At 73.0% G+C, this 112488-nt stretch carries 104 protein-coding genes, 10 tRNA genes and 2 pseudogenes (2 of these 116 only partly in view); 36 read left to right on the top strand and 80 right to left on the bottom strand.

What is annotated here, in order from left to right; genetic code table 11:
* The 13 genes from coaBC to pyrR all read right to left on the bottom strand — a co-directional run.
* Positions 1–1075, bottom strand: partial view of a bifunctional phosphopantothenoylcysteine decarboxylase/phosphopantothenate--cysteine ligase CoaBC gene (gene coaBC, locus ACWEPF_RS07530; protein WP_452171827.1) — the 5' portion only. Its footprint begins 134 nt before the window's first position; only the first 1075 of its 1209 coding nucleotides appear in the window; its start codon is at positions 1073–1075; its stop codon lies beyond the left edge, outside the window.
* 165 nt (positions 1076–1240) lie between these two features.
* Positions 1241–1507, bottom strand: coding sequence for a DNA-directed RNA polymerase subunit omega (rpoZ, locus tag ACWEPF_RS07535; protein ID WP_030056185.1), 267 nt, complete (start codon positions 1505–1507; stop codon positions 1241–1243).
* A gap of 48 nt (positions 1508–1555) precedes the next feature.
* Positions 1556–2113 (bottom strand): guanylate kinase, encoded by a 558-nt coding sequence (gene gmk / locus ACWEPF_RS07540; protein WP_345283307.1) that lies wholly within the window; start codon positions 2111–2113, stop codon positions 1556–1558.
* Positions 2114–2173: 60 nt separating this feature from the next.
* Entirely contained in the window at positions 2174–2500 is a 327-nt protein-coding gene (mihF, locus tag ACWEPF_RS07545; protein ID WP_345283306.1) for an integration host factor, actinobacterial type, read from the bottom strand.
* 292 nt (positions 2501–2792) lie between these two features.
* Entirely contained in the window at positions 2793–3626 is an 834-nt protein-coding gene (gene pyrF, locus ACWEPF_RS07550; protein ID WP_452171828.1) for an orotidine-5'-phosphate decarboxylase, read from the bottom strand.
* Positions 3627–3635: 9 nt separating this feature from the next.
* A complete protein-coding gene (locus ACWEPF_RS07555) occupies positions 3636–4595 on the bottom strand; it encodes a dihydroorotate dehydrogenase (RefSeq protein ID WP_452171829.1) in 960 nt (319 codons plus the stop codon).
* A complete protein-coding gene (locus tag ACWEPF_RS07560) occupies positions 4595–5380 on the bottom strand; it encodes a dihydroorotate dehydrogenase electron transfer subunit (protein WP_452171830.1) in 786 nt (261 codons plus the stop codon). The genes ACWEPF_RS07555 and ACWEPF_RS07560 overlap by 1 nt, the downstream gene beginning before the upstream one ends.
* Positions 5381–5538: 158 nt before the next feature.
* Positions 5539–6636 carry a quinone-dependent dihydroorotate dehydrogenase gene (locus tag ACWEPF_RS07565; RefSeq protein WP_452171831.1) on the bottom strand — a complete coding sequence of 366 codons (1098 nt, stop codon included), beginning with the start codon at positions 6634–6636 and terminating at the stop codon, positions 5539–5541.
* A gap of 87 nt (positions 6637–6723) precedes the next feature.
* Positions 6724–10032: a carbamoyl-phosphate synthase large subunit gene (gene carB / locus ACWEPF_RS07570; protein WP_449794921.1), complete on the bottom strand. Its 3309-nt coding sequence runs from the start codon at positions 10030–10032 to the stop codon at positions 6724–6726.
* A gap of 3 nt (positions 10033–10035) precedes the next feature.
* On the bottom strand, positions 10036–11211 hold the full coding sequence (gene carA, locus ACWEPF_RS07575; protein WP_452171832.1) for a glutamine-hydrolyzing carbamoyl-phosphate synthase small subunit: 1176 nt from the start codon (positions 11209–11211) through the stop codon (positions 10036–10038).
* Positions 11208–11774 (bottom strand): PH-like domain-containing protein, encoded by a 567-nt coding sequence (locus ACWEPF_RS07580; protein WP_452171833.1) that lies wholly within the window; start codon positions 11772–11774, stop codon positions 11208–11210. Before ACWEPF_RS07580 ends, carA begins: the two co-directional genes overlap by 4 nt.
* On the bottom strand, positions 11774–13078 hold the full coding sequence (locus ACWEPF_RS07585; protein WP_452171834.1) for a dihydroorotase: 1305 nt from the start codon (positions 13076–13078) through the stop codon (positions 11774–11776). The genes ACWEPF_RS07580 and ACWEPF_RS07585 overlap by 1 nt, the downstream gene beginning before the upstream one ends.
* A 75-nt stretch (positions 13079–13153) precedes the next feature.
* Positions 13154–13762: a bifunctional pyr operon transcriptional regulator/uracil phosphoribosyltransferase PyrR gene (pyrR, locus tag ACWEPF_RS07590; RefSeq protein WP_345283295.1), complete on the bottom strand. Its 609-nt coding sequence runs from the start codon at positions 13760–13762 to the stop codon at positions 13154–13156.
* Between the two features lie 301 nt (positions 13763–14063).
* On the opposite strand from pyrR, the gene bldD reads away from it, so the two are divergent.
* Positions 14064–14567: a transcriptional regulator BldD gene (bldD, locus tag ACWEPF_RS07595; protein WP_345283293.1), complete on the top strand. Its 504-nt coding sequence runs from the start codon at positions 14064–14066 to the stop codon at positions 14565–14567.
* 81 nt (positions 14568–14648) lie between these two features.
* Here the strand turns inward: bldD and ACWEPF_RS07600 are convergent, their stop codons facing one another.
* The gene (locus ACWEPF_RS07600) at positions 14649–15506 is read right to left on the bottom strand and encodes a hypothetical protein (protein ID WP_452171835.1); all 858 of its coding nucleotides are present in this window, start codon (positions 15504–15506) and stop codon (positions 14649–14651) included.
* Positions 15507–15715: 209 nt separating this feature from the next.
* Between ACWEPF_RS07600 and ACWEPF_RS07605 the strand changes: the two genes are divergently transcribed.
* Positions 15716–16588, top strand: a complete 873-nt coding sequence (locus ACWEPF_RS07605) for a hypothetical protein (RefSeq protein WP_452171836.1) — start codon at positions 15716–15718, stop codon at positions 16586–16588.
* On the opposite strand, the gene ACWEPF_RS07610 is transcribed toward ACWEPF_RS07605, so the two are convergent.
* The 6 genes from ACWEPF_RS07610 to ACWEPF_RS07635 all read right to left on the bottom strand — a co-directional run bounded on the left by ACWEPF_RS07610 (position 16589) and on the right by ACWEPF_RS07635 (position 22029).
* Complete coding sequence (locus ACWEPF_RS07610) at positions 16589–17413, bottom strand: thioesterase family protein (RefSeq protein WP_452171837.1); 825 nt, start codon at positions 17411–17413, stop codon at positions 16589–16591.
* A gap of 117 nt (positions 17414–17530) precedes the next feature.
* A complete protein-coding gene (gene nusB / locus ACWEPF_RS07615) occupies positions 17531–17971 on the bottom strand; it encodes a transcription antitermination factor NusB (RefSeq protein ID WP_345283287.1) in 441 nt (146 codons plus the stop codon).
* Positions 17972–17973: 2 nt separating this feature from the next.
* On the bottom strand, positions 17974–18534 hold the full coding sequence (gene efp, locus ACWEPF_RS07620; RefSeq protein ID WP_345283286.1) for an elongation factor P: 561 nt from the start codon (positions 18532–18534) through the stop codon (positions 17974–17976).
* Between the two features lie 70 nt (positions 18535–18604).
* Entirely contained in the window at positions 18605–19717 is a 1113-nt protein-coding gene (locus ACWEPF_RS07625; protein WP_345279066.1) for a M24 family metallopeptidase, read from the bottom strand.
* Between the two features lie 247 nt (positions 19718–19964).
* On the bottom strand, positions 19965–20984 hold the full coding sequence (locus ACWEPF_RS07630) for an LLM class flavin-dependent oxidoreductase (protein WP_452171838.1): 1020 nt from the start codon (positions 20982–20984) through the stop codon (positions 19965–19967).
* A 181-nt stretch (positions 20985–21165) separates the two neighbouring features.
* The gene (locus ACWEPF_RS07635; protein ID WP_452171839.1) at positions 21166–22029 is read right to left on the bottom strand and encodes a winged helix-turn-helix transcriptional regulator; all 864 of its coding nucleotides are present in this window, start codon (positions 22027–22029) and stop codon (positions 21166–21168) included.
* 134 nt (positions 22030–22163) lie between these two features.
* Here ACWEPF_RS07635 and ACWEPF_RS07640 point away from each other — a divergent pair, with 134 nt between their 5' ends.
* The 5 genes from ACWEPF_RS07640 to ACWEPF_RS07660 all read left to right on the top strand — a co-directional run bounded on the left by ACWEPF_RS07640 (position 22164) and on the right by ACWEPF_RS07660 (position 26675).
* On the top strand, positions 22164–23345 hold the full coding sequence (locus tag ACWEPF_RS07640; protein WP_452171840.1) for an MFS transporter: 1182 nt from the start codon (positions 22164–22166) through the stop codon (positions 23343–23345).
* A 236-nt stretch (positions 23346–23581) separates the two neighbouring features.
* Complete coding sequence (locus tag ACWEPF_RS07645) at positions 23582–24361, top strand: potassium channel family protein (RefSeq protein ID WP_449794913.1); 780 nt, start codon at positions 23582–23584, stop codon at positions 24359–24361.
* 61 nt (positions 24362–24422) lie between these two features.
* On the top strand, positions 24423–24587 hold the full coding sequence (gene rpmG, locus ACWEPF_RS07650; protein ID WP_345279061.1) for a 50S ribosomal protein L33: 165 nt from the start codon (positions 24423–24425) through the stop codon (positions 24585–24587).
* A 150-nt stretch (positions 24588–24737) separates the two neighbouring features.
* Entirely contained in the window at positions 24738–25523 is a 786-nt protein-coding gene (locus ACWEPF_RS07655) for a hypothetical protein (RefSeq protein WP_452171841.1), read from the top strand.
* A gap of 141 nt (positions 25524–25664) precedes the next feature.
* A complete protein-coding gene (locus tag ACWEPF_RS07660; RefSeq protein ID WP_452171842.1) occupies positions 25665–26675 on the top strand; it encodes a DUF2278 family protein in 1011 nt (336 codons plus the stop codon).
* A 156-nt stretch (positions 26676–26831) separates the two neighbouring features.
* Here ACWEPF_RS07660 and ACWEPF_RS07665 read toward each other — a convergent pair whose 3' ends face one another.
* Together ACWEPF_RS07665 and ACWEPF_RS07670 are read right to left on the bottom strand one after the other, a co-directional pair.
* Positions 26832–28496 carry a peptide-N4-asparagine amidase gene (locus ACWEPF_RS07665; protein WP_452171843.1) on the bottom strand — a complete coding sequence of 555 codons (1665 nt, stop codon included), beginning with the start codon at positions 28494–28496 and terminating at the stop codon, positions 26832–26834.
* Between the two features lie 59 nt (positions 28497–28555).
* The gene (locus ACWEPF_RS07670; protein ID WP_345279056.1) at positions 28556–29365 is read right to left on the bottom strand and encodes an Fpg/Nei family DNA glycosylase; all 810 of its coding nucleotides are present in this window, start codon (positions 29363–29365) and stop codon (positions 28556–28558) included.
* Positions 29366–29594: 229 nt separating this feature from the next.
* Here ACWEPF_RS07670 and ACWEPF_RS07675 point away from each other — a divergent pair, with 229 nt between their 5' ends.
* Positions 29595–30956 (top strand): ParB/Srx family N-terminal domain-containing protein, encoded by a 1362-nt coding sequence (locus tag ACWEPF_RS07675; RefSeq protein ID WP_452171844.1) that lies wholly within the window; start codon positions 29595–29597, stop codon positions 30954–30956.
* Between the two features lie 37 nt (positions 30957–30993).
* On the opposite strand, the gene ACWEPF_RS07680 is transcribed toward ACWEPF_RS07675, so the two are convergent.
* The 12 genes from ACWEPF_RS07680 to ACWEPF_RS07735 form a co-directional block, all read right to left on the bottom strand.
* The gene (locus ACWEPF_RS07680) at positions 30994–31758 is read right to left on the bottom strand and encodes an AAA family ATPase (protein ID WP_452171845.1); all 765 of its coding nucleotides are present in this window, start codon (positions 31756–31758) and stop codon (positions 30994–30996) included.
* Between the two features lie 102 nt (positions 31759–31860).
* Entirely contained in the window at positions 31861–32301 is a 441-nt protein-coding gene (gene aroQ, locus ACWEPF_RS07685) for a type II 3-dehydroquinate dehydratase (RefSeq protein WP_449795117.1), read from the bottom strand.
* 14 nt (positions 32302–32315) lie between these two features.
* A complete protein-coding gene (gene aroB / locus ACWEPF_RS07690; protein ID WP_345279050.1) occupies positions 32316–33404 on the bottom strand; it encodes a 3-dehydroquinate synthase in 1089 nt (362 codons plus the stop codon).
* The gene (locus ACWEPF_RS07695; RefSeq protein ID WP_345279048.1) at positions 33401–33913 is read right to left on the bottom strand and encodes a shikimate kinase; all 513 of its coding nucleotides are present in this window, start codon (positions 33911–33913) and stop codon (positions 33401–33403) included. The genes aroB and ACWEPF_RS07695 overlap by 4 nt, the downstream gene beginning before the upstream one ends.
* Positions 33910–35094, bottom strand: a complete 1185-nt coding sequence (gene aroC / locus ACWEPF_RS07700; RefSeq protein ID WP_345279046.1) for a chorismate synthase — start codon at positions 35092–35094, stop codon at positions 33910–33912. Before aroC ends, ACWEPF_RS07695 begins: the two co-directional genes overlap by 4 nt.
* A 135-nt stretch (positions 35095–35229) precedes the next feature.
* A complete protein-coding gene (locus ACWEPF_RS07705) occupies positions 35230–36063 on the bottom strand; it encodes a shikimate dehydrogenase (protein WP_452171846.1) in 834 nt (277 codons plus the stop codon).
* Positions 36064–36070: 7 nt separating this feature from the next.
* Positions 36071–37756 (bottom strand): endolytic transglycosylase MltG, encoded by a 1686-nt coding sequence (gene mltG, locus ACWEPF_RS07710; RefSeq protein WP_452171847.1) that lies wholly within the window; start codon positions 37754–37756, stop codon positions 36071–36073.
* Positions 37757–37866: 110 nt separating this feature from the next.
* Entirely contained in the window at positions 37867–39057 is a 1191-nt protein-coding gene (gene mltG / locus ACWEPF_RS07715; RefSeq protein ID WP_452171848.1) for an endolytic transglycosylase MltG, read from the bottom strand.
* Positions 39058–39171: 114 nt separating this feature from the next.
* Entirely contained in the window at positions 39172–39654 is a 483-nt protein-coding gene (gene ruvX / locus ACWEPF_RS07720; RefSeq protein WP_345279039.1) for a Holliday junction resolvase RuvX, read from the bottom strand.
* Positions 39654–42323, bottom strand: a complete 2670-nt coding sequence (alaS, locus tag ACWEPF_RS07725; protein WP_452171849.1) for an alanine--tRNA ligase — start codon at positions 42321–42323, stop codon at positions 39654–39656. Before alaS ends, ruvX begins: the two co-directional genes overlap by 1 nt.
* On the bottom strand, positions 42323–42763 hold the full coding sequence (locus tag ACWEPF_RS07730) for a DUF6167 family protein (protein ID WP_380150337.1): 441 nt from the start codon (positions 42761–42763) through the stop codon (positions 42323–42325). The genes alaS and ACWEPF_RS07730 overlap by 1 nt, the downstream gene beginning before the upstream one ends.
* A 5-nt stretch (positions 42764–42768) precedes the next feature.
* Entirely contained in the window at positions 42769–43248 is a 480-nt protein-coding gene (locus ACWEPF_RS07735; protein ID WP_452171850.1) for a DUF948 domain-containing protein, read from the bottom strand.
* Positions 43249–43489: 241 nt separating this feature from the next.
* On the opposite strand from ACWEPF_RS07735, the gene ACWEPF_RS07740 reads away from it, so the two are divergent.
* Positions 43490–45649, top strand: coding sequence for an ATP-binding protein (locus ACWEPF_RS07740; RefSeq protein WP_452171851.1), 2160 nt, complete (start codon positions 43490–43492; stop codon positions 45647–45649).
* Here the strand turns inward: ACWEPF_RS07740 and rpsD are convergent.
* The 3 genes from rpsD to ppk2 all read right to left on the bottom strand — a co-directional run bounded on the left by rpsD (position 45637) and on the right by ppk2 (position 48769).
* A complete protein-coding gene (gene rpsD, locus ACWEPF_RS07745; RefSeq protein WP_345279029.1) occupies positions 45637–46251 on the bottom strand; it encodes a 30S ribosomal protein S4 in 615 nt (204 codons plus the stop codon). The two genes, ACWEPF_RS07740 and rpsD, sit on opposite strands and share 13 nt — an antisense overlap.
* A 312-nt stretch (positions 46252–46563) precedes the next feature.
* Positions 46564–47913 (bottom strand): replication-associated recombination protein A, encoded by a 1350-nt coding sequence (locus ACWEPF_RS07750; RefSeq protein ID WP_452171852.1) that lies wholly within the window; start codon positions 47911–47913, stop codon positions 46564–46566.
* 31 nt (positions 47914–47944) lie between these two features.
* Complete coding sequence (gene ppk2, locus ACWEPF_RS07755) at positions 47945–48769, bottom strand: polyphosphate kinase 2 (RefSeq protein ID WP_345279025.1); 825 nt, start codon at positions 48767–48769, stop codon at positions 47945–47947.
* A gap of 231 nt (positions 48770–49000) precedes the next feature.
* Between ppk2 and ACWEPF_RS07760 the strand changes: the two genes are divergently transcribed.
* From ACWEPF_RS07760 to ACWEPF_RS07770, 3 genes are read left to right on the top strand one after another with little or no spacing between them, the layout of a single operon-like run.
* Positions 49001–49894 carry a LysR family transcriptional regulator gene (locus ACWEPF_RS07760; RefSeq protein ID WP_452171853.1) on the top strand — a complete coding sequence of 298 codons (894 nt, stop codon included), beginning with the start codon at positions 49001–49003 and terminating at the stop codon, positions 49892–49894.
* Between the two features lie 49 nt (positions 49895–49943).
* A complete protein-coding gene (locus tag ACWEPF_RS07765; protein WP_452171854.1) occupies positions 49944–50198 on the top strand; it encodes a type II toxin-antitoxin system Phd/YefM family antitoxin in 255 nt (84 codons plus the stop codon).
* Entirely contained in the window at positions 50195–50446 is a 252-nt protein-coding gene (locus ACWEPF_RS07770) for a type II toxin-antitoxin system RelE family toxin (protein ID WP_452171855.1), read from the top strand. The genes ACWEPF_RS07765 and ACWEPF_RS07770 overlap by 4 nt, the downstream gene beginning before the upstream one ends.
* A 19-nt stretch (positions 50447–50465) precedes the next feature.
* On the opposite strand, the gene ACWEPF_RS07775 is transcribed toward ACWEPF_RS07770, so the two are convergent.
* Entirely contained in the window at positions 50466–52727 is a 2262-nt protein-coding gene (locus ACWEPF_RS07775; RefSeq protein WP_452171856.1) for an ATP-binding protein, read from the bottom strand.
* On the bottom strand, positions 52649–53536 hold the full coding sequence (locus ACWEPF_RS07780) for an AfsR/SARP family transcriptional regulator (protein ID WP_452171857.1): 888 nt from the start codon (positions 53534–53536) through the stop codon (positions 52649–52651). Before ACWEPF_RS07780 ends, ACWEPF_RS07775 begins: the two co-directional genes overlap by 79 nt.
* A gap of 118 nt (positions 53537–53654) precedes the next feature.
* Here ACWEPF_RS07780 and ACWEPF_RS07785 point away from each other — a divergent pair, with 118 nt between their 5' ends.
* From ACWEPF_RS07785 to ACWEPF_RS07795, 3 genes and pseudogenes are all read left to right on the top strand, one after another.
* Positions 53655–54767 carry an alkene reductase gene (locus ACWEPF_RS07785; RefSeq protein ID WP_452171858.1) on the top strand — a complete coding sequence of 371 codons (1113 nt, stop codon included), beginning with the start codon at positions 53655–53657 and terminating at the stop codon, positions 54765–54767.
* 64 nt (positions 54768–54831) lie between these two features.
* Positions 54832–55806 carry a hypothetical protein gene (locus tag ACWEPF_RS07790; RefSeq protein ID WP_452171859.1) on the top strand — a complete coding sequence of 325 codons (975 nt, stop codon included), beginning with the start codon at positions 54832–54834 and terminating at the stop codon, positions 55804–55806.
* A pseudogene (locus tag ACWEPF_RS07795) lies at positions 55803–56909 on the top strand (MFS transporter); the annotation flags it as partial. The gene ACWEPF_RS07790 and the pseudogene ACWEPF_RS07795, both read left to right, overlap by 4 nt.
* A gap of 136 nt (positions 56910–57045) precedes the next feature.
* Here the strand turns inward: ACWEPF_RS07795 and ACWEPF_RS07800 are convergent.
* The 4 genes from ACWEPF_RS07800 to ACWEPF_RS07815 all read right to left on the bottom strand — a co-directional run bounded on the left by ACWEPF_RS07800 (position 57046) and on the right by ACWEPF_RS07815 (position 61426).
* On the bottom strand, positions 57046–57555 hold the full coding sequence (locus ACWEPF_RS07800) for a GNAT family N-acetyltransferase (RefSeq protein WP_452171860.1): 510 nt from the start codon (positions 57553–57555) through the stop codon (positions 57046–57048).
* 93 nt (positions 57556–57648) lie between these two features.
* The gene (gene aspS / locus ACWEPF_RS07805) at positions 57649–59445 is read right to left on the bottom strand and encodes an aspartate--tRNA ligase (protein ID WP_345279010.1); all 1797 of its coding nucleotides are present in this window, start codon (positions 59443–59445) and stop codon (positions 57649–57651) included.
* On the bottom strand, positions 59442–60707 hold the full coding sequence (gene hisS, locus ACWEPF_RS07810; protein WP_449794899.1) for a histidine--tRNA ligase: 1266 nt from the start codon (positions 60705–60707) through the stop codon (positions 59442–59444). The genes aspS and hisS overlap by 4 nt, the downstream gene beginning before the upstream one ends.
* 11 nt (positions 60708–60718) lie before the next feature.
* On the bottom strand, positions 60719–61426 hold the full coding sequence (locus tag ACWEPF_RS07815) for an MBL fold metallo-hydrolase (RefSeq protein ID WP_345279006.1): 708 nt from the start codon (positions 61424–61426) through the stop codon (positions 60719–60721).
* Between the two features lie 222 nt (positions 61427–61648).
* Between ACWEPF_RS07815 and ACWEPF_RS07820 the strand changes: the two genes are divergently transcribed.
* Both ACWEPF_RS07820 and ACWEPF_RS07825 read left to right on the top strand, forming a co-directional pair.
* Complete coding sequence (locus ACWEPF_RS07820) at positions 61649–62449, top strand: peptidylprolyl isomerase (protein ID WP_452171861.1); 801 nt, start codon at positions 61649–61651, stop codon at positions 62447–62449.
* A 247-nt stretch (positions 62450–62696) separates the two neighbouring features.
* Positions 62697–63926 (top strand): DUF349 domain-containing protein, encoded by a 1230-nt coding sequence (locus ACWEPF_RS07825; RefSeq protein ID WP_452171862.1) that lies wholly within the window; start codon positions 62697–62699, stop codon positions 63924–63926.
* Between the two features lie 69 nt (positions 63927–63995).
* On the opposite strand, the gene ACWEPF_RS07830 is transcribed toward ACWEPF_RS07825, so the two are convergent.
* From ACWEPF_RS07830 to pgsA, 16 genes are all read right to left on the bottom strand, one after another.
* Positions 63996–66380, bottom strand: coding sequence for a RelA/SpoT family protein (locus ACWEPF_RS07830; protein ID WP_380150339.1), 2385 nt, complete (start codon positions 66378–66380; stop codon positions 63996–63998).
* Positions 66381–66488: 108 nt separating this feature from the next.
* Positions 66489–67040 (bottom strand): adenine phosphoribosyltransferase, encoded by a 552-nt coding sequence (locus ACWEPF_RS07835; protein ID WP_452171863.1) that lies wholly within the window; start codon positions 67038–67040, stop codon positions 66489–66491.
* 14 nt (positions 67041–67054) lie between these two features.
* The gene (gene secF / locus ACWEPF_RS07840) at positions 67055–68173 is read right to left on the bottom strand and encodes a protein translocase subunit SecF (RefSeq protein WP_452171864.1); all 1119 of its coding nucleotides are present in this window, start codon (positions 68171–68173) and stop codon (positions 67055–67057) included.
* A gap of 4 nt (positions 68174–68177) precedes the next feature.
* A complete protein-coding gene (gene secD / locus ACWEPF_RS07845; RefSeq protein ID WP_452171865.1) occupies positions 68178–69944 on the bottom strand; it encodes a protein translocase subunit SecD in 1767 nt (588 codons plus the stop codon).
* Between the two features lie 141 nt (positions 69945–70085).
* Positions 70086–70481, bottom strand: a complete 396-nt coding sequence (yajC, locus tag ACWEPF_RS07850; RefSeq protein ID WP_345278996.1) for a preprotein translocase subunit YajC — start codon at positions 70479–70481, stop codon at positions 70086–70088.
* A 208-nt stretch (positions 70482–70689) separates the two neighbouring features.
* Positions 70690–71790 carry a Holliday junction branch migration DNA helicase RuvB gene (gene ruvB, locus ACWEPF_RS07855; protein WP_452171866.1) on the bottom strand — a complete coding sequence of 367 codons (1101 nt, stop codon included), beginning with the start codon at positions 71788–71790 and terminating at the stop codon, positions 70690–70692.
* A gap of 14 nt (positions 71791–71804) precedes the next feature.
* Complete coding sequence (gene ruvA, locus ACWEPF_RS07860) at positions 71805–72416, bottom strand: Holliday junction branch migration protein RuvA (RefSeq protein WP_452171867.1); 612 nt, start codon at positions 72414–72416, stop codon at positions 71805–71807.
* Positions 72413–72967 carry a crossover junction endodeoxyribonuclease RuvC gene (ruvC, locus tag ACWEPF_RS07865; RefSeq protein WP_380150341.1) on the bottom strand — a complete coding sequence of 185 codons (555 nt, stop codon included), beginning with the start codon at positions 72965–72967 and terminating at the stop codon, positions 72413–72415. Before ruvC ends, ruvA begins: the two co-directional genes overlap by 4 nt.
* A gap of 120 nt (positions 72968–73087) precedes the next feature.
* Positions 73088–73846 (bottom strand): YebC/PmpR family DNA-binding transcriptional regulator, encoded by a 759-nt coding sequence (locus ACWEPF_RS07870; protein ID WP_345278992.1) that lies wholly within the window; start codon positions 73844–73846, stop codon positions 73088–73090.
* A 65-nt stretch (positions 73847–73911) separates the two neighbouring features.
* Positions 73912–74520, bottom strand: a complete 609-nt coding sequence (gene pdxT, locus ACWEPF_RS07875; protein WP_345278990.1) for a pyridoxal 5'-phosphate synthase glutaminase subunit PdxT — start codon at positions 74518–74520, stop codon at positions 73912–73914.
* Between the two features lie 84 nt (positions 74521–74604).
* The gene (gene pdxS / locus ACWEPF_RS07880) at positions 74605–75516 is read right to left on the bottom strand and encodes a pyridoxal 5'-phosphate synthase lyase subunit PdxS (RefSeq protein WP_345278988.1); all 912 of its coding nucleotides are present in this window, start codon (positions 75514–75516) and stop codon (positions 74605–74607) included.
* Positions 75517–75669: 153 nt separating this feature from the next.
* Positions 75670–76215: a hypothetical protein gene (locus ACWEPF_RS07885; protein WP_345278987.1), complete on the bottom strand. Its 546-nt coding sequence runs from the start codon at positions 76213–76215 to the stop codon at positions 75670–75672.
* Positions 76216–76226: 11 nt separating this feature from the next.
* Positions 76227–76577, bottom strand: coding sequence for a 5-carboxymethyl-2-hydroxymuconate Delta-isomerase (locus ACWEPF_RS07890; protein ID WP_452171868.1), 351 nt, complete (start codon positions 76575–76577; stop codon positions 76227–76229).
* A gap of 24 nt (positions 76578–76601) precedes the next feature.
* A complete protein-coding gene (locus tag ACWEPF_RS07895) occupies positions 76602–77774 on the bottom strand; it encodes a glycosyltransferase family 4 protein (protein WP_345278983.1) in 1173 nt (390 codons plus the stop codon).
* Positions 77771–78670 carry a phosphatidylinositol mannoside acyltransferase gene (locus tag ACWEPF_RS07900; protein ID WP_452171899.1) on the bottom strand — a complete coding sequence of 300 codons (900 nt, stop codon included), beginning with the start codon at positions 78668–78670 and terminating at the stop codon, positions 77771–77773. Before ACWEPF_RS07900 ends, ACWEPF_RS07895 begins: the two co-directional genes overlap by 4 nt.
* Positions 78671–78672: 2 nt before the next feature.
* Positions 78673–79323, bottom strand: coding sequence for a phosphatidylinositol phosphate synthase (gene pgsA / locus ACWEPF_RS07905; RefSeq protein ID WP_452171900.1), 651 nt, complete (start codon positions 79321–79323; stop codon positions 78673–78675).
* A gap of 203 nt (positions 79324–79526) precedes the next feature.
* Between pgsA and ACWEPF_RS07910 the strand changes: the two genes are divergently transcribed.
* Positions 79527–81506 (top strand): elongation factor G, encoded by a 1980-nt coding sequence (locus tag ACWEPF_RS07910; protein WP_452171869.1) that lies wholly within the window; start codon positions 79527–79529, stop codon positions 81504–81506.
* 160 nt (positions 81507–81666) lie between these two features.
* Here the strand turns inward: ACWEPF_RS07910 and ACWEPF_RS07915 are convergent, their stop codons facing one another.
* Complete coding sequence (locus ACWEPF_RS07915) at positions 81667–82098, bottom strand: thiol-disulfide oxidoreductase DCC family protein (protein ID WP_452171870.1); 432 nt, start codon at positions 82096–82098, stop codon at positions 81667–81669.
* Between the two features lie 174 nt (positions 82099–82272).
* On the opposite strand from ACWEPF_RS07915, the gene ACWEPF_RS07920 reads away from it, so the two are divergent.
* Entirely contained in the window at positions 82273–83916 is a 1644-nt protein-coding gene (locus ACWEPF_RS07920) for a hypothetical protein (protein ID WP_452171871.1), read from the top strand.
* A gap of 62 nt (positions 83917–83978) precedes the next feature.
* Here ACWEPF_RS07920 and ACWEPF_RS07925 read toward each other — a convergent pair whose 3' ends face one another.
* Entirely contained in the window at positions 83979–84539 is a 561-nt protein-coding gene (locus ACWEPF_RS07925; protein ID WP_345278976.1) for an HIT family protein, read from the bottom strand.
* Between the two features lie 76 nt (positions 84540–84615).
* Positions 84616–86595 (bottom strand): threonine--tRNA ligase, encoded by a 1980-nt coding sequence (thrS, locus tag ACWEPF_RS07930; RefSeq protein WP_345278974.1) that lies wholly within the window; start codon positions 86593–86595, stop codon positions 84616–84618.
* A 232-nt stretch (positions 86596–86827) separates the two neighbouring features.
* On the opposite strand from thrS, the gene ACWEPF_RS07935 reads away from it, so the two are divergent.
* A complete protein-coding gene (locus tag ACWEPF_RS07935; RefSeq protein WP_345278972.1) occupies positions 86828–87601 on the top strand; it encodes an exonuclease domain-containing protein in 774 nt (257 codons plus the stop codon).
* A gap of 75 nt (positions 87602–87676) precedes the next feature.
* Here the strand turns inward: ACWEPF_RS07935 and ACWEPF_RS07940 are convergent.
* The 3 genes from ACWEPF_RS07940 to ACWEPF_RS07950 form a co-directional block, all read right to left on the bottom strand.
* Positions 87677–87748: transfer RNA gene (locus ACWEPF_RS07940), tRNA-Val, on the bottom strand.
* A gap of 192 nt (positions 87749–87940) precedes the next feature.
* Positions 87941–88012, bottom strand: a tRNA-Val gene (locus ACWEPF_RS07945).
* A 96-nt stretch (positions 88013–88108) separates the two neighbouring features.
* On the bottom strand, positions 88109–88540 hold the full coding sequence (locus ACWEPF_RS07950; protein ID WP_345278970.1) for a TIGR02611 family protein: 432 nt from the start codon (positions 88538–88540) through the stop codon (positions 88109–88111).
* Between the two features lie 195 nt (positions 88541–88735).
* On the opposite strand from ACWEPF_RS07950, the gene ACWEPF_RS07955 reads away from it, so the two are divergent.
* The 3 genes from ACWEPF_RS07955 to ACWEPF_RS07965 all read left to right on the top strand — a co-directional run bounded on the left by ACWEPF_RS07955 (position 88736) and on the right by ACWEPF_RS07965 (position 90585).
* Positions 88736–89149 (top strand): SsgA family sporulation/cell division regulator, encoded by a 414-nt coding sequence (locus ACWEPF_RS07955; RefSeq protein ID WP_030056266.1) that lies wholly within the window; start codon positions 88736–88738, stop codon positions 89147–89149.
* A gap of 258 nt (positions 89150–89407) precedes the next feature.
* Entirely contained in the window at positions 89408–89977 is a 570-nt protein-coding gene (locus ACWEPF_RS07960; protein WP_345278968.1) for a CGNR zinc finger domain-containing protein, read from the top strand.
* Positions 89978–90078: 101 nt separating this feature from the next.
* The gene (locus ACWEPF_RS07965; RefSeq protein WP_452171872.1) at positions 90079–90585 is read left to right on the top strand and encodes a DsbA family protein; all 507 of its coding nucleotides are present in this window, start codon (positions 90079–90081) and stop codon (positions 90583–90585) included.
* Positions 90586–90592: 7 nt separating this feature from the next.
* Here the strand turns inward: ACWEPF_RS07965 and ACWEPF_RS07970 are convergent, their stop codons facing one another.
* The 3 genes from ACWEPF_RS07970 to ACWEPF_RS07980 are packed head-to-tail and all read right to left on the bottom strand — an operon-like array spanning position 90593 to position 93339.
* On the bottom strand, positions 90593–91435 hold the full coding sequence (locus ACWEPF_RS07970; RefSeq protein WP_452171873.1) for a GNAT family N-acetyltransferase: 843 nt from the start codon (positions 91433–91435) through the stop codon (positions 90593–90595).
* A 46-nt stretch (positions 91436–91481) separates the two neighbouring features.
* Positions 91482–92297 carry an aminotransferase class IV gene (locus ACWEPF_RS07975; RefSeq protein WP_345278962.1) on the bottom strand — a complete coding sequence of 272 codons (816 nt, stop codon included), beginning with the start codon at positions 92295–92297 and terminating at the stop codon, positions 91482–91484.
* A gap of 28 nt (positions 92298–92325) precedes the next feature.
* Positions 92326–93339, bottom strand: a complete 1014-nt coding sequence (locus ACWEPF_RS07980; protein WP_452171874.1) for a chorismate-binding protein — start codon at positions 93337–93339, stop codon at positions 92326–92328.
* 291 nt (positions 93340–93630) lie between these two features.
* Here ACWEPF_RS07980 and ACWEPF_RS07985 point away from each other — a divergent pair.
* The 6 genes from ACWEPF_RS07985 (at position 93631) to ACWEPF_RS08010 (ending at position 94223) form a co-directional block, all read left to right on the top strand.
* A tRNA-Gly gene (locus ACWEPF_RS07985) sits at positions 93631–93703 on the top strand.
* A 39-nt stretch (positions 93704–93742) separates the two neighbouring features.
* A tRNA-Cys gene (locus tag ACWEPF_RS07990) sits at positions 93743–93816 on the top strand.
* Positions 93817–93849: 33 nt separating this feature from the next.
* Positions 93850–93921, top strand: a tRNA-Val gene (locus ACWEPF_RS07995).
* A 41-nt stretch (positions 93922–93962) separates the two neighbouring features.
* A tRNA-Val gene (locus ACWEPF_RS08000) sits at positions 93963–94034 on the top strand.
* A 21-nt stretch (positions 94035–94055) separates the two neighbouring features.
* A tRNA-Val gene (locus ACWEPF_RS08005) sits at positions 94056–94127 on the top strand.
* 21 nt (positions 94128–94148) lie between these two features.
* Positions 94149–94223: transfer RNA gene (locus ACWEPF_RS08010), tRNA-Val, on the top strand.
* Between the two features lie 266 nt (positions 94224–94489).
* On the opposite strand, the gene ACWEPF_RS08015 is transcribed toward ACWEPF_RS08010, so the two are convergent.
* Positions 94490–94693, bottom strand: a complete 204-nt coding sequence (locus tag ACWEPF_RS08015) for a hypothetical protein (protein WP_345278959.1) — start codon at positions 94691–94693, stop codon at positions 94490–94492.
* Between the two features lie 410 nt (positions 94694–95103).
* On the opposite strand from ACWEPF_RS08015, the pseudogene ACWEPF_RS08020 reads away from it, so the two are divergent.
* Positions 95104–96501 (top strand): annotated as a pseudogene (locus tag ACWEPF_RS08020) (serine/threonine-protein kinase); the annotation flags it as partial.
* 446 nt (positions 96502–96947) lie between these two features.
* Here ACWEPF_RS08020 and ACWEPF_RS08025 read toward each other — a convergent pair.
* From ACWEPF_RS08025 to ACWEPF_RS08040, 4 genes are all read right to left on the bottom strand, one after another.
* The gene (locus tag ACWEPF_RS08025) at positions 96948–98831 is read right to left on the bottom strand and encodes a dipeptide ABC transporter ATP-binding protein (RefSeq protein ID WP_452171875.1); all 1884 of its coding nucleotides are present in this window, start codon (positions 98829–98831) and stop codon (positions 96948–96950) included.
* 22 nt (positions 98832–98853) lie between these two features.
* Entirely contained in the window at positions 98854–99846 is a 993-nt protein-coding gene (locus ACWEPF_RS08030; protein WP_449794891.1) for an ABC transporter permease, read from the bottom strand.
* 138 nt (positions 99847–99984) lie between these two features.
* A complete protein-coding gene (locus ACWEPF_RS08035; protein WP_452171877.1) occupies positions 99985–101736 on the bottom strand; it encodes an ABC transporter substrate-binding protein in 1752 nt (583 codons plus the stop codon).
* Positions 101737–101799: 63 nt separating this feature from the next.
* Positions 101800–102732 (bottom strand): ABC transporter permease, encoded by a 933-nt coding sequence (locus ACWEPF_RS08040; protein ID WP_452171878.1) that lies wholly within the window; start codon positions 102730–102732, stop codon positions 101800–101802.
* 285 nt (positions 102733–103017) lie between these two features.
* Between ACWEPF_RS08040 and ACWEPF_RS08045 the strand changes: the two genes are divergently transcribed.
* The 3 genes from ACWEPF_RS08045 to ACWEPF_RS08055 all read left to right on the top strand — a co-directional run bounded on the left by ACWEPF_RS08045 (position 103018) and on the right by ACWEPF_RS08055 (position 103710).
* Positions 103018–103572: an HAD domain-containing protein gene (locus ACWEPF_RS08045; protein ID WP_452171879.1), complete on the top strand. Its 555-nt coding sequence runs from the start codon at positions 103018–103020 to the stop codon at positions 103570–103572.
* A tRNA-Ile gene (locus ACWEPF_RS08050) sits at positions 103563–103636 on the top strand. Before ACWEPF_RS08045 ends, ACWEPF_RS08050 begins: the two co-directional genes overlap by 10 nt.
* Positions 103637–103710, top strand: a tRNA-Trp gene (locus ACWEPF_RS08055).
* An 18-nt stretch (positions 103711–103728) separates the two neighbouring features.
* On the opposite strand, the gene ACWEPF_RS08060 is transcribed toward ACWEPF_RS08055, so the two are convergent.
* Positions 103729–104535 carry a TrmH family RNA methyltransferase gene (locus ACWEPF_RS08060; RefSeq protein ID WP_452171880.1) on the bottom strand — a complete coding sequence of 269 codons (807 nt, stop codon included), beginning with the start codon at positions 104533–104535 and terminating at the stop codon, positions 103729–103731.
* 76 nt (positions 104536–104611) lie between these two features.
* Between ACWEPF_RS08060 and ACWEPF_RS08065 the strand changes: the two genes are divergently transcribed.
* On the top strand, positions 104612–104983 hold the full coding sequence (locus tag ACWEPF_RS08065) for a hypothetical protein (protein WP_452171881.1): 372 nt from the start codon (positions 104612–104614) through the stop codon (positions 104981–104983).
* Positions 104984–105009: 26 nt separating this feature from the next.
* Here ACWEPF_RS08065 and ACWEPF_RS08070 read toward each other — a convergent pair whose 3' ends face one another.
* The gene (locus ACWEPF_RS08070; RefSeq protein ID WP_452171882.1) at positions 105010–105741 is read right to left on the bottom strand and encodes a DUF6193 family natural product biosynthesis protein; all 732 of its coding nucleotides are present in this window, start codon (positions 105739–105741) and stop codon (positions 105010–105012) included.
* A gap of 188 nt (positions 105742–105929) precedes the next feature.
* Between ACWEPF_RS08070 and ACWEPF_RS08075 the strand changes: the two genes are divergently transcribed.
* A complete protein-coding gene (locus ACWEPF_RS08075) occupies positions 105930–107234 on the top strand; it encodes an LPXTG cell wall anchor domain-containing protein (protein ID WP_452171883.1) in 1305 nt (434 codons plus the stop codon).
* A 7-nt stretch (positions 107235–107241) separates the two neighbouring features.
* Here ACWEPF_RS08075 and ACWEPF_RS08080 read toward each other — a convergent pair whose 3' ends face one another.
* Together ACWEPF_RS08080 and ACWEPF_RS08085 are read right to left on the bottom strand one after the other, a co-directional pair.
* The gene (locus ACWEPF_RS08080; RefSeq protein ID WP_452171884.1) at positions 107242–108225 is read right to left on the bottom strand and encodes an NAD-dependent epimerase/dehydratase family protein; all 984 of its coding nucleotides are present in this window, start codon (positions 108223–108225) and stop codon (positions 107242–107244) included.
* An 89-nt stretch (positions 108226–108314) separates the two neighbouring features.
* Positions 108315–109052 carry a VOC family protein gene (locus tag ACWEPF_RS08085; RefSeq protein WP_345283434.1) on the bottom strand — a complete coding sequence of 246 codons (738 nt, stop codon included), beginning with the start codon at positions 109050–109052 and terminating at the stop codon, positions 108315–108317.
* 187 nt (positions 109053–109239) lie between these two features.
* Between ACWEPF_RS08085 and ACWEPF_RS08090 the strand changes: the two genes are divergently transcribed.
* Complete coding sequence (locus tag ACWEPF_RS08090) at positions 109240–109713, top strand: hypothetical protein (protein WP_452171885.1); 474 nt, start codon at positions 109240–109242, stop codon at positions 109711–109713.
* A 124-nt stretch (positions 109714–109837) separates the two neighbouring features.
* Here ACWEPF_RS08090 and ACWEPF_RS08095 read toward each other — a convergent pair whose 3' ends face one another.
* The 3 genes from ACWEPF_RS08095 to cobT form a co-directional block, all read right to left on the bottom strand.
* The gene (locus ACWEPF_RS08095; RefSeq protein ID WP_452171886.1) at positions 109838–110194 is read right to left on the bottom strand and encodes a hypothetical protein; all 357 of its coding nucleotides are present in this window, start codon (positions 110192–110194) and stop codon (positions 109838–109840) included.
* A 162-nt stretch (positions 110195–110356) separates the two neighbouring features.
* Positions 110357–111598: a uroporphyrinogen-III C-methyltransferase gene (gene cobA / locus ACWEPF_RS08100; protein ID WP_452171887.1), complete on the bottom strand. Its 1242-nt coding sequence runs from the start codon at positions 111596–111598 to the stop codon at positions 110357–110359.
* Between the two features lie 106 nt (positions 111599–111704).
* Positions 111705–112488: the final stretch of a nicotinate-nucleotide--dimethylbenzimidazole phosphoribosyltransferase gene (gene cobT / locus ACWEPF_RS08105; protein WP_452171888.1), read on the bottom strand. Its footprint extends 3101 nt past the window's final position; the window shows 784 of its 3885 coding nt (coding positions 3102–3885); its start codon lies beyond the right edge, outside the window; its stop codon occupies positions 111705–111707.

The following is a 112488-nucleotide window of genomic DNA, read 5'->3' on the forward strand; positions in this document are numbered from 1 at the left end:
CGCCGCCCACTTCGTTGACGACCAGGAGGTCGCAGCCCTTGCGCGCCAGCTTGGCCCGCCCGTTGGCGAGCACGTCGTCGGTCTCGGCGGCGAAGCCGACCACCACCTGGCCCGGGCGGGCCCGGTGGGCGGAGAGCTCGGCCAGGATGTCGGGGTTGCGCACCAGCGCGACCGGCGCGGGGTCCTGCCCGTCCACCTTCTTGATCTTCCCGGTGGCGTACTCGGCCGGGCGGAAGTCGGCCACCGCGGCCGCCATCACCACGGCGTCGGCGTCGGCCACCGCCTTCAGCGCCGCGTCCCGCAGCTCCAGCGCGGTGGAGACGTGCACCACGTCCACCCCCGCCGGGTCCGGCAGGGTGGCGTTGGCGGAGAGCAGGGTGACCCGGGCGCCGCGGGCGGCGGCGGTGGTGGCCAGCGCGTAGCCCTGCTTGCCGGAGGAGAGGTTGCCCAGGTAGCGCACCGGGTCCAGCGGCTCGCGGGTGCCACCGGCCGAGACCACCACGTGACGGCCGGTCAGGTCGGCCTCCAGGCCGCCGCGCTCCAGCACCCGGCGACAGGCCTCGAAGATCGCGGCCGGCTCGGGCAGCCGGCCCTTGCCGGTGTCCTTGCCGGTGAGCCGGCCGACGGCGGGCTCCAGCACGATGACGCCGCGGCGGCGCAGGGTGGCCACGTTCTCCTGGGTGGCCGGGTGCTCCCACATCTCGGTGTGCATGGCGGGGGCCAGGACCACCGGGCAGCGGGCGGTGAGCAGGGTGTTGGTGAGCAGGTCATCGGCCAGGCCGTGGGCGGCCTTGGCCATCAGGTCGGCGGTGGCCGGGGCCACCACCACCAGGTCGGCCTGCTGGCCGATCCGCACGTGCGGGACCTCGTGCACCCGCTCCCAGGTCTCGGTGGCGGCCGGCCGGCCGGAGAGGGCGGCCCAGGTGGCCTCGCCGACGAAGTGCAGCGCGGCGGCGGTCGGCACCACGGTCACGGCGTGGCCGGACTCGGTGAACCGGCGCAGCAGCTCGCACGCCTTGTACGCGGCGATGCCGCCGCTCACGCCGAGGACGACACTGGGCGGGCTGGCGTTCATCGCGGTGGCTCTCTCTGCCGGGCGGGCGGGGACGAGCCCCACCCTACGACCCATCAGAAGCCCGTCGCACCATGGCCCGCGACACACCGCGCGCGCCCCCGGGAACGCCGCAGGGCCCGTCGGAGCATCAGCTCCGACGGGCCCTGCGGTGACGTACCGGGAGACTCAGGCGGCCTCGACGGCCTCGGCCGTCAGCATGCCCGCGTTGATCTCGCGCAGCGCGATCGACAGCGGCTTCTCGTGCACGTGGGTGTCGACGAGCGGGCCGACGTACTCGAGCAGGCCCTCACCGAGCTGCGAGTAGTACGCGTTGATCTGACGCGCGCGCTTGGCGGCGTAGATGACCAGGCTGTACTTCGAGTCGGTCGCCTCGAGCAGCTCGTCGATCGGCGGGTTGATGATGCCCTCGGGCGCGGTCATGGAAGAGGACACGCGAAAACCTTCCGAAAGAAGAAACAAATCCTGAGCAGAACTGTCTGCTCAGGCTACACCGAGCAACCGTAGCAGTTCGGCCGAGACCTGCTCGACGGAGTGGTTGACCAGCGTGGTGTCGAACTCCGGCTCGGCCGCGAGCTCGACCTTGGCGGCCTCCAGCCGGCGGTCGATCACGTCCTGCGGCTCGGTGCCGCGGCCGGTGAGCCGGCGGACCAGCTCCTCCCAGCTCGGCGGGCCGAGGAAGACCAGCTGGGCCTCGGGCATCGACTCCCGGACCTGCCGGGCGCCCTGGAGGTCGATCTCCAGCAGGACCGGCTTCCCGCTCGCCAGCTTCTCCAGCACGGCCGCGCGCGGGGTGCCGTAGCGGTTCCCGGCGAACACGGCCCACTCCAGCAGTTCGCCGTTGGCGACCAGCTTCTCGAACTCGTCGTTGTCGACGAAGTAGTAGTGGACCCCGTTCTTCTCGCCGGGCCGCGGGTGCCGGGTGGTGACCGACACCGAGAGCCAGAGCTCGGGGTGCTGCTTCCTCAGATGAGCGACGACCGTGCTCTTGCCGACCCCCGAAGGGCCGGAGAGCACGGTCAGCCGCGGACGTTCACTCATGCACCGATTATCCCGGATCGCGGACGATCCGGGGACCACCGGGTCGGCTTTCGGCCGAGGTCAGGAGGCGGTGGAGCCGAACTCCCGCTCCAGCGAAGCGATCTGGTTCGTTCCGAGCCCGCGGACGCGGCGGCTCTCGGAGATCCCCAGGCGCTCCATGATCTGCTTGGCGCGGACCTTGCCGACGCCGGGCATGGACTCCAGCAGTGCGGAGACCTTCATCTTGCCGATGACCTCGTCGTCGGCCTTGCCCGCCTTGATCACGTCGTGCAGCGAGGCACCGGAGTGCTTCAGCTTGTTCTTCACATCGGCGCGCTTCCGACGGGCTTCGGCAGCCTTCGCGAGCGCGGCGGTGCGCTGTTCAGGGGTAAGGGGCGGAAGAGCCACGCCGTTCACCTCAGGTGTAGATGGAAGGAAATGAGCTATGACTGGGTGGTGCCTTCGAAGCGCACCGAGCGCAGAACCTCACGGCTCTGACCTGCGAGAGCAACGGTTCCGCCGCCCCTCGGTGACCTCTCGCCGGACACTACCCAACTTGAGGCCGCACGTCAGGAAAAGAACACGAAAAGTCCTGGTCAGCCAAGGTCGACCAGGACTTTTCCGGGCAAATCAGCCGCCCTGACGACCCATCCGCCGGGCCGCTGTGACGCGCCTCACAGGGCGCCCGTCATGAACTGCGTCACTTCACCACGGCGGCGATCTCCTCGACGAAGCGCTCCGAGGCAGCCCGCAGGGCCGCCACCGAGGGCCCGTGCTTGAGCACGTCCCGGCTCACGCTGGGCAGGACGTTCCCGACCGAGTCGCCGAACACCCGCGGCAGGTCGGCCGCCGTCGCCCCCTGGGCGCCGACCCCGGGGGCCAGCAGCGCGCCGTTGATCGCCAGGTCCGCCCCGGCCTCGGCCAGGGTGGCGCCGACCACCGCGCCGAAGGAGCCGAGCGGCTCGGCGCCCGCGTTCTCCGCCCTCAGCCGGTTCAGCACGCCCTGGGCCACCGTCAGCCCGTCGGCGCCGACGGCCCGCTGGACCTCGTGGCCCTCGGGGTTGGAGGTGAGCGCCAGCGCGAACAGGCCGCAGCCGTTCGCCTTCGCCAGGTCCACGGCCGGCTGCAGCGAGCCGAAGCCCAGGTACGGCGAGACGGTCAGCGCGTCCGAGAACAGCGCCCGGTCCGGCGACAGGAAGGTCTCCGCGTAGGCGGCCATCGTGGAGCCGATGTCGCCGCGCTTGGCGTCCATCAGCACCAGCGCGCCGGCCTCGCGGGCCTCGGTGACGGTCCGCTCCAGCACCGCGATGCCCCGGGAGCCGAACCGCTCGAAGAACGCGGCCTGCGGCTTGAGCACCGCCACCTCACCGGCCAGCGCCTCGACCACCGTGCGGCTGAAGGTCTCCAGGCCGGCGATGTCGTCGTTCAGGCCCCAGGCGGTGAGCAGCGAGGCGTGCGGGTCGATGCCCACGCAGAGCCGGCCCCGGGCCTCCAGGGAGGCGGCGAGGCGGGTACCGAAGGGAGCGAGCGTCATGACGGCCTTTCAGGTGGATTCCGCGCGGTGGGCGTACCCCACCGCGTCCGTGTACGAGGCGAAGCCCCTCGCCGCCAGCTCGGTGCGCAGCTCGTCGAGGATGCGCAGCGGGGCGGTGGGGTCGTGGAACAGCGCGGTGCCGACGGCGACGCCGGCGGCACCGGCCAGGGTGAACTCCAGGGCGTCCAGCCCGGTCCGGAGCCCGCCCATGGCGAGGATCGGCACCCTCGGGATCCGGTCGGCCAGCATCTCCGCGTGCACCTGGTGCACGCAGCGCACGGCCAGCGGCCGGATCGCCGGGCCGGACAGCCCGCCGGCCGCACCGCCCGGCACCGGGCGCATGGTGACGGGGTCGATGGCCATCCCGAGGGGGGTGTTGATCAGGGACAGTCCGTCGGCGCCGGCCTGCACGCAGGCGGCGGCGATCTCGGTGACCGAGGTGACGTCCGGGGAGAGCTTGGCGTAGACCGGCAGCTGGGCATCGGCCGCGCGGCGCACCGCCCGGACCACGTCGTAGGAGGTGGCGGGGTTGCAGGCGAAGACCTGGCCGCGGTCGGCGGCGTTCGGGCAGGACAGGTTGACCTCGACGCCGACCACCCCGGGCTGCCCGTCCAGCGCGGCGGTGACCTCGGCGAACTCCTCCAGCCGCTCCCCCGCGACCGAGACCACCACCCGGGCGCCGCGCTCGGCCAGCCAGGGCAGCTCGGTCCGGACCAGGTGCGCGACGCCGACGCCCTGCAGGCCGACGCCGTTGAGCATCCCCGACGGCGTCCGTGCCGTCCGCGGCGCGGGCCCGCCGGCGCGCGGCTCCCGCATGACCGTCTTGGTGGTGACCGAGCCCAGCGCGTCCAACGGCACGAACTTGGCCAGCTCCCGGCCGTACCCGGCGCAGCCCGAGGCGGTGGTCAGCGGGTTCGGCAGCGTACGGTGCCCCAGCGGGGCGGTCAGGTCGATCTCCCGAGGGTCCATCAGGCCGCCTTCCCCGTCTCCGCCCAGCGCACCCGCGCCCCGTCGAACACCGGCCCGTCCGTACAGGACCGCACCGACCGGCTCACCCCGTCGGCCCCGATCACCGGTAGCAGACAGGCTGCGCAGAGCCCCGTCCCGCACGCCATCGCCTCCTCCACCGCCGTCCAGCACCGTGCGCCCAACTCACCTGCGACAGCCGCGACTTCGGCCAGCATCGGGGTCGGCCCGCAGGCGTACACCACGGTGGCGTCGATCGCCTTCAGCGCCTGCGCGACCACCTCGGTCACCACCCCGGCCAGCCCCGCCGAACCGTCCTCCGTCACCACCAGCACGTCCTGCGTCAGCTCCCGGGCCGCCTCCGTCCCGAACAGCCGCTCCTCGCTCGCCGCCCCCAGGATGAACCCGACCTGCCCGCCCCGCCGCCGGATCCCCTCCGCCAGCCCGAACAGCGCCGCGCTCCCGTACCCGTCGGCCACCAGCAACGCACTCACCGGCCCCTCCGGCACCGGGAACGGCGTCCCCAGCGGAGCGATCAGACTCAACCGGTCCCCCACCCGACTGCGCACCAACTCCCGTGTCCCCGGCCCGCGTTCGGCCACCACCAGCTCGACCGTCCCGCCCCCGACGTCCGCCCGGTGGATCCAGAACGCCCGCCCCCGCAGCATCACGAAGTGCCCCGGCCCGACCCGCCGCGCCACCTCCGGAGCCCGCAGCACCAACCGCCGGTACGCCCCGGCCGGCGCCGACTCCACCAACTCCGCCTCGGTCACCACTGGATGGGCCATCGGTTCTCACTTTCTCGGGAACGTCCAGAACCAAGAACGAGCCTCGGACCATTCGGCAACCAGGGTCAGCGACAGCAGGGGCGCGAGGAACTGCGCGAAGGGGAACGGCACTTGCCGCACTCCGCGCCGCGCAGTCACCCCCGCCCACGGACCGGCGCTCAGGCCTTCGCCGTCCCGACCGCCTCCGCGATGCTCTTGTACCCGCTCGCCTTCAACCGCGCCGCCAGCCCCCGGTGCAGCTTCCGCATCCAGAACGGCCCCTCGTAGATGAACGCGCTGTACCCCTGCACCAGATCGGCCCCGTGCGTGATCCGCTCCCACGCGTCGTCCGCCGTCTCGATGCCGCCCACGGCGACCAGCACCAGCCGACCCTCCGTCCGCGCCCGGAGCCGCTGCAGCACCTCCAGCGACCGCGCCTTCAGCGGGGCCCCGGACAGCCCGCCCATCCCGATCTCCTCCACCCGGGCCGCGGACTCCTTGAGCCCCTCCCGCCCGATGGTGGTGTTGGTCGCGATGATCCCGTCCAGCCCGATCTCCATCGCCATGTCGGCGATCGCGTCGATGTCCTCGTCCGCCAGGTCGGGCGCGATCTTCACCAGCAGCGGCACGTGGTGCGGCACCGACCGGTCCGCCGCCCGCCGCACGTCGACCAGCAGCGGTGCCAGCGTCGACACCGTCTGCAGGTTCCGCAGCCCCGGCGTGTTCGGCGAACTCACGTTCACCACCAGGTAGTCCGCGTGCTCGGCCAGGCGCTCCGTGCTCTTCACGTAGTCGGCGGTGGCGTCGACCTCGTCCACCACCTTGGTCTTACCGATGTTCACGCCCACCACCGGCGTGAGCCCAGTCCGGGCCCGTCCGGCCAGCCGCGCCGCGACCCGCGACGAGCCCTGGTTGTTGAAGCCCATCCGGTTGATCAGCGCCCGGTCCTCGACCAGCCGGAACAGCCGCGGCGCCGGGTTCCCCGGCTGCGGCTCACCGGTGACCGTCCCGATCTCGACGTAGTCGAAGCCCAGCATCGACAGCCCGTCGATCCCGATCCCGTTCTTGTCGAAGCCGGCCCCCAGCCCGAACGGCCCGGGCAGGTCCAGCCCCAAGGCGGTGGTGCGCAGGGAGGCGTGACGCGGCGCCAGCACCAGCTTCACCAGCTGCCGCAGCCCGGGCACCGAAGCGGCCAGCCGGATCCAGAAGAACGCCAGGTGGTGCGCCTTCTCCGGGTCCATCTTCTTGAAGACCAGATCGAACAGCAGCTTGTACACGACGGGGTCGCACCCTTCCTCGGAACAGAAAGCGGACATGGGTGTGGGGGGCACCCCAACCTGCGGTGTGCCCCCCACGGGGATGAGCTACTTGCGCCCGGCGTTGATCAGGGCCGCGTGCTCCTGCAGCGACATCACGCCGACCTCGCCGCGCAGCAGCGCGTCGGAGCCCTGCACCGCCGCGCCCATCGCCTGAACGGTCGTCAGGCACGGGACGCCGCGCGACACCGCCGCGGTGCGGATCTCGTAGCCGTCCAGACGGCCGCCGGTGCCGTACGGGGTGTTGATGATGAGGTCGACCTCACCCTCGTGGATCAGCTGGACGATGGTCTTCTCCCCGTTCGGGCCCTCGCCCTCGCTGTGCTTGCGCACCACGGTGGACGGGATGCCGCCGCGCTGCAGCACCTCGGCGGTGCCGGAGGTGGCGAGCACCTCGAAGCCCATCTCGACCAGCGCGCGGGCCGGGAAGACCAGGTTGCGCTTGTCGCGGTTGGCGACCGAGACGAAGACCTTGCCCTTGGTGGGCAGGGCGCCGTAGGCGCCGGCCTGGGCCTTGGCGTAGGCGGTGCCGAACACCTTGTCGATGCCCATGACCTCGCCGGTCGAGCGCATCTCCGGGCCGAGCACGGTGTCCACGCCGCGGCCGTGGATGTCGCGGAAGCGGCTCCACGGCATCACGGCCTCCTTGACCGAGATCGGGCAGTCGGCCGGCAGCGTGCCGCCGTCGCCCTCGCTCGGCAGCAGGCCCTCGGCGCGCAGCTCGGCGATGGTGGCGCCGAGCGAGACCCGGGCCGCCGCCTTGGCCAGCGGCACCGCGGTGGCCTTCGAGGTGAAGGGCACGGTGCGCGAGGCGCGCGGGTTGGCCTCCAGGACGTACAGGATGTCCCCGGCCAGCGCGAACTGGATGTTGATCAGACCGCGGACGCCGACGCCCTTGGCGATGGCCTCGGTGGAGACCCGCAGGCGCTTGATGTCGTAGCCGCCCAGGGTGATCGGGGGCAGGGCGCAGGCCGAGTCGCCGGAGTGGATGCCGGCCTCCTCGATGTGCTCCATCACGCCGCCGAGGTAGAGCTCGTGGCCGTCGTAGAGGGCGTCCACGTCGATCTCGACCGCGTCGTCCAGGAAGCGGTCGATCAGCACCGGGTGCTCGGAGATCAGACCGGCGTGCCGCTCCAGGTAGGAGGCCAGCGAGGCCTCGTCGTAGACGATCTCCATGCCGCGGCCGCCGAGCACGTACGAGGGGCGCGCCAGCACGGGGTAGCCGATCTCGTCGGCGATCGCCTTGGCCTCCTCGAAGGAGAAGGCGGTGCCGTGCTTGGGGGCCGGCAGGCCGGCGTCGCGCAGCACGCGGCCGAAGGCGCCGCGCTCCTCGGCCAGGTCGATGGCCTCGGGCTGGGTGCCGACGATCGGCACGCCGTTGTCCTTGAGCGCCTGGGCCAGGCCGAGCGGGGTCTGCCCGCCGAGCTGGACCAGCACGCCGGCCACCGGGCCGGCCTGCTGCTCGGCGTGGACGATCTCCAGCACGTCCTCCAGGGTGAGCGGCTCGAAGTAGAGCCGGTCGGAGGTGTCGTAGTCGGTGGAGACGGTCTCCGGGTTGCAGTTGACCATGACGGTCTCGTACCCGGCCTCGGCGAGCGCGAAGGAGGCGTGCACGCAGGAGTAGTCGAACTCGATGCCCTGGCCGATGCGGTTCGGGCCGGAGCCCAGGATGATCACGGCGGGCTTGGAGCGCGGGGCGACCTCGGTCTCCTCGTCGTAGGACGAGTAGAAGTACGGGGTCTTGGCGGCGAACTCGGCGGCGCAGGTGTCCACGGTCTTGAAGACCGGGCGGATGCCCAGCGCGTGCCGGACCTCGCGGACCACGTCGGAGCGCAGGCCGCGGATCTCGCCGATCTGCTGGTCGGAGAAGCCGTGCCGCTTGGCGTGGCGGAGCAGCTCGGGGTCGAGCTTCTCGGCCTCGGCGAGCTCCTCGGCGATCTCGTTGATCAGGAAGAGCTGGTCGACGAACCACGGGTCGATCTTCGTGTTGTCGAAGACCTCCTCCGGGGTGGCGCCGGCCCGGATGGCGTCCATGACGGTGTTGATCCGGCCGTCGGTCGGGACCTGGCTCTTCGTCAGCAGCTCGGCCTTGTCGCCGAGCTCGCCGGTCCAGTTGAACTGCGAGCCCTTCTTCTCCAGCGAGCGCAGCGCCTTGTTCAGCGCCTCGGGGAAGTTGCGGCCCATCGCCATCGCCTCGCCGACCGACTTCATGGTCGTGGTCAGCGTGGCGTCGGCGCTCGGGAACTTCTCGAACGCGAAGCGGGGCACCTTGACCACGACGTAGTCGAGCGAGGGCTCGAAGGAGGCCGGGGTCTTCTCGGTGATGTCGTTGGGGATCTCGTCCAGGGTGTAGCCGACCGCCAGCTTGGCCGCGATCTTGGCGATCGGGAAGCCGGTGGCCTTGGAGGCCAGCGCCGAGGAGCGGGAGACGCGCGGGTTCATCTCGATCACGATGATCCGGCCGTCGACCGGGTTGATCGCGAACTGGATGTTGCAGCCGCCGGTGTCGACGCCGACCTCGCGGATGATCGCGATGCCGATGTCACGGAGCGTCTGGTACTCACGGTCCGTCAGGGTCATCGCCGGGGCGACGGTGATCGAGTCACCGGTGTGCACGCCCATCGGGTCGAAGTTCTCGATCGAGCAGACCACCACGACGTTGTCGTTCTTGTCGCGCATCAGCTCGAGCTCGTACTCCTTCCAGCCGAGGATGGACTCCTCCAGGAGCACCTCGGTGGTCGGCGAGAGGGTCAGGCCCTGGCCGGCGATGCGGCGCAGGTCCTCCTCGTCGTGGGCGAAGCCGGAGCCGGCGCCGCCCATGGTGAAGGAGGGACGCACGACGACGGGGTAACCGCCGAGCGTCTCCACGCCCTTGAGGACGTCGTCCATCGAGTGGCAGATGACCGAGCGGGCGGACTCGCCGTGGCCGATCTTGGCGTTGACGGCCTCGACCACGCCCTTGAAGAGCTGGCGGTCCTCGCCCTTGTGGATCGCCTCGACGTTGGCGCCGATCAGCTCGACGCCGTACTTGGCGAGGGTGCCGTTCTCGTGCAGCGAGATCGCGGTGTTGAGCGCGGTCTGCCCGCCGAGGGTCGGCAGGAGCACGTCGGGGCGCTCCTTGGCGATGATCTTCTCGACGAACTCCGGGGTGATCGGCTCGACGTAGGTGGCGTCGGCGATCTCCGGGTCGGTCATGATCGTGGCCGGGTTGGAGTTCACCAGGACGACCCGCAGGCCCTCCGAGCGGAGCACCCGGCAGGCCTGGGTGCCGGAGTAGTCGAACTCGGCGGCCTGGCCGATGACGATCGGGCCGGAGCCGATCACCAGGACGGACTTGATGTCAGTGCGCTTCGGCACGGGTCAGCTCCCTGCGGTGGTGCGGGCCGGGGCACCGGCCATCAGGTCGACAAAGCGATCGAAGAGGTAGGCCGCGTCGTGCGGGCCCGCTGCCGCTTCGGGGTGGTACTGGACCGAGAAGGCCGGGGTGTCCAGGCACTGGAGGCCCTCGACCACGTCGTCGTTCAGGCAGACGTGGGAGACCTCGGCGCGGCCGAACGGGGTGTCGCTCACCTTGTCCAGCGGGGCCTGCACGGCGAAGCCGTGGTTGTGCGCGGTGACCTCGACCTTGCCGGTGGTGCGGTCCTGCACCGGCTGGTTGATGCCGCGGTGGCCGTACTTCAGCTTGTAGGTGCCGAAGCCGAGCGCCCGGCCGAGGATCTGGTTGCCGAAGCAGATGCCGAAGAACGGGGTCTTCTTGGCCAGCACCTCGCGGGCGACCGCGACCTGGTGGTCGGCGGTGGCCGGGTCGCCGGGGCCGTTGGAGAAGAACACGCCGTCCGGGTTCACCGCGTACAGCTCCTCGGCGGTGGAGTTCGCCGGGAAGACGTGCACCTCGATGCCGCGCTCGGCCATCCGGTGCGGGGTCATGCCCTTGATGCCGAGGTCGAGCGCGGCGACGGTGTACTTCTTCTCACCGATCGCCGGGACGACGTAGGTCTCCTTGGTGGCGACCTCGGCGCACAGGTCGGCGCCCTTCATCTCGGGCGCGCGGCCGACCCGGGCCAGCAGCTCGGCCTCGTCGGCCAGCGCCTCGCCGGAGAAGATGCCGACCCGCATCGCCCCGCGCTCGCGCAGGTGGCGGGTGAGCGCGCGGGTGTCCACGCCGCTGATGCCGACGACGCCCTGACGGACCAGCTCCTCGTCCAGCGAGCGCTCGGCGCGCCAGTTGGAGGTGACCCGGGAGGGGTCGCGGACCACGTAGCCGGCCACCCAGATCTGCGAGGACTCGTCGTCCTCGTCGTTCCAGCCGGTGTTGCCGATCTGAGGGGCCGTCATGACGACCACCTGGCGGTGGTAGGACGGGTCGGTCAGGGTCTCCTGGTAGCCGGACATGCCGGTGTTGAAGACGGCCTCGCCGAAGGTCTCGCCGACCGCGCCGTAGGCCTGGCCGCGGAACACCCGGCCGTCCTCCAGGACGAGCACGGCGGGGATGCGCTCCCGCCTGTGGCGCGTGGTGGTGGGGGCAGGTGCGGTCATTTGGCGGCCTCTTCTTCCGTCTTCTTCGTCGTACGTCGTGTCACGAGAGCCTCGACCGCCTCGACCCAGGCGGTGTGCTCCTCAGGGTGGTCGGCCCGGAAGCCGGAATCCAGCGCGACACCCTGGTTGTCCCAGGTGATGACGAGGAGTCCGGCGGGCACGACCTTGCCCGCGATCCCGGAGTCCGTCCGGGCGGCCGCGAGGCTGCCCGCAGGGATCCAGAGGTCCACGTCACCGGGCCGGCGGACCAGCAGGCCCCGCTCGGTGAGCGTGAGTTCGGCCAGGCTGCGGGTGCCGAGGCCGTGCGCGACGACCCGGTCCAGCCAGTTCCCGGCGGTGGTCGAGCCGTGGTAGCGGCCCTTCGCCTCCAGCAGCGGCGCGCCCGGGTCGGTGGGCACCTCCGGCAGCGGGGGCAGGTCGGACTGGAGCGTGCGGCGCCAGTTCCAGCCCTGGCGCATCAGCCAGTAGACGAGCCCGACCAGGATCGCCAGGCCGGCCATCCACCCCAGGTACGGGGTCCAGTCGGTGATCTTCGCCTTCTCCTGGGCCAGCTGAAGGAGCATCACGCGTCCTCACCCAGCTCGGTCAGGGCCCCGGCGAGCACCGTGGCGGTGCCGCGCAGGAAGGTGGCGTGCACCTTCCCGGGCAGGTCGAGGCCCTTGAAGGGGGTGTTCCGGCTGCGGGTGGCGAAGGCGTCGGGGGTCACGGTCCCACGGTACGCGGGATCGAACAGCACCAGGTTGGCGGGCTCACCGACCGAGATCGGGCGGCCCTGCCCGGTGAGACGGCCGATCCGGGCCGGGCGGTGCGACATCCGGTCCGCCACGCCCTGCCAGTTCATCAGACCGGTGTCCACCATGGTCTGCTGGACCACCGAGAGCGCGGTCTCCAAACCGACCATGCCCATCGCGGCCACCGCCCAGGCGCAGGTCTTGTCCGCCTCGGGGTGCGGCGCGTGGTCGGTGCCGACCGCGTCGATGGTGCCGTCGGCCAGCGCGGCGCGCAGCGCGAGCACGTCCTCCTCGGTGCGCAGCGGCGGGTTGACCTTGTAGACCGCGTCGCCGGTGCGGACCAGCTCGTCGGTGAGCAGCAGGTGGTGCGGCGTCACCTCGGCGGTCACGTCCAGGCCGCGGGACTTGGCCCAGCGGACGATCTCCACCGAGCCCTTGGTCGAGAGGTGGCAGACGTGCAGCCGGCCGCCGGTGGCCGCGGCCAGCGCGACGTCGCGGGCGATGACCGCCTCCTCGGCGACGGCGGGCCAGCCGGGCAGGCCGAGCTCGGCCGAGACGGTGCCCTCGTTCATCTGGGCGCCCTCGGTCAGGCGGGGCTCCTGGGCGTGCTGGGCGACCACGCCGTCGATGCTCTTGGCGTACTCCAGCGCGGCGCGCATCATCACGGCGTCGTCCACGCACTTGCCGTCGTCGGAGAAGACCCGGACGGCGGCGGCGGAGCGGTGCATGCCGTCCCAGTCGGCCGCCTCCTTGCCCTCCAGGCCGACAGTGACGGCGCCGACGGGGTGCACGTCGCAGTAGCCGGCCTCCAGGGCCAGGCGGTGGACCTGCTCGACCACCTCGGCGGTGTCGGCGGTCGGGGTGGTGTTGGCCATCGCGTGCACGGCGGTGAAGCCGCCCATGGCGGCGGCCTGAGTGCCCGTCAGGACGGTCTCGGCCTCCTCCTTGCCGGGCTGGCGCAGGTGGGTGTGCAGGTCCACCAGGCCGGGCAGCACCAGCAGGCCGCGGGCGTCGATCTCGACGTCGGCGGCGGCGTCCAGGTCGGTGCCGATCTGCTGGATGACGCCCTCGGCGAGGAGGAGGTCCTGCGGGGCGCCGCCCAGGATCTGGGCGTTGCGGATCAGGTACGTGGTCATGACTGTGCTCCGGGGGTCTTCGGTACGGGGGTACGAGGCAGCACGGCGGGGCGGGCACGGAGCACCGCCCGGCCGCTACTCCCCGGAGGGCTCGGAGGCGAAGGCCTGCGAGGAACGGGCCGCGTAGTCGCGGTCCCCGACCAGCACGGCGTCCCGGCCGTCCACGTCGGCGAGCCGGACCTGGACCGCCTCGCGCAGCGAGGTCGGCAGGTTCTTGCCCACGTAGTCGGCGCGGATCGGCAGTTCGCGGTGGCCCCGGTCGACCAGTACGGCGAGCTGGACGGCGCGCGGGCGGCCGATGTCGCTCAGCGCGTCGAGCGCGGCGCGGATGGTGCGGCCGGAGAAGAGGACGTCGTCGACCAGGATGACCAGCTTGCCCTCGATCCCGTCGGCCGGGATCTCGGTGTGCTCGGCGGCCCGGGCGGGCTTCAGCCGCAGGTCGTCCCGGTACATCGTGATGTCCAGGGTGCCCATGGGTATCTCGCGGCCGGTGATCTGGGCCAGCTTGGCCTGCAGGCGGCGGGCGAGGTGCACCCCGCGGGTGTGGATGCCGAGCAGCACGACGTCCTCCGCGCCCTTGGCGCGCTCGACGATCTCGTGCGCGATCCGGGTGATCACCCGGGTCACATCGGTGGCGTCCAGCACCTGGTGCGGTGGACGCGCTGAGTCAGTGCGTGTGGTCATGCCGAAGCCGACCTCCTTCCCCGCCTCACAGGACGGGCTTTAAAGGATGTCTGTGGAACGACCCCCGGGCTGCGCCGGAAGCCGCCGCCATCGTAACAGGGGGATCATGTCTGCCTGGTCAGGGGCCCAATCGCACGAGTGCACCATTCGGCTTGACGCAACTACCTCACTCTACGTAACCTCACAGTGAGTTACGAGACCGCCGCCGAACCCACCGGTAACGCAGCCGGGTCCGGCAGCTGAACCACCAGCCCGCTCGTGCTCACCCTTCAACGCGAAGCAATCTCGTCCGGGGAGACCAATGTCCAGCGACTACGCGAAGCAGCTCGGGGCCAAGCTCCGGGCGATCCGCACTCAGCAGGGGCTCTCCCTGCACGGCGTCGAGGAGAAGTCCCAGGGGCGCTGGAAGGCCGTGGTGGTCGGCTCGTACGAGCGCGGCGACCGCGCGGTCACGGTGCAGCGCCTCGCGGAGCTGGCGGAGTTCTACGGCGTGCCGGTCCAGGAGCTGCTGCCCGGCGGCACCCCCGGCGGCGCGGCCGAGCCGCCGCCGCGCCTGGTGCTCGACCTGGAGAGACTGACCCAGGTGCCGTCCGAGAAGGCCGGCCCGCTGCAGCGCTACGCGGCCACCATCCAGAGCCAGCGCGGCGACTACAACGGGAAGGTGCTGTCGATCCGTCAGGACGACCTCCGCACCCTGGCCGTCATCTACGACCAGTCCCCCTCGATCCTCACCGAGCAGCTGATCAGCTGGGGCGTGCTCAACCCGGACGCGCGCCGCGCCGTCCGGGAGGAGGACGTCAACTGACCTGACGTCACCTGCAGAAACGTCACGGCGGAGCGGCCCCTCGCGGGGCCCGCTCCGCCGTTCGCGCGTCCCGGCCCCGGGTCAGCACACCGTCCCCAGGCTGAACCCCGGCCCGGACGACACCCCGTCCAGCTCCACCGCCGCCGGCACGTACCCGTGCCCGCCGCCCTGCCAGCCCCAGGCCGTCTGCCGGTACTCCCCGCAGGCCGAGCCCTGGGTCCCGTGCAGCAGCGCCGCCCCCGGCAGCTCCCGGTACAGCCCGGCGCAGAGCACCGCGCAGACCAGGTCCAGGTCCTCGTCGTTGATCCGCACCACGCCGTCCTCCCAGTGCAGGATCCGGGCCTCCGCCGTCAGCCGCCCGCCCGGCGCCTCGACCGCGCAGCGGAACTCGTACGTGCCCGGGCCGGCCCCCACCAGCATCCGGCGGAACACCTCCGCCCCCGCCTGGTAGGCCCGCCGCACCGCCGGGTCGGCGTCCTCCTCCGCCGCGTACAGCCCGCCGTCCACCAGCAGGTCCGCGTGGCGCAGCGTCAGCCCGTTCTCCCGGGCCCGCACCAGGCGCGGCAGGAAGTCCCCCGAGAGCTCCTCGCCCTGGTAGGGCAGCAGTTGGGTCTGCAGCGGCGGGTTGACCAGGTAGCGGTCCCGGGAGGTCTGCTCCGCCGGGTCCAGCCCGTGCAGCAGGCAGAACTCCGCGAAGTCCTGCGGGTGGAACACCCGGGCCTGCACCACCCCGAAGCTGCGCCGCGCCTCCTCCAGCAGCACCGCGGTGTCCAGCAGGTAGGCGTCGTAGTCCGGAGCGTCCGTCAGCCGCCACTCCCGCACCCGCTCGAAGTCCTCCGGGCCGGCCAGGATGCCGGTCACGAACGCCTGGTCCTCGTGTCGGGCCGGCTGGTGGGAGGTGCAGCGGGAGGCGCGGGACGGGCGACCGTTACGGCTCATCGGAGGCTCCTGATGGTTCGTCGGCGGCGGAGTGCCGCTGCCCCTCTACCTCCCCCTCCCCGGCGGGCGCACACGTACCGCACGTCACAAGCCTGTAACCGTCCGTGACGCATCCGCCACCGCGAGCGCCTGAGTACGGGTGCTCATGCGCCGTTCACCTGCGCCCCCCACACTGCTCTGCGGATGGCACGCCGACGGGGGGAAGCGGGATGTTCGGATCACGGGTGCTGCGGGCGGCCCTGGTGGGGCTGGTCGGCAGTGCGCTGCTGCTCGGCGCTTGGTGGCTGGCCGCCTGGGCCACCACCAGGTCGTGCACGGACGAGCCCTGGGGCTGCCTGGACTGGCTCGTGCTCGACATCGTCGGTTCCTTCACCGTCCTCTCGGTGCTGGCCGGGATCGCCCTGCACCTGCTCGACGTCCGCCCGGCCGTGCGGGTGGTCACCACGGCACCGCTGGTGGTCTGGTTCGTCGCCGCGCAGGCCGGCCGCGCCGAGCTGGCCCCGCCCTGGCAGCTCCTCCCACTGCTCGCCGGAGCCGCGTACGCCCTGGTCACGCCCGTGGTGCTGCCCGGCCGTACGCCCCTCACCGCCCGGGTCGCCCTGGTGGCGGCCCTCCTCCCGCTCTGGCCGCTGGCCTCGGCGCTCGGCGACCGGCGGGCGGACCAGCGCCGGGCCGACTACGTGGCCACCGCCACGGTCCCGCTGCTCGGCCCGGACGCCACCGGCCTGCGGGTCAGCCCGCCGAGTCTCGACAGCGAACGCCGCACGCTCTCCTACGCCCTCCACCCGGACGGCGCGCCCGCGAACCGGGACGTCGAGGTGACGGTCTCCGTCGCCCACCCGGACTTCGGCCCGCCGTACTGCCGCGCCGACGGCCCCGCCCGGGAACCGCTCTCCCTGGCCTGCACCGCGCTCACCGACACCACCTGGCGGGCCGTCATGCACTCCAACACCGTGGTGTTCTTCGTCCGCCGCGGGGACTCGATGGTCACCCTCACCGCCGACGGCACGCACGTGACCGACGAGACCCTGACCGCGATGGCCACCAGCCTCGCCGTCCGCGAGCCGTCCTACTTCGGCTGACTACTTCGGCGGCCGCGGCGCCCGGGCCAGCTGGCGGGACTGGGCGACCAGCCGGCCGGAGGCGTCCCAGACCTCGCAGTCCTCCTCGAAGTGACCGGCCGCCAGGTTCCTGGTCGAGTGCACCACCCGGAGCCAGCCGGGCACCGGCCGGGCCCGCAGATGGACCGTCAGTTCGATGGTGGGCGCCCAGCCGGGCATGCCGAGGTCGAAGGTGACCGGCGGCAGCGCGTCGGCCACCAGCAGCAGCGAGAGCGGGTCCGGCTCGCGCCCGTCAGCCAGCTTGAACCAGCCCTGGATCAGCCCCCGCCCGGACGGCTGCCCGAGCGCCCAGCCGACGCTGGCCGGGTCCAGCCGCAGGTCGAACCGCTCCAGCAGCGCGGCCTGCGAGATCAGCTGCGGCGGCGCGTGCTCCACGCCGATGCACTGCTCCACCGGCGGCAGCTGCGGCGCCACCGCGGTGGTTCGCACCTCCCCCTGATGGGTGCTCAGGTCCCCGTAGGTGGCGAGCACCCGCAGCCGCTCCTCCCCGCCCTGGCTCAGCGAGGCCGTCGCGGTGGAGAGCGAACGCCCCCGCCGCACCGACTCCGTCCGCACCTCCGCCGGCCCGGGCACCGAGGCCGACAGGTAGTACCCGCTGATCGAGACCGGATCCGGGTGCTCGGGGTGGTCCAGCGAGAGCGCGTGCCCCGCCACCGCCAGCAGCAGCCCCCCGTTGATCCCGCCGCCGATCTGCCAGCCCTCGCCCAACTCCGCCCGGTACGCCCCGGGGCCGTCGGTCTGGAGGGCGATGCCCTGGTCGAACTCGCTGAGGATCGCGGTGGTCATCGGTGGAGCCGCCTTCGCAGAGCAGTTACCCGTCAGTAGCCACCATAGGCCAGCCGCCCCCGGGAACGACAGAGCCGCCGGACCCCCGAAGGGGCCGGCGGCTCCGTGGCTCGGTGCTCAGTCGCGACGCAGGGTCGGCTTGAGCTCCAGGAAGCGGGCGAGCAGGCCGTTGACGAAGGCCGGGGAGTCGTCCGTGGAGTACTCCTTGGCGATCTCGACGGCCTCGTCCAGGACGACCGCGTCCGGGACGCCGTCCTCCCAGATCAGCTCGTAGGCACCGAGGCGCAGGACGTTGCGGTCCGCGATCGGCATCCGGTCGAGGGTCCAGCCCACGGCGTAGGTCGAGATCAGCTCGTCGATCTTGCGGGCGTGCTGCACGTAGCCCTCGATCAACTGCATGGTGTACTCGCCGACCTGCGGGATGCCCTCGTCCGGCTTGGGGTCGCGCGCCCGCGCGATCCAGTCGGCGAGCACCCGCTGGGGGTCGACCCCGCGGTGGTCGGCCTCGAAGAGGATCTGGAAGGCCCGGGTGCGGGCCTTGGTGCGAGCAGCGGACACGGTTACTTGACCCGGCCCAGGTAGCTGCCGTCGCGGGTGTCGACCTTGACCTTCTCGCCGGTGGTGACGAAGAGCGGCACCTGGATCTCGGTGCCGGTCTCCAGGGTGGCCGGCTTGGTGCCACCGGTGGAGCGGTCGCCCTGGACGCCCGGCTCGGTCTCGGCGATCACGAGCTCGACGGCGGCCGGGAGCTCGACGTACAGCGGGGAGCCGTCGTTCTGCGCGACCAGGGCCTCGAAGCCCTCCAGCAGGTACTTGGCGGCGTCGCCGACGACCGACGGCTCGATGGTGAGCTGGTCGTAGGTGTCCATGTCCATGAACACGAAGTTCTCGCCGTCCTTGTACGAGAACTGCATGGTGCGCTTGTCGACGTTGGCGGTCTCCACCTTGACGCCGGCGTTGAAGGTCTTGTCGACGACCTTGCCGCTGAGGACCTCCTTGAGCTTGGTGCGCACGAAGGCCGGGCCCTTGCCGGGCTTCACGTGCTGGAACTCGACGACGGACCACAGCTTGCCGTCGATGTTGAGGACCATGCCGTTCTTGAGATCGTTCGTGGAAGCCACGGGCGCACTTACTCCTGGATATAGCTGTCAAGGAACCAAGGGATTGCGCGTGCCGCGGCCGCCGGGGCGGCTACAGCGCGAGGAGCTCCTTGGTCGTGATGGTGAGCAGCTCGGGCCCGCCCTCTTCGAGGGGGCGCACCACGAGCGTGTCCTCGATCCGGACTCCGCCCTTTCCGGGGATGTGCACCCCGGGGCCGACGGTGACCGGCACGCGATTGTCCAGTTTACCCATGTCCGCGGGCCCGAGACGCGGCGCCTCCCTGATCTCGAGTCCGATGCCGTGACCGAGCGGGTGCACGGCGTTGCCCGCGTGGCCCGCGGACTGGAGGATCTCGCGGGCGGCCAGGTCCGGTGCGTGCTGCGGGACGCCCGGCTGGAGAGCCTCCCGTCCGGCCCGCTGGGCGCGGAAGACCAGGCGGTGCAGGTCGACCTGCCAGGGGGCGGGGGCGGCGCCGATCACGAAGGTGCGGGCGGTGGAGACCCGGTAGCCGCGGTACTGGGCGCCGAGCACCACGGTGAGGAAGTCGCCCTCCTCCACCCGGCGGTCGGTGGGCAGGTGGGCCTCCTGGCCGGAGTGGCTGCCGGTGCCGACCGAGACCGGGAAGGCGGCCCGGTCCGCGCCGTGGTCGATCATCCGGCGCTCCAGCTCCATCGCCAGGTGGCGCTCGGTGCGGCCGACCAGGATCGACTCCAGCAGCTCGCCGAGCGCCTGGTCGGCGATCTCGGCGGCGATCCGCAGGTCGGCGATCTCGTGCTCGTCCTTGACCACCCGCTGGCGCTCCACCGCGCGGGCCAGGTCCAGCAGGTTGACCCCCTTGGCCAGCCCGGCCACCGCGCGGTGCCGACTGACCGTCAGGTCGTGCTCCTCCACCGCCAGGTCGCGCACCCCCAGCCGGGCTGCGGCCTCGGCGGCGGCCAGCGCCGTGTCGGTCTCGCCGGGCACCGGCACCCGGGAGAGCTCGGGGTCGTCCGGCACCAGGTGCTCCCCGGTGTCGTCGGGGGGCAGGTCCTCGGGCAGCGCGAGCAGCGCCCTGTCCCGGGTGAGCAGGAGGGTGGCCCCGCAGGGCGCGCAGCCGGTCAGGTACCGGACGTTCGCGGGACGGGTGACCAGCGCCGCGTCGGCGCCGGAGGCGCTGCAGTGCTGCCTGAGCCGTTCCCGCCGAGCCCCGTGTGCGTCAACCATGCCCCGAGCCTAAGAACCCCACGCCCGCCCCGCCCGCCGAACGCACCCGCCCGTGGCCGCAGGCAGCAACCCGTGAGGGGTCAGGGGCGCGAGGAACTGCGCGAGACGGAAGAAGGAGACCCGTGTGCCGGGTACGGACATTCACTTGCACGTGGTTCGCCGTACCCGGCACACGCTCGGCGCCTCCCGCAGCGCGCAGTCCCCCGCGCCCCCGGTGCGACCACCACCCCACGCCGGTCGACCGCGGTCACGCCGCCGAACGCCAGCCGAGGGCCGGAGCGAGCCGGGTGGCGATGTCCGTGAGGATCTGGACGTAGTCCTCGTGCTCGAAGCTGAACGGCAGCGCGAAGACCGCTTCGTCGACCGCCTGGAACCCGGCGTGGGCGTACAGCCGTTCGGCGATCTCGGCGGAGGTCCCGACCAGGTCCGGCGCGAACATCATCCGGGACGGCCCCTGCGGGGTGGCGGTGCGCGGGAGCCGGTTCCGCGCGTACGCCAGGTACTTCGCGCGCTGCTCGGGCGTGGCGCTGTCGGTGGGGACGACCACCAGACCCTGGGAGACCCGGGCGCGGGCGCCCTGCGGGTGGTGGCTGCGGAAGGCGTCGATCTGCGAGCGCTGGATGGTGGCGAAGTCCTCCGACTCCTCCGCCCGGACCACGTTGCTGGTCAGCAGGTTCAGCCCCTGCTCGCCCGCCCAGCGGGCCGAGCGCAGGCTCCCGCCGCCGTACCAGAGGCGGTCCGCCAGGCCGGGGGCCACGGGCTGGACCCGGTCGGAGTACACCTCGATGCCTTCGACGCCGCTGAAGTCGGTGGCGGGCTCGCCCTTGACGAAGTCCAGCAGTCGCCGCACCCGCTCGTAGCCGAACTCCTCGACCGCCGCGGTGTCCGGGTACAGCGCGGGGGCGACCTGGTCCCAGTGACCGGGGCGGCCGACGCTGACTCCGGGGTTGAGCCGGCCGCCGGAGAGGAGGTCGACGGTTGCCAGGTCCTCGGCCAGGCGCAGCGGGTTCTCCCAGCCCAGCGGGATGACCGCGGTGCCCAGTTCGATCCGGTGGGTGCGCTGGGTGGCGGCCGCCAGGACGGCGACCGGCGAGGAGATCCCGTACTGGAGGTGCCGGTGGCGCACCCAGGCGCCGTCGAAGCCGAGCTGCTCACCGAGTTCGATGATCCGCAGGGTGGACTCGTGGCCCTTGCCGGGATCGGCGGGGTCGAACAGCCCGATGGTCAGGAAGCCCAGCTTGCGCAGGGGCTGCGAGGGCGAGGGCACCGGGGGCCTCCGTTCTCCGCGACGGGCCGGACGCGGTACGGCGCGGGTCGACCGACACCGCCCGGCCGGTCACCGGGCGCCCGGCCACGGTCACACGCGACGGGGGAGACGATCAAGGGTCGGGCCGGAATGGACATCGGGGGCAACACGGCCGTGACGTCCCGGCAGCACGTGGCCCCGGTCAGCCGGCCGCGACCTCCCGCAGCGCCGTCTCGATGCTCACCGCGATGTCGGTGACCGGGTACTGGACCTGACGGACCGTCCGGTCGGGGCCGATCACCAGGGTGAGGCGCTTGAGGCGGGTGGTGCCGCCGGCCCGGAGGGTGGGGAGGCGCAGCGCCGCGGCCAGTTCGAGGGCGGCGTCGGAGAGCAGCGGGAAGGCGAGCCCCTCGGCCTCGGCGAAGGCGCGCTGTTCGTCGGTGCGCTGGGTGGAGACGCCGTGCACGGCGGCCCCGGCGGCGGTGAACTCGGCCAGCCGGGCCTGGTAGCCACGGGATTCGAGGGTGCAGCCGGCCGCGCCGGGGACGGCGCCCCAGCCGGGCGGGTAGAGCTCGGGGCGGGCGAAGGCCCCGGGGAAGCAGTAGAGGACGGTGAGCCCGGCCACCGGGTCGAGCGGCCCGTCCGCCGTGGGGAGCAGCAGCTCGGGGACCCGGGTGCCGAGCAGCGCGTGGACGCGCTCGGCCTCGCGGGAGTGCTCGTCGGCGGTGGCGGTGTAGCTGCCGTCGCCGAGCAGCCAGGTGTCGCCCCAGTCCTGGAGCGCGACCAGCACCGGCAGCAGCCCGCGCCCGCGCTCGGTGAGGCGGTACTCGTAGCGCGGCGGGCGGCTCTGGTAGGGCTCGCGGCTGAGCACCCCGGAGTCCACCAGCAGGGCCAGACGCTCCGTCAGGACCTTCCGGGAGAGCCCGAGTTCGTGCTGGAGGCCGTCGAAGCGGTGCTGGCCGCGCGCGATGTCGCGGACGATCAGCAGCGTCCAGGCGTCGCCGACCACGTCCAGGGACTGGGCGACGGCGCAGTTCTCGTCCCCGGGCCCGCCTCGTCTGGGCACCCGACCTCCTCCGCCGACCACCGATTGCCGTTGACCCTCACCCTCCCATGCTGGCATAGTCCGTTCCCCAAAGGAACTGACTAGCGGGGGCCGATCACGTGCGAGCAGTACCGAGGGCCGTCTGGCTCCTGTCGGTGGGCATCTTCGTCAACACCATGACCGCCTTCACCTTCGTCTACCTCTTCCTCTTCCTGACCTCCGAGCGCGGCATCGGCGTCGCCGAGGCGGGCCTGGTCGCGGGCGTGGGCGGGATCGGGTCGGTGGCGGGGAACTTCACCGGCGGCTGGTTCGGCGACCACCTCGGCCACCGGCGGGTCCTGCTGATCAGCTCGGTGGTCTCCGGCGCGGGGCTGATCGTGCTGCCGGTGCTGCCGGTCGCGGCCCTGCTGCTGGTGCTGCCGCTGTCGATGTACGCCTCCGGCGCGGCCCGGGCGGCCAACGCCACCCTGGTCACCGCCGCCGTCCCGGCCGGGGCGCGGCGGCAGGGCGTCGCGGTGATGCGCTTCGCCGGGAACGCGGGCTTCGCGCTCGGCGCGCCGCTCGGCGGTCTGATCGCGGCTCAGGTCTCGTACGGGTGGCTCTTCCTGGCCGACGGGATCGGCGCGCTGCTGTTCGCCGGGTACGCGGCGCTGGTGCTCACCGCCGACCCGGGCAGGGCCGAGCGGGCCGCCGTCGCCGCCGGGGGCGAGTCGCTGTGGAGCGCGCTGCGGGCCCGGCCGGCCCTCCTGGTGCTGCTGCCGGCCGTCGTGGTGATCGACACCGTCTACCGCCAGCAGTACGGCACCCTGCCGGTCTTCCTCCGGGACCACGGCATCGGCAGCGAGGTGTACGGCGCCCTGATGGCGATCAACGGCGGCGTGATCCTCTGCCTGGAACTTCCCGCCACCGTGGCCCTGCGCAAGCGCTCCCCACTGCGGATCATCGGCGCCGGCCTGGGCCTGGTCGGTCTCGCCTACGGCCTGCTGGTGCTCGGCGCCTCGGTCTGGCTCGCGGTCGCCACCATGGCGCTGCTGACCCTCGGCGAGATCCTCTACAAGACCCCCGCCACCGCCTACGTCGCGGACTGCGCCCCGCTCCACCTCCAGGGGCGCTTCCAGAGCCTGTACGCGGGCGCCTCGATCAGCGGCTCCGTACTCGCCCCGGCGATCGGCGGGGCGGTGTACGACGCGGCGCCCGGCCTGCTCTGGCCGCTCTGCGCCGGAGCCGGCCTGCTCGCGGGGGCGGCGGTCCTGCTGGCCGCCTCCCCCGCCCTGCGCTCCCGGCCCCCGCTGCCCGCGCCGGCGGCCGCGGCGGCCGGGGCCATGGAGCACGCCTGAGCCGCCGTCACGGCGCCCTCGGCGGGCAGGACTTGATCCGGTCGGCGGTCTCCGGACGGCTCCAGCCGCCCGACCCGGCGAGCGGCTCGGCGGCCGCGCCGGGGCAGGTCGACCGGAGTTGACGGACCGCGCGTACAGGAACCGTCGGGCGGCGGGGATGTGAGAAGGTCGTGCCGCCCCACCCGTCCGGGGTCCCGGACCGCCACGGGGCCCGCACCGCCCAGGAGGTAGCGCGGATGACCCGCCTCGAGCGCTGGGAGTGCCGCACCCAGCTCCCGCTGATGGTCCTGTCGGTGCTCTTCGCGGTCGCGTACGCCGCGCCGATCCTGCACCCCGAGGGCTCGGTCGCGCTGCTCCACGCGGCCTGGTGGACGGAGTGGGTGGTCTGGGCCGCGCTCACCTGCGACTACCTGGTGCGGTTCTACCTGGCCGAGCAGCGCTGGCGGTTCGTCCGCTCGCAGCCGCTCTCGCTGCTGGCCGTGGTGCTGCCGCTGGCGGGGCCGCTGCGGCTGCTGCGGCTGGTCTCCACCGCGGTGCTGGCCGGGCAGCGGGTGCGGATGGCCGCCCAGGTACGGCTGACCACCTACGTGGTGGGGGCGGTGATCGGGCTGCTGGTCTTCGGCTCGCTGGCCGTGCTGGACATCGAGCGCTCCTCCCCCACCGCCAACATCAAGACCCTGGACGACGCGCTCTGGTGGTCCTTCACCACCATGACCACGGTCGGGTACGGCGACCACACCCCGACCACCGGGCTGGGCCGGCTGCTGGCGGTCGGGCTGATGCTCTCGGGCATCGCCCTGCTCGGCGTGGTGACGGCGAACATCGCCGCCTGGTTCATCTCGCGCGCCGACGCCGAGGAGCGGATGGACCACGTCAACCACCTGGCGATCCGCGAACTCACCGAGGAGGTCCGGGAGCTGCGCCGCCAGGTGGCCGAGCTGTCCGCCACCGTTCCGGACGGACTGGTCGGCACTCCGTCAGGTGCGGGGGAATGGACCGGGGCGGGGCCGCGTTGAGCCGAGGTGAAAACGGTTTCCAGTCGGTGACGGCCGGGAACCACGAACCGAGGAGGACCGGATGGCCAGCACCGACCTGCGCCCGATCGTGAAGCTGAAGTCCACGGCCGGGACGGGCTACACCTACGTCACCCGGAAGAGCCGGCGCAACGACCCGGACCGCCTGGTCCTGCGCAAGTTCGACCCGGTCGCCCGCGAGCACGTGCTCTTCCGCGAAGAGCGCTGAGCCCCGCCCGGCCCCGGGCGGCCCCTCCGGGGGAACCGTCCGGGGCCGGTCCACGTCCCCGCCTGCGGGGCGGCCGGAGGCTCACCCGTCCCGGTTGCTAGCATCCGGTCCTCGGCGCAGCTCGGCCGGTACGTCGGAGGGGGCAGGGAGATGGCACGTCCGCTGGCCGCGGGGCTGCTGGCAGCGTCGGTGGTGTTGACGGCGGCTCAGACCGCGCAGGCCGCCGAAGTGCGCAACGGCAGGATCACCACCACCTTCGGCGGGGTGCCCGCCACCCTGCCGGTCGGCGGCACCTTCGAAGTCACCCTGACCGTCAGCTCGACCTCCCCGCACCGCATCCAGCCCGGCGGCTTCTCGCTCGCCGTCTCCACCAACGCCCGCACCGGCGGCGTCCCCACCGACGGGATCACGGTGGTCTGGCAGGACCCGGCGAACGGCGGCTGGCGCCACTCCGACCGGGTGGACCCGAGCGGCCGCTGGAGCCTGACCGAGCCCGCCGGCGCCGTCACCGTCCAGCCGCACGGCACCCTGACGGTCAAGGCGAAGGTCACCCTGGCGGGCAAGGCCGCCAAGGGCAGCTACCAGCTCACCAGCAGCGGCCTCGACGCGCCCGTCCTGATCAGCACCGGCGAGGATCCGGCCACCGGCGGCCTGGAGGGCAAGGAGCAGGCGCTGGCCGTCTTCCAGTACGGCGGCCCCGCCCCGAGCCCCTCCCCCAGCCGCTCCGGCCGCGGCACCGCCTCGCCCAAGGCCACCGCCAAGCCCTCCGGCACCGCCTCGCCGGACGCGCAGCCCTCCAGCGAGGAGCCCGCCCCCGTGGCGGCCCCGGCCGCCGCCACCGGGCCGGACCCGTTCTCGCTCTGGCTCGCCGGGCTGCTCACCGTCGCGCTGGCCGCCTTCACCGTGCACTCGATCCTCCGGCGCCGCCGTCGCTGATCCCCGCAGGGGTGAACCGGGCCCGGGCAACGGTTCGGCCACCGACGGGTGAACAGGAGGCCGTTCCCCGGACGCCGCGCGCCGCACTGCGGGATAACGGTGGCCGAACCGGACCGCCGCACCCTCGAAGGACCGTGACCCATGCCGCTCAAGAACTACGGCGTGCTCTCCGCCCGCGCCGTCGCCCGCCGCCGCGAGGGCGCCACCGACACCCCGCACTACCAGATCCACCTGCGCGACACCCACGGCACCGACTACCGGGCCGCCGTCAACGTCCAGTCCCAGCAGGCCCCTTCGGAGCTGCTGTACGCGGTGGTGGACGACTTCCGCCACCCGCTCACCGCGCTGCTCCCGGCCACCGGCACCGGCTGGGCGCCGCTGCCCTCCAAGGCCGGCACCGCCGCGGTGGACTTCATCCGGGGCAACCTCTTCGACCCGGCGAAGCTGCGCACCCTGCCGCCGGACCTGCCGGGCGTGGACAACGACCTGGCCGACCTGCTGGACCACTTCGTGCTGCGCGCCGTCGCCGACCCGGCGGCGGTGCTGCACGTCTTCGGCGAGCGCTTCGGCCCGGAGCCCGGCAAGCCGGACAAGGTCTTCGGCTTCGAGCCGGGCAACGGCGTGCACGACGTCCACATGAACCAGGGCAACAGCGGCCGCTTCAAGGGCGACGACGGGGTCTACCAGGACGGCGCGCTGCTGGTCCACCTGCCCGCCGAGGACCGCTGGATCGCGGTCTTCCTGGCCTTCCAGTCGCAGGCCTGGCACACCGACGACGCCACCGGCCACACCCTCCCCGGCACCCCCGGCCGCCCGGACGACCACACCCCGGCCAGCCTGCGGATCGTCTCCGCCCTGGTGAACCCGGTCGGCCCGGACCGGGGCCGGGAGAAGGTCACCGTGCTCAACACCTCCGCCGCCCCGGTCGACCTGACGGGCTGGCAGCTGGCCGACCGCTCCAAGCGCCGCCTGTCGCTCCCGGCCCAGCGGCTGGAGCCCGGCGCCAGCCTCGCGGTGAGCGGCGGGGGCGGCTTCGAGCTGGAGAACGGCGGCGGGGTGATCACCCTGCTGGACCCGGCCGGGCTGAAGGTGCACGGCGTCTCGTACACGGCCAAGCAGGCCAAGCAGGAGGGCCGGACGCTCACCTTCTGAGCCGCCGCGGCCCTCCGGGCGAGGCGGGTACGGGAAGGGCCGAAGGCGCGAGCTCCCCTCCGGCCCCCGCTCCATCCCGGTCCTCCCGCCCGGAGGGCTCACTCACCCGGCCGTCGTCGCCCGCCCGGAGGGCTGCCCCGGGCGGGCGACGGGGCGTCAGAGCGGCCAGCCGTCCCGGGTGGTGATCGTCCGGGCGTACGGGCCCTCGGGGCCGGTGGAGCGGTAGGTCTCGACCGCCGTGGCGGTGCGGACCGGGGTGGCGCCGTCGCGGCGTTCGGCGGTCGGGGCGTAGGTGTGGTCCAGGGTGCGGCGCACCCCGTCGGCGGTCTCGGTGCGGTGCCGGCCCATCACCATCGAGGTGCGCTGGCCGTCCTGGCCGTAGCGGTAGTCCACCGTCAGCGGGACGCCCTCGCTCACCGTCTCCACCCGCTGCGGCCCGCCGCCCCTGCGGTGCGTGGTCCAGGTCTGGTCCAGCCGGTTGGCCAGCTTGAGTGCGGCGCCCTCCTCCCGCAGCTGCTGGGTGGAGCCGAAGACCTGACTGCTGCTCACCTCGGTGCGGACCCGCCCGTGCGAGGTCTGCACCCAGCCCTCGGCCACGTCCTGCCGCCGTGCGGTGACGGTCCAGTCCCCGCTGCCGCCGCCGAGGTCGGTGAGGGCGGTGACCGGCTCGACGGCGGCGGCCACCTGGTGGCGGGTCAGGGCGCCGGTGGTGCGGGCGCTGCCCTCGTCCAGCTCGGCGAAGAGGTTGAGCTGACCGGTCCAGGAGTCGTTGCTCTGCTGCTCGGCCCGGTCGAGGGTGACCGAGAGGGTGTGCGGGCGGCCGTCCAGCAGCAGCCCGACGTACGGGGTGAGGTCCAGGCGGTAGGCGGGCAGCTCGAAGGCGAACAGGCCGGGGGTGGGCCGCCAGAGCAGCGGGTCCCAGCCGCCGGTGTAGATCACGGGGTAGGGCCAGACCGCGCCGGCCACCACGCCGTCCACGGCGAGCCGCAGCTCGCGGAACGGGCCCTGGCCGCAGTACCCCCGGCCGGGGTTGGCGGTGACGAACTCCTGCGGGGCGGAGGCGTAGGCGAACTCCTCGCAGGCCCCGCCGCCGCGCACGTAGAGCTCGGCGGTGAGCGCCTCCAGGTTGGGCGGGAAGCTGTACTCCCGGGCCGTGGAGAGGCGGGCGGCGTCCAGGGCGAACGGTCCGGAGGTGAGCACCCGGTCGGCGGTGCGGGCGGCCGGCCACTTCGGCGAGGCGGTGTAGAAGGTGACCGAGGCGGAGATCACGAAGACCCCGGTGTAGGTCTCGTTGGTGACGTTGGCCAGGTCGAACTCGAACGGCCGGCTGCCCGTCAGCACCGGCGCGTAGCGGGTGAGGTCGCGCTCCAGGCGCCACTCGATGCCGTCCTTGGAGGGCTCGGGGGTGGAGGAGAGCAGCACCTCGACCCCGCCGACCCGGACGGTGAACAGGCGGTCGTACTGCCGCCCGGCCACACTGCCGTGCAGGTCCAGCACCACCATCGACCAGGGGCCGGCGCAGGCGGGCGGCACCGTGAGGGTGCCCGCGTACGGGGTGTCCGGAGGGTTGCCGTACCCCTCGCGGAAGGCCCGCTCGTGCATCACCTCGACGGTGCAGGAGCGGGTGTCCGGGCGGGTCAGCGGCTTCGCCGCGGTCATCGGGTCGTGGTAGTCGCTGCCGAAGTCGGCGTGGGCGGGGGCACTGCCGGCCAGCACGGCGGCCAGGGCCAGCAGGACGGCGCCGAGCGCGCGGGCCGCGCGGCGCGGGAGCGAGGGTGCGGGCAAGACGGCCTCCGGATGCCGGTGCTGACGGATCGTCAAGGGCACCGGCATCCTTCCGCTGCTGTACTGAACCTGTCAATCAGCCCGCGGGGCCGCCCTCACGCCCGCTGGCAGCTCGGGCACCAGAAGAGGTTGCGTGCCGCGTGCGCCTCCGTGCGGACCTCGGTGCCGCAGACCAGGCAGGGCATCCCGGCGCGGCGGTAGACGTAGACCTCGCCGCCGTGGTCGTCCACCCGGGGCGGGCGGCCCATCGCCTCGGGGGTGTGCTCGGGGCGGACGGTGTCGATCCGGCCGATCATCGCGCCGTCGGCCATCAGCACCACCAAGTCCGCCCAGACCGCGTCCCACTCCTCCCGGGTGAGGTCCCTGCCCGCCCGGTGCGGGTCGATGCCCAGGCGGAACAGCACCTCGGCGCGGTAGACGTTCCCGACGCCGGCCAGCACCTTCTGGTCCATCAGCAGCGCGGCGACGGTGGTGCGGCTGCGGCTGACGTACCGCCAGGCGTCCTCGGAGGAGGCGCCGGGCCGCAGCGGGTCGGGGCCGAGCCGGGCGTGCACGGCGGCCTTCTCGGCGCCGGTGAGCAGCTCGCAGGTGTTCGGCCCGCGCAGGTCGGAGAAGAGCTCGTCGTTCTCCAGCCGCAGCCGGACCAGGCCGACCGGGGCGGGGGCGGGGGCCGGGCCGAAGGTGAACTCCCCGTACAGGCCGAGGTGGACGTGCAGCCAGCGGTCCTCGGAGAAGCCGAGGAAGAGGTGCTTGCCGTGGGCCTGGGCCTCCGTCAGGACCTGACCGTCGATCAGCCGCGCGCCGTCGGCAAACCGCCCCTGCGGGCTGGAGACGGCGACCGGACGGTGGGCGAAGCCCTTGGCGTGCTCGGTGGCGAGACGGTGGATGATGTGGCCCTCGGGCAAGACGGTCCCCTCCCGGACGGTGACGGCGAGGGCTCCATTCTCGCAGCCCGGACCGACACCCCCGACGGGCCGCCGGCCGCCCCTCCAGGGACTTCCCAGGGGCGCGACGGACAGGGTTCACGCCCCCGCCATCTCCGCACCACCCTGTGGCCACCCGCCGAGGTGCCGTCAGTGGATGGATATGCGCCAGCACCCGTCGCACACCGGCCACCACCGCAGGAGTCGCCCCATGAGCCCCGCCCCCGCCCCGCAGCACCGCACCCGCGCCGTGCTCGCCGCCGCCGCGGCCGGTCTGCTCGCGGTGACCGGCCTGACCGCCGTCGCCTCCCCCGCCGCCGCCGCGCCCAACCCGGCGCTCAAGGCCCAGCCCGGCGACCTGCTGGACGTCACCCTGGACCAGCTGCGCCCGACCCAGCCGGCCGTCGGCTACGACGAGGTCTACTACAAGCTCGGCCGCTACACCTCCGCCAAGGACGAGGCCAACGGCAGCTTCAACAAGCGCTTCGACGACTGGTGCGAGACCAACGGCCAGGGCGTGGCCGCCACCGTCCAGCCGGGCGCGAAGATCTCCGACGCCTCCACCTTCACCTGCACCATCGCGGTGGGCCAGGAGACCGAGGAGAGCCGCTCCGAGATGAAGACCGTGGTGGTGGGCCCGGGCGGCGCCCTCTACCTGACGGACGGCCACCACACCCTGACCTCCTTCCTGGAGGCCCCGGACGGCGGGCAGAAGCTGCACATCCGCCTGATCGTCCAGGCCAACTACAGCAAGCTCCCGCAGGCCGAGTTCTGGCAGCAGATGCAGGAGCACAAGTGGGTGCGCCTGCTGGACGAGAACAACCAGGCCGTCACCGTCGCCCAGCTGCCCACCCGCCTCGGGCTGGCCAACTTCCACGACGACCCGTACCGCAGCCTGGTCTACTTCACCCGGGACATCGGCTACGCGGTGCCGGCCGACGCGGCCGAGTACCTGGAGTTCCAGTGGGGCGACTGGCTGCGCGGCCAGGGCATCGGCCTGCCGGGCTCGTACGACGCCACCAACGCGGCCTCCTACCTGAACGCGGTGCGCACCGCCTCGCAGGCGATGACCGCCGTGCCCGGCTCCACCGTGGTCACCCCCGACGGCCGCACCGCCGACCAGCTCGGCCGGATGGCCGCCTGGAACAACGGCAAGAAGCCCACCGGCGGCGAGTTCGGCAAGCTGAGCGCGCCGATCACCGAGGCCAAGCCCGGCAAGATCGCCTACGCGCTGGACTTCCGCGCCAAGGTCCCCGCCGGCCCGGCCTGCACCACCACCCTGACCGGCCGTCACAACGGCCCGCTGGTGGTCGGCTCCGGCACCACCTGCCTGACCGGCGCCCAGCAGTTCGGCCCGGTCGTGGTCTACGGCGGCGCCAGCCTGGTGGTGAAGGGCTCGGAGGTCACCGGCCCCGTCCAGGCCGTCGGCGCGGGCACCGTGCAGCTCTGTGGCACCGTGCTGACCGGCCCGCTGAGCGTCGTCTACACCAAGGACAAGCTCACCCTGTCGGCCCCCGGCTGCACCCCGAACACCCTGAACGGCCCGGTCCAGCTGGTCGGCAACCCGGCCTGATCCACCGGACGGACCCGGGCCGCCGGCTGACGGCCCGTCAGCGGCCCGGCTGTCCCCCCGCGTGGGCGGACAGCCGGGCCGCCACCACGCGGTCCAGTGCGGCCGCCGTGCCCGCCACGTCCAGCTGGGAGTTGTCGATGATCGGCAGCCCGGTGCTGTACCAACCGGCCATCCGGCCGTGGATCCGAGCCACCTCCTCGTCCGCCAGCCGCCGGTTGCCGCTGCGGCGGGCGTTGCGGGCCAGCACCGAGTCCAGGCCGGGGAGCAGCACCACCGGGATCATGCCCGGGCCGATGTGCCGCTGCCAGCCGCCGAGGCCGACGGCGGGCTGGTCGGGGAAGACCGCGTCGTCGATGATGCAGGAGATGCCGTTGGCCAGGTAGTTGCGGCAGGCGAAGCCGCAGGTGCGGCGGGCCAGCCGGTACTGCGCCTCGGAGGCGTCGTTCCACCCGGACTGCGGGTCGGCGAAGCCGGCCTGCACCCACTCGCGGACGTCGTCCAGCGAGATGTGCGCGGTCGGCGTCGGACGTCGCTCGGCCCAGTACCGGGCCACCGTGGTCTTTCCGGCCCCGGCCGGGCCGATCAGCAGCACCGCCAGGGTCGGCTGCACCGCGTACGGCGGGGGCACGGGCGCGCCGTGCGCCATCGGGAAGTGGCCGGTGTGCGGGGGCGGCGCGACGGGGTACGGCGGCCGGGCCGGCGGCGGAGGCCCGACCGGGTACGGCGGGTGCCCGCCCGCGGGCGCGAAGGAGTGGCCCGGCGGCGGCACGTGGCCCCCCGTACCCCCTGCGTACTGCGTCACTTGCACCTCCCGTCCGGGAGACTACACGGCGCCCTGGTGGCGGGCACAAGCCCGCCACCAGGCAACTGATCGTCCGTCAGGCCGGGCCGGACGCGCCGCGGGTCACTTGGTGACGAGCTGCTCGGCCAGCGCGCGCAGCGCCAGCTCGTAGGAGCCGATGCCGAAGCCGGCCACCGTGCCGGAGGCGACGGCGGCGATCACCGAGTTGTGCCGGAAGGTCTCCCGGGCGTACGGGTTGGAGATGTGCACCTCGATCAGCGGCGCGGTGCGCTGCGCGGCCGCGTCCCGCATCCCGTACGAGTAGTGGGTGAACGCCCCGGGGTTGATCACCACGGGGGTCCGCCCGTCGGCCGCCTCGTGCAGCCACTCGATCATCGCCTGCTCGGAGTTGGTCTCCCGGACCTCGACCTCCAGGCCGAGCTCCTTGCCGAGCGCGGTGCAGCGCTCGACCAGGCCGGCGTAGGAGGTGGCGCCGTAGACGTCCGGCTCCCGGCTGCCCAGGCGGCCGAGGTTGGGGCCGTTGAGCACCAGCACCCTGGTCACCTCGGGCGCCCCGGTCACGAGGAGACCTCCGCGTAGGCGGCGACCAGCACCTGCGGGTCCGGGCCCTCCAGCACGGAGGTCTTGCCCAGGCCGTCCAGCACGATGAAGCGCAGCAGGTCGCCGCGGGACTTCTTGTCGATCCGCATGGCGTCCAGCAGCTTCGGCCAGGCGTCCGCCCGGTAGCTCAGCGGCAGGCCGACCGAGGCCAGCACCGAGCGGTGCCGGTCGGCCGTCTCGTCGTCCAACCGCCCGGCGAGCCGGGCGAGTTCGGCGGCGAAGACCATGCCGATGGAGATCGCGGCGCCGTGCCGCCACTTGTAGCGCTCGTTGCGCTCGATGGCGTGGCCGAGGGTGTGGCCGTAGTTGAGGATCTCCCGCAGGCCCGACTCCTTGAGGTCGCCGGAGACCACGTCGGCCTTGACCTGGATGGCGCGCCGGATCAGCTCCACGGTGTGCGGGCCGGCCGGGGTCTTCGCCCCCTCCGGGTCCGCCTCGATCAGGTCGAGGATGACCGGGTCGGCGATGAAGCCGCACTTGATCACCTCGGCCAGACCGGAGACGTAGTCGTGCTTGGGCACGGTCTCCAGGGTGGCCAGGTCGGCCAGCACGCCCACCGGCGGGTGGAAGGCGCCGACCATGTTCTTGCCCTCGGCGATGTTGATGCCGGTCTTGCCGCCGACCGCCGCGTCCACCATGCCGAGCAGCGTGGTGGGCATCGAGACCCAGCGCACCCCGCGCAGCCAGGTGGCCGCCACGAAGCCGGCCAGGTCGGTGGTGGCGCCGCCGCCGAGGCCGACGATGACGTCGCTGCGGGTGAAGCCGGTCTGGCCGAGCACCGACCAGCAGTACGCGGCCACCTCGGCGCTCTTGGCCTCCTCGGCGTTGGGCACCTGGAGGACGATCGCCTCGTAGCCCTCGGCCGCCAGGTCCTCGCGGATCGCCTCGCCGGTGGCCTCCAGGGCCTCCGGGTGGATGATCGCGACCCGCTTGGCCTTGGTGCCGATCAGCCCGCCCAGCTCGCCCAGCAGCTGGTGCCCGATCAGCACGTCGTACGGGTCGTGCCCGGCGCTGCCGCCGACGTGGATGGTGACGGTGTCACTCATGCCTTCAACTCCAGTGCTTCCAGTACGGCGTCCGCGACCTGCTCGGGGGTGCGGCCCTCGGTGTCCACCACGGCCGTCGCCACCTCCAGGTAGAGGGGACGGCGGGCCTCCATCAGCTCGCGCCAGCGGGCCCGCGGGTTGATCGCCAGCAGCGGCCGGGGCGCGTCCAGGCCGACGCGCTTGACCGCGTCGCCGAGCGCGACCTCCAGGAAGACCACCGGCAGCTCGCGCAGCACCTCGCGGGTGGCCTCGGCCATCACCGCGCCGCCGCCCAGCGAGAGCACCCCGGGGTGCCCGGAGGCGGCGGCCGCGACGGCCGCCACCTCCAGCTCCCGGAAGTGCGGCTCGCCCTCGTCCACGAAGATCTCCGGGATGGGCTTGCCGGCCGTCTCCTCGATGTCCGCGTCGGTGTCCCGGAAGGTGACGCCGAGGCGCTCGGCGAGCAGCCTGCCGACGGTGCTCTTGCCGGCCCCGGGAGGGCCGACCAGCACGACCAGCGGTGCGGTCATCGGACGATCAGGTTGTCGAGGTAGCCCTGCACGTTGCGGCGGGTCTCGGAGACGTTGTCGCCGCCGAACTTCTCGGCCACCGCGTCGGCCAGCACCAGCGCCACCATCGCCTCGGCGACGATGCCGGCCGCCGGGACGGCGCAGACGTCGGAGCGCTGGTGGTGCGCCTTGGCGGGCTCGCCGGTGCGCACGTCCAGGGTCTGCAGGGCGCGCGGCACGGTGGCGATCGGCTTCATGGCGGCGCGCACCCGCAGCAGCTCGCCGGTGGAGAGGCCGCCCTCGGTGCCGCCGGAGCGGCCGGAGGTGCGCTTGATCCCCTCGGGGGTCGGGACGATCTCGTCGTGCGCCTTGGAGCCGGGGACGCGGGCCAGGTCGAAGCCGTCGCCGACCTCGACGCCCTTGATCGCCTGAATGCCCATCAGGGCGGCGGCCAGGCGCGCGTCCAGGCGGCGGTCCCAGTGCACGTGCGAGCCCAGGCCGACGGGGACGCCGTAGGCCAGCACCTCGACCACGCCGCCCAGGGTGTCGCCGTCCTTGTGGGCCTGGTCGATCTCGGCCACCATCGCCTTGGACGCGTCGGCGTCCAGGCAGCGCACCGGGTCCTCGTCGAGGCGGGCCTCGTCGGAGGGCAGCGGCAGCACGCCGGCCGGGGCCTTGGCGGCGGCCAGCTCGACCACGTGCGAGACGATCTCGATGCCGCAGGTCTCCTTGAGGTAGGAGCGGGCGACGGCGCCGAGCGCGACGCGGGCCGCGGTCTCACGCGCGGAGGCGCGCTCCAGGATCGGGCGGGCCTCCTCGATCGAGTACTTCTGCATGCCGGCCAGGTCGGCGTGGCCGGGACGCGGGCGGGTCAGCGCCTCGTTCCGGGCCAGGCCCGCGAGGATCTCCGGGTCGACCGGGTCGGCCGACATGACCTGCTCCCACTTGGGCCACTCGGTGTTGCCGACCATGATCGCCACCGGGCTGCCCATGGTCTCGCCGTGCCGGACGCCGCCGAGGAAGGTCACCTCGTCCTGCTCGAACTTCATCCGGGCACCGCGGCCGTAGCCGAGCCGACGGCGGGCCAGCGCGTCGGCGACCATCGCGGTGGTCACCGGCACCCCGGCCGGCAGGCCCTCCAGCGTCGCGACCAGTGCGGGGCCGTGCGACTCCCCCGCCGTCAGCCAGCGCAACGTACCCAACGGAGCTCCTTCGTCAGCGGCCCGCAGGCCAGGCGTTCGTTCCCCTCGATCCTTTCATGCCGGGAAACGGAACGGTCGCACGGTCCGCGTTGCGGACAGGAACGGTCCGAACCTTGTCAGTTCGAACGGACCCCGTCAGACCTCTCCTGCCAGGGCTTTCTCGCCCGCGGCGCGCATCGCGTCGAGCGGGCCGCGCCCGATGCCGGTGAACTGCTCGAACTGGAGCACCGCCTGATGGACCAGCAGGTCCAGGCCGCCGAGCACGGTCGCCCCGCGCGCCTCCACCGCCGCCACCAGGGCCGTCGGCCAGGGGTGGTAGAGCACGTCGAACAGCGCCCCGGGCGCGGCGGGCAGGGCGTCCGCGAAGTGGTCGGTGGCCCCGGCCGGGGTGGTCGAGACGGTCAGCGGCGCGGCCAGCGCGGCCGCCCCGTCCTCCCACGGCGCCGTACGGAGCGTCAGACCGAGCCGCTCGCCGAGCTCCCGCATCTCGGCGGCCCGCTCGGGGCTGCGCACGTGGACGGTCACCTCGCCGGTGCAGACCTGTGCCAGCGCGGCCAGCGCCGAGGAGGCGGTGGCGCCCGCGCCGAGCACAGAGGCGGCCTCCACCCGCTCGATGCCGCGCTCGCGCAGGGCGTTGACCAGGCCCGGGATGTCGGTGTTGTCCCCGCGCAGACGGCCGTCCGCACCGAACACCACCGTGTTCACCGCGTCCACCGAGAGCGCGGCCGCGCTCACCTCGTCCAGCAGCGGCATGACCACCCGCTTCAGCGGCATGGTCAGCGACAGCCCGGCCCACTCGGCCCGGTCGAGCCCCTCGACGAATCCGGCCAGCCCGGCCTCGTCCACCTCGTGCCGCCCGTACCGCCACTCCGTCAGCCCGAGCGCCTCGTACCCGGCCCGGTGCAGCACCGGGGAGAGCGAGTGGGCGATCGGCGAGCCGAGCACGGCGGCCCGGTGCTGCGTGGTCACATCGTCCTCACTTGCACTGACCTGCCTTCTGGTCGAAGCCCTTGCCCTGCCCGGTGCACCACTCCTGGACGTTCTTCAGGTGCTCGTCCCAGGTGGCGGCGAAGCGGGTCTCCTGCGGGTTCATGGCGATCCAGTAGATCCAGTCACCCGCGGGCGGGTTCAGGACGGCGTTGATCGCCTCCTCGCCGGGGTTGGCGATCGGGGTCGGCGGCAGGCCCTTCCGCTTGTACGTGTTGTACGGGGTGTCCTTCTCGTGCTCGGCCGCCGAGAAGGTGGTGCGCCCCAGCTCGTACTGCAGGGTCGTGTCCAGTTCGAGCCGACCCCAAGTCCCCTTGGGCGGACCGGCGTTGATGTTGAGGCGGTTGGACATCGCCCGTGCCATCTTGCCGAAGTCGGCCGAGTTGTTGCCCTCGGCCTGCAGGATGCTGGCCGCGATGACGACCTCGTAGCCGTTCTTGACCCCGGCCTTCTGGGCGCCCGCGTCCAGGCCGAGCGCCTGGTACTTCTCGGTCGCGGTCTTGACCATCTGCTTGAGCAGGTCCTCGGGCTTCATGCCCTCGCTGATCGAGTACTTGGCCGGCCAGAGGAAGCCCTCGATGTTGCCGTTGGCGTACGGGGGCAGGCCGAGGTCGTTGACCTGGGCCTTGGCCACGTTCGCGGTGGTGCCCGGGGCCAGCTTGAGCTTGGCGTCGATCCGCTTGTAGATGTCGACGGCCTTCTGGCCCTCGGGCAGGATCAGCGCGGCGCCACCGGCCGAGTCCACCAACAGCTTGACGGCCGCCTCGGCGGACATCTGGTGGTGCATGGTGAAGAAGCCCGGCTGGATGGTCATCGCCTTGGGGTTCTTGCCGTAGGCGTTGCGGAAGGCGTCGAGGCTCTTCACCACGCCGGCGTCGAGCAGCACCTTGCCCATCGCGTCGCCCGTGCCCGGCTTGATCTCGATCTGGACCGTGCCGGTGCCCTCGCCCACGAAGTCCGGCGGCGGGCCGAAGTGCTTCTGGTAGAAGTTGTAGCCCCAGTAGCCACCGCCGGCCAGGCCGCCGATCAGGACCAGGGCGACCACCAGGCAGGCTCCGCTGTTCTTGCGGCCGGCCTTCTTGCCCTTCTCCTTGCGGCGCTTCTCGGCCGAGCGCGAGTCGTCCTGCTCGCCGAAGAAGGACTCCCGCTCCGGGTCGTGCTCCTCGGCGTACTCCTCCTCCGCCCAGTCCTCCTCGGGCTCGGGCTCGGCCGGCACGCGGGAGGGGGCGTCCAGCGCGGCGGCCTCGGCCTCCCAGTCGATGCCGTCGGGGCCCGGGCCGGAGACCGGCTCGGCGCGCCGGCGCGCGGGCTGCGGCTGGGCCTGCTGCGGAGGCATCGGCTGCTGGGGCACCTGCTGCTGCGGGTAGCCCTGCTGCTGGTACGGCTGCTGCGGGGCCTGCGGCGGCTGCTGGTAGGGCTGCTGACCGTACTGCGGCTGCTGCGGGGCCTGGGGCTGCTGACCGTACTGCGGCTGCTGCGGCTGCTGGGGGTAGCCCTGCTGCTGCGGGTAGCCGTACGGACCGGGCTGCTGGGGTTGCTGAGGGTAGCCGTACTGCCCCGGCTGCTGCCCCTGCTGTCCGGGCTGCTGTCCCTGGGCGTAGCCGCCGTACCCGGGGTCGCCCGGGTGCCACGGCTGCGTGCCCTGGGGCTGGTAGCCCCCGCCCAGATCCGTCATCGATCCCCTTAAGCCGATCCGGCAAGCCTCTCGAACCGGCGTGCTAGCGACACGCCTGGAGGGAGACGTTACCGTACCGCAGGGTACGTCCCCGCTGGACGGCCTCACCCTCAGTGGCCGGTGGCCGCCGGGGACGGACGGGCGGCGCGTGCCGCCTGACGTGCGTTGAACTCGGCGACGTTGCGCTGGTGCTGCTCGAAGCTGTCGGTGAAGCGGGTGTCCCCGGGGGCCACGGTGACGAAGTAGAGCCAGTCCCCCTCGGCGGGCTGGACGGCGGCCTGCAGGGCGTCCCGGCCGGGGTTGGCGATCGGGGCGGGCGGCAGGCCGGGGTGCAGGTAGGTGTTGAACGGCGAGTCCAGCTTGGTGTCACCCGTCGTGGTGGTCAGGGTGGAGCGGCCCAGCGCGTAGTTGATGGTGGAGTCGAACTGGAGCGGCATCCGCTTCGCCAGCCGGTTGTGCACCACCCGCGCCACCTTGGCCATGTCCTCCGCGTTGTCCGCCTCCCCCTGCACCAGGCTGGCGATGACCAGCAGCTCGTACGGGCTGCGGCCGAGCAGGGGCCCGGCGGTCTCCAGGTCGTCCGCCTGCTGGGCCTTGCCGGCCTGACGGACCATCTGCTGGAGCATGGCCAGCGGGGTGGTCTCCGCGGTGACGGGATAGGTCGAGGGGAAGAGGTAGCCCTCCGGGTTCCCCCCGGCCTCGGCCGGCAGGCCGAGCTCACCGGTGCGCTGCTCGGCCACCGCCTTGGTGGTGCCCGCGGTCAGCTTGAGCTTCTGGTCCACGGCCTCGTAGACCTGGGCGGCCCGGCGGCCCTCGGGGATGGTGAGGGCGTTGGCGTTGGCGGGGTCGAGCAGCACGTTCAACGCCGAGGCGGCGGGCAGCTTCTGACGGAGCGTGTAGGTGCCGGGCTGGATGCTGTTGCCAGCCGGGCTCTTGGCGGCCGCCTCGGTGAAGGCCCGGGTGCTGGCCACCACGCCCTCCTTGACCAGGGTCTGGCCGATCTGGGCCACGGTGGCGCCCTGGACCACCGAGACCTGGGCCGAGCCGGTGCCGGAGCCGCTGAAGTCGGCCGCCCGGACCGGTTCGTCCCGCGGCCACCAGAGGTAGCCGACCAGCACCGCGGCGCCGAGCACCCCGGCCAGCGCCAGCACGCTCAGGCAGCAGGCCAGGCCGGTGCGCAGCCGCCGCGGGTCGTGCGCGGGGGCGCCGGGCGGCGGGCCCGGGGTGCGGCCCTCGGGTTCGACCACCGGGGCGCCCAGGTGACCTGGCGTCAGGCCCGGCGCGCTGTACGGATCGGTCACGGCTCGTCCCCTCCGGCTGCCCTGGAACCCGGGGGTCGCAACGGCCCGGGAATGCGGAACGGGGCACCTGCGGCATTCCGCAGGTGCCCCGTCCGGGACGCTATTGCACGATGATCAGCCGACCGGCACGACGCTCTCACCGGGAGGCCTGCCGCTCACCCGTTCGGTCTCAAGGGCGTTCTGCAGGATCACCACGGCGGCCGCCTGGTCGATCACCGAGCGGCCCTTCTTGGCGTTGCGGCCGGAGGCCCGCAGGCCCTGGGCGGCGGTGACGGTGGTCATCCGCTCGTCCACCAGGCGGACGGGCACCGGGTAGAGCAGCATGGCCAGCCGGCCCGCGTACTCGCGGACCTTGGCGGCGGCCGGGCCCTCCTTGCCGCTCATCGAGCGCGGCAGGCCGACCACCACCTCGATCGCCTCGTACTCGTCCGCGATCGCCTTGAGCCGGGCCTGGGAGCGGCCCCCCGCCGGGACCGTCTCCACCGGGGTGGCGATCAGCCCGTCGGGGTCGCAGCTGGCGACCCCGATCCGGGCGTCCCCCACGTCCACGGCGATCCGGCGGCCCCGGCGGAAGACCTTCTCCTCCTGAGCCTCCATCAGCGGGCGCGCTCCGCGACCAGGCCCTTGACGGCGGCGATCGCCTCGTCCAGGGCGGCCGGGTTGGTGCCGCCGCCCTGGGCGACGTCGTCCTTGCCGCCACCGCCGCCGCCGAGGGTCTTGGCGGCGACCTTGACCAGCTCGCCGGCCTTGACGCCGCGCGAGCGGGCGTCCTCGTTGGTGGCGATCACGGTCAGCGGGCGGTCGTTCGCCACCGTGAAGGCGGCGACCACGGCCGGGCGGGCGCCGAGCCGGGCCCGGACGTCCAGGACCAGCTTGCGCAGGTCGTCGGCGCCGGTGCCGTCGGCGACGCGGGCCGCGACCACCGAGACCCCCTGCACGTCCTCGGCGCCCGCGGCGAGGCCGGAGGCCAGCGCGAGCACCTTCTCGGCGCGGAAGCGCTCGATCTCCTTCTCGGCGTCCTTGAGCTTGGCGAGCATCCCGGAGATCTTCTCCGGCAGCTCCTCCGGGCGGCCCTTGACCAGCTCGGTGAGCTGGGCCACCACGGTGTGCTCCTTGGCCAGGAACTTGTACGCGTCGGAGCCGACCAGCGCCTCGACCCGGCGGACACCCGCACCGATCGAGGACTCGCCGAGCAGCTTCACCAGACCCAGCTGGGCGGTGTTGCCGACGTGGGTGCCACCGCAGAGCTCCTTGGAGAAGTCCCCGATGGTGACCACGCGCACCGAGTCGCCGTACTTCTCGCCGAACATCGCGATGGCGCCGGCCTTGCGGGCCTGGTCCATCGTCATGACCTCGGCGGTGACCTCGAGTTCACGGGTCAGCACGTCGTTGATCTTCTGCTCGACGTCCACCAGGACCGAGCCCGGCACCGCGGCCGGGGAGCCGAAGTCGAAGCGGAAGCGGCCCGGGGCGTTCTCCGAACCGGCCTGGGCGGCGGTCGGGCCGAGCGCGTCGCGCAGCGCCTGGTGGGTCAGGTGGGTGGCCGAGTGGGCGCGGGCGATGGCCCGGCGGCGGTCCAGGTCGATCTGGGTGTACGCGGCGGCGCCGAGCACCACCTCGCCGACCACGACCGTGCCCTTGTGCACCGTGACGCCCGGCACCGGGGCCTGCACGTCGCGGACCTCGATCACCGCGCCGGAGTCCAGCCGGATCCGGCCCTGGTCGGCGAGCTGGCCGCCGCCCTCGGCGTAGAACGGGGTGCGGTCCAGGACGACCTCGACCTCGTCGCCCTCGTGCGCGGCCGGGGCGGAGACGCCGTCGACCAGCAGGCCGACCACGGTGGACTCGCCGTGCGAGTCGGTGTAGCCGGTGAAGACGGTGGCGCCGGAGCGGTCCGCCACCTCGCGGTAGGCGGAGACGTCGGCGTGGCCGTGCTTCTTCGCCTTGGCGTCGGCCTTGGCCCGGTCCCGCTGCTCCTTCATCAGGCGGCGGAAGCCGTCCTCGTCCACCGAGAGGCCCTGCTCGGCGGCCATCTCCAGGGTGAGGTCGATCGGGAAGCCGTAGGTGTCGTGCAGCTGGAAGGCCTTGTCACCGGCCAGCACCGAGGAGCCGGAGGACTTGGTCTCGGCGACCGCGCCGTCCAGGATCGTGGTGCCCGAGCGGAGCGTCTGGAGGAAGGAGACCTCCTCGGCGACGATCACGGTGGTGATCCGCTCGCGCTCCTTGTAGAGCTCCGGGTACTGCGGGCCCATGGCCTCGATGGTGACGTCGGTCAGCGCCTTGGCGACCGGGTCGGTGGCGCCCAGCAGGCGCATGTTGCGGATCGCGCGGCGCAGGATGCGGCGCAGCACGTAACCGCGGCCCTCGTTGCCGGGGGTCACGCCGTCGGAGACCAGCATCACCGAGGTGCGGATGTGGTCGGCGACCACGCGCAGCGAGACGTCGGACTTCTCGGCCGCGCCGTAGCGGTGGCCGGTCAGCTCGGCGGCCCGGTCGAGGATGTGCCGGGTGGTGTCGATCTCGAAGAGGTTGTCGACGCCCTGCAGGATGGTGGCCAGACGCTCCAGGCCGAGGCCGGTGTCGATGTTCTGGCTGGGCAGGTCACCGAGGATCGGGAAGTCGTCCTTGCCCGAGCCGGCGCCGCGCTCGTACTGCATGAAGACCAGGTTCCAGATCTCCATGTAGCGCTCGCCGTTGACCGCCGGGCCGCCCTCCTCGCCGTACTCGGGGCCGCGGTCGTAGTTGATCTCCGAGCACGGGCCGCAGGGGCCGGGGACGCCCATCGACCAGAAGTTGTCGGCCTTGCCCAGGCGCTGGATGCGCTCGGCCGGGACGCCGATCTTGTCGCGCCAGATGGCCTCGGCCTCGTCGTCGTCCTGGTAGACGGTGATCCAGAGCTTCTCGGGCTCCAGGCCGTAGCCGCCCTCGGCGACGGGGGTGGTCAGCAGCTCCCAGGCGAAGCCGATGGCACCCTCCTTGAAGTAGTCGCCGAAGGAGAAGTTGCCGCACATCTGGAAGAAGGTGCCGTGCCGGGTGGTCTTGCCGACCTCCTCGATGTCCGGGGTGCGGACGCACTTCTGCACGCTGGTGGCGCGCGGGAAGGGCGGCTTGACCTCGCCGAGGAAGTAGGGCTTGAACGGCACCATGCCGGCCGGGACCAGCAGCAGGGTGGGGTCGTCGGCGACCAGGGAGGCCGACGGCACGACGGTGTGGCCGCGCTCCTCGAAGAAGCGCAGCCACCGGCGGCGGATCTCTGCCGACTCCATCATTGGTCCTTCCGGTTGGGGCCGCCGGGCAGCTCCGGGAGCTGACGCGGCGTCGAATCCATGTCTGAGGGGGTGGTGCGGGCACTGCCGAGACGGGGGCGCTGGGCGGCGGCCGGGGAGCCCGGTGCCGCCTTGATAGCTCGCGCCGCCCCGATCGCCGGGTCCGCCGCGGCACCGCGCAGCGCCTTGCGGCGCGGGGGCTCGACCACGGCGGTGCCGTCCAGGCCCAGGTCGTCGCGGAGCTGGCGCTCGCGCTCGGTCATCCCGGCGCGCACGTCGGCGGCGAACCGCTTGGCGGCGTCGCCGAGTTGGAGCGCGCCGCGGGCGGCAGTGCCGGAGAGGCTGTCCGGGGTCATCCGGTGCACGGCCTCGTTGGCCTTGTTCATGGCCCAGACGGTGGCGCCGGCGCCGACCGCCATCCAGAAGATGCGTCGCACCATCGCCGTCAGCCCTTCACCGCGCGGCGCAGCCGGCCGACCAGTCCGCCCCGGCGCGGGGCGGTGGCGGCGCGGACCTCGGCCCGGATCAGCCGGGCCAGCTCCTCGCGCTCGCCCGCCTGCTGGGGCAGCGTCAGACCGGACTGCTGGCGGGCCACCGCCTTGCGCACGCCGTAGGAGAAGGCGGCCATCTTGACCAGCGGGCCGCCGAGGGTGGCGGCCACGGTGGAGGAGAGGGCGTTGGCGTTGGCGGCGGCGTCCTGCACGTTGGCGGTGATCTCGTCCACCCGCTCCAGCTGCTCGTTGGCGCTGCGCACGGCGGTGCCCGCGTCGGTCAGCAGCGGCACGGCCTGCTCGGTGACGGCGGCGACCAGCACGGTCGCCTCCCGGAGCACCTTGGAGAGCCGTACCAGGACGACCGCCAGCAGGGTGACCAGGACCGCCCAGAACACGGCCACCAACAGGCCGGCCAGCTCTCCCACGGACACCTTGTGCGCTCCCTCGCCGTCATCCCCACACTTCAGGGTTGAACCCTACCGCGATTCGGCAAGGAGATTACGTGCGGCACCCGGCTCGACCTGCGGCCGCGGCGGTGGGGCGGAAGCACCCACCGGGGCAGGACGGCCGGCCCGGCCCGCCCGAGGCGGCCCTCGTAACCCCCCACCCCGCCACCTCGTTGACGGGGTGGTCCGCAGGGTGCGGGCCCTTGCAGGCCACGGGGGCGGCTCAGTGTGCAGTGACTCACCCGGCCACCGGCTGCCCGCCGAGCTGACCAGCTTCGTCGGCCGGGAGGCCGAACTGGCGGATCTGGACGAGCTGTTGACGGCTGGTCGGCTGGTGACGGTGACCGGCCCCGGCGGGGTCGGCAAGACCAGGCTGGCCCTGCGCGCGGCGGCCGGGGCGGCCCGGCGGTACGCCGACGGGGTGCGGCTGGTGGAGCTGGCCGGGGTGCGCGGCCCGCACCTGCTGGGCCACGCGGTGCTGGAGGCGCTGCGACTGCCCGACTCCACCACCCGGCAGCCGGAGGAGGTGCTGGTCGAGCAACTGGCCGACCGGGAGCTGCTGCTGGTGCTGGACGGCTGCGAACACCTGGTGGAGTCCTGCGCCGCACTGGCCGCCGCGCTGCTGCGGGCCGCCCCCGGGCTGCGGGTGCTGACCACCGGCCGGGAGGTGCTCGGGATCGCGGGCGAACACCTCCACCCCCTGGCGCCGCTGCCGGTGTCGGCGGAGCCGGGCCGGGTCCCGGCGGCGGTGCGGCTGTTCGCCGACCGGGCCGCCGCCGTGCTGCCGGGCTTCGAGCTGACCGAGCGCAACCTGGCCGAGGCCACCCGGCTCTGCCGCCGGCTGGACGGCATCCCGCTCGCGGTGGAGCTGGCCGCCGGGCGGCTGCGGGCGCTCTCGGTGGAGCAGATCACCGACCGGCTGGACGACCGCTTCCGGCTGCTGGTCGGCGGTTCGCGCAGCGGCCCGGAGCGGCACCGCACGCTGCGCACCACGATCGGCTGGAGTCATGAGCTCTGCACGCCGCAGGAACGTTTGCTCTGGTCCCGGCTCTCGGTCTTCACCGGCGGCTTCGACCTGGAGGCGGTCGAGTACGTGTGCGCGGGCGAGGGCCTGGCCGCCGAGGAACTCCTCGACCTGGTGGGCGAGTTGATCGCCAAGTCGGTGCTGCTGCGGGAGCAGGGCCCGCTCGGCGCCCGCTACCGGCTGCTGGACACCCTGCGCGAGTACGGCGCCGGCTGGCTGCGGGCGAGCGGCGAGGAGCAGCGTCTGCGCCGGCGCCACCGGGACTGGTACCTCGGGGTGGCCACCTGGGGCGAGGTCGAGTGGTTCGGCCCGCGGCAGCCGGAGACCGCCGAGCGGACCAGACTGGCCCACTCCAACCTGCGCGCCGCCCTGGAGTTCAGCCTGGCCGAGCCGGGCGAGGAGCAGCTGGCCCTGCTGCTGGCCGGCACCCTCTGGTACTACTGGGTCGGCTCCGGCCACCTGGGCGAGGGCCGGCACTGGCTGGACCGCGCGCTGGCGCTGGCCCCCGAGCCGACCGAGGCCCGGGCCAAGGCCCTCTGGGTGACGGGCTACCTGGCCACCCTCCAGGGCGATCTGCACCGGGCCCGCCCCGCCCTGGCCGAGTGCCACCGGCAGGCCGTGGAGACCGGGGACGACCGGGCGCTCGCCTACGCGGTGCACCGGCAGGGCTGCGCGGCCCTGATCGGCGACGAACTCGCGCGCGCCACCGAGCTGTTCGAAGAGGCGCTCTGGCACTACGAGGCGATCGGCGAGCTGAACAGCAACGTGCTGATGGCGATGTTCGAGCTCGGCGTGGCGCACCTCTTCCAGGGCGAGACCGAGCGCGGCACCATCTGGCTGGAGAAGGTCCGGGAGGTCTGCGAGGAGCACGGCGAGCAGTGGGCCTACGCCTACGGCCGCTACGCGATGGCGTACGCGGCCTGGCTCTCCGGCGAGCTGCGCCCGGCCCGCGCGCACGCCCGCGAGTGCGTCCGGCTGAACCACCTCTTCCAGGACCTGCTCGGCGTGGTGCTGGCGCTGGACGTGCTGGCGGTGCTGGAGACCGAGGGCCCGGACCCGGACCTGTACGAGGCGGCGGTGCTGCTCGGCGCGGCGCACCGGACCTGGCGGGCGGTCGGCAAGCCGTTCTGCGGCTCGACCACCTTCAACACCCCGCACCGCACCGGCCTGGAGCGGGCCAGGAGCGGTCTGACGGAGCAGGAGTTCGCCGAGGCCTTCGAGCTGGGCGCGGCCCTGGACCTGGACCGGGCGGCGGCCCGGGTGGCCTCCGGCCGCGCCGTGCGGGTGCCCCGGAACGGGCCGAGCCCCGCAGCCGGAAGGCTGCGGGGCTCGGCTCTGCCTGCGGCAGGTCAGCGCGAGTAGTACTCGACGACCAGCTGCTCGTCGCAGATCACGGGGACCTCACGACGCTGCGGGGCGCGGTCCAGGCGGAAGGCCAGGGCGCGGAGGTTGACCTCGAGGTACTTCGGGGTCTGGCCCTCGCCCGCGTTGCCACCCTCACGGGCGACGACGAACGGGGTCTTCTCCTTGCTACGGTCACGCACGGTGACGACGTAGCCCGGCTTCAGCTGGAACGACGGCTTGTTGACCTTGCCACCGTTGACCTCGATGTGGCCGTGGACGACCATCTGACGGGCCTGGTAGATCGTGCGGGCGATGCCCGAACGCAGGACCAGCGAGTCCAGACGGGTCTCCAGCAGGGCGACGAGCGCCTCACCGGTCTTGCCCTCGACCTTCTTCGCGTTCTCGAACGCGCGGGCCATCTGCTTCTCGCTCAGGTCGTACTGGGCGCGCAGACGCTGCTTCTCGGTCAGACGGACCTTGTAGTCAGAGTTCTGCTTGCGGCCACGGCCGTGCTGGCCGGGCGGGTACGGGCGGGCCTCGAAGTACTTGACGGACTTCGGGGTCAGCGGGATACCCAGCGCACGGGCAATCTTGACCTTGGGACGCTTCTGGTTCGCCATGGAACCATTACCTCTTTCAGTTGCGAATACGGCTTCACCAGGTGTTGACGGAGGTTGCTCCTCGCGACCCGGAGAAAAACCGCCCGCATGACGGACGATCAGCCGCTCTCCGCAGCCGGGCACTACTGTGCTTGCACACGTTCGGCCCACCGCCGTGAGGTGGTGGGCTGCACGCGACACCGAAATCGGTGCGCAACGCTCCAGGAAGTCCGTGGAGGACTTCACGGCCATCGCCCCGCTGGTGCGGCCGGTCGGTCAGCCGAAGCTCACCGCCGGGCCCGGGACAAGGCACTCCGGGCAACTATACAGGCGTCACGACTCTCCCCTGAGCCGGCCCCTGGTCCACTCCACGGTGTCCGCGTACCGGGCCTCGCCGCCGCGCCTGGTCGGCTTGTAGTACTCCTTGCCGTGGACCGCGTCCGGCGCGTACTGCTGGCGGGCGATGCCCTCGGGCCGGTCGTGCGGGTACTGGTAGCCCTGGGCGTGGCCCAGCTTGGCGGCCCCCTTGTAGTGGCCGTCGCGCAGGTGCGGCGGCACCGCCCCGGCCAGGCCGGCCCGGACGTCGGCGAGGGCGGCGTCGATGGCCAGGTAGGCCGCGTTGGACTTGGGTGCCAGGGCCAGCGCGATGGCCGCCTGGCTGAGGATGATCCGGGCCTCCGGGAAGCCGATCAGGGCCACCGCCTGGGCCGCCGCCACCGCCGTCTGCAGGGCGGTGGGATCGGCCAGGCCGACGTCCTCGCTGGCCGAGATCATCAGCCGCCGGGCGATGAAACGCGGGTCCTCGCCGGCCTCGATCATCCGTGCCAGGTAGTGCAGGGTGGCGTCCACGTCACTGCCCCGGATCGACTTGATCAGGGCGCTGGCCACGTCGTAGTGCTGGTCGCCGTCCTTGTCGTAGCGGACCGCCGCCTGGTTCACCGCCGTCTCGGTGGTGGCCAGGGTGATCTCGGCCTCGCCCTTCTCCAGCGCCGCCCCGGCCGCCGCCTCCAGGGTGGTGAGCGCCCGCCGGGCGTCCCCGCCGGCGAGGCGCACCAGGTGGTCCTCGGCCTCCTGACCGAGCGTCACCTCGCCCGCCAGTCCGCGCTCGTCCTCCACCGCGCGGCGCAGCAGCGCCCGGACGTCCTCGTCGGTCAGCGACTCCAGGGTGAGCAGCAGCGAGCGGGAGAGCAGCGGGGAGATCACCGAGAAGTACGGGTTCTCGGTGGTGGCGGCGATCAGGGTGACCCAGCGGTTCTCCACCGCCGGGAGCAGCGAGTCCTGCTGGGCCTTGGAGAAGCGGTGGATCTCGTCCAGGAAGAGCACCGTCTCCCGGCCGGACATGCCGACGGCGCGACGGGCGCCGTCGATCACCGCGCGGACCTCCTTGACCCCGGCGGTGATCGCCGAGAGCTCCACGAAGCGGCCCTCCACCGCCTGGCTGATCACGTGCGCCAGGGTGGTCTTGCCGGTGCCGGGCGGACCCCAGAGGATCACCGAGCTGGTCGCCGCCGGGCCGCGCGAGTTGGCCACCAGCCGGCGCAGCGGGGAGCCGTCCTTGAGCAGCTGCCGCTGCCCGGCCACCTCGTCGATGGTGCGCGGGCGCATCCGCACGGCGAGCGGGGCCCGCCCGGGCTCCTGGGCCTGGCGTTCCTCGGCGGCTGCGGTGAAGAGGTCCGGTTCCACGCTGTGAAGCGTATGCCAGAGCGCCGACGGTTCAGTCGGCCAGCTTCGCGGCGTGGTCGGGCACGTACTTCTGCAGGTCGCGCGGGGGCCGCTGGTAGCCGTGGCCCGGCGGACGGGCCGGCAGGTGCACGGAGGGCGGGCTGACCTCGTGGTACGGGACGGTGGACAGCAGGTGGGCGATCATGTTGATCCGGGCCCGGCGCTTGTCGTCGCTCTCCACCACGTGCCAGGGGGACTCGGGGATGTCGGTGTAGACGAACATCTCGTCCTTGGCCCGGGAGTACTCCTCCCACCGGGAGATCGACTCGGTGTCCATCGGCGACAGCTTCCAGCGCCGCATCGGGTCCTCCAGCCGGTCCCGGAAGCGCTTCTCCTGCTCGGTGTCGCTGACCGAGAACCAGTACTTGCGCAGCATGATCCCGGCCTCGATCAGCATCCGCTCGAAGGTCGGGCACTGGTGCAGGAACTGCCAGTACTCCTCCGGCGTGCAGAAGCCCATCACCTTCTCCACCCCGGCCCGGTTGTACCAGCTCCGGTCGAACAGCACGATCTCCCCGGCGGCCGGCAGCTGCTCCACGTACCGCTGGAAGTACCACTGGCTGCGCTGGCGCTCGGTCGGCGCCGGGAGTGCGGCGATCCGCGCCACCCGGGGGTTGAGGTACTCGGTGACCCGCTTGATCGCGCCGCCCTTGCCGGCCGCGTCCCGGCCCTCGAAGACCACCACCAGCCGGACGCCCTCGGCCCGCACCCACTCCTGGAGCTTGACCAGCTCGCCCTGGAGCCGGAGCAGCTCGCGCTCGTACGGCTTCTTCGGGAGCCTCGTCGTGCTGCTCGGCTTGGGGGACTTCGACGCCATCCGGCCCTCCGCTCACGGGTGCTGATGGGCACTCACGTTACGGCGGATCAGGCCCGGTCGCAGGTCGGCCGCGCACTGCGTGCGAACTCCGGGCGAACTGCGTGGGAACGGCGCGGGGCGCCCGGGACCGACCGTCCCCTGTGCTGCCGGTACCGGACCCCCGCGACGGGTGGCCCACTCTGCCCCAGCCCCGGTGGACCGGTCCAATTCCCCCTTCCATAACCTGACGGCATGGACATCGACACCCGGCTGCTCCGCTCCTTCGCGGCGGTCCACGAGGAGCGTCAGCTCACGGCCGCCGCCGCCCGGCTGCTGGTGTCCCAGCCCGCCCTCACCAAGCAGGTGCGCCAGCTGGAGGCCCTGCTCGGCGTCCAGCTCTTCGAGCGCACCCGGACCGGCGTGACGCCCACTCAGGCCGCCGAGGAGCTCGCCCGCCGGGTCCCCGCCCTGCTGGCCGGCTGGGACGGCGCCGTCCGCGCCGTCCGCCAGGCGGCCACCGAGGCCGAGGGAGTGCTCCGGGTCGGCTTCGAGGGGGCCACCGTCAACCTGATGAGCCTGGCCACCATGGCCGACTTCGAACGGCGGATGCCCGGCTGGCAGGCCCGGATGCGACAGAACAACTGGTTCGACGTCACCTCCGGCCTGGCGAGCGGCGAGATCGACCTCGCCCTCTGGCACGCCCCCGCCGACCTCTCCCCCGAGTTCGCCGGCGAACGCCTCGCCACCTCCCCCCGGCTCGCGGTCCTCCCCGTCTCCCACCCCCTGGCCGACCGCGCGACCATCGACGCCACCGAGCTCTTCGACGACCCCTTCGTCGCCATCCCCGCCGAGGCCGGCTTCTGGCGCGACTACTGGCTCGGCTGCCCCGAACGCGGCGGCCGCCCGGCCCGGATCGGCGCCGTCGTCCACAACGCCGACGAATGGCTCGCCGCCGTCGCCTGCGGCCAGGGCATCGGCTTCGCCCCCTCGGCCATGCGCCGCCTCGCCTCACGCCCCGACGTGGTCTACCGCGAGGTCACCGGCCTCTCCCCCAGCCACGTCGGCCTCTACTGGCTCCGCGACCGCCCGCTCACTGCGGCGATGGCCGCCTTCATCGAGAGCTGCCGCAGCACCTTCGAGCTGTAGGTACCGGCTTTCGGGCGCCACGAAGGCGCGTGAAGTGTACAGTTCTGTCATGAGCGATACGCTGCCGATCACCGAAGCGCGGGCCAAGTTCGGCTCGCTGGTACGCCGGGCCTCGCACGGCCGTGAGCGGATCGTCATCACCGACCACGGCCAGCCCGCCGCCGTCCTCATCAACCCCCAGGAACTCGCCGACCTCGAGGACGCCCTCGCACTGGCCCAGTACCGCGCCCGCCAGGCCGCCGGCACCGTCGTGACCGTCGCCCACGACGACGTCCGCACCCAGCTCGGCCTGGACCGCGGGTGACCCACCGCATCACCTGGGACGAGCACGCGATCAACGCCGCAGCTCGCTTCCTCAAGGACGACCCGGACGAGCTGCGCCAGGTCATGGACGCCGTCGACCTCCTGGCCGACGATCCCCGGCCGACCGGCTCCGCCGCATACGGCTCGCCCGACCTGCGCCGCATGCACGTCGGCCGTTACCGGGTCATGTACGAGATCGCCGACAGCACCGTGACGATCGTGATCGTCAACCTCGGCCGCGTGGCCTGACCTCTGCACCGCGGCCTGCTCACAGGGTGACAGCGGCGGTGATCCGGTCGACGTCGCCGCGCTCCGCCGGCGGGAGCGGGCCGCCGTTCGCCCGGCGGAGGGCGTCCGCCTCGGCCAGCAGGCGGGCGGCCTCGGCCGGGTCGGCGGCGAGGACGGCGGCTCCGGCCAGGCCCTCCAGGGAGAGTGCCACGGCTCGCTGATCGCCCAACTCCCTCGCGTACGACAGGCTTTTGCGGTGCCAGTCCGCTGCCTCGGCCGCCTGGCCGCGGAGTTCGGCGATGAAGCCGAGCTCGACGTGGAGGAGGTGCTTCCCGGCGAGGGACGACGGGTAGTCGTCGAGCATCGTGCGCAGGTGGCGCTCGGCCTCGTCGAGCTCGCCCGCTCGCCGAGCCCCCAGGGCCAGTCCCATCAGGGCGAACACCTCGCCGTACAGGTAGCCCTGGGCGACGGCTGCCTGGCGGGCGCGTTCGTGCAGCTCGCGGGCCCTGTCCCAGTCGCCGGCCAGCAGGGCCAGCCGGCCCAGGCCGCCGAGCCGGGCGGAGACCTCGGCGGCCAGGCCGAGCCCCTCGGCGAGGGCCAGGCCCTCGGTCTGGAGCGTGGCCGCGGCGGTGTGGTCCCCGGCGATCTCGGCCAGTGCGGCGAGCACCGGAACGGTCTGCAACTCGCCCCAGGCGTCGCCCAGCTGACGGAAGGCCAGGGAGGCCGCCCGGCCCTCCCGCCCGGCTGCCTCCAGGTCGCCTGCCACCAGGGCGGTGACGGCCAGCAGGGCCCGGACGGCGGCCGTGCCCCAGGCGTCGTCCGCCGCCTCGCAGAGCTCCAGGGCCCGGACGGCGACCTCCCGTGCGGCCACCGGGTCGCCGGCGTGGTGCAGTCCGTAGCCGTGCAGCCAGAGCGCCCGCCCGCGCCGGCCAGGGTCGGGCATCTCCGCGACCGGGCCCTCCCCGCCAGCTGCCTGGTGCCCCGTCAGCATCGCGAACGCGCCGTACTGGAGCCGGAGTTCACCCTCGCCCGGGGTCCCGGGCGGCAGCCGGTCGAGGACGGTGGCGAGGGTGGTGCGGGCCTCGTGCAGGCGGCCGCGCAGCAGCCACCACGGGGCGAGCGCGGCGGCCTGCCGGGCGGCGCCGGACGGGTCCGCACGGTGGAGTGCGGCGTGCAGGTTGGCGGCGTCGGCGTCCAGCCGGGCCAGCCACTCGCGCTGGTGCGGGCCGCGCAGTGCGGGTTCGGCCCGGACCGCCAGGTCGGCGTAGTGGCGGGCGTGGCGGTCGGCCGCCGACCCCGACTCGCCCGCCTCGTGGAGGCGTTCGCGCGCGTAGGCGGCCACCGATTCGAGCAGGTGGTAGCGCGGGCCGTCGGCTCCGTGCACCGCGTCGACCAGCGAGCGGTCCACCAGCCGGCCGACCAGGTCGAGGACCTCCCACGCGGGTGTGCCGTCCGCCGCGCAGACCGCCTCGGCGGCCGCCAAGGTGCACCCCGCCACGGGGACGGAGAGCCGTCTCAGCACGGCGCGTTCGGGCTCGGTGAGCAGGTCCCAGCTCCAGTCGATCACCGCGCGCAGGGTCTGCTGCCGGGCCGGCAGCCCGCGCTGCCCGGAGGCCAGCAGCCGGAACCGGTCGCCCAGCCGGTCCGCCAACTCCCGTACGCCCATGGACCGGACCCGGGTCGCGGCCAGCTCCAGGGCGAGCGGCAGGCCGTCCAGGCGGCCGCAGATCAGCTCCACGGCCTCCCTGGTCCGGGCGTCCTGCGGGCTCGCTCCGAAGCCCGGGGCGGCAGCGGTGGCGCGCTCCGTGAACAGCCGTGCGGCGTCGGCGGGTTCGAGCGGGGTGACGGGGTGGAGGGTCTCCTCGGGGAGGCGCAGCGACTCCCGGCTGGTGGCCAGCACCCGCAGGCCGGGCGCCACCGCCAACAGCTCGGCGACCAGCGCGGCGGCCGCGTCGATCACGTGCTCGCAGTTGTCCAGGACCAGCAGCGTCCGCCGCCCCCGCAGCGCGGCGGCCAGCGAGGCGGCGGCCGAGTCGGGCGCCAGCGGCATCGCGGCCTGCTGGACACCCAGGGCAGCGGCCACCGACTGGGCCAGGTCGGCCGTGCCGACGGGCAGCGGACCGAGCTCCACCAGCCGGACGTCCTCCTGCGGATCCTCCGACAGCCGGTGGGCGAGGGCCAGCGCGAGCCGGGTCTTGCCCACCCCGCCGGGGCCGGTGAGCGTCACCAGCCGCTCGGTTCGCAGCAGGTGGACGAGCCGGTCCAGCGCCGGGCCACGCCCGACCAGCCCCGTCCGCGGCACCGGCAACACCGCCGCACCGCCGCACCGCCGCCCGCGACCACGACCACGGCCGCCCCACCGCGGAGCTCCGCCGGTGCAGGCAGTAGCGCCGGGTCCTGCCGCAGGATCGCCGCGTGCAGCGCCGTCAGTTCCGGCCCCGGATCGATCCCCAACTCCTCGGCCAGCAGCGCCCGCAGCTCCCCGTACGCGGCCAGCGCCTCCCCCTGCCGCCCCGCCCGGTACAGCGCCCGCAGCTGCACCGCGCGCAGCCGTTCCCGCAGCGGGTGACGGTCCACCAGTTCGGCGAGCCCGCCCACCAGCAGCGGATCGCCCGCCGCCAGCCGGGCCTCGGCCCGCTCCTCCTCCACCGACAGCCGCTCCTCCGCGAGCCGCTGCACCGCCGCCCGGGCGAACTCCTCGTCGCCGAAGTCGGCGTACGGCTCGCCGCGCCACAGCTCCAGTGCCGTACCCAGGGCCGTCGCCCGCTCCCCGGGGTCCACCATCAGCCGCGCCCCGGCCGTCCGGGTGCGGAAGGCGCCCGCATCGAGCTCGCCCTCCGCCAACTCCAGCCGGTACCCGGCCGGTTGGTGGGTGACCCGGTCGCGCCCGATCGCCCGGCGCAGCTGGGAGACCTTGGCCTGGAGGGCGTTGGCGGGGTTGCCCGGCAGGGCGTCGCCCCAGAGGGCGTCCACCAGCCGGTCGGTCGGCACGGCCCGTCCCTCGTGGACCAACAGCACCGCCAGCAGCGTCCGCACCTTGGCCTCGGGGACCGGCACCACCGCACCGTCCGCGTCCCACACCGCCAGCGGACCGAGCACCCCGTACCTCATGCGGCCCACCCTACACAGCCAAGATCATCAGCCCGCCGTCAGCGGACCGTCAGTGCTCCCGAAGCGAGTTGAGCGATCGTCAGGCCAACGGAACGAAAGACCTCCCGAGGAGCCAGCCATGACCAGCACCGACCTCTTCCAGCCCGCCCGTCTCGGCGCGCTCCGCCTCGCCAACCGCCTGGTGATGGCCCCGATGACCCGCAACCGGGCCGACTCGAAGGGCATCCCGACCGAGCTGATGGCCACCTACTACGCCCAGCGCGCCACCGCCGGCCTGATCATCGCCGAGGCCGCCACCCCCAACCCGGTCGGCGCCACCTACCCCGACATCCCGGCCATCCACGACGAGACCCACGTCGCCGGCTGGCGGCGCGTCACCGAGGCCGTCCGGGCCGAGGGCGGCCAGATGTACCTGCAGCTCCAGCACGGCGGCCGGGTCGGCCACCCGGAGACCACCGGGCTGCACCCGCTCGCGCCCTCCCCCGTCCCGCTGCCCGGCACGATCTTCACCCCCTCCGGGCACCAGGAGACCGTGGTGCCGCGGGAGATGACGGAGCAGGACGTCCGCGACACCGTCGCCGACTTCGCCGCCGCCGCGCGCCGCGCCGTGGAGGCGGGCTTCGCCGGGGTCGAGGTGCACTCCGCCAACGGCTACCTGCTGCACCAGTTTCTCTCCTCGCACACCAACCGCCGCACCGACGGCTACGGCGGCTCCGTCGCGAACCGGATCCGCTTCACCGTCGAGGTGGTGCGCGCGGTCGCCGAGGCCATCGGCCCGGAGCGGGTCGGCGTCCGGATCGCCCCCGGCGTGACCGCCAACGGCATGGCGGAGGACGACGTCGAGGAGGTCTACCCGGCCCTGGTCGAGGCGCTGGCCGGGCTCGGCGGCCTCTCCTACCTGCACGTGGTCTTCGCCGATCCGGAGCAGCCGCTCTTCCACGCCCTGCGCCGCGCCTGGCCGGGCACCCTGATCGCCAACCCGGTGCTCCCCTGGCCCGGCCCGCTCCCGGTGGACGGCGGCCGCGCCGCCGGCGAGCGGCTGCTCGCCGCGGGCGCCGACCTGATCGCGCTCGGCCGCGCCTTCCTCGCCAACCCCGACCTGGTCGCCCGGCTGCGCACCGGCGCACCGCTGAACCCGATCCGGGACGCCCACCTGATGTACGTCGGCGGGGCGACGGGCTACACCGACTACCCCGCGCTGGAGCCGGCCGGGACCGGGGCGGGACGCTGAACCCTCACGGCCGGGACGGCGGGACGGCCAGGGTGGGTGCATCCGACCCTGACGGAGGATCACCATGGCCACCGCCCCGCCCACCCGGAACGACCACGGCCAGGACGTGGACCCGCACGACCTGGACCTGGTCGCCTTCCGCTCCGACCCCACCCGGCGGGCCCGGGATTCCCTGTTGGCCGTCAACGCCGGGATGCGCAGCGCCTACGCGGCCCTGAAGGCCGACCTCACCCCGCACCTCAGCCCGGTGATCGTGGTGGAGAACGACTCCCGGGGCGGCCGCTACACCCTGATCCACCGGGGCGAGCGGGAGAGCCTGCACCCGCTGGCCGAGGAGTTCGAACTCGCCAAGTCCATCGCCCACGTCCCGCTCGGCGTCTTCTCGATCCTCGCCCCGTACCTGAGCGGACCGACCGGGGCGGCCGGCTGGGCCGGGCCGCTGCGGGAGTTCGCCGGGACGCTCGGCACGGCCCGCCGCCTCCTCGAAGCGGCGGGGCTGCCGCAGGAGTTGGAGGCCTCCTCGCGGCGGATCCTGGACGCGGCGGTGGAGTTCGCGGAGACCTCCACGGCCCGGGACGGCTTCACCGTCGAGTCCTTCACCGAGTTCACCGGCTCCGTGTACGCCGACATCCGCACCAACATGGCGCACGCCGCCCGGGCCCAGATCGCCGGGGTCGGCCGGCTGATGCGGCGCTGGCGGCAGCGGGTCGGCGAGCGGGAGTGGCCGGACCTCTACGTGGTGGTGCTCTCGATCTGGACCACCGCCGTGCTCAACCAGAACAGCATCGTCATCCGGCGCTTCCTCGACCCGGCCCGGGCCGACGACCACCTGCTCGACATCACCACCGCCCAGCTCCCAGCCGACCCGGTGGCCACCGCGCTGGACAACCTGGCCCGGATCGTCCAGGACAACGTCGCCGCCGAACTGGTCTTCCCGGTCGACCAGGAGGTGGCCGACGCCCTCAAGGGCCAGGAGGACCTGCTCTCCGAGACCATCCTGGAGCAGCTCTCCTGCCCCTACCGGGGCCGGGCCGCGTGAGTCGGCGGGCGGCCGTCGGGCTGGTCCTGCTGGCCGCCGACCTGCGGGCCGCCTTCACCGCACTCCCCCCGCTGCTGCCCGCCCTCGGCCTCGGCGGGGCCGCCGCGAGCGCCCTCACCACCCTGCCCGTGCTCTGCCTGGCCCTGGTCGCCCCGTTCGCCGCGCCGCTCGCCCGCCGCTTCGGCAGCTCCGCGACGGTGGCGGCCGCCCTGGCGCTGCTGACGGCGGGTCAACTCCTCCGGGGCCTCCCCTCCGGCACCGCGCTGTTCGCCGGCACCGCCCTGGCGGGCGCGGGCATCGCCGTCGGGAACGTCCTGCTCCCCGCCGTGGTCAAGCAGCGGTTCCCCGGCCGGACCGGCCCCGCCACCGGCCTGGCCATGGCCGCGATGTCCGGCACCGCCGCCCTCGCCGCCGCGCTGGCCGTCCCCCTGGCCCGCGCCACCGGCCCGCACGCGGCCCTCGCCCTCTGGGCCGTCCCGTCCCTCGCGGCCGCCCTGCTCTGGGGGCGGGGGCACGAGGCGGACGGGCCGCCTCGGGGGCGCGAGGAACTGCGCGCTGCGGAAGAACATGACCCGCGTGCCGGGTACGGAGATCCACCTGCAGGTGAGCGCCCGTACCCGGCAGACAGGTCCGAGCCTTCCGCAGCGCGCAGTTCCTCGCGCCCCTGGGGCGCTGCCCTGCTGCGCGAGCCGCTCGCCCTCGCCGTGGCCGGCTTCCTCGGGCTGGTCTCGCTGATGTTCTACGTGCTGACCGCCTGGCTCCCCACCCTGCTGCGGGATCAGGGGCACGGCGCCGCCGAGGCCGGGGCGATGCTCTCGGTCTTCCTGCTGGTCGGCATCCCGTTGGGGTTCGCCGCTCCGTTGCTCGCCGCCCGGCTGCCGGACCAACGCCCGCTGGCCGCCGCCGTCTCCGCCGCCACCGCCCTCGGACTGGCCGGGCTGCTGCTGGCACCGCAGGCGGCCTGGCTCTGGGTGGTGCTGCTCGGGGTGGCCAACGGCATCGGGTTCCCGCTCGCCGTCACCCTGCTGGGCCTGCGCACCCCGGACCCGGCGACCGCCACCCGGCTCTCCGGGCTGGCCCAGACGGCGGGCTACGGGCTGGCTGCCCTCGGCCCGCTGACGGTGGGTCTGCTGCGCACCGCCACCGGCGGCTGGACGGCACCGCTGCTCCTGCTGCTGGCGCTCGTCCTGCCGGAAGCGGCCCTCGGTCTGGCCGCCTCCCGTCGAGGCCTGCTCACGCTCAGAGCGAGCCGAACGGCTCCGGGTAGCGGCAGTGCCCGCTCGGCGTGGAGCCGTTGGCCCCCGGCAGGCGGAGCGCCTGGAAGTACTCGGCGGGCACCTCGAAGGGCCCGGTCACCGCGTGCTCGGCGGCCGGTGTGAAGCCGAACTGCCCGTAGTAGGACGGATCCCCGAGCACCACGACCAGCTGCTCGCCCGCCGCCGCGGCGGCCTCCAGCACGGCCCGCACCAGCAGCTGCCCGACCCCCTGCCGCTGCCACTCGGGCGCGACCGCCACCGGGGCGAGCGCCAGTGCCTCACCGCCGCCGACCTCCAGCCGGGTCAGCAGGGCGTGGCCGACCACCAGGTCCCGCTCGTCCACCGCGACCACCGAGAGCTCCGGCAGCCAGGCGTGGTCGCGGCGCAGCGCGTCGACCAGGTCGGCCTCGTCCGGGCCGGGGAACGCGGCCATGTGCACCCGTCTGGTCGCGGGCGCGTCCTCGGGGAGCTCGACTCTGGTGCTGACGGTCATCGGTGTTCCTTCCACGCCATTGTGGACGACGGAGCGGCCCCGGCAGTTGCGACGAGTCGCATCCACCGGGGCCACGATGTTACTGAAGCCTCGTCAGGACTCCTTCGGGGCCTCCGACTTGGCGGCCGCGGCCGTCTCCGACTTCGGCTTGGCGTCGACACCGGCCTCCCGGCGCTGGGCCGGGGTGATCGGGGTCGGGGCGCCGGTCAGCGGGTCGCCGCCGGTCGAGGTCTTCGGGAACGCGATGACGTCACGGATGGTGTCGTACCCGCCGAGGAGGGTGACGATGCGGTCCAGGCCGAAGGCGACGCCACCGTGCGGCGGCGGGCCGTAGTTGAAGGCGTCCAGCAGGAAGCCGAACTGCGACTGGGCCTCCTCCTCGCTGAGGCCGATCGCGTCGAACGCCCGCTTCTGCACGTCCCGCTGGTGGATACGGATCGAACCGCCGCCCAGCTCCGAGCCGTTGAGCACCAGGTCGTAGGCGTTGGAGAGCGCCGAGCCCGGGTCGGTGTCGAAGGTGGCCAGCGACTCGGCGGTCGGGGCGGTGAAGGGGTGGTGCACCGCGTGCCAGCCCTGGAACTCGCCCTTGTCGTCCTCGATCGGCTCGAACATCGGGAAGTCGACCACCCAGAGGAAGGCCCACTGCGACTCGTCGATGAGCTCGCAGCGGCGGCCGATCTCCAGGCGGGCGGCGCCGAGCAGCTCCTGCGAGGCGGTCTTCTTGCCGGCCGCGAAGAACACCGCGTCGCCCGGCTTGGCGCCGGCCGCGGCGGCCAGGCCGGCCAGGTGCTCCTCGGAGAGGTTCTTGGCCACCGGGCCGCGCAGCTCGCCGGTCTCGGCGTCCACCAGCACGTAGGCCAGGCCGCGGGCGCCGCGCGCCTTGGCCCAGTCCTGCCAGGCGTCCAGCTGCTTGCGCGGCTGCGAGGCGCCGCCGGGCATCACCACGGCGCCGACGTACGGGGCCTGGAAGACCCGGAACTCGGTGCCCGCGAAGTACTCGGTGAGGTCGGTGAGCTCCTGGCCGAAGCGCACGTCCGGCTTGTCCGAGCCGTAGCGGTTCATCGCGTCGGCGTAGGTCATCCGGGGCAGCGGGCTGGGCAGCTCGTAGCCGTGGACCTCGGACCAGATCCGGGAGACGACCTTCTCGCCGAGGGCCAGGATGTCCTCCTGGTCGACGAACGAGGCCTCGATGTCCAGCTGGGTGAACTCCGGCTGCCGGTCGGCGCGGAAGTCCTCGTCGCGGAAGCAGCGGGCGATCTGGTAGTACCGCTCCATGCCGGCCACCATCAGCAGCTGCTTGAACAGCTGCGGCGACTGCGGCAGGGCGTACCAGTGGCCCGGCTGCAGGCGGACGGGCACCAGGAAGTCGCGGGCGCCCTCGGGGGTGGAGCGGGTGAGGTACGGGGTCTCGATGTCGAGGAAGTCGTTCTCCTCCATCACCGTGCGGATGATGTGGTTGACCTTCGAGCGCAGCCGCAGCGCGCGGGCCGGGCCCTCGCGGCGCAGGTCCAGGTAGCGGTACCGGAGGCGGACCTCCTCGTTGACCGTGCCCGGCTCGTACTCGGCGACCTGGAAGGGCAGCGCGGCGGCCTCGGAGAGGACCTCCAGCGCGCCCACCACGACCTCGATCTTGCCGGTCGGGATCTCCGGGTTCTCGTTGCCCTCGGGGCGGACCCGGACCTCGCCGACGACCTTGACGCAGTACTCGGAGCGCAGGTCGCCGATGGCCTCCAGGTCACGGGCGACGATCTGCACGGTGCCGGAGGCGTCCCGGAGGTCGATGAAGGCGACGCCGCCGTGGTCGCGGCGGCGGGCGACCCAGCCGGCCAGGGTGACGGTGGTGCCGGCGTGCTCCGCGCGGAGCGTGCCCGCGTCGTGCGTGCGGATCACAGCTGCTTCTCCTTCAGGGTGGTGACGAGTGCTTCGAGGGCGACGGGGCTCTGCTCGCCGGAGGTCATGTCCTTCAACTGGACGACGCCCTCGGCGAGATCGCGGTCCCCGGCGACCAGGGCGAAGCGGGCGCCGCTACGGTCGGCGGACTTCATGGCGTTCTTGATGCTCTTGACGCCGAAGGCGAGGTCGGTGGCGATGCCGGCCCGGCGCAGCTCGGTGACCTTGCCGAACAGCACGGCCTTGGCCTCCTCGCCGAGCGCCACGGCGTACACCTCGGTGGTGACCGGCAGGTCGAGGGTCACGCCCTCCGCCTCCAGCGCCAGGTAGGTTCGGTCCACGCCCAGGCCCCAGCCGACCGAGGGCAGGGCCGGGCCGCCGAGCATCTCCGACAGGCCGTCGTAACGCCCGCCGCCGCCGATCGCGGACTGCGCCCCGAGGCCGAAGTGCACGAACTCGAAGGTGGTGCGGGTGTAGTAGTCCAGGCCGCGGACCAGCTTGGGGTCCTGCTCGTACGCCACCCCGGCGGCGGTCAGCAGCGCGCGGACCTGCTCGTCGTAGGACGTGCAGTCCTCGCAGAGGTAGTCGCGGAGCATCGGCGCGTCGGTGAGCTGGGCCTGCACCGACTCGCGCTTGTCGTCGAGCACCCGGAGCGGGTTGATCTCGGCGCGGCGGCGGGTCTCCTCGTCCAGGTCGAGCCCGGAGAGGAAGTCGACCAGCGCGGCGCGGTAGACCGGACGGCACTGCCTGTCGCCCAGCGAGTTGACCAGCAGCTTGTAGTTCCGCAGGCCGAGCGCCTTGAAGGCGTCGTCCGCCAGGATCATCAACTCGGCGTCCAGCGCCGGGTCCTCGGCCCCGATCGCCTCGGCGCCGATCTGCGAGAACTGGCGGTAGCGGCCCTTCTGGGCCCGCTCGTAGCGGTAGAAGTTGCCCGAGTACCAGAGCTTCACCGGCAGGTTGCCCTGCTTGTGCAGGTTGGCCTGGAGGGCCGCGCGGACCACGGAGGCGGTGCCCTCGGGGCGCAGACCGAGCTCGTCGCCGCCCTTGGTGGTGAGGGTGTACATCTCCTTGGTGACGATGTCGGTGGACTCGCCGACGCCGCGGGAGAAGAGCTTGATGTCCTCGAAGACCGGGGTCTCGATGTAGCCGTACCCGGCCCGGCGCAGCGGGGCGCTCAGCTGGTCGCGGACGGCCAGGAACTCGGCGGAGTTGGTGCCCGGCAGCAGGTCGTAGGTGCCCTTGGGGGCGGTGAAGGTGCTCAACTTCTCTTCCGTCACATTCCTCGTCGCGGGAAGGCCGGAGCGCCGTGCGCTCCCGCCGCCTGCCTGAGGTAGGGGTTGGTCGCGCGCTCGCGGCCGATGGTGGTCTGGCCGCCGTGGCCGGAGAGGACCACGGTGGAGTCGTCGAGGGGCAGGCACACCCGGGCCAGCGAGCGCAGGATCGCCTCGCCGTCTCCCCCCGGGAGGTCGGTACGCCCTACCGAGCCGGCGAACAGCAGGTCACCCGAGAAGAGCACCGGTGGGATGTCTTCGCTCGAGGGCGTCCGGAAGGTCACCGACCCCTTGGTATGGCCGGGGGCGTGATCCACCGTCAGCTGGAGGCCGGCCAGGTCCAGGACCGCGCCGTCGGTCAACTCCCGCACGTCGTCCGGCTCGCCGACCGTGATCGAGCCCATGATCTGCTGCCCGAGCGCACGGCCGAGGCCGCGTGCCGGGTCGGTCATCATGTAGCGGTCCTCGGGGTGGATCCAGGCGGGCACGTTCCGCGCGCCGCAGACCGGCACCACCGAGGCGATGTGGTCGATGTGTCCGTGGGTGAGCAGCACGGCGACGGGCTTCAGCCGGTGCTCCCGGATCAGGTCCTCGACGCCCTGGGCGGCCTCGTGCCCGGGGTCGACGATCACGCACTCCTCACCGGCTGCCGGTGCGACCAGGTAGCAATTGGTGCCCCAGGCTCCGGCGGGAAATCCGGCGACGAACAACGTGTTTCCTCTCCATCGGGTAACGGACCATTACGAGTCATCCCGCAGCCTACCGGCGCCACCGCACGGGTTCCTAACCGGTTGTCGACGCAATCGTGACCTGTCGGCCCGCACGGCTGATCTCGTACTTACACACGAGGTCCCTACACTTGGCCGCCGACGGGTGCGATGATCCGTCCCTAGATACCGACCAAGACGTCCATTCCTCAGGAGACACGCCCGGTGGTCACCAGCGAACAGCGGCGGCGGCAGCTCGCCCGCGAGAAGTACGAGCGCCAGGCGGAGCGCCGGGCCGAGGCCCAGAAGAAGGCCCGTCAGCGCAACGCGATCGTCGGCGGCTCGCTGGCCGTCGTGCTGATCGCCGCCGGCGGCGCCTGGGCCGGCGGCCTCTTCGACTCGGACCCGAAGAAGGAGCCCTCGGCGCAGGCCGCGCCGACCGCTCCCGCGCCCACCCCGGTGGACGTCAAGGGCTGCACCGCCCCGGCCGAGGGCAAGCCCAACGGCAAGCAGTGGAAGACCGAGCCGGCCATGTCGCTGGACACCAAGGCCGCCTACACCGCCGTGCTGAAGACCAGCTGCGGCGACGTGACGGTCTCCCTGGACGCCGCCAAGGCCCCCAAGACGGTCAACTCCTTCGCCTTCCTGGCGGGCGAGCAGTACTTCGACCACGTGAAGTGCCACCGCCTCACCACCGAGGGCATCTACGTGCTCCAGTGCGGTGACCCGACCGGCACCGGCTCCGGCGGCCCGGGCTACCAGTTCCCGGACGAGAACCTCACCGGCGCCACCTACCCGGCCGGCACCCTGGCGATGGCCAACGCGGGCCCGGGCACCAACGGCAGCCAGTTCTTCCTGGTCTACAAGGACACCCAACTGCCCCCGAACTACACGCCGTTCGGCAAGATCACCGGCGGTCTGGACGTGCTCACCAACATCGCCGCCGGCGGTGTGAAGGGCGGTGGGGGCGACGGCGCCCCCAATGCCAACGTGGTGCTCAACGCGGTGACCACCACCAAGTCCTGAGCCCCGACGGCGCCGCGCCCGGCCACCGGGCGCGGCGCCGTGACGATCCGCCCGGCCCGGATTACGGACAACGCCGGTGCTGGTCGCCTATCTTGCTTCTTGTATAGGGTGCCCTGACCGTCGGCCGTCACCCTCGGCACCGAACCCCGACGGCCCGGACGGCGGACTCCATCGGTCCGCCGCACATCAACTGTGGACGACGTACCGCCCCCGGAAGGGGTGCGGCGTCATGTGGAGGAGGCGCGCTGTGAGCAGCGACCCGTGGGGCCGTGTCGACGAGCAGGGGACCGTCTACGTCAGGACCGCCGATGGCGAGCGCGTCGTCGGCTCCTGGCAGGCGGGCTCCCCCGAGGAGGCCCTCGCCTACTTCGAGCGCAAGTACCAGGGCCTGTCGGCCGAGATCGGGCTGCTGGAGCACCGGGTCCGCAAGACCGACCTGGCCGCCAAGGACGCCCAGACCGCCCTCGACCACCTGCGCGAGCAGGTCACCGAGGCGCACGCGGTCGGCGACCTGGCCGCGCTCGCCCAGCGCCTGGAGACCCTGGCCGGTGAGGTCGAGACCCGCCAGACCGAGCGCAAGGCGGCCCGGGCCAAGGCCCAGGAGGAGACCCGCGCGGCCAAGGAGAAGCTGGTCGCCGAGGCCGAGCAGCTGGCCGAGTCCACCCAGTGGCGCGAGGCCGGGGACCGGCTGCGCGCGCTGGTGGACAGCTGGAAGGCGCTGCCCCGGCTGGACCGCAAGAGCGACGACGAGCTGTGGCACCGCTTCTCGCACGCCCGCTCGGTCTTCTCCAAGCACCGCAAGGCGCACTTCGCCACCCTGGACGCCGAGCGCGACCAGGCCAAGGCGGTCAAGGAGCGCCTGGTGGCCGAGGCCGAGGCGCTCTCCAGCTCGACCGAGTGGGGCGACACCGCCGCCGCCTACCGGGACCTGATGGCCCGTTGGAAGGCCGCCGGCCGCGCCCAGCGGGACGCGGAGGAGGAGCTGTGGGCACGCTTCCGGGGCGCCCAGGACGTGTTCTTCCAGGCGCGCTCCTCGGTCTTCAGCGAGCGTGACGCCGAGCAGGGCGAGAACCAGAAGCTCAAGGAGGCCCTGCTGGTCGAGGCCGAGGCGATCCTGCCGGTCACCGACCTCAAGACCGCCAAGGCCGCGCTGCGCGAGGTCTCCGAGCGCTGGGAGGCCATCGGCCACGTCCCGCGCGACGCCAAGCCCCGCCTGGACGCCCGGCTGAACACGGTCGAGCGGGCGGTCCGCGAGGCCGAGGACGCCGAGTGGCAGCGCTCCAACCCGGAGGCCAAGGCCCGTGCCACCGGCATGACCGCCCTGCTCCAGGCCGCCGTGGACAAGCTGCGGGCCGACCTGGACAAGGCCCGCGCCGCCGGGAACGCGTCCAAGGTCGCCAAGCTGGAGAACGAGCTGGCGGGCCGTCAGGCCCTGCTCGACCAGGCCCAGAAGAGCCTGGAGGAGTTCAGCGGCTGATCCTCCGCCGACCGCACGTCGGAAGGGCCCCACCGCCGAGGCGGTGGGGCCCTTCCGTCGTTCCGGTGCCTACCGGCGGGCCGAGGTGACCCGGTAGACGTCGTACACGCCCTCGACCCCGCGGACCGCCTTGAGCACGTGCCCGAGGTGCTTCGGGTCGCCCATCTCGAAGGTGAAGCGGCTCATCGCCACCCGGTCCCGGGAGGTCTGCACCGCCGCCGACAGGATGTTGACGTGCTGGTCGGAGAGCACCCGGGTGACGTCCGAGAGCAGACGGGAGCGGTCCAGCGCCTCCACCTGGATGGCCACCAGGAAGACCGAGGACTGGGTCGCGGCCCACTCGACCTCGATCATCCGCTCCGGCTGCTGGGAGAGCGCCTCGACGTTGACGCAGTCCGCCCGGTGCACCGAGACGCCGTTGCCCCGGGTGACGAAGCCGACGATCGGGTCGCCCGGCACCGGCGTGCAGCAGCGGGACAGCTTGACCCAGACGTCGTCCACGCCCTTGACGATGACCCCGGGGTCGCCCTTGGCCCGGCGCCGGGTGGCCCGGTTCTGATGGGCCGTCGGGGTGGCGGTCTCGGCCAGGTCGTCGGTCGCGCCCTCCTCGCCGCCGAGCGCCTGCACCAGCTTCTGGACGATGTTCTGCGCCGCGACGTGGCCCTCGCCGATCGCCGCGTAGAACGAGGAGATGTCCGGGTAGCGCATCTCGTGCGCCAGGGTGACCAGCGAGTCGCCGGTCAGGATCCGCTGGATCGGCAGGCCCTGCTTGCGCATCGCCCGGACGATCGCCTCCTTGCCCTGCTCGATCGCCTCCTCACGGCGCTCCTTGGAGAACCAGGCCTTGATCTTGTTCCGGGCCCGCGGCGACTTGACGAAGCCCAGCCAGTCCCGGGACGGGCCCGCGTTCTCCGCCTTGGAGGTGAAGACCTCCACGGTGTCGCCGTTCTCCAGCGTCGACTCCAGCGGCACCAGCCGGCCGTTGACCCGTGCTCCTATGCAGCGGTAGCCGACCTCGGTGTGCACCGCGAAGGCGAAGTCCACCGGGGTGGCCCCGGCGGGCAGCGCTATCACGTCACCCTTGGGGGTGAAGACGAAGGTCTCGTTGTTGGAGAGGTCGAAGCGCAGCGACTCCAGGAACTCGCTCGGGTCCTCGGTCTCCTTCTGCCAGTCCAGCAGCTGCCGCAGCCAGGCCATCTCGTTGACGGCCCCGGCCTTGTCGTCCTTGCGGACCTGGGTCGGCGTGTCGGTGCGCACCTTGGAGGCGCCGGCCACCGCGCGCTGCTTGTACTTCCAGTGCGCGGCGATGCCGTACTCCGCGCGGCGGTGCATGTCGAAGGTGCGGATCTGCAGCTCGACCGGCTTGCCGCCCGGACCGATCACCGTGGTGTGCAGCGACTGGTACATGTTGAACTTCGGCATCGCGATGTAGTCCTTGAACCGGCCGGGGACCGGGTTCCACCGCGCGTGGATGGTGCCGAGCGCCGCGTAGCAGTCGCGGACGGTGTCCACCAGGACCCGGATGCCGACCAGGTCGTAGATCTCGGCGAAGTCGCGGCCGCGCACGATCATCTTCTGGTAGACCGAGTAGTAGTGCTTCGGACGGCCCGTCACCTGCGCGGTGATCCGGGCGCTCCGCAGGTCGCCCTGGACCTGGTCGATCACGGTGGCCAGGTACTCGTCCCGCTTCGGGGCGCGCTCGGCCACCAGCCGCACGATCTCGTCGTACATCTTGGGGTAGAGGATCGCGAAGGCGAGGTCCTCCAGCTCCCACTTGATGGTGTTCATGCCCAGCCGGTGCGCCAGCGGGGCGTAGATCTCCAGCGTCTCGCGGGCCTTCTTCTCCTGCTTCTCCCGCTTGAGGTACCGCATGGTCCGCATGTTGTGCAGCCGGTCGGCCAGCTTGATCACCAGGACCCGGGGGTCCTTGGCCATCGCGACCACCATCTTGCGGACGGTCTCGGCCTGCGCGGCCTCGCCGAACTTCACCCGGTCCAGCTTGGTGACGCCGTCCACCAGCAGGGCCACCGAGTCGCCGAAGTCCCGCCGCAGCGTCTCCAGGCCGTAGTCGGTGTCCTCGACGGTGTCGTGCAGCAGACCCGCCATCAGGGTGGGCGCGTCCATCCCGAGTTCGGCCAGGATGGTGGCCACGGCCAGCGGGTGGGTGATGTACGGGTCGCCGCTCTTGCGCTTCTGACCGCGGTGCCACTTCTCCGCCACCGCGTAGGCGCGCTCGATGTCGCGCAGCAGGGCCGGGTCGGCCTTCGGGTCCTGGGCCCGGATGGTCCGGAACAGCGGCTCCAGCACCGGGTTGAGCACGGTGGAGCGCTGACCGCCGAGGCGGGCGAGGCGGGCCCGCATGCCGCCGGTGGCCGAGGGCTTGGGCGTGGCGGGCGCCGGGGGCACAACCTCGTCGGGCAAGGACGACTCCTCGTGGTGCGGTTGGGGTTTCATGGTACCGAGTGGTTAAACCTTTGGGGGCGCGGGGAACTGCGCTGCCAACCATGCACCTCCGTAGAGGGCTGGTCGCGCAGTTCCTCGCACCCCCGGTATGACCAATTCTCAGACCGTGACGAGCGTCTCGAGCGGTGCTCCGTTCAGGTGCGGCGTCAGCCGCTCGCGGCCCGGCAGGAAGCTCAGCTCCATCAGGACCACCACGCCGGCCAGCTCGGCCCCGGCCTGCTGGACCAGGTCGAGCGAGGCCGCGATGGTCCCGCCGGTGGCCAGCACGTCGTCGACGACCAGCACCTTCTCGCCCGGCGCGAAGGCGTCGCACTGCACCTCCAGCGTCGCCGACCCGTACTCCAGGTCGTACGACTTGGAGAACACCTCGCCGGGCAGCTTGCCCTTCTTGCGGATCGGTACGAAGCCGAGCCCGGCCGCGTACGCCGCCGGGGCGGCGAGCACGAACCCCCGTGCCTCCAGACCGACCACCTTCGTCGCCCCGAGCTCCGCCGCCCGGGCGGCCAGCGCCCGGGTGAGGGCGCCGAACGCCTCGGCGTCGGCCAGCAGCGGCGCGATGTCCTTGAACAGCACGCCCGGCTTGGGGTAGTCGGGGACGTCCTTGATCCGGCTGTTGAGCAGCTCGGCCAGGGCGGGGTCGGGAGAGGTCACGGGGGTCCTTGTCGTCAGTGCTTGCCGGACGGACGTCCCCGGGTGCGGGACTTGCTGACCGGCTGGTTGCGCTGTCCGACCATACCCGCTGAGTCGTCGTCACCCTCGTTGGCCGACAGCTCCTCGCCGGCCTCCTCGACGGTGGGGTTCTCCGCGGCGGCCTTGGCGTCGGCCGCCCGGCGGGCGGCGACCTTCTTGGCCAGCGCGCGCATCTCGGGGGTGGCCTCCTTGAGCTGCGCGTACAGCGGGGTCGCGACGCAGATCGAGGAGTAGGCACCGGCCGCGAGGCCGATGAACAGGGCCAGCGAGATGTCGTTCAGGGTGCCGGCACCCAGGATGCCGCCGCCGATGAAGAGCAGCGCGGCGACCGGGAGGAGCGCCACCACGGTGGTGTTGATCGAGCGGACCAGGGTCTGGTTCAGACCGGCGTTGGCCGCCTCGCTGAAGGTGACCTTGTTCTGCCGGGTGATGCCCTTGGCGTTCTCCTTCACGGTGTCGAAGACGACGACCGTGTCGTAGAGCGAGTAGCCGAGGATGGTGAGGAAGCCGATCACGGTGCCCGGGGTGACCTCGAAGCCGACCAGGGCGTAGACGCCGATGGTGATCAGGAGGTCGTGGATCAGGGCGACCAGGGCGGCGATGGCCATCCGCCACTCGAAGGCGATGGCCAGGTACACGGTGACCAGCACCATGAAGATGACCAGGCCGAGCAGCGCCTTCTTGGAGATCTCCTCGCCCCAGCTGGGGCCGATCACCTGGGCGTTGATCTGGTTGGCCGGGACGTCCAGGTCCTTGGACAGCTCCGAGATGAAGGTGTCCGCCGGGAGCTGCTCCTCGGCCGAGATCTGGATCTTGACCGCGCCCTTGTCGGTGGACTGCACCAGGGCCTTGGTGTCGTGCAGGATCGAGTCGGCCGCGGACTGGGCCTGGGAGACCGTCAGACCCGGCTTGGTGACCGTGTAGACCGAGCCGCCCTCGAACTCGATGCCGAGCTTGAGGCCCATGGCCAGGCCGATGCCGGCCACCAGGACGATGACGGCGGAGATGCTGTACCAGAGCTTGCGCCGGCCGACGAAGTCGAAGCTGACCTCGCCCTGGTAGAGACGGTGACCGAGGTTGCTGAAGCGTGACATCGCGTCAGACCTCCTTGGCGGCAGTGGCGGAGGTGCGGCGACGACCGCGCACCGGAGGACGGGCGCCCAGGCGCTTCGGGTCCAGGCCGGACCAGGGGTGACCCTCGGCGAAGAACTTGGTGCGGGCGAGCAGGGTGATCAGCGGCTTGGTGAAGAAGAAGATCACCACGACGTCCAGGGCGGTGGTCAGACCGAGGGTGAAGGCGAAGCCCTGCACCTTGCCGACCGAGACGAAGTAGAGCACCGCGGCACAGAGGAAGGAGACGAAGTCCGAGACCAGGATGGTGCGCCGGGCCCGCGGCCAGGCGCGCTGGACGGCCGGGCGCAGCGGGGCGCCCTCGCGGACCTCGTCGCGGATGCGCTCGAAGTACACGATGAAGGAGTCCGCCGTGATGCCGATCGCGACGATGGCACCGCAGACGGCCGGCAGGTTGAGCGCGAAGCCGATGCCCGCGCCGAGCAGCGACATGATCGCGTAGGTCAGCGCGGCCGAGACCAGCAGACCGGCGATCGAGACCAGGCCGAGGCCGCGGTAGTAGACCAGCGAGTAGAGCACCACGAGGACCATGCCGATGGCGCCGGCGATCAGACCGGCCGTCAGCTGGTCGCCGCCGAGCTGCGGGGAGACCGTGGTGACGTCGCTCATCTGGAAGGTCAGCGGCAGCGCGCCGAAGGAGAGCACGTCGGCCAGGGCCTTGGCCTCCTGCTGGGTGAAGCTGCCGGAGATCACGGCCGAGCCGCCGGGGATGGCCTGCTGGACGTACGGGTGGGAGACCACCTTGCCGTCGAGGACCACGGCGAACTGGTTGGCCGGCGGGGCCTGGGTGGCCAGCTGACCGGTGATCGCGGCGAAGGCGTCCGAGCCGGCGCTGTTGAACTGGAGCTGGACCTGCCAGCCGGCACCCTGCTGGGTGTCGTACACGGCGGTGGCCTTGGAGATGCTGTCACCGTTCACGGCCACCGGGCCGAGCGCGAACTTGTACCAGATGCCCTGCTCGGCGTCGTAGGAGCAGGCGACCGCGTTCTTGGTCGGCTCGCTCTGGTAGTCCAGGCGCTTGGACGGGTCCGAGCAGTCCAGCGCGGCGAACTGCTGCTGCAGCTCGGCCGGGACGGCGCCCTGGGTGAGGGCGGCCGAGAGGTCGGCGGCGCTCGGGGCGCTCGGCGCGGCGCTCGGGGTGCCGGACGCGTTCGGCGTGGCCGAGGCGGAGGCGGTCGGGTCGGCCTTCAGCGCGTCGGTGACGGCGCGGCCGGCCTTGCTCCCGGACGGGCTCGGCGTGGCCGAGGGCGCGGCGGCGGAGGCGCCGGCGTTCGGGGAGGCGGCGGCCGACGGGCTGCCCGAGGCGCTCGGGGTGGCCGAGGGCTGCGGCAGGGAGCCGGTGGGCGCGAGCGCCAGCACCGGGCGGAAGTAGAGCTTGGCGGTCTGACCGACGTCCTTGATCGCCTTCTCGTTGCCACCATCCTTGTTCGGGATGTTGACGATGATGGTGTCCGAGCCCTGGGTCTGGACCTCGGCCTCGGAGACACCGAAGGCGTTCACGCGCTTCTGGATGATGTTGACCGCGGTGTCCATGTTGGACTTGTTGATCGCGGCGGGGTCATCCGACTTGGCGGTCAGCGTGATGCTGGTACCACCGGCGAGGTCGATCCCGAGACGCGGCGTGGTGTGGCCCGTCCCGAACATGAGGGCGACCAGTCCGACGGTGACGACCAGGATGAAGGCCAGTGCCCGTCCCGGGTAACCGTCGCGCGGGCGCGACTTGGGTGTTGCCACCTTGCTCGTTTCTCCCTGTCCATGCCGCCGCCCACCGGACCCTGTCCGGTAGGTGGCGGATAGGGGGAGGGTGGCCTGACGGCCCGTGAGGTCCTGTGTGCGCGCGGCGACTTGCCGCTCGATCGGGGAAGCCCGACCGTACTACTTGCTCTTCGGGGCCTCGTCGTCGGCACCTCCGTTGTCCGAGTCGTCCGACTTGTCGAAGCTGACCGGCTTCTCGTCGGCCTCGGCCGCCTCGTCCTGCGGCTCCTCGTCGGCCGGGCGGCCGTTGATGATCGCGTCGTACTCCTGCGGCTCCAGCACCGCGGCGATCGCGCCCTTGGTGAAGTGGGCGACCACGCCGGGGGCGAGCTCCAGCTCGACGGTCTCCTCGTTGACCGACTTGACCAGGGCGTACATCCCCCCGATGGTGCGGACGCCGGCGCCCGGCTCGAGGCCGGAACGCATCTGCTGCGCCTGCTCCTGCCGCTTCTTGTTCGACCGGAACATCATGAACAGAACGGCGATCATGATCAGAGGGAGGATGAGCGTTTCCACAGCCTGTGTCCTTGTCCAGGCCGCCTACGGTGCGACGGCCATCGGCATTGGGTCGGCCCGTCGGGTGAGAGGGGCGGTCCGGCGGAGTCTAAGCGACCTCCGCTGATCGGACAACGCCAAGCATGTCATCCTGCCGCCGTTGGTGGCGACCTCCACCAGGAACGGTTTGCTCACGATCTTTGTCGGATCCCCACGAGCCGACCGCCCCTCAGCGCTCCGCCGCACCGAACAGGTCGCCCTGCCCGGGCACCGGCCCGCGGGCCCCCTGCTGCGGCGGCGTCATCCCCAGGTGGTGCCAGGCCGCGGCGGTGGCGATCCGGCCGCGCGGGGTGCGGGCCAGCAGGCCCTCCCGCACCAGGAAGGGCTCGGCCACCTCCTCCACCGTCTCGGCCTCCTCCCCCACCGCGACGGCCAGCGTGGACAGGCCCACCGGGCCGCCGCCGAAGAGCCGCAGCAGCGCGTCCAGCACCGCCCGGTCCAAGCGGTCCAGACCACGTGCGTCGACCTCGTAGACGTCCAGCGCCCTGGCCGCGATCTCCTGGCTGACCAGCCCGTCGTGCCGCACCTGGGCGAAGTCCCGCACCCGGCGCAGCAGGCGGTTCGCGATCCGGGGCGTGCCGCGCGAGCGCCCGGCGATCTCGGCCGCGGCCGCCCCGTCGATCTCCACGTCCAGCAGCGCGGCCGAGCGCCGCACCACCCGCTCCAGCTCGCTCGGGGCGTAGAACTCCATGTGCCCGGTGAAGCCGAAGCGGTCCCGCAGCGGCGGGGGCAGCAGGCCGGCCCGGGTGGTGGCGCCGACCAGCGTGAAGGGCGGCAGCTCCAGCGGGATCGCGGTGGCGCCCGGGCCCTTGCCGACGATCACGTCGACGCGGAAGTCCTCCATCGCCAGGTAGAGCATCTCCTCGGCCGGACGGGACATCCGGTGGATCTCGTCCAGGAAGAGCACCTCGCCCTCGGTGAGCGAGGAGAGGATCGCCGCGAGGTCGCCCGCGTGCTGGATGGCGGGGCCCGAGGTGATCCGGATCGGCGCGCCCAGCTCGGCCGCGATGATCATCGACAGGGTGGTCTTGCCCAGCCCGGGCGGGCCGCTGAGCAGGACGTGGTCCGGGGCGGTGCCGCGCTGTCGGGCCGCCTGGAGCACCAGCGAGAGCTGCTCGCGGACCCGCTCCTGGCCGATGAACTCGTCCAGCAGCTTGGGCCGCAGCGCCGCCTCCACCGCCTGGTCCTCACCGTCGGCGGCGGCGGCCACCACGCGGTCGGCGGGGTCGGAGTCGTACGGGCTCATCGGGGCGGGCTCCTGACGGTCCATCAGCGGATTCGGTCTCAGCGGGTGCGGTTGAGGGTGCGCAGGGCGGCCTTCAGCAGGGCACCGACGTCGGTGGTGGTCTGCTCCTCGGCCTCCGGGGTGACGGCGGTGACCGCCTCGTCGGCCTCCCGGGCCGCGTAGCCCAGGCCGACCAGCGCGGCGTGCAGCTGCTCGCTCCACGGGGCGGGCCCGGCGGCCAGCGGCTTCTGCGCGGGGACGGCCCCGCTCGGCGCGCCGAGCTTGTCCTTGTACTCCAGCAGCAGCTTCTGGGCCAGCTTGGGCCCGATCCGGGGGACGGCGGTGAGGGACTTGGCGTCCCCCTGGGCGACGATCCGGCGCAGCTCGTCGGGGGTGAAGACGGCCAGCACGCCGAGCGCCATGGTGGCGGCGACCCCGCTGGCGGTGAGCAGCACCTCGAAGGTGGCGCGCTCGTCCTCGTCGGCGAAGCCGTAGAGGGTGAGCGAGTCCTCCTTGACGATCAGTGCGGTGGTGAGCCGGGCGGGCTCGCCGATCCGCAGCGTGCCGAGGGTGCGGGGCGTGCACTTCACCAGCATGCCGACCCCGCCGACCTCGACGACCGCGCTGCCGGCGGTGACGGCGGCGACCGGGCCCTGGACGAAGGCGATCATCGGCGGTACTCCCTGGTGGTGCGCGGACGGGGGGCGGTCTGCTTGGCGGTGGCGACCGCGGCGGCCAGCCGATTGGTGGTGGCGCCGCGCCAGATGTGACAGATCGCCAGCGCCAGCGCGTCGGCGGCGTCGGCGGGCTTGGGCGGCTCGGCGAGCCGGAGCAGCCTGGTCACCATGGCGGTGACCTGGGCCTTGTCGGCCCGGCCGGAGCCGGTGACGGCGGCCTTGACCTCGCTCGGGGTGTGCAGGGTGACGGGGATGCCGCGCCGGGTGGCGCAGAGCATCGCGACCGCGCTGGCCTGCGCGGTGCCCATCACGGTGCGCACGTTGTGCTGGGCGAACACCCGCTCCACGGCGACGAGTTCGGGCCGGTGCTCGTCGAGCCAGGCCTCGATGCCCTGCTCGACCCGGAGCAGCCTGGGCCCGATCTCCTCCTCGGCGGGGGTGCGGATCACCCCGACCCCGACCATGGTGAGCGGCCGCCCGGGCGTGCCGTCGACCACCCCGACCCCGCACCTGGTCAGCCCAGGGTCCACACCCAGCACCCGCACTCTGCCCCGCCTCCGTACGCTCCGACCTGCGAAGGCTACCGCCCTGGTCCGACAGCCGGACCAACGACACCGGCCCGGCGGTCCTGGAGGACCGCCGGGCCGGTGTCACGCACCGTCAGCTCACTCGGCGTCGAGCTGCGCGCCGACCTCGTCGCTGATCTCGAAGTTGGCGAAGACGTTCTGCACGTCGTCGCTGTCCTCGAGGGCGTCGATCAGCTTGAAGATCTTGCGGGCGCCGTCCACGTCCAGCGGGACCTGGAGGTCCGCGACGAAGTTGGCGTCGGCCGAGTCGTAGTCGATCCCGGCGTCCACCAGCGCGGTGCGGACGGCGACCATGTCGGTGGCCGCGCTGAGCACCTCGAAGGTGTCACCGAGGTCGGTGACCTCCTCGGCGCCGACCTCCAGGACGATCTCCATGACCCGGTCCTCGTCGACCCCGTCCGCCTTGGGGACGATCACGACGCCCTTGCGGTTGAAGAGGTAGGAGACCGAGCCCGGGTCGGCCATGTTGCCGCCGTTGCGGGTCATCGCGACGCGCACGTCGGAGGCCGCGCGGTTGCGGTTGTCGGTGAGGCACTCGATCAGGACCGCCACGCCGTTCGGGCCGTAGCCCTCGTACATGATGGTCGAGTAGTCGGCCCCGCCGGCCTCGGCGCCCGAGCCGCGCTTGACGGCGCGGTTGATGTTGTCGATCGGGACGGAGCTCTTCTTCGCCTTCTGGATGGCGTCGTAGAGCGTCGGGTTGCCCGCCGGGTCGCCGCCACCGGTGCGGGCCGCCACCTCGATGTTCTTGATCATCTTGGCGAAGAGCTTCCCGCGCTTGGCGTCGATGACCGCCTTCTTGTGCTTGGTGGTAGCCCACTTAGAGTGGCCGGACATCGCCAGCTCCTTTACGTCGCCAAAGGGAAATGAACAGAAGGGATCTTACCGGTGCCGCGCTCCGGTCAGTGCGCAGCGTCCTCCACCATGCGCACGAAGTACTCGTGCACCCGGTGGTCGCCGGTGAGCTCGGGGTGGAACGAGGTGGCCAGCAGGTTCCCCTGACGGACCGCCACGATCCGGCTGTCCGGGCCGTCGGCCGCCGGCAGCTCGGCCAGCACCCGGACACCGGCGCCGACCTCCTCGACCCAGGGGGCGCGGATGAAGACGCCGTGCACCGGCTGCTCCATGCCCTCGAAGGCGATGCCGGACTCGAAGGACTCGTTCTGCCGGCCGAAGGCGTTGCGGCGGACCGTCATGTCGATCCCGCCGACGGTCTCCTGGTCGTCCCGGCCGTCCAGGATCTTGTCGGCCAGCATGATCATGCCGGCGCAGGTGCCGTAGACCGGCATGCCGGCCCGGACGCGCTCGCGCAGCGGGTCCATCAGGCCGAACAGCAGGGCCAGCTTGGACATCGTGGTGGACTCCCCGCCGGGGATCACCAGCGCGTCCACCTCGGCCAGCTCCTCCGGCCGGCGGACCTCGCGGGCGATGGCGTCGGCCGAGGCCAGCGCGATCAGGTGCTCGCGGACGTCGCCCTGGAGTGCCAGGACGCCGATGACGGGGGTGCTCACGGTGTTACCTCATTCGGGAAGATCGTTGGACGTGCGGCGGCCCGCCGCGCGATCAAGGCTGCGCGGCGGGCCGACCGGACGTGATTACCAGCCGCGGTTGGCGTACCGCTCGGCCTCGGGCAGGGTGTCGCAGTTGATGCCGACCATGGCCTCGCCCAGGTTGCGGGAGGCGTCCGCGATGACCTTCGGGTCGTCGAAGAAGGTGGTCGCCTTCACGATGGCGGCGGCGCGCTTGGCCGGGTCGCCGGACTTGAAGATGCCCGAGCCGACGAAGACGCCCTCGGCGCCGAGCTGACGCATCAGCGCGGCGTCGGCCGGGGTGGCCACGCCACCCGCGGAGAACAGCACGACCGGCAGCTTGCCGAGCTCGGCGACCTCCTTGACCAGCTCGTACGGAGCGCGCAGCTCCTTGGCGGCGGCGTACAGCTCGTTGTTGTCGAAGCCGCGCAGCTTGGCGATCTCGTTCTTGATCTGGCGCAGGTGGCGGACGGCCTCGACCACGTTGCCGGTGCCGGCCTCGCCCTTGGAGCGGATCATGGCCGCGCCCTCGGCGATGCGGCGCAGCGCCTCGCCCAGGTTGGTGGCGCCGCAGACGAAGGGGGTGGTGAAGGCGAACTTGTCGGAGTGGTTGACCTCGTCGGCCGGGGTCAGCACCTCGGACTCGTCGATGTAGTCGACGCCGAGCGACTGCAGGACCTGGGCCTCGACGAAGTGGCCGATCCGGGACTTGGCCATGACCGGGATGGAGACCGCGGCGATGATCTCCTCGATCATGTTCGGGTCGGACATCCGGGCCACGCCGCCGTCCTTGCGGATGTCGGCGGGGACGCGCTCGAGGGCCATGACGGCCACCGCACCGGCGTCCTCGGCGATCTTGGCCTGCTCGGCGTTGACCACGTCCATGATCACACCGCCCTTGAGCTGCTCGGCCATGCCGCGCTTCACGCGGGCGGTGCCGATCTGCGGCTGGTCAGCGGTGATGGGGGTGGTGGACACGTGTGACCTCACTCGAAGATGTACCAGTGCTATCGCCCTATCGTAGGCCCGAAGCAGGTGGGGACCATGCACCACCAAGGCCAGAAGGCCCTCCGGCTTACGACAAAGCGGCTTACGACAGAAGTCTGAACGACCCTCAGGTGCCCAAGGCTCTCAGGCCGGGGCGCCCTGCGGGGTGAGCGCGAGCGGCGGTTCGTCGTCCATCTCGAAGGCCAGCGGGAAGGGCGCCCGCCCCGCCAGCCGGAAGTACCGGACCAGCCGGTGCTCGCGCACCGCCCGGGCCGCCCGCACCGCGTCGTTGTGGAAGCGCCGGGCCATCGGCACCCGGCGCACCGCGGCCGTCAGGTCCTTCAGCGCCTCCGCCCCGCCGGGCGCCGCGGCCAGCGCGGCCAACTGCTCGGGCTCGGCGAAGACCGCCCGCAGCGCCAGGCTGAGCTCGCTCTCGGCCACCTCGCGGTGGTCGTCCTCGGCCTGGCGCGCGGCGTGCGCGGCCTCCAGCAGCAGGATCGAGGCGGCCGGGTCGAGCAGCGAGGAGGTGGCCAGCTCCATCGCCACCGAGGCCCGGCGCAGCAGCTGCGCGTCCAGCGAGGCGCGCGCCGCGTCGATCCGGGCGTGCAGCCGGTCCAGCCGCCCCGCCGTCCAACTCAGGTACACGCCGAACAGCACGACCGCCACCGCGGCCCAGATCCAGTTGCTCACGGGCAGGTACGCTACCGCGCCGGGTGGTGCTCGAACCGGTAGGTCTCCCGGTCCAGCTCGGTGATCTGCACGCCGAGCGCGGCCGGCACCGTGACGTGCGCCCGCAGCAGCTCCAGCACCCGGCGGCTCAGCTCGGCCCGCAGCTCGGTGGAGCGCCCGGCCAGCACCTTCACCTCGACCAGCACCAGCGCCTCGTCCGACGCACCGTCACCGACCAGCACCCGCCCGGCCTCGCGGACCACCGTCTTGCAGGCGGCGGTGTCGGTGTCGATCACCGCCGGGATCACCCGGTGCAGCTCGCCCGCGAGCCCCGCCCAGTCCACGTCCAGCCCCGCCGAGTGGTCGATCAGCACCTGCGGCATGTCACTCCCCCATCTGTCGTTCCGTCAGTCCCGGGCCAGGCCGAGGCGCTCGCGCCAGCCGCCGCGGGTGTCCTCGGCCACCTCCGGCATGCCGTCGGTGACCGTCTCGTACACCGCGAGGATGTCCGCCCCCACGGTCGACCAGTCGAAGCGGCGCACGTGCCGGGAGGCCGCCTCGCGCAGCTCGGCAAGCCGCTCCGGGTCGGCCAGCAGCCGCACCGCGGCGTCGGCCAGCGCGCCGGCGTCCTCGACCGGGAAGAGCTCCCCGGCACCGCCGCCGTCCAACACCTGCTTGAAGGCGTCCAGGTCGGAGGCGAGCACCGGCGCGGCCGCCGACATCGCCTCGACCAGGATGATGCCGAAGCTCTCGCCGCCGGTGTTGGGCGCCACGTACAGGTCCACGCTGCGCAGCAGCCGGGCCTTCTCCTCGTCGCTGACCATGCCGAGGAACTCCACGTGCCGGCGCACCTCGGGGGTCAGCCCCTCGGCGGCCTCCTCCTCGTCGCCCTTGCCGGCCACCAGCAGCCGCACGCCCGGGCGCTCGGCCAGGATCTTCGGCAGCGCGGCCAGCAGGGTGGGCAGGCCCTTGCGCGGCTCGTTGATCCGGCCGATGAAGCCGATGGTGGGCGCGGCCACCGTGCCGGTCCAGCGCGGGTCCGGCTCGGCGCCGGCGAAGAAGCCGACGTCCACCCCGTTGGGGATCACCACCGCGTCGCCGCCCAGGTGCTCGACCAGGGTCCGTCGGGCGTACTCGCTGACCGCGATCCGGGCGCTCATCTTCTCCAGCCCGGGCTGGAGGATCGGCGAGGCCGCGATCATCGCCCGCGAGCGCGGGTTGGAGGTGTGGAAGGTGCCGACCATCGGCCCGGAGGCGGACCAGGCGGCCAGCATCGACAGGCTCGGCGAGGCCGGCTCGTGCACGTGCAGGATGTCGAAGTGGCCGTCGTTCAGCCACCGCCGCACCCGGGCGGCGGAGAGGATGCCGAAGCTCAGCCGCGCCACCGAGCCGTTGTACGGCACCGCGACGGCCCGCCCGGCCGAGACCACGTACGGCGGCAGCGCCGACTCGTCCTCGGCCGGGGCCAGCACCGAGACCTGGTGGCCGAGCGCGATCAGGTGCTCGGCCAGGTCGCGGATGTGGAACTGCACCCCGCCCGGCACGTCCCAGTCGTACGGGCAGACGATCCCGATCCTCACCGCTTGACCTCCAGGTCGGCCAGCCAGAAGCGCTGCAGCATGTGCCAGTCCTCCGGGTGCTCCCGGATGCCCTCGGCCCAGATGTCCGCCATCGCCTGGGTCATCGCCGAGGTCCGCTCCTTCTGGTCCCCCTCCTCGGGGGGCAGCACCTCGGGGTGGATCTCGCCGCGCATCACCGCGCCGTCGTACCAGAGCGTCACCGGGAAGAGCGCGGCCCCGGTGCGCAGCGCCAGGGCGGCCGGGCCGGCCGGCATCCTGGTGGTCTCGCCGAAGAAGTCCACCGGCAGGCCCGCCTCCGAGAGGTCGCGGTCGCCGACCAGGCAGACCAGCTTGCCGGAGCGCAGCCGCCGGGCCAGCGTCCCGATCACCGAGACCTGACCACCCGTCAGCGGCAGCACCTCCATGCCGAGCCCCTCGCGGTAGGCCACGAAGCGGTCGAACAGCGACTCCGGCTTGAGCCGCTCGGCCACGGTGGTGAACGGGTGCCCGCCGACCGCGGCCACCCAGGCCCCGGCCAGGTCCCAGTTGCCCATGTGCGGCAGGGCCACCACGGCGCCGCGCCCGGCGGCGAGCGCCTCGTCCAGCCGCTCCAGGCCCTTGACCCGGCAGTCCTCGGCGAGGCGCGCGGTGGAGTACACCGGCAGCCGGAAGGACTCCTTCCAGTACCGCAGGTAGGAGCGCATCCCGGCCCGGGACAGCGCCCGGATCCCGGCCTCGTCCAGCTCGGGCCGGACCCGGCGCAGATTGGCCTCCAGCCGCAGCACGCCCTTGCCCCGGCGCCGCCAGGCGAAGTCGGCCAGCTGGTCGAAGAGTCCGCGCGCCAGCGGCTCGGGCAGGTGCTTGAGCGCCGCCCAGCCCAGCGCGTACGCCCCGTCGACCAGGCCTTCCTTGGTCATCTTCACGCCGTCGCCTCCGCCGCCGCGTCGGCCTCCCGCGACTCCCGACGCACCGTCAGCATCCGCTGGAACACCGTCACCAGGCTCCCCACGGCCACCACCCAGAGCGCCGTCGGCAGCAGCCACTCCAGGTACGGCACCCCGAAGGTGCCCAGCCCCGTCACCCCGGCCGCGACCAGCGTGATCACCAGCCGCTCCGCGCGCTCCACCAGCCCGTTGACGTTCACCGGGAAGCCCAGGCTCTCGCCCCGGGCCTTGGTGTACGAGACCACCTGACCGCTCGCCAGGCAGAACACCGCGACGGCGCACAGCACGTTGCTGTTCCCGTGCCCGGAGTACCAGAGCGCCAGCCCGCCGAAGATCGCCGCGTCGGCGACCCGGTCCAGCGTGGAGTCCAGGAAGGCGCCCCAACGGCTGGAGGTGTTTGCCTGGCGGGCCATGTTCCCGTCCACCAGGTCGGAGAAGATGAAGAGGGTGATGGTGATGGTGCCCCAGAAGAACTCCCCGCGCGGGAAGAACACCAGCGCACCGGCGACCGAACCGGCCGTCCCGATCAGCGTCACGGCGTCCGGGCTGACGCCCCAGCGGAGCAGCAGCGCGGCGAACGGCGTCAGGACACGTGTGAAGAAGGCACGTGCGTACTTGTTGAGCATGGCCTTCCGGACCGCCCCGATCTTCCGAAACCCACCCCCGCCCTCAGGGCGGCGGGCGGCCGAGCGGATCGGCCCGCCCGGCCGGACAATGGTATCCACGCCGCTCGCACCCCTCGCCGCCCCACGCCCGCGAGCGCCATCCGGCCCAACCGGCGGCCACCCAGGGCAGTTGACGGCACACCGACCGTGATCGCAGGTGCGCCATGACCGACCGGACCACCCCGCCCCCCGTACCGGTCGAAGATCCGGCCCGGCTGCGCAACGTCGTGCTCGTCGGCGCCGCAGGGGCCGGGAAGACCACCCTCGCCGAGGCCCTCGCCCTCACCGCCGGCGCCCTCACCCGGGCCGGCTCCGTGACCGAGGGCACCACCGCCTCGGACCACGAGGAGATCGAGCACCACCAGCAGCGCTCCGTCCAGCTCTCGCTGCTCCCCCTGGCCTGGCAGGGCCACAAGGTCAACCTGCTGGACACCCCCGGGTACGCCGACTTCGCCGGCCAGCGGCAGGCCGGGATGCACGCCGCCGAGGCCGCCGTCCTGGTCGTCTCCGCCACCGACCAGGTCGGCCCCGCCGTGCTCGCCCTCTGGCGCGAGTGCCGCGCCGCCGGCCTGCCCACCGCCGTCGCCCTCACCCACGTGCACGGCCCCGAGGCCGTGACGGCCTGTCAGGAGGCCTTCGGCGACGGCCACCCGGAGACCGTGCTCCCGCTCTTCCAGCCCCGCTTCGACGGCGGCCGCCTCACCGGCTCCGTCGACCTGCTCACCGGGAGGACCTACGGCGAGGCCCCCGCCGTCGACCAGACCGCCCGCGGCGCCCTGGTGGAGGCCATCGCCGGTGAGGACGACGCCCTGCTGGAGCGCTGGGCCGCCGGCGAGGAGCTGGACCCGGCCTCGCTCACCGAGGCCCTGCGCCGCGAGATCCGGGCCGACGCCGTCCACCCGCTGCTCTGCACCGCCGCACCGCTCGGCGCCGCCGAACTGCTCGACCTGATCGTCACCGTGCTCCCCGCCCCCACCGAACGCACCGACGACCGCCCGCCCTGCGACCCGGACGCCCCCGTCACCGCCCAGGTCATCCAGACCGGCGAGGACCAGTACGTCGGCCGGCTCAGCCTGGCCCGGATCTGGTCCGGCACCCTGCGCCCCGACACCGCCCTCCACCTGGACGGCGGCCCCGAGGAGCGCGTCACCGCCCTCACCAGCCCCTTCGGCGCCCGCCAGCGGCCCGTCCCGCAGGCCCTGCCCGGCGACCTGGTCTGCCTGGCCAAGCTGGCCCGGGCCCGCACCGGCGACACCCTCGGCGGCCCCCCGCTCCCCGCCTGGCCCCGCCCCGAGGCCCTGCTCCCGGTGGCCGTCCGGGCCCACAGCAAGGCCGACGAGGACCGGCTCTCCCAGAGCCTCGCCAGGCTCACCGCCCAGGACCCGGCCCTGCGCGTGGAACAGAACCCCGACACCCACCAACTGGTCCTCTGGTGCACCGGCGAGGCCCACCAGGCCGTGGTCCTCGACCGGCTGCGCAGCCGCTTCGGCGTTCACGTCGACTCCGTCCCGTACGAGGTGGCCCTGCGAGAGACCTTCGCGGGCAGCAGCAGCGGGCACGGACGGCACGTCAAGCAGTCCGGCGGCCACGGGCAGTTCGCGGTCTGCGACCTGACGGTGGATCCGCTGCCCGGTGAGGAGGTCGAGTTCGTCGACCACGTGGTCGGCGGGGCCGTACCGCGCAACTTCATCCCCTCGGTGGAGAAGGGCGTCCGGGCGCAGCTGGCCCACGGCCTGCGCGGCGACCACCCGGTGGTCGGCGTCCGGGTCACCCTCACCGACGGCAAGGCGCACTCCGTCGACTCCTCGGACGCCGCCTTCCAGACCGCCGCCGCACTCGCCCTCAAGGAGGCCGCGGAGCACGGCACCGTGCAGCTGCTCGAACCGGTGGACGAAGTCCGGGTCCTGCTCCCCGACGAGTACCAGGGCGCAGTCCTCGGCGACCTCTCCGCCCGCCGCGGCCACGTCCTCGGCACCGAGCCCGGCGGCCCCGGCCTCAGCCTGGTCCGCGCCGAAGTCCCCGAACTGGAGCTCAGCCGCTACCCCATCGACCTCCGCTCCCTCTCCCACGGCACCGGCACCTTCTCCCGCACCTACCTCCGCCACGCCCCCATGCCGCCCGCCCTTGCGGCGCAGTACGCGTGAGAGTTGGGGCGGGGGACGTACGTGGTTACACCAGGGGCGCGGGGAACTGCGCGCAGGGGAACGGCACATGCTGCAACTGGCCCGCATGCCCCGATCTCACACTGGTCCGCCTTCCGAACTCGCGCAGTTCCCCGCGCCCCCGAAGGCATGACCACGTACGTCAGCCGGAACGCCGCGGCAGGGCGCAGGCGGGCGTCCCGCCGGGGAGGCTGTGGCGGTGGGCCGAGACCCAGCGGTAGACCGCCGCCGCGAGCGGGCGGACCGGGGCGAGCGTCAAGGCAGCGCCGAGGTAGGCCCAGGCGCCGCCGGACCGCATCAGCAGCCGCGCCGCGGCCTGTGCCCCGCCGTACACGTCCCCGGCCGGCGTCACCCAGAGGATCTCCCGCTCGGCCCGCTCCCGGCTGACCAGCCCGCGCCCGCCCGCACGGGCGTCCAGCGCCGCCAGGTCCGCGAACTGGAACGGCACCCCCTCCCAGTTCGCCGAGGAGAGGCTCGCCCTCAGGTAGCGCTCGGCGAACTGCTCACTGCTGGTGCAGAACCCGCAGTCGCCGTCGTAGACCAGCACCGGATCGACCACCCGCGTCTCGCTCATGTCCCCGATCCTGCACCATCCGCCCGGCGGAGGATCGGCGCCGCTCGAAAGTGGGCACGATCACTCCACGCCCCGTCCGCACGACGGGAAGTGACGGCGGTTCAGACGATCAAGCACGCGGGGTGCCGGTCGCACGGTAACCTGCCGCTGACAAGGGGAGGAGGGGAGGCCGCCGTGACGAAGCTGGACATGACCCCGGGCGCGCAGATACCCCGTACGGACGTCGGACCACAGACTGCGGTCACCCAGCTGCTCTCGTCGGTGGCCTACCGCGACGGTGACGTCAAGGACCTGGAGAAACTGCCCGGAGTCACCGTCAACGGGGGCAAGAACCTCCTGTTCCGGCCCAGCGTCGGCGAGGCCTACGCCAAGGCGATCATCGCCCGCACGCTCGGCGCCGGGCGGAACCCGCTGGTGCCCTCCTTCGGGACCGACACCCGGATGGTGGTCGAGCACTGCCTGGCCGCCGAGGAGCTGCGCAACGCGCGCGACCGGCAGCTCCAGGTGATCACGCTGCTCACCGGCGTGCTCTTCCTGCCCGGCACGCTGATCTGGCTCGCGGTCTTCTACGGCCGGATCTGGCTCAAGCGCAAGAGCCCGGCGAACCGCCACGGCGCCTACAACGCCCTGCTGGTGACGGCAGCCGTCGGTCTCGCCGTGCTGCTCGCGCTGCGCCCGCCGGTCGGTGGTCCGTTCGCGCTGTACTTCCGGGTGATGATGCTGGCTCCCGTGCTGGGCTGGTTCCTGGCCAAGCGCCTGGTGCTGCGCTCGACCATCGAGCTGCGCAACCGCTGGGGCGGCCTGGTCGAGGGCAGTGCGCTGGCCGCGACGGTGCCCAAGGCGGTGCCCCGGGACGACCTGGACAAGAAGGCCACCGACCTGCGCGCCTCGCTGGAGCGCCTGACGGTGGAGCAGGAGACCAACGTCCACCACTACGCCGGCGGCAAGGGCATCCTGGGCGCCGGGATGCGGTGGGGCGACTGGCAGGTGGTCGAGGAGCTGCGCCCGCTGGAGGGCCGGCCGGACTTCCGGGCCTTCCACCCCTGGGACCTCAGCCGGAAGATCACGGCCCGGATGAGCACCCTGACCCAGAGCGAGGTCGGCGGCGGGGCGATGCCGCACATGGCCGTCCAGCAGTGGCTGGTGGTGGACGTGCCCGAGGGCGCCGACGAGATCGGCCGCCCGTCCGGTCCGGACATGGACGGGTACCGGATGCGCGACTTCGCGCTCCAGACGATCGCCAACCGGCAGAGCCTCGGCACCGACAGCCGACACCGCACCACCGTCCAACTGGTGCTCCACAAGGGTCAGTTGGTCACCACCGTGGTGATCGGCGTGACGGTGATGAGCAACACCCTGCGGGTCTCCGTCTCCGGCCACGCGCTCGGCCCGCTGAACGGGCTGTTCGGCGCCAAGCCGAAGCCCAAGGAGATCAAGGTCCCGAAGACCGGCAAGTTCTGGGAGGAGCGCACCGTCGTCCTCCCGCTGGTCGACAACGACGAGGTGGTCCGCCAGGCGGTCCGCGCCCCCTTCGTGAAGATCCCCTCGCTGCTGGCCTGGCTGGGCGGCGGGATCGGCCTGCCCGAGCCCTTCTCGCTCCGCGGGGCCTGGGCCGACCAGACCTGGACCAGCCGCTACAAGGCGGACGACGTCATCTTCAGCATCGCCCCGGTGGTCAACGCGGTGCTGGCCGCCACCGTCGAGTTCCTGGACGAGCACGACGTGGACTCCAGCCGCCTCGCCAACCGCGGCGGCATCCTCAGGTCCGAGATGCAGGGCAGCCGCCCGTTCAAGGCCGACCGCTACGACGCGGGCTGATCCCACCGCACGTCAGAGGGGCGGTACCCGGTGGTTCCGGGTACCGCCCCTCTGACGTGCGCTCAGTCCTGCGGCCACACCTCGGCGAGCATCTTCCGGGTGTCGGCGAGCAGTTGGGGCAGCACCTTGGTGTGCCCCACCACCGGCATGAAGTTGGTGTCCCCGCCCCAGCGCGGCACCACGTGCTGGTGCAGGTGGGCGGCGATGCCGGCACCGGCCGCGGCGCCCTGGTTCATCCCGATGTTGAAGCCGTGCGCGCCGGAGGCGGTGCGCAGGGCCGTCATGGCGCGCTTGGTGTAGTCGGCCAGCTCGGCCGTCTCCTCCGCGTCCAGGTCGGTGTAGTCGGCCACGTGCCGGTACGGCACCACCATCAGGTGCCCGCCGTTGTACGGGTACAGGTTGAGCACCGCGAAGACCGCGCTCCCCCGGGCGATCACCAGCCCGTCCTCGTCGCTGAGCGAGGGGATCGAGCAGAACGGGCAACCGTCGTCCGGTGCGGGCCCGGTCGGCTTGTTCTCTCCCTGGATGTACGCCATCCGATGAGGCGTCCACAGGCGCCGGAATCCATCCGGTTCGCCCACACCCCGCTGCAGTTCCGGCTCACTCGTCATGCTGATCAGCATATTCGCCAGGACGCCCGGGGAAAGCAGTCCGGGGCGGACTCTCTCGAAGAGAGCCCGCCCCGGAGCGTACGAACCGTCAGACCTGGACCCGGCTGCGGACCGCCTCGACGATCTCGGCCACCGCCTCGGCGACCGGGACGCCGTTCTTCTGCTCGCCGTTGCGGTAGCGGAAGGAGACCGCGCCGGCCTCGACGTCGTCGTTGCCCGCGATCAGCATGAACGGGACCTTCGACTTCTGGGCGGTGCGGATCTTCTTCTGCATCCGGTCGTCCGAGGCGTCGACCTCGACCCGGATGCCCTGCTTCTTCAGCTCGGCGGCCACCTCGCGCAGGTACGGGATGTGCTCGTCGGTGATCGGGATGCCGACCACGGTGACCGGGGCCAGCCACGGCGGCATGGCACCGGCGTAGTGCTCCAGCAGCACCGCGAAGAAGCGCTCGATCGAGCCGAACAGCGCACGGTGGATCATGACCGGGCGCTGACGGTTGCCGTCCGAGCCCTGGAACTCCAGCTCGAAGCGCTGCGGCAGCTGGAAGTCGACCTGGATGGTGGACATCTGCCAGGTGCGACCGATCGCGTCCCGGGCCTGCACCGAGATCTTCGGGCCGTAGAAGGCGGCGCCGGCCGGGTCGAGGACGAGCTCCAGGCCCTGCTTCTCGGCGGCGGCCCGCAGGGTCTCGGTGGCCTCCTCCCAGTCCTCGTCCGAGCCGATGAACTTCTCCGGGTCCTTGGTGGAGAGCTCCAGGTAGAAGTCGTTCAGGCCGTAGTCGCGCAGCAGGTCGAGCACGAAGGTCAGCAGCGAGTCGAGCTCGTCCGCCATCTGCTCGCGGGTGCAGTAGATGTGCGCGTCGTCCTGGGTGAAGCCGCGGGCCCGGGTCAGGCCGTGCACCACGCCGGACTTCTCGTAGCGGTAGACGGTGCCGAACTCGAAGAGCCGCAGCGGCAGTTCGCGGTAGGAGCGGCCGCGCGAGCGGTAGATCAGGTTGTGCATCGGGCAGTTCATCGGCTTCAGGTAGTAGTCGATGTCGCCGTCGAGCTTCATGGGCGGGTACATCCCGTCCGCGTACCAGTCGAGGTGACCGGAGAGCTCGAAGAGCGTGCCCTTGGTGGCGTGCGGGGAGTAGACGAACTCGTAGTCCGCCTCCTCGTGGCGCTTGCGCGAGTAGTCCTCCATGACCCGGCGCATGATGCCGCCCTTGGGGTGGAAGACGGCCAGGCCGGAGCCGATCTCCTCCGGGATGGAGAAGAGGTCCAGCTCGGCGCCGAGCTTGCGGTGGTCGCGCTTGGCGGCCTCCTCGAGGAAGTCGAGGTGCGCCTTGAGCTCGTCCTTGGTCGGCCAGGCGGTGCCGTAGATGCGCTGCAGCATCGGGTTCTTCTCGCTGCCGCGCCAGTAGGCGGCCGCGTTGCGCATCAGCTTGAAGGCCGGGATGTGACGGGTGCTCGGCAGGTGCGGGCCGCGGCAGAGGTCGCCCCAGCAGAGGTCGCCGGTCTTGGCGTCCACGTTGTCGTAGATGGTCAGCTCGGCGCCGCCCACCTCGACGTCGGCGCCCTCGCCGGCCGTCGCGGCCGAGCCCTTGAGCCCGATCAGCTCCAGCTTGTAGGGCTCCTTGGCCAGCTCCTCGGTGGCGGCCTCGTCGGTGACCACCCGGCGGGAGAACTTCTGCCCGCGCTTGATGATCTCCTGCATCTTCTTCTCGACGGCCTTCAGGTCGTCGGGGGTGAACGGCTTCTCGACGTCGAAGTCGTAGTAGAAGCCGTCCTTGACCGGCGGGCCGATCCCGAGCTTGGCCTCCGGGAAGAGCTGCTGCACGGCCTGCGCCATCACGTGCGCGGTGGAGTGCCGCAGGATGTCCAGGCCGTCCTTGCTGGAGATGACGACGGGCTCGACCTCGTCGCCCTCCTGCACCTGGTAGGCCAGGTCCTTGAGCGCACCGGCCACCCGGGCGGCGATCACGGCGCGGTCGTCGGCGAAGAGCTCGGCGGCCGTGGTGCCCGTGGTCACCACGCGCTCTTCCCGATCGGGTTCGCGGTTGATGATGATCCGGACGTCGGTCACCGGTCTCTCCTGACCTCTGTGTACCGCAGCACCGTGCTGCGCGAGTCCGATGGTACCGAGATCACGAGCCGCGCCGCGCACCGCTGCCCCCTCTCCGGACAGGTGTGCGCCCCTCGCTGGATTGAGGGGGCGTCAACTGCGGTATCACCTGGGCAGAACGCGGCCGTGCCCGGCGCGCCACTGGTCCTCGGTGGCGCGCCGGGCGCCGCCCGGTGGGGATCGGGGGCTCGTCATGCCGCACACCCAGCCCTGGTACCAGGGCCCGCTCGCCTCTTTCGACACCGAGACCACCGGCGTGGACGTCGAGACCGACCGCATCGTCTCGGCGGCGCTGGTGCTCCAGACCGCGCCCGGCGCTCCCGTCCGGACGCTCTCCTGGCTGGCCGACCCGGGGGTGCCCATCCCCGAGGGCGCGCAGGCCGTGCACGGCATCACCGACCAGCGGGCCCGCGACTTCGGCCGCCCGCCCCGGGTGGTGGTCGCCGAGATCGCCCGCGCGCTGGCCGAACAGGCCCACCGCCACGTGCCCTTGGTGGTGATGAACGCGCCCTACGACCTCACCCTGCTCGACCGCGAGCTGCGCCGGCACCGGGCCAGCACGCTCGCCGACAGCCTGGGCGGGAACGAACTGCTGGTGCTGGACCCGCGGGTGATGGACAAGTACGCCGACCGCTACCGCAAGGGCCGCCGCACCCTCACCGACCTGTGCGCGCACTACGGGGTCAGCCTCACCGGCGCCCACGACGCGGCGGCCGACGCCACCGCCGCGATGGACCTGACCCGCGCCCTGGGCCTGCGCTTCCGGGTGCCGCTGGGTTCGCTCACCCCGGCCGAGCTGCACCTGCGCCAGGCGGTCTGGCACGCGGCCCAGGCCCGGGGCCTGCAGAACTGGTTCGACCGCTCCGGCGCCGCGGAGCAGGTCGACTTCTCCTGGCCGCTCCGCCCGGCCCGCTGCGCCTGCGGCGGCCGGCCCTACCCCGAGCACGACTGCGGCGTCGCGGCCTGAGCCGGCCCCCGCAACCACGGCAACGGCAGAGGCCCTGACCGGCGAACTGCCGGTCAGGGCCTCTGTGTTACTCGGTGGGCGATACTGGGATCGAACCAGTGACCCCTTCGGTGTGAACGAAGTGCTCTCCCGCTGAGCTAATCGCCCGGGCAACGAGATGAACAGTAGCACCCCTCGGGCCCGACTGGCCAATTCCCTTCCGCGGGGCCCGAGCGGACGGTCCCCCAGTTCCCGTCCCCGGCACGGAGACTGACGCGGAATCAGACCGCGCGGTGGAACTCCCCGGAAACGACGGAAGACCCCGGCCAATTAATTGGCCGGGGTCTTCCCGCATTCCGGTGGGCGATACTGGGATCGAACCAGTGACCCCTTCGGTGTGAACGAAGTGCTCTCCCGCTGAGCTAATCGCCCGGGTGCAGGGAAAACATTACCGCATCCGGAGGGGTGCTCCGAACACCCCTCCGCGCTCCCCCCGCGACCCCCGCTCCCCCGCGGCCGGCGCTCCGGTCAGTCGTTGATCTTCCACGGCATGACCAGCCCGTACCGCCACAGGTACCAGCCGCCCAGCCCGGCGATGATCACCAGGCCGATGCTCGTCAGGATGATGTTGCGGCGCCGGACCTTGGGGTCCAGTGCCTTCTGCGCCGCCTCGGTGACCTTGCGCTTGGTCCAGCGCAGCACCAGCTGCGCCCAGACGAACTCGGTCGCCCAGATGCCCATGCCCAGGAAGATGACCACCCAGCCCGGCCCGGGCAGCGGCAGCATCACCACGCCGAGCGCGACCACCGCGAGGCCGACCAGGAAGACCGCCACCTGCCAGCTGAGGTGGAGCGGTCTGGAGCGCCGGATGAAGTGCGGCGCCTTGGACCCGAGGCCCTCGTCGGCCGCCGGGCCGGCCTTCGAGCCCTCGGGCTCGGGATTGTCGTTTCGTACAGCCATGCCGCGAAAACTACCGGAGCGCCCGCCCGGTTCCCGGGCCCCGGAGGCTCCGTAGCGATTCCGCAATGCGCCGGAAGGGGTACGACTCGGACCGGAATCGGGACAGACGGGTTTACACCGGGCTTTCAGGTGGGATGGTCCGTTCGCCGACGTGCGATTCCCCGAGCGCACACTGAGCGAAAGGCCCTGGCGCTTATGAACACCACGGTCAGCTGCGAGCTGCACCTGCGCCTCATCGTGTCCAGCGAGTCGTCACTGCCCGTCCCCGCGGGCCTGCGCTACGACACTGCCGACCCCTATGCCGTGCACGCGACCTTCCACACGGGTGCCGACGAGACCGTGGAGTGGGTGTTCGCCCGCGACCTCCTCGCGGAGGGGCTGCACCGACCCACGGGCACCGGCGACGTCCGGGTGTGGCCCTCGCGGAGCCACGGTCAGGGGGTGGTCTGCATCGCCCTGAGTTCTCCGGAAGGAGAAGCCCTGCTGGAAGCCCCGGCTCGAGCGCTCGAGTCCTTCCTCAAGCGCACCGACGCCGCCGTGCCACCCGGCACCGAACACCGTCACTTCGACCTCGACCGGGAGCTGTCCCACATCCTCGCCGAGAGCTGACCGCCGCACCGGCAGGTCCGCTCCCGCCACCGCGTCCGTCCTACTCGGGGGCACGGTCGCACGCTCAACCGCCCACGGGCGGTCCGTCAGGGCCGGGCCCCGGCACGCTCCCACCGGAGCGCGCCGGGGCCCTCGCCCTTTCCCGGCGGGACCGGCCGGGACCGGCCGGCGAGGCCCGTGGTGACGGCCCGTGCCGGTAGAGTCGCGGGAACGACCGACGCGGGGCCCACGAAGCCCCCGCCGCGCGAGGAGCCTCACGTGCTGATCACCCATGACACCGAATGCGCGCTGGGCATTCTGGTCGAGCTGCTCAACACCTCCCCCGACGCCTGCGGCAGCGAACAGCTCCCCGACCTGGCGGCGCTGCACTCGTTCGTGGCCCGCCGGGAGATCAGCGAGGTCGACTCGCTCACCCCGGACGACCTCACCGCGGTGCGCTCGCTCCGCGGCCGGCTGCGCGAGGTCTTCTCGGCCGGCTCCACCGACGAGGCCGCCGAGCTGGTCAACGCGGTGGTCGCGGCCGCGGGCACCACCCCCCGGCTGGTCAACCACGACCACCACGGCTGGCACATCCACTACTTCGCCCCGCACGCCGCGATCGGCGACCACCTGGCGGCCGAGCTCGGGATGGCGCTGGCCTTCATCGTGATGGCCGGCGAGCGCGAGCGGCTGCGCCGCTGCGAGGCGCCGGACTGCGCCCGGGTCTTCGTCGACCTCTCCCGCAACCGCTCCCGCCGCTACTGCGACAGCCGCACCTGCGGCAACCGCCTGCACGTCGCCGCCTACCGCGCCCGCCAGCGCTCCGCCGAGGCGGTCCCCGCCGGCTGACGGCCCCGCCCTCCCGGTCCTCCTGCTCCGACCCGCTCCGCGAGCCACGGTCAGGCGGGCGGTGAGGAGGTCGGTGGGCGAAGGGTGGAAGACTTGGCCCCATGACCGATGCTCCCCTCCCGCGGCTCGAGTTCTGGGCCGACCTCCAGTGCCCCGACTGCCGCACCGCCCTGACCGACCTCGACGCCCTGCGCGAGCAGTACGGCGAGGCCCTCATCGTCGAGCTCCGGCACTTCCCGCTGGAGAAGAACAAGCACGCCTACGCCGCCGCCCAGGCCGCCGAGGAGGCGCTCGCCCAGGGCCGGGGCCGGGAGTTCACCGAGGCGCTGCTGGAGCGCTGCGAGGAGCTGGCCAAGGCCAAGAACGGCGAGGCGTTCCTGGTCGCGCTGGCCGGTGAACTCGGGCTGGACGCCGAGGAGATGGACGTGGCGCTGATCGACGGGCGGCACACCCTGGTGGTGGACGCCGACCAGGCCGAGGGCAAGGCGATCGGCGTCACCGGCACCCCGACGTACCTGATCGCCGGTCAGCGCCTGGACGGCGGCAAGAGCCAGGAAGGGCTGCGCGAGCGGATCGCCGAGATCCTGGACGCGGTGGCGAAGGGCTGACCCTCCCTCAGAGCAGCGGCTTGCCGAACACCCGGCGGGTGAGCCGGTAGCCCAGCGACTCGTAGAGCCGGATGGCCACCGCGTTGGAGCTGAACACGTTGAGCCCGAGGTCGGCCACTCCGGCCGCCAGGCACTCCCGCTCGGCGAGCCGCATCAGGGTGCGGCCGTGGCCCTCGCCGCGGCGCCCCTCGTCCACCTCCACCGTCATCACCCAGGCCAGCGGCGAACCGTCCGGCAGGGTGCTCTGGCGCAGCGTCACCCAGAGCGAGCCCAGCACGGTGCCCTGCGCGTCCAGCAGTTCGCGCAGGGCCGTGCCGGGGGTGGCGTGGCCCTGGAGGAGCAGTCGCCGGTGGTCGGTGTCGGCCTTCTCCCGGGCCTGCTGCTCGGCCAGGCCGGAGCCGGTGAGGTGGCTGACGTAGCCCTCCTTGGCCTGGGTGAGCCAGGTCTCGAAGCGGTCCGGGCCGATCGGACGGACCGTCAGGCCCGCCGGGAGCTCCGGGGCGCGGCCGAGGTGCTTGGCCATGTTCCGCATCCGCTCGGTGTACCCGAGCAGCCGGGCCAGCCCGAGGGCGGCCTCGTTGCCGGCCGGGACGGTGACGTCCACCCGGCTGCAGCCCCAGCCGCGCAGCACCTCCTCGGCGGCCAGCGAACCCACCGTGGCCCGGCCCCGCCGCAGACCCTCGGTGACCTCCAACTCCGAGACGGTGCCCCAGCGTTGCTCGCCGTACGGGGTGGCCGTGGTGCGCAGCGAACCGACCGGGCGACCGTTGACGCAGATCAGCCAGCGCCGGGTGCGGCCGCCGTCGGGACGGATTTCCTCGGGGTGCTCGGGACGCAGGGTGGTGGTCATGGGGTGTGCATTCCCCGTCCCGCCCCGGCTGATCCGCGCCGGGGAATCACGGGTCGAGGTCGTCCGCGGCGCGCTCGGTGAACTGGCGCATGGCCTTGAGGGTGACCGGTCCGGGCCCGGCCAGCTCGCGGTCGTCGATCCGGGTGACGGCCTGCACGTCGCGCAGGGTGGAGGTGAGGAAGACCTCCTCGGCCTCGGCCAGCACCTCGAACGGGAGGTCGGCCTCCTCGGCGCCGGCCCAGTCGACGACCAGCTGCCGGGTGATGCCGGCCAGGCAGCCGGAGGCGAGCGGCGGGGTGAGCAGCCGGCCGCCGAGCACCACGAAGATGTTGGAGCCGGTGCCCTCGCAGAGCCGGCCGGCGGTGTTGGCGAAGATCGCCTCGGAGGCGCCGGCCCGGTGGGCGGCGGCCAGGGCGACCACGTTCTCGCCGTAGGAGGTGGTCTTGAGACCGGTGAGCGCGCCGTGCTCGTTGCGCCGCCACGGGACGGTCTTCACCGCGGTGGTGTCCGGGCGGGGCTTGGCGGTGCCGACCGCGATCACCAGGGTGGGCGGGGCGTCGCCGCGCTCGGAGCCGAGCGGGGCCGTGCCGCCGGTGTAGGTGATCCGCAGCCGGCCGAGCTCCATCGGGTTGGCGGCCAGCACCTGGCGCACGCCCTCGCGGACCACCGCGTGGTCCGGGGCGGGCAGGCCGAGGCCCTCGGCGGAGCGGCTGAGCCGGTCGAGGTGGCGGGTGAGCGCGAAGGCCGCGCCGTCCACCGCCTTGGCCGTCTCGAAGACGCCGTCGCCCACGGTCAGCCCGTGGTCGAGCACGGAGACGGTGGCGCTGCTCTCGTCGACCAGGCGGTCGTTGACCCAGATCATCAGGTGTCGCTCCTAGGGGCCCGCACTGCTACTCGGTGCCCGAGGCTATCGCGACCAGGCGGGCCGCCTTGAGCTCGGTCTCGTCCCACTCCCGCTCCGGGTCGGAGCCCCAGGTGATGCCGGCGCCGGTGCCGAAGTGCAGCACCGGGCGGTCCGCCTCGCTCCGGTCGATCCAGAACGTCCGGATGCCGACGGCGAGTTCGGCCTCGCCCCGGTCGGCGTCCACCCAGCCGACGGCGCCGCAGTAGGGGCCGCGCGGGGCGGTCTCCAGGGCCTCGATGATCCGCAGCGCACTGCTCTTGGGAGCCCCGGTGACGGAGCCGGGCGGGAAGGTGGCCCCGAACAGCTCGGCCCAGCCGGCCCCTTCGCGTAGCTCGCCCTCCACGGTGGAGACCAGGTGCACCAGGCCGGGGTGCTTCTCCACCACGCAGAGGTCGGGCACGGTGACGCTGCCGGTGGCGCAGACCCGGCCGAGGTCGTTGCGGACCAGGTCCACGATCATCACGTTCTCGGCGTGGTCCTTCTCCAGCAGGTCGTGCTCGGTACGGCCGGTGCCCTTGATCGGGCCGGAGGAGACGGTGCGGCCCCGGCGGCGCAGGTAGAGCTCGGGCGAGGCGGTGGCGATCTCCACCCCGTGGCCGGGCAGGCGGATCGTTCCGGCATGGGGCGCGGGGTTGCCGTGCGCGAGCAGTCCGGTGAGCGCGTCGATGTCGCTGCGCTCCGGGTCGGGCAGCGGCGCGGTCATCACCCGGCAGAGGTTGGCCTGGTAGACCTCGCCGGCCGCGATGTGCTCGCGGATCCGGCGCACGCCCGCGGTGTAGGCGTCCCGGTCGAGCGAGCTGTGCCAGCTGCCGGGGTCGGGCCCGAGCCAGCCGTCGGTGCGCGGCGGGGCCGGGTCGGGACGGACGGAGTCGAAGCGCGCGCAGGTGAGGCGCCCCTCGAAGTCGTACGCCACCGCCCAGTACCCCTCGCCCTCGAGGGCGGCCGGGTCGGAGGTGACGTCGCGCAGGCCGGTCGCCAGCCGGCCGGCGAACCTCGCCATGGGGGTCGGGCTGATGCGGGGGGTGGTGCGGCCGGACACGGTGCTCCTGCGCGGTGAGGGTGGTGCGGGGGTGCTTCGAAGTGTAGGTCGGAGGGGGTGCCCGACGTCGGGTCGCGAGGGCCCGGCGGCGGGCCCGGTGACCTGACGAGGTGCCAGCTCGCGGGGGTCCCGGAGGGCACCCCGTCGGCACGCTGCGGGAACGGAATTTGAGCTGGCCCAGGAATCCGCTAAAGTTCAACACGTCGCCGGGAAACGGAGCCGCAGGAAAGCGGTGAAGGGCCTCGAAGACAGGCGGACGTGGCTCAGTTGGTAGAGCATCACCTTGCCAAGGTGAGGGTCGCGAGTTCGAATCTCGTCGTCCGCTCGACGGAGAACGGTGTAAGATCGTTCCCTGTTGTTGCCTGGTGGAGTGGCCGAGAGGCGAGGCAACGGCCTGCAAAGCCGTGTACACGGGTTCAAATCCCGTCTCCACCTCCATGAGGTGCCCCTGGTTCGCCAGGGGCCCTCCCCGCGCGATTAGCTCAGCGGGAGAGCACTACCTTGACACGGTAGGGGTCACTGGTTCAATCCCAGTATCGCGCACGTCGGTCCCCTCGGGACCTGCCCGTAGGACGCCCCATCAGGCGCGATTAGCTCAGCGGGAGAGCACTACCTTGACACGGTAGGGGTCACTGGTTCAATCCCAGTATCGCGCACTTGCAGTACCGCCTCACCAGGCGCGATTAGCTCAGCGGGAGAGCACTACCTTGACACGGTAGGGGTCACTGGTTCAATCCCAGTATCGCGCACTTGCAGTACCGCCCCATCAGGCGCGATTAGCTCAGCGGGAGAGCACTACCTTGACACGGTAGGGGTCACTGGTTCAATCCCAGTATCGCGCACCACACAGCCAAGGGCCGTGATCCGGACAGGATCACGGCCCTTGGCGTTGCCGGGGGTTGACGGACCGTCAGGGCGCGGGCGGCGGCACGGATGCGCACGGGCGGCAGCGCGGATGCGGCAGGGGCCGGGTACGTGCCGCCCTCACCGACGACTCGTACCCGGCCCCTGCTCCGTGCGCCGGAGTTGCTGCCCGCACCGCCCGCCCGCCCGTCCGCGTGCGCCCGGCGGTGCCGGCTCCGGCTGTGGCGCCTGCCCTCTCCCCAGAAGGTCAGCGCCCGATCAGTTCGGCGACGGCCCTGGTCTGGGTCGCCAGTTGGTCCCAGCCGCCGAAGAGCACCAGCAGGGCGACCGCGACGGGGAGCACCATCGCCACGGCCACCAGCGGGTGCCGGGTGGCCTGCTCGGAGGAGCGGGCGGAAGCCGGGCGGAGCCCGAGGCGACGACGGCCCGCCTCGTTGAGCTGGACGGCCATGGTGGGTGCTCCTGCCTTCTTCGTGAAGTCGCTGGTCTGCTGGAAAGTCGGTCGCGGTGGGCGGTTCACCTCGGGGGACGAGCCGGGCCGCCCACCGCTGACTCAAAGGTATGGCGCGGCACCGACGCGGACGTCATGCCCGCGTACCGTTCGGTGGGCCTCCCGGAGGATGACGCCCCTCCCCCTCAGGTACTACTGGAGGCGGAGAAGGGGCCCGGCCGAACCCCGGGGGAACCCTGAGGGGCATCCCCGAGAGGGGCGTCCGGGGGAGATCGGACAATCCGACCGGCCGGCTGGTGTTGCGTATCAGCACACCGCAGCGCGGAGTCCGTAAGCTGTGCCGGAGCAGGATTCTGACGGTGCCCCACCCGACGGGGTCTCAACCACCGGACTGACGGGAAGAACTGACGATGGCGATGATGCGGCTGAGGCGTGAGGACCCCCGCATCGTCGGCCCGTACCGCCTGCACCGTCGGCTCGGGGCCGGCGGGATGGGCGTGGTCTACCTCGGTTCGGACCGCAAGGGGCAGCGGGTCGCGCTCAAGCTGATCCGGGCCGAGCTGGCCGAGGACGCCGAGTTCCGCACCCGCTTCGCCCGGGAGATCGCGGCCGCCTCGAAGATCCGCGGCACCTGCACGGCCCGGGTGGTCGGCTCCGACATCGAGGCGGACCGGCCCTGGCTGGCGACCGCGTACGTGCCGGGGCCCTCGCTGTACAAGCGGGTCGGCGAGGAGGGGCCGCTGCCCTGGCCGGAGGTGGCCCGGATCGGGGCCGCGCTGGCCGACGGGCTGGTGAAGGTGCACGAGGCCGGGGTGGTGCACCGCGACCTCAAGCCCTCCAACATCCTGCTCTCGCCCAAGGGTCCGAGGATCATCGACTTCGGCATCGCCTGGTCGCGCGGCGCCTCCACGCTCACCCACGTCGGCACCGCCGTCGGCTCCCCCGGCTTCCTGGCGCCCGAGCAGGTCCGCGGCGCCGCGGTGACGCCGGCCACCGACGTGTTCGCCTTCGGGGCCACGCTGGCCTACGCGCTCACCGGGGACTCGCCGTTCGGCTCCGGCGCCTCCTCCGAGGTGATGCTCTACCGGGTGGTGCACGAGGAGCCCGACCTGTCCGCCGTGCCGCCGCAGTTGGCGCCGCTGGTGCGGGCCTGCCTGGCCAAGGAGCCGGCCGAGCGGCCCGGCGCGGCCGCGCTGCACGAGCGGCTCACCGAGCTTGCCGCCCGGGGCGCCGCGGCCGGCCGCCGGGCCGTCGCTCCCCCGCCGTCGCCCGGGCGGGCCCCCGTCGCGCAGCGGCCTGCGGCCCCGCCACGGCCCGCCGCGTACCAGCCCGGGACGCACCAGCCCGCCACCCTGCCGATGCCGCCCGGCATGACGGCCGAGGCTCTGAGGGAGCGTCAGGGCGAGCGGGCGGGCGTCCACCCGTCGGGGTCGGTGCACGCCGCCGACCGGACCACCGTCCGGCACGGCGAGCAGCCGGGCTCGCGGCCCGCCGGTGCCAGGCCCGCAGCGGCCCGGGAGCGGACCACGCCGCCCGGCGGCCGTCCGGTCCCGCCCGGCCCGCGCTCCGGCCAGCCCCGGCGCGACCGGCAGCACACCCCCGTGCCCGGCCGTCCCGGCAGCCCCGGCGAGGCGCGGCGACGGCTGATGCGGCAGCGGCTGGTGGTCTTCGTGACCGTCACCGTCGGGGTGGCGCTGGCCATCGCCGCCGCCCAGGGCTGCGAGAACCGCTCCGACCAGGGCCTGCGCTCCCCGCACTCGCCGGCCGCCTCCGCTCCCGCCTCCGGGGCCTCCGGCACGCCTGTCCCCGTCTCCATCGACGGGGTGCAGCCCTCCGCGCCGTTCGCGGCGGTGGCCAAGAGCCCCACCGGCGACGCCGGGCTGGCCCCCTCGGGCGGCCCGCTGCCCGCCGTGGACTGGGCCAACCGCAGCTACGCCGACCCCTCCGGCGGGGCCGCGATCCGCCTGCGGGACGGCCGTTCGGCCGCCGAGGGCGGCCCGCAGGTCTCGCTCAGCGCCGTCGTCCCGGCCCGCTACCACGGAGCCCCGGCGGCCCTGGTGGTGCTGCGCCGGGCCGAGGGCTCCGCCCCGGCCGACCTGGTCCAGCTCTACGGCTTCAGCGCGGACACCCCCGTCCTGCTCGCCGCCCGCACCTCGGTGGCCGACCCGCAGGCCGCCGCCACCTGGCGGGTCGAGCCGGGCGCCCTGATCCGGGAGGAGCGGGTCTCCGCGACGGGGGCCGGGTCGACGACCCGTTACACGGTGCGCGGCGACGGGCAGTTGGAGGAGTCCTGGCCCGGCTCCGGCGTCACCGGCACCCCCGCCGGCCCCGCCCCGGCCGCAGCCGGCGCCCCGCCGTCGGCCTTCTCCCCCACCGCGACGCCCAGCGGCAGCTGAAGCGCGCCCGCCCTGGGCCCGGCCCTTCGTCCGGCACGGGGAAGGGGCCGGGACGGTCCGTCCACTGTCAGTGGGCGGCCGCCAGGAGGGAGCGGGTGTAGTCGGTGTGCGGGGCCGCGAAGAGGTCGTCGCGGGGGGGACTGTTCGACCAGGCGGCCGTGGTGCATGACGGCGATGCGGTCGCAGAAGTGGCGGACCACGGCGAGGTCGTGGGAGACGAAGAGGAAGGCGACGCCGAGGCGCTCGCGCAGTTCGGCGAGCAGGTTGAGGACCTGGGCCTGGACCGAGACGTCGAGGGCGGAGACCGGTTCGTCGGCGATGATCAGGCGTGGGCCGGGGGCCAACGCCCGGGCGATGCCGATGCGTTGGCGCTGACCGCCGGAGAACTCGTGCGGGTGGCGGTCGAGGTGGGCGGCGGTGAGGCCGACCTGTTCGAGGAGTTCGGCGGAGCGCTCGCGGCGTTCGGGGGCGGTCAGGGTGGTGTGCAGGCGGAGCGGGGTGTCCAGGGTCTGGGCGACCGTGCGGCGGGGGTTGAGGGAGGCGTACGGGTCCTGGAAGACCAGCTGGACCTCGCGGGCCAGGCGGCGGCGCAGGGCGCGGTCGGGGCGGGTGGCGTCCTGTCCGTCGTAGCGGATCGTGCCGCCGGTGGGGCGTTGGAGGCCGGCCAGCACCCGGGAGGTGGTGGACTTGCCGGAGCCGGACTCGCCGACCAGGCCGAGGCTCTCGCCCGGGGCGATCCGCAGGCTCACCCCCTCGACGGCGCGGAAGGGCTCGGCCGTGCGGAAGGGGTGACGGCGACGGCCCGGGAAGTGCACGGACAGGTCCTCGACCTCGACCAGCCAGGAGGTGTCGGGACGGTGGGCCGCCCTGGGTGCCGTACGGGCCGGGACGGGTGACGGGTCGTCGACCGTGGGCAGCACGGAGCCCGGGACGGTGTCCAGGGTGAGCGCGGCGCCGACCAGGGCGCGGGTGTACGGCTGCCGCGGGGCGGCGAGCAGTTCGGCGGTCGGCGCGGTCTCCACCGTCTCGCCGTGTCGGAGCACCAGGGTGCGGTCGGTGTGCCGGGCCACCACCCCGAGGTCGTGACTGATCAGCAGGACGGCGGTGCCGTGCTCGCGCCGCAACTCGCCGAGCAGATCCAGCACTTGGCTCTGCACCCGGGCGTCCAGGGCGGTGGTGGGTTCGTCGGCGACCAGCACGTCCGGCCCGTTCATCAGGGCCATCGCGATCATCACCCGCTGGCGCATCCCGCCGGAGAACCGGTGCGGATGGTCGCCGGTCCGGGCCGCCGGGATGCCGACCCGGTCGAGCATCTCGGCCGCCCGGCGGCGGGCCTCCGCCCGTCCCGCGCCGGGGTGGTGCAGCCGGTACATCTCGGAGAGCTGGGCGCCGACGGTGTGGAACGGGCTGAGCGAGGTCAGCGCGTCCTGGAAGACCAGGGCGATCCTGCCCCCGCGCACCCGGCGCAGCTCCTGCTCCCCCGCGCCGACCAGCTCCTGTCCGCCGAGCCGGGCGGAGCCGGTGACGGTGGTGGTGCGGGGGTCGTGCAGGCCGAGCAGGGCCAGCCCGGTGGCGGACTTGCCGGAGCCGGACTCACCGACCAGGCCCAGGACTTCGCCCGGGGCGAGGTCGAAGGAGAGGCCGCGCACGGCCCGTACCGGTTCGGCCCCGTCGCGGGCGGCGAAGCCGACGGAGAGGTCGCGGACGCTGAGCACCGGCGCGGTCGAGGTGTTCGTGGTCATCGGGAAAGCTCCTGACGCGGGTTCAGCTGAGGCGGATGCGCGGGTCGAGCCAGGCCACCACCAGGTCGGCCAGGGCCACGAAGAGGACCACGAAGCAGGCGGCGAGCAGCACGGTGCCGACCACGGCGGGCAGGTCCTGGCCCGCCACCGCCTCGGCGGCGAAGGTGCCGACGCCGTTCAGGCCGAAGACGGTCTCGGTGATCACGGCCCCGCCGAGCAGGGCGCCCGCCTCCAGCCCGAGCAGCTGGACCAGCGGCCCGGCCGCGCCGCGCGCCGTGTACTTCAGGTGGGCCCGCAGCCGGCTCAGGCCCTTGCCGCGCGCGGTGCGGACGTACTCCTCGTCCATGGTCTCCAGCAGCTGGGCGCGGGAGAGCCGGGCGAAGACGGCGGAGTTGACGAAGCCGAGCACCAGCCAGGGCAGCAGCATCCCGCCCGCCCAGGCGGCGGGGTCGGTGGCGGGCGGGGTGTAGGCGGGCAGCGGCAGCAGGCCGGTCGAGTGGACCAGGGCCCACTGGGCGAGGTAGCCGAGGAAGTAGATCTGCACGCTGGCGCCGAGCAGGGTGAAGCCGGAGAGCAGCCGGTCGGTGCGGGTGCCGTGGCGCAGCGCGGAGACGAAGCCGGTGCCCAGGCCGAGGACCAGCAGCACGGCCAGCGCCCCGGCGGTGAGCGAGAAGGTGACCGGCAGGTGCTCGGTCAGGGCCTGGGTGACGGGCTGGTGGAGCCGGTAGGAGTAGCCCAGGCAGGGGGCGGCGCAGTCGATCACCGAGCCGTCCACGTCGCTGATCCCGCGTCCGGCGACGACCCCGGCGAGGTAGTCGGTGTACTGGGTGAGCAACGGCTGGTCCAGGCCCATGCTCTGACGGACCGCCGCCACCTGCCCGGAGTCGCAGCGCGGGCCGCAGGCGGCCCGGGCCGGGTCGGCGGGGGCGGCGTGGAAGAGCACGAAGGCGGCGGCGGAGACCGCGGCCAGCACGGCGAGGGCCTGGAGGGCCCGCCGCAGGGCGAAGGAGAGCATGGCCGGTCCGGTTTCGTGGATGCGGGTGGTACGAGGTGGGTGCGGCCCCGGCCCGGCGGATGCGGCTGGGGTACCGCCCCGGCGGGTGCGGGTGGGGGTACGGCCCCGCCCCGGCGGAGGCGGGGCCGTGCGGAGGCGTCAGGCCTTGAGGAAGACCCACGCGAGGCTGACGGACCCGTAGATCGGGTGGATGAAGGCGCCGCCGACGTTGGCGCCGCGCAGCTGGGTGGCGTTGGGGTAGGCGAAGGGCAGCACCGGGACGTCCTTCATCACGGTCTGCTCCAGCGCGTACAGCTCCTTGGCCTTCTGCCGGGGCTCGCCGATCTGGTTGATCCGGTCGATCTCCTTGTCCACCGCCGGGTTGCGGTAGCGGGCCGAGTTGAGGTCGCTGTTGGCCCGGCCGTCGAAGGAGAACGGGACCAGCGTGGACGGGGTCGGCCAGTCCACCGAGCTGGTCTCCTCGAACAGGTCGTACGGGGAGTCGGCCCGGTGCGCCTCGTCCAGCAGCGCCTTGGCGTCCACCGGCTTGGGCACGATGGTGATCCCCGCCTTGGCGAACCCGTCCACCAGCACCTGGGCCACCCGCTGCCCGTTCGGGGTGTTGGCGTACGCGTAGGTGAGGCTGGTGGGCGTCTGCTTGGCCTTGGCCAGGGCCTGCTTGGCGGCCTCCGGGTCGCCCTCGGGCTTGGCCGGGTAGAGGTCGTACTTCTGCCAGTCGAGCAGCGCCGGGGAGCTGAGGGTGGTGGCCAGCTCGCCGACCCGGGAGCCGCCGAGCACCTGGCGGGCCTGCTGGCGCGGGTAGGCCAGGTGCAGGGCCTTGCGGACCTCGGGGTCGGCGACCCGCTCGTTGTTGACCACCAGCTGGGTGACGAAGGCGCCCTGACGGCCGGTCACCACCAGCTCCTTGGCCTTCGGGTCGGTGTCGGTGGTCTGGTACAGCTCGGGCGAGAGCTGGGTCGCCACGGTGGTGGCGTTGGCGCCGCCGTCCCGGCCGGAGAGGATCTCCTGGTTGATGTTGAGCGCCTCCTTGCCGAAGCTGAAGACGAACTTCTCCGGGTACTGATTGCGGATCGGGTCGGTCTCCGGCTTCCAGTGCGGGTTGCGCTCCAGCACCAGGCGGGTGTTCTGGACGTGCTCGGCGATCCGGTACGGGCCGCTGGCGAAGGGCAGTCGGTCGTAGTCGGTGCCGGTGTCCTTGTCCTTGCGGACGGGGGAGGACGAGGACTGCGCCGCCATGTACGGCACGTCGGCCTGCGGCTGCGGGAAGCGGAGGACCAGGGTGCGCTCGTCCGGGGTCTCGATCGCGGCCAGGTCGCCGTCCTGCGGGCCCGCGTACTTCTTCCGGGCGTCCTCGTAACTGGCCTCGCCGGTCAGCCACTGCGCCCAGTACGGCGGGCCGACCTCGAAGCCCTTCCCGAAGGAGCGCTCGATGCCGTACTTCACCTGCTGGGAGGTGATCGGCTGCCCGTCCTCCCAGGCCACGCCCGCCTTCAGCCGGTACGTCCAGGTGCGGCCGCCGTCGGTGGCGGTACCGGTGTCGGTGGCGAGGTCGCCGACCAGCTTCGCCTTGCCGTCCACCACCTGGTACTGGGTCAGCTGACGGCCCCACAGCAGCGAGGTGTTGTAGGCGGCGCCCGCGTAGACCTTCTGCGGGTCGAGGTGGCGGAAGTCGGTGGTGTTGTAGACGTTCACCGTGCCGCCGGGCTTCGCACCGGGGACGGCGGGCGCCGGGCCGGCGCTCTCCTGCTCGGTGCCGAGGGCGGCGGTGAGCGGGGAGGTGTCCTTCGCTCCCGGGGCCGCGCCACCGCCGCCCGCACCGGCTCCCGCCGAGCAGGCGGTGGCGAGCAGCGCGGTGGCGAGGACGGCGAGGGTCGCTTTGGTCAGGCGCATGGCGGAGTGACTCCTTGCCCCGAGGTGCGGGGCGGTAGGGGTGGTTGTGGTTCTGACGGTGGCTCAGCGGGCGGAGCGGGGATCCAGCGCGTCGCGGACCGCGTCGCCGAGCAGGTTGAAGGCGAGCACGAAGACCAGCAGCGCCACGCCGGGGAAGACCATGTAGGTCGGATCGGCCTGGAAGACCTCGGAACCGCGCGAGATCATCCGGCCCCAGTCCGGGACGGGCTCGGTGATGCCGACCCCGAGGAAGGAGAGCACCGCCTCGGAGGCCACGAAGCCCGGCACCGCCATCGTCGCGTGCACCAGCAGCTGGGCCCGGACGTTCGGCAGCAGTTCCCGGAAGACGATGTGGAATCCGCCGGCCCCCTGGGCCTTCGCCGACTGCACGAAATCCCTTTCCCGGAGGGAACGCACCGACGAGCGGAGGGAGAGCGCGAGCGGAATCCAGCCGAATGCGGAGAACACCAGGATCAGCACCAGGAATTGCATCCACTCCGGCTCGGCCTCGCTCGGATCGACCAGCCGGGACTGCACCACGGGGCTGAGCGCGAGGAGCAGGAGCAGGGTCGGGAAGGCGAGCAGGACGTTCGAGAGGAAGCCGAAGATCCGGTCCGTCAGACCGCCCAGGTAGCCGACCGCGACGCCGGCCAGGACGCCGAGCAGGGTGGTGACGGCGGCGGCCGCGAAGGCGATCAGGAGGGAGGTGCGGATGCCGAAGAGCAGCTGGGTGAACACGTCCCGCCCGAGGCCCGGCTCCAGGCCGAACCAGAAGTCGGCCGAGATCCCGCCGTTGGGGAGCATCGGCAGGCCCGAGTCGCTGAGCAGGCCGGGCGTGTTCTGGCCGTAGTGCTCGGTGGGGTTCTTGCCGTAGGCGGCGGCGATCAGCGGGGCGGCGAGGGCGAGGAGGAGGAAGAGCGTCACCACCGCGAGGGCGGTGGCGCCGGTGCGGTCGCGGAGCAGCCGGGAGAGCGGCGTGTTGCGTACTGCGGGCATGAGAGGCGTACTCCCCGAAATTCTCCGCCGCCCCGTGGGTGAGGGTGCGCTGATGTGCATGGAGGGCGGGCCTTCCGGGGGTTTCCCGGCGGCCCGTCGAATGCCATCAGATCGGATGCGATGCGCCTTTCGCAAATCATTCTCCGGCGCTGATTGCACACTGTTTCGCGCAGGACGACGGCTTCATTCCACCGCAATGTTGCCGACACAGGAAAACGGGCAAATACCTACACAACGGTTCGACGGCGGCCCGACTGAGACCTCCGCCACACGTAAGGTGCCGCCATGCCTCCACTGCTCTTCCTCGACGTCGACGGCCCGCTCATCCCGTTCGGCGGAGCTCCCGAGGAGTACCCCACCCACGGGGCCGACGACGACGCGAACCCCCTCCTGCGCCGGATCGACCCCGCGCACGGCCCACGGCTGGCGGCGCTTCCGTACGAACTCGTCTGGGCCACGACCTGGGAGGAGGAGGCGAACGAGTACGTCGCCCCGCGCCTGCACCTGCCGCGACTCCCGGTGGTGGTCTGGCCGGAGCCGACCGAGGCGGACGAGCAGGACGACGAGCGGCACGGGCTGCACTGGAAGACCCGCACCCTCGTCTCGCTCGCCGCCGGGCGCCCGTTCGCCTGGGTCGACGACGAGCTCACCGACGCCGACCGGAGGTGGGTCGCGGCCCGCCACCCGGGCCCCGCGCTGCTCCACCGCGTCGACCCCCGCCGCGGTCTGACGGAGGGTGACTTCACGGCGCTCCGGTCCTGGTTGCTGGAAAACCAGGTGACCTCGGGGCGGGCCGGGCAGCAGAATCAGGGCACCGGCCGCGAGGCCGACAGCCCGTAGCTCAGTCGGTCAGAGCACCGCCCTGATAAGGCGGGGGTCGCTGGTTCAACTCCAGCCGGGCTGAGCGGGTGTAGCTCAATTGGCCAGAGCAGCCGCCTCCAAAGCGGCAGGCTGGGGGTTCGAGTCCCTCCGCCCGTGCAGTGAGCAGGACCGCCGTCAGATCCCGGTGTTGACGGCGTAGAAGGTGACCGCGGCGGCGGCTCCCACGTTGAGGGAGTCGATGCCGTGGGACATCGGGATGCGGACCCGGCGGGTGGCGGCGGCCAGGGCCTTCGGGGTGAGGCCGTCGCCCTCGGCGCCGAGCATGACGGCGGCCTTGGGGAGGGTGTGCGGGGCGGTCGCGTTGAGGTCGTCGGCGCCGGACGGGGTGAGGGCGAGCAGTTCGAAGCCGGCCTCGCGGACGGTGGCCAGGGCGGCCGGCCAGGGGTCGAGGCGGGCGTACGGGACGGAGAAGACCGCGCCCATCGAGACCTTGACGGCCCGTCGGTAGAGCGGGTCGGCGCAGTCCGGGGAGAGCAGCACGGCGTCCATCCCGAGGGCGGCGGCGCTGCGGAAGATGGCGCCGATGTTGGTGTGGTCGACCAGGCCCTCCAGGACGGCCACCCGGCGAGCGCCGGTGAGGAGTTCGGCGGCCTCCGGGAGCGGCTTGCGCTCCATCGAGGCGAGCGCGCCGCGGTGCACGTGGTAACCGGTGACCTCCTCGGCGAGCCCGGGCTCCACCACGTGGACGGGCGCCGGGGTCTCGGCGATCACGTCGGCCATCACATCCAGCCACTTCGGGGTGAGCAGCATCGACCGCATCCGGAAGCCCGCCGCCACCGCCCGGCGGATCACCTTCTCGCCCTCGGCGATGAAGAGGCCCTCCTCGGGCTCGCGCCGACGGCGCAGCTCCACGTCGGTCAGGCCGGTGTAGTCGGCCAGGCGCGGGTCGGTCGGGTCGGTGATGGTGCTCGGTTCTGCCACCCGTCGATCTTGGCACAGCTGGGGAGGAGTGGCGTTCGGCGAGGAAGCGACCGGGCGCGGAGACGATGATGGGCGCATGGCCGTCGTCCCGATCGAACCCCGTCCGCTGAACGCCGCCGAGCGCGCCGTCCTGGAGCACCTGCTCGCCGCCGACTTCCCCGGCGCCCCTGAGCTGCTCGCCCAGCTCGACCGGGTCGAGGTGGTGGCCGCCTGGTTCGAGGGGTCGGTCAGCGTCGACCTGCGGGTGCGCGGGGCGGCGGAGTCGGACCGGCGCTCGGTGCTGCTGCCGGTGGGTGCCGAGGTGTACGACGAGGACGGCGGGTACGTCGGCGAGCTGCTGCTGTGGGCGGAGGGCGGGGAGTACCTGTCCGCATTGGAGTACGCCTGGGTGACGGACGAGATGCCGACCGTACTGCCGGCCGTGGAGCGGCTCCGCGTGGGGGTCTGACGGCGGGTCGGCCGGGCCCGAGCGTCTCAGGACGCCGGGCCGAGGTCCGCAGGGAGGGCGGCCGCCACCAGGGCGGCGGCCTCCTCCGCGGTCGCGGTCCGCGCGACCAGTTCGTGGTTGTCGTAGACCGCGTACCCGTCCTCGGGGTGGGGGGCGATGACGTGGCCCACCGGGTGCTTCCAGTACTCCTCGACGCGGTCGGAGAACCACAGGTTGAAGTGGCTGTTGACCGGCATCAGCTGACGGAGCGCCGGCTGGGCGTACGCGGCCGCGATCAGCGCGTGGGCCTCGGGGAACCGGTCGTACGGCGGCAGGTGGACGCGGTCGAGCTTGAGGCACCAGGTCAGCTCCACCGGGCCGAGCGGCTCCCGCTCGTGGGCCAGGGCCCAGGGCCGGAACCCCATGAACGGGGCGCGCTCCCGGGTCTCCTCCAGCCCCGCCCCGGTGATCCACGCGACCGTCGCGCGGACCACCTCGGCCAGGTCCTCGGTGCAGCCCCCGGCCAGCCGGGGGCCGTCGGACCGGAGGTCGACCTGGAAGCGCCGCTGCCACGCCTCGTCCGGCGGATACACCGTCACCCGCCGGGCTCCCCCGTCCGCGACGAACTCCGCGATCCGGCCCGAGTCCCGTGCCAAGGAGGGCCACGCGACACCGAGCCGCGCCGCTTCGTGCGCCAGCGCGGCGGCCAGCACCCCCGGGCCCCACGCGTCCCGCTCCTCGTCCGTGCAGCCGCCGTCGAGCCCCACCCCTGAGTCCATCGCACCAGTCTGCCCGACGGGCCTGCGGCGGTCGGGGCTCGGCCCATCGGGTGGTGGCGGACGGTGCGTCAGCCCGGCGGCGCTGCACGGGTGATCGACGAGCCGAGACTGGCCGGGTCGACCCGTCGTCGTTCCCGGAAGAGTGGAGTCCGCCCGTGCGCCGATCGTCCGGGGTGGCCGTTGCGGCCGTGTTGCTCGTGATCGGTGCCGCTCCGCCCGTCGGGGCCGTGCTCCCCCGGGCCGGGACCCCGTACACCGTGACCGCGTGCGATCCGAACACCACCCGGCCCGGCAGCCCGCAGCAGGTGCAGGTGGACCCGGCCTGGCTGGAGGGCGGCCGGATGGTCGCGGTGATGAACAACCCGGGCTCGGTCAATCCGGGGCTGGGTGCACCGCCGCCCACCCCCGGCACCTTCTACGGCACCCCGCTCTGCGTGGTCGGGCCCCTGGTGAACGGCGTGCCGCAGGCGGCGCGTTGGGTGTTCTGTCTGAACCACCCGCTGGCCGCCTGCGGCGAGGCGCCGTTCGTCCGGGGCGGCACCGAAGGTGCGAAGGAGCCGCTGACCGCGCTGCAACGGGCCCGGGTGGCCCACCTGCTCTCTCCCGGGGTGGCCGACTACTCGACCTCCTCCACCCGGGGCCTGATGGCCCAGCGGATCTGGTGCGTGACCGAGAACCTGCCCGCCGGAGCGCCACTGCCCGACCCGGACCGCTACCCCGGCGTCACCTGCCCGGACTGGGGCACGATCGACCCCACACTGCCCGCCGAGCCCGCCCTCACCCTGACCGCCGGGCCGGACGCCGAGGCCGGTACGGAGATCCCGTTCGACCTGACCAGCACGGTCCGCCGGGTACGGGTGACGGCCACCGGGACGGACGGGCTGACGCTCTGCCAGGGCGCGCCGGGAACCCTGACGGACGGGCTGCTGGAGCTGCCGGCCGGGACGACCGCGACCAGGCTCTGCGCCCGGCGCGCGGACGGCGGCAGCGGTGCGGTGCGGGTGGAGGGGGCGGAGACGGTGACGGACCCTCAGTTCCTGGTCCCCACCGAGACCCCGGAACGCTGTCAGGGGTACGTGGACACGGTGGGCTCGCGGCGGACGCTGACCGCCTCCGGCACGGCGAACTGGCGCCCGGCGACGACGCCCCCGGTGGTCCAGGCCCCTCTGCCGTCGATGGCGCCCGTACCACCCGGCGCGGCGGCCCCGGCGCCGCCGAGGACACCCGAGGTCCAGGCCTCGCCGGGCGGCCCGCAGACCCCGGCGGCACCGGAGACCCTGGCCGCCCCACCGTCCGAGCCCGCCCGGCCCGCCCACCCGCCGGCTCCGCTGCCGCCCGCCGAGGCCTGGACGCCCGCACCCGAGCTGCGCGTCATCGAGGGCAGCCTGCCGGAGACCGGGGCCGGGGAGGCGCCGGTGCTGCTCACCGTGGCGGGCGGGCTGTCCGCCCTCGGCGGGTTGCTGCTGGCCGGTGCCCGCCGCCGGAGGCGGTGACGGCCCGTCAGGCGACGTCGGGCAGGGCGAGCAGCTCGCGCTCCCGCTCCGGTGTCAGACCGGCGGCCAGGGACGGGGAGTCGGTACGGACCCAGTGGAGCAGGTCGGTGAGGACCTCGGTGCGGGGGCGGTGGGTCAGGCCGGCGGCGAGGGCCGCGGCGCCCGGGCGGGTGGAGTGGCTCTGCAGCTCGGGGTCGGCCAGCCACATCGGGAGCGAGTCCGGGCCCATCCACTGCTGGACGCCCTGCTCCAGCAGCCAGTCGGACGGGGCCGGGACCACCGGGCCGGTGTGGCCGCCGACGGTGCGGGAGAGCTCCACCCACTCGCCGAAGGAGAGGACGGGGCCGACCGCGTCGAAGGTGCCGGAGGTACCCCGCTCGGCGCAGTGGAGCAGCCAGGCGGCGAGGTCGCGGACGTCGATGGCCTGGGTGGGCAGGGCCGGGGTGTCGGGGACCAGCAGCGGTGCCTCGGGGTCGCGGGCGGAGCGGGCCACCCAGTAGGCGGTGCGGCCGGTGCGGTCGCCGGGGCCGCCGATCAGCCCGGCGCGGGCGATCAGCAGACGGTCGCCGAGGGCCCGCGCGGAGGCCTGCTCGCAGGCGACCTTGGCTTCGCCGTACGTCTCCCGGGCCGCCTCGCGGCCTTCGAGCGCGGGCAGCAGTGCGGCCGACTCGTCGGCGCCGACGGGGTGTTCGGCGTAGGCGCTCACCGAGGAGACGTAGCTCCAGTGCCGGGCGCGGGGCGCGAGGGCGTCCAGCGCGTCCTGGACGTAGCCGGGCTGCCAGCTCACCTCCACCACGGCGTCCCAGTCACGCCCCGTCAGTCCCCGGTACGCGCCGGGCTGCGAACGGTCCGCCGCGACGAGGGTGGCGCCCTCCGCCACCCCGCCGCTCTCGCCCCGGGCGAGGCAGGTGACGCGGTGGCCGAGCGCGAGTGCCTGCCGGGAGACTTCCCGGCCGAGCCAGGCGGTGCCGCCGAGTACGAGGAGATCCATGCCACCCACTCAAGCACTCCCCACCGAGACCCGCCAGAAGCTTCGCTGACGGCGGATCAGGCGGGCGGCCCGAGCGCCGGTACCGGGCGTCAGCGAGGGCTGAGGAGGCAGAACTCGTTGCCCTCCGGGTCGGTCAGGATCCGCCAGTGGATGGAGGACTGGTCGATGCCCGGGTCGGAGGCGCCCAGGGCGCGCAGACGGGCCTCCTCCGCCTCCGGGTCGTCACCGCGGTACGGGCTGACGTCCAGGTGGACGCGGTTCCAGCCGAGCTTGGGGTCGGGGGTGCGGATGAACTCCAGGTAGGGGCCGACACCCTGGGCCGAGCGCATGCTCGCGTGCCCGTCGGCGACCTCGTGCACCGTCCAGTCCATCGCCTCGCCCCAGAAGCGCGCCATCTCCCGCGGGTCGGCGCAGTCGACCACCACCGCGGCGACCGGCCCGGTGTCCCCGTAGACCTCCCGGGGCTCCAGGACGCAGAACTCGTTGCCCTCGGGGTCGGCCATGACCGTCCAGGGGACCTCGCCCTGTCCGACGTCGGCGAGCGTGGCGCCGAGCTCGATCAGACGCGCGACCAGCTCCGCCTGATGGGCCGTCGAAGTGGTGGCCAGGTCGAGGTGCACCCGGTTCTTCCCCGTCTTGGGCTCCGGACGGGCGATGATGTCGATGCAGACCGCCGAGGGGTCGGGGTAGGCGAAGCCGACCGGCTCGAGGTTGGTCACGCCGGGCGCCTCGCTGTCGATGCCCCAGCCGAGTGCCGCCGCCCAGAACCGGCCGAGCGCGGCGTCGTCCCGGGCCTTCATGTTGATCTGCACGAGTCGTGTCGCCATGCGGATGATCATAAGCACCGATGAGCCCGGCGCCGAGCGGGCCCAGCAACGCTACGCCGCGCGCACGAAGGGTCTCCGGTGCCGCCGCTCGGGGAGCGGTGGCTTCGGCGTGCGCGTCGGCGAGGAGGATGTCGTCCACGTGGCCGGCGGCCGGTCTGCGTGTGCTGTGCCGAGAGAGGCGGGTGCGGTGGAGATCACGGTGCAGTGGGTCAGGACGTTCTGGACGAAGGAGTCGCGGGGCGGCGAGGCCGCCGCGCGCCGGAACGCCGCCCCGACGGGCTTCGTCCTGCCGACGGGCCTCGGCCCGCTCGCGCACCACGTCAGGATGGACGAGCGCCACGGCTTCGAGCCGCGGGAGTCCATGGTGGAACGGCGCGAGGTCGCGGTCAGCCTGCGGGAGACGGACGGCACGCTGCGGGTGCTGCCCCGGGTGGACCCGCTGTTCGGGCTGCCGCCCCGGCACCGCCGGCCACCGGCCGTACGGCTGCGGCCGGGCCAGTGGGTGCGGTGGCAGCTCAACTACCGCTTCAGCAGCGCGGCGGGGGTCCGTGACTGGTCGTACTGGCTCGACACCTTCAACATCGCCTACGGCCCGGTGGCCCTCGGGACGTTCCTGACCGAGCCGACCGTGTCCGTCGACGAACGCGGCCCGGTCCGGTAGCCCCTCCGGACGAGCTCGGGATCGACAGCAGGCCCGGCGACGCGGTGCCCGTCCCGGAGCCGTTCGGGTTCGAGTTGGGCACCGCGGAGCTGGTCCGCTACCCGAGCTGACGGGGCGGCACCGGTCAGGCGTGCCAGAGGGCGTCGCGGCGGTGGCGGGCCGGGGGGATGTCCGCGCCGTCGACGGAGTGGCCGGCTCGGTGGAGGCCGCGGATGCGGTCGGCGGCGAGGCGGGCCCGGAGCCGGGCACGGGCGTTGGACGTGGCGATCATGGCGGTGCAGCTGTCCGTCCTGCCGTCGAGGCGGTACGGGCGCCAGCTGCGGAGCCGGCGCAGGGTCGGGGCCGGGACGGGGCGGCGGCCTTCGCGGGCGGCGCGGGCCAGTTCGGCGTGCGGGTAGCGGAGGTCGAGGCGGGCGAGGGAGACCGGTCCGGGCCCGGTGCTGCGGAGCCGGTACGGGGTGGTGCGGACCGTGCGGGACATCGAGGACCTCCGTAGGGCCCTCCGGGATCTCCGGAGGTACCTACGGCGGGTGCGCGGTGTCGGACACTGTGGCGACCCTCCCTCGGGCGGTCCTGACGGAACGGCACGGGAACGGTACCGCCACGGAGGCCCCGCCGGGGAGGGGCGGGGCCTGACGAGGGGTCAGTGGTGGCCGAGGACGTTGACCACGTCGCCGATGACGATGACGGCCGGGGGCTTGATGCCCTCCGCCGTGACGACCTCGGCGACGGTGGCGAGGGTGGCGTCGACGCGGCGCTGGGCGGCGGTGGTGCCCTCCTGGACGACGGCCACGGGGGTGGTGGCGGGGCGGCCGTGCTCGATCAGCTTGGCGGCGATCGCGCCGATCTTGTCGACGGCCATCAGGAGGACCAGGGTGCCGGTCATCCGGGCGGCGGCGTCCCAGTTGGTGAGGGAGCGCTCGTCGGGGCCGACGTGGCCGGAGATGACGGTGAACTCGTGGGTCATGCCGCGGTGGGTGACCGGGATGCCGACCGCCGCCGGGACGGAGATGGAGCTGGAGATGCCGGGGACCACCGTGACCGGGACGCCGGCCTCCAGGCAGGCCAGCAGCTCCTCGCCGCCGCGCCCGAAGACGTACGGGTCGCCGCCCTTGAGGCGGACCACGAACTTGCCGTCCTTGGCGTGGTCGATCAGGGTCTGGTTGATCGCCTCCTGGGCCATGTAGCGGCCGTAGGGGATCTTGGAGGCGTCGATCACCTCGACGTGCGGCGGCAGCTCGTCCAGCAGCTCGCGCGGGGCGAGCCGGTCGGCGACCACCACGTCGGCGTCGGCCAGCAGGCGGCGGCCGCGCACGGTGATCAGGTCGGGGTCGCCGGGGCCGCCGCCGACCAGGGCCACGCCCGGCTCGCGGGTGCGGAACTGACGGGCCGCCAGGGAGCCGTCCCGCAGGGCGTCCACGATGGTGTCGCGCAGGGCGGCGGAGTGCCGCGGGTCGCCGGTCAGGACGGAGACGGTGGTGCCGGAGTCGCGGCCGGTGGCAGCAGTCCAGGCGGTGGCCGCAGCGGCGTCGTCGCTGCGGGCGCAGAACACCCGCAGGCGCTCGGCCTCGGCGGAGACGGCGGTGTTGACGGCCGGGTCGTCGGTGGCGACCAGGGCGTACCAGGAGTCGGCGAGGTCGCCGTCGGCGTACCCGCGCCGGTGCCAGGTGAGCTCGCCGGCGTCGGCCATCGCCTGGACGGCGGGGGTGGTGGAGGGCGATATCAGGTGCACGTCCGCCCCGGCGGCGAGCAGTGCCGGGAGCCGGCGCTGGGCGACCTGGCCGCCGCCGATCACGACGACGCGGCGGCCGGTGAGCAGCAGTCCGACGGGGTAGGGGGTGCGACCCTCGGTGCTGGGGTGGGGGTTGGGCGCGGGGGTGGTCATCGGCGGTGCTCCTGGGGCTGGCTGGGGAGAGGGTTTTGCGTGGGACGACAGCACTCCCCCGCACCGGCGCGCCCTCGGGCCGGTGGGGAGGAGTGCTGGGTGAGGGTCAGTTCTTCTCGGTGACGCCGGCGGAGTCGAAGGTGGCTACATCGTGCATCGCGCGGGCCGCACTCTGCACCAGCGGGAGGGCCAGCAGGGCGCCGGTCCCCTCGCCGAGGCGCAGGTCGAGCTCGATCAGCGGGCGCAGTCCGAGCTTCTCCAGCGCGGCCTTGTGGCCGGGCTCGGCGGAGCGGTGGCCGGCGATGCAGGCGGCCAGCACCTCGGGGGCGATGGCCTTGGCGACCAGTGCGGCCGAACCGGCGATGACGCCGTCCAGGATCACCGGGGTGCGCAGCGAGGCGGCGCCGAGCAGGAAGCCGGCGATGGCCGCGTGCTCCAGACCGCCGACGGCGGCCAGTACGCCGATCGGGTCGGCCGGGTCGGGCTGGTGGAGGGCCAGCGCGGTCCGGATGACCTCGATCTTGCGGGCGTGCGTCTCGTCGTCGATGCCGGTGCCGCGCCCGGTCACCTCGGCCGGGTCGAGACCGGCGAAGACCGAGATCAGGGCGGCGGAGGCGGTGGTGTTGGCGATGCCCATGTCGCCGGTGACCAGCACCTTGTTGCCCGCCGAGACCAGGTCACGGGCGGTCTCGATGCCGACCTCGATCGCCTTGAGCGCCTCCTCCCGGCTCATCGCCGGGCCCTGGGTCATGTCGTCCGTGCCGGGCTTGACCTTGCGCGGGAGCAGGCCGGTGGTGCGGCCGTTCTGGACCGGGCCGGGCAGCTCGGAGGCCACGCCGACGTCGACCACGCAGACCTCGGCGCCGACCTGGGCGGCGAAGGCGTTGACC

The organism is Kitasatospora sp. NPDC004289 (assembly GCF_053602875.1).

Coding starts and splice junctions, on each gene's coding strand:
- gmk (WP_345283307.1), bottom strand. CDS start 2,113: ATGAGTGAACGTCCGCGGCTGACCGTGCTCTCCGGCCCTTCGGGGGTC.
- pyrF (WP_452171828.1), bottom strand. CDS start 3,626: ATGACGCTCGCTCCCTTCGGTACCCGCCTCGCCGCCTCCCTGGAGGCC.
- ACWEPF_RS07555 (WP_452171829.1), bottom strand. CDS start 4,595: ATGGACCCTCGGGAGATCGACCTGACCGCCCCGCTGGGGCACCGTACG.
- ACWEPF_RS07560 (WP_452171830.1), bottom strand. CDS start 5,380: ATGGCCCATCCAGTGGTGACCGAGGCGGAGTTGGTGGAGTCGGCGCCG.
- carA (WP_452171832.1), bottom strand. CDS start 11,211: ATGACCGCACCTGCCCCCACCACCACGCGCCACAGGCGGGAGCGCATC.
- ACWEPF_RS07580 (WP_452171833.1), bottom strand. CDS start 11,774: ATGCTCCTTCAGCTGGCCCAGGAGAAGGCGAAGATCACCGACTGGACC.
- ACWEPF_RS07585 (WP_452171834.1), bottom strand. CDS start 13,078: ATGACCACGTACCTGATCCGCAACGCCCAGATCCTGGGCGGCGCCCCG.
- pyrR (WP_345283295.1), bottom strand. CDS start 13,762: ATGACCACACGCACTGACTCAGCGCGTCCACCGCACCAGGTGCTGGAC.
- bldD (WP_345283293.1), top strand. CDS start 14,064: ATGTCCAGCGACTACGCGAAGCAGCTCGGGGCCAAGCTCCGGGCGATC.
- ACWEPF_RS07600 (WP_452171835.1), bottom strand. CDS start 15,506: ATGAGCCGTAACGGTCGCCCGTCCCGCGCCTCCCGCTGCACCTCCCAC.
- ACWEPF_RS07605 (WP_452171836.1), top strand. CDS start 15,716: ATGTTCGGATCACGGGTGCTGCGGGCGGCCCTGGTGGGGCTGGTCGGC.
- ACWEPF_RS07610 (WP_452171837.1), bottom strand. CDS start 17,413: ATGACCACCGCGATCCTCAGCGAGTTCGACCAGGGCATCGCCCTCCAG.
- ACWEPF_RS07625 (WP_345279066.1), bottom strand. CDS start 19,717: ATGGTTGACGCACACGGGGCTCGGCGGGAACGGCTCAGGCAGCACTGC.
- ACWEPF_RS07645 (WP_449794913.1), top strand. CDS start 23,582: ATGACCCGCCTCGAGCGCTGGGAGTGCCGCACCCAGCTCCCGCTGATG.
- rpmG (WP_345279061.1), top strand. CDS start 24,423: ATGGCCAGCACCGACCTGCGCCCGATCGTGAAGCTGAAGTCCACGGCC.
- ACWEPF_RS07655 (WP_452171841.1), top strand. CDS start 24,738: ATGGCACGTCCGCTGGCCGCGGGGCTGCTGGCAGCGTCGGTGGTGTTG.
- ACWEPF_RS07660 (WP_452171842.1), top strand. CDS start 25,665: ATGCCGCTCAAGAACTACGGCGTGCTCTCCGCCCGCGCCGTCGCCCGC.
- ACWEPF_RS07675 (WP_452171844.1), top strand. CDS start 29,595: ATGAGCCCCGCCCCCGCCCCGCAGCACCGCACCCGCGCCGTGCTCGCC.
- aroB (WP_345279050.1), bottom strand. CDS start 33,404: ATGAGTGACACCGTCACCATCCACGTCGGCGGCAGCGCCGGGCACGAC.
- ACWEPF_RS07695 (WP_345279048.1), bottom strand. CDS start 33,913: ATGACCGCACCGCTGGTCGTGCTGGTCGGCCCTCCCGGGGCCGGCAAG.
- mltG (WP_452171847.1), bottom strand. CDS start 37,756: ATGACGGATCTGGGCGGGGGCTACCAGCCCCAGGGCACGCAGCCGTGG.
- ruvX (WP_345279039.1), bottom strand. CDS start 39,654: ATGGAGGCTCAGGAGGAGAAGGTCTTCCGCCGGGGCCGCCGGATCGCC.
- alaS (WP_452171849.1), bottom strand. CDS start 42,323: ATGGAGTCGGCAGAGATCCGCCGCCGGTGGCTGCGCTTCTTCGAGGAG.
- ACWEPF_RS07730 (WP_380150337.1), bottom strand. CDS start 42,763: ATGGTGCGACGCATCTTCTGGATGGCGGTCGGCGCCGGCGCCACCGTC.
- rpsD (WP_345279029.1), bottom strand. CDS start 46,251: ATGGCGAACCAGAAGCGTCCCAAGGTCAAGATTGCCCGTGCGCTGGGT.
- ppk2 (WP_345279025.1), bottom strand. CDS start 48,769: ATGGCGTCGAAGTCCCCCAAGCCGAGCAGCACGACGAGGCTCCCGAAG.
- ACWEPF_RS07760 (WP_452171853.1), top strand. CDS start 49,001: ATGGACATCGACACCCGGCTGCTCCGCTCCTTCGCGGCGGTCCACGAG.
- ACWEPF_RS07765 (WP_452171854.1), top strand. CDS start 49,944: ATGAGCGATACGCTGCCGATCACCGAAGCGCGGGCCAAGTTCGGCTCG.
- ACWEPF_RS07780 (WP_452171857.1), bottom strand. CDS start 53,536: ATGAGGTACGGGGTGCTCGGTCCGCTGGCGGTGTGGGACGCGGACGGT.
- ACWEPF_RS07785 (WP_452171858.1), top strand. CDS start 53,655: ATGACCAGCACCGACCTCTTCCAGCCCGCCCGTCTCGGCGCGCTCCGC.
- ACWEPF_RS07790 (WP_452171859.1), top strand. CDS start 54,832: ATGGCCACCGCCCCGCCCACCCGGAACGACCACGGCCAGGACGTGGAC.
- ACWEPF_RS07800 (WP_452171860.1), bottom strand. CDS start 57,555: ATGACCGTCAGCACCAGAGTCGAGCTCCCCGAGGACGCGCCCGCGACC.
- ACWEPF_RS07830 (WP_380150339.1), bottom strand. CDS start 66,380: ATGAAACCCCAACCGCACCACGAGGAGTCGTCCTTGCCCGACGAGGTT.
- secF (WP_452171864.1), bottom strand. CDS start 68,173: ATGTCACGCTTCAGCAACCTCGGTCACCGTCTCTACCAGGGCGAGGTC.
- ruvB (WP_452171866.1), bottom strand. CDS start 71,790: ATGGACCGTCAGGAGCCCGCCCCGATGAGCCCGTACGACTCCGACCCC.
- ruvA (WP_452171867.1), bottom strand. CDS start 72,416: ATGATCGCCTTCGTCCAGGGCCCGGTCGCCGCCGTCACCGCCGGCAGC.
- ACWEPF_RS07870 (WP_345278992.1), bottom strand. CDS start 73,846: ATGTCCGGCCACTCTAAGTGGGCTACCACCAAGCACAAGAAGGCGGTC.
- ACWEPF_RS07890 (WP_452171868.1), bottom strand. CDS start 76,577: ATGCCGCAGGTGCTGATCGACCACTCGGCGGGGCTGGACGTGGACTGG.
- ACWEPF_RS07900 (WP_452171899.1), bottom strand. CDS start 78,670: ATGACCAAGGAAGGCCTGGTCGACGGGGCGTACGCGCTGGGCTGGGCG.
- pgsA (WP_452171900.1), bottom strand. CDS start 79,323: ATGCTCAACAAGTACGCACGTGCCTTCTTCACACGTGTCCTGACGCCG.
- ACWEPF_RS07910 (WP_452171869.1), top strand. CDS start 79,527: ATGACCGACCGGACCACCCCGCCCCCCGTACCGGTCGAAGATCCGGCC.
- ACWEPF_RS07915 (WP_452171870.1), bottom strand. CDS start 82,098: ATGAGCGAGACGCGGGTGGTCGATCCGGTGCTGGTCTACGACGGCGAC.
- ACWEPF_RS07925 (WP_345278976.1), bottom strand. CDS start 84,539: ATGCTGATCAGCATGACGAGTGAGCCGGAACTGCAGCGGGGTGTGGGC.
- ACWEPF_RS07935 (WP_345278972.1), top strand. CDS start 86,828: ATGCCGCACACCCAGCCCTGGTACCAGGGCCCGCTCGCCTCTTTCGAC.
- ACWEPF_RS07950 (WP_345278970.1), bottom strand. CDS start 88,540: ATGGCTGTACGAAACGACAATCCCGAGCCCGAGGGCTCGAAGGCCGGC.
- ACWEPF_RS07955 (WP_030056266.1), top strand. CDS start 88,736: ATGAACACCACGGTCAGCTGCGAGCTGCACCTGCGCCTCATCGTGTCC.
- ACWEPF_RS07965 (WP_452171872.1), top strand. CDS start 90,079: ATGACCGATGCTCCCCTCCCGCGGCTCGAGTTCTGGGCCGACCTCCAG.
- ACWEPF_RS07970 (WP_452171873.1), bottom strand. CDS start 91,435: ATGACCACCACCCTGCGTCCCGAGCACCCCGAGGAAATCCGTCCCGAC.
- ACWEPF_RS07975 (WP_345278962.1), bottom strand. CDS start 92,297: ATGATCTGGGTCAACGACCGCCTGGTCGACGAGAGCAGCGCCACCGTC.
- ACWEPF_RS07980 (WP_452171874.1), bottom strand. CDS start 93,339: ATGGCGAGGTTCGCCGGCCGGCTGGCGACCGGCCTGCGCGACGTCACC.
- ACWEPF_RS08015 (WP_345278959.1), bottom strand. CDS start 94,693: ATGGCCGTCCAGCTCAACGAGGCGGGCCGTCGTCGCCTCGGGCTCCGC.
- ACWEPF_RS08025 (WP_452171875.1), bottom strand. CDS start 98,831: ATGACCACGAACACCTCGACCGCGCCGGTGCTCAGCGTCCGCGACCTC.
- ACWEPF_RS08030 (WP_449794891.1), bottom strand. CDS start 99,846: ATGCTCTCCTTCGCCCTGCGGCGGGCCCTCCAGGCCCTCGCCGTGCTG.
- ACWEPF_RS08035 (WP_452171877.1), bottom strand. CDS start 101,736: ATGCGCCTGACCAAAGCGACCCTCGCCGTCCTCGCCACCGCGCTGCTC.
- ACWEPF_RS08040 (WP_452171878.1), bottom strand. CDS start 102,732: ATGCCCGCAGTACGCAACACGCCGCTCTCCCGGCTGCTCCGCGACCGC.
- ACWEPF_RS08045 (WP_452171879.1), top strand. CDS start 103,018: ATGCCTCCACTGCTCTTCCTCGACGTCGACGGCCCGCTCATCCCGTTC.
- ACWEPF_RS08065 (WP_452171881.1), top strand. CDS start 104,612: ATGGCCGTCGTCCCGATCGAACCCCGTCCGCTGAACGCCGCCGAGCGC.
- ACWEPF_RS08070 (WP_452171882.1), bottom strand. CDS start 105,741: ATGGACTCAGGGGTGGGGCTCGACGGCGGCTGCACGGACGAGGAGCGG.
- ACWEPF_RS08080 (WP_452171884.1), bottom strand. CDS start 108,225: ATGGATCTCCTCGTACTCGGCGGCACCGCCTGGCTCGGCCGGGAAGTC.
- ACWEPF_RS08085 (WP_345283434.1), bottom strand. CDS start 109,052: ATGGCGACACGACTCGTGCAGATCAACATGAAGGCCCGGGACGACGCC.
- ACWEPF_RS08095 (WP_452171886.1), bottom strand. CDS start 110,194: ATGTCCCGCACGGTCCGCACCACCCCGTACCGGCTCCGCAGCACCGGG.
- cobA (WP_452171887.1), bottom strand. CDS start 111,598: ATGACCACCCCCGCGCCCAACCCCCACCCCAGCACCGAGGGTCGCACC.